Below are 113,085 nucleotides of genomic sequence, written 5' to 3'. Positions count from 1 at the left end.
CTGCGCTTCGTCTGCCTGCTGGCCTCGGTCCCGGGCGTGGAGACCCTGCGCGCGGCGCATCCCGACGTCGAGATCTGGACGGCGGCGGTGGATCCGCAGCTCAATGACCACGGCTATATCGTTCCGGGCCTGGGCGACGCCGGCGATCGCACTTTCGGCACGCGGTGATCTGGCGGTGCGCGCTGACCCTGGATCGGGGGCAAGTGTGCGCTTGAGCACTTGCGCGACTCCGCCGGCGCGGTAAGCAGCAGCGTTAACCTTTTTCGAGTTCGCATGCTGGTTACGCCGCCTCAGATCTATGTCGCCGACGACGACGCCCTGACGCGCGAGCTGGTCGAGATCCAGCTTGGTCGCGGCGGCTATGGCGCGCGCACGTTCGAGACGGTCGAGGAACTGCTGTCGGCGGTGGCTTCGGCCCCTCCGTCGCTGATCCTGCTTGATGTGCGCATGCCGGGCCTTTCGGGTCTCGACGCTCTGCGCAGCCTGAAGTCGGCGCAAGGCGCCGAGGACATCCCGGTGCTGATGCTGACGGGGGAGGGGCGTCTGGACCGCATCGTCCAGGCCCTGCAGCTGGGCGCGGTGGGCTACGTGATGAAGCCCTTCACCGGCAAGGCCCTGGTCGACAAGATCGGCGAGGTGCTGGGGGCGGGGACGTAAGGGCTGGACAGCCCGCCATCGCGCTCTAGGGTTGAGCTTCAGCCAGGTCGGAGCGCGCTTGCCCATCCCGCGGAAGACGATCGCGCTCTTGGGCTAGCGGGGGCCCTGTCCGCTTGCGGACCCGAGGGCGAGTGGCTGGTGGAGCGCATCGACGATCAGCCGGTGGTCGGCAAGCGACCGGTCGTGACTTTCGACGAGGGGCAGGTCTCGGCCGGCGCGGGCTGCAACAGTATCGGCGGCCCCTACGATGCGGGGCCGGGGCGCGCGCTGAGGGTCTCCAGCCTCGACACTACGCTTGTCGCCTGCCTTGGCGCCGAGGGCGAACGCTCGATGCGGCTGGAGGACCAGCTTGGCGCGCGGCTGGGTCGTGTCCGGGCCTTCGAGCGAAAGGAGGGGCGTCTGCGCCTGGTCTCCGAGCCGGGAGAGTTGTCCCTTGTCGCCCGGCCGAGGCCGGCGCGCTCGATGGAGGGTGATTGGCGCATCTGCGCTTGGCCGGCCGCCCGCAGTGTTGCCGAGCCGCTGCGGATAGTGCGCTTCCACGACGGCGTGGTCGATGAGTGGGCGGGGTGCCGGGGGATCTACCGGCTGAGCGGCCCGGCGCTGCACATGCGTTTCGACCCGACCCCGGCATGCAAGGCGGCCATGGCGTCGGCGCGGGACGCGATGGCCAGGCGCCAATCCTTCAACGAGGACATGCCCAGGCCTGATCCCGCGATCCTGGCCGCCGCGTTGCCGCGCCAGGTGCGGTTCACCCACGCCGGCCCTGTCCTGCGCGGCGATCGTGGCGAGGAGATCAGGCTATGCAGGGCCGACGCGGCCGACCTGGTTCCGCGCGCAGCCTGGACCCTGGAAGGCCGCTGGATGTTCGACGGCGGGGTCGACCCCCGAGTGCACGCGCTGTCGTTCGAACGGGGCGTGGTGACCGAAACCGGCGGCTGTCGGGGTCGCTACAGCGTGGTCGGCGAGCAGGTGAGACTGGAGTTCCCCGCGGCGGAGAGCTGTACGCCCGCCCGGTCCGTTAAAGGCGGATCGAGCCGGTGGCGGGCGGTGTTGCCAAGCCTCGCCCCGGAGGCCCGCCTGAGGTTCCATCGTTTCGACAGCGCAAGGCTCGAAACCGTATCGGGAGAGTGGCTTTATCTGCGGCGGGCGCCGCCGCCCATGGGCGCCGGCAAATAGAAAGGCCGGGGATCGCTCCCCGGCCTTTCGTTCTTCAGGGGCGTAAGCCCGATCAGATTTCCTGGTTGTACTTGCCGACCCGGTCGCCCAGGCGCGGCTTCACTTCCTGGCGGAAGAGGGCGCGCATGTCGTCTTCCGACTGGGTGCTTTCGACCACGACCACCACCTCGGGCTTGTTCGACGAAGCGCGGACCAGCACCCACGAGCCGTCTTCCAGGTGCACGCGCACGCCGTTGACGGTGATCACCTCGGTGATCTTGCGGCCCAGGATCGAGCCGCCGGCGGCGAACAGGTCTTCGTATTCCTTCACCACGTCGGCGACGACGCCGTACTTCACCTCGTCGGCGCAGTGCGGGCTCATGGTCAGCGAGGTGAAGGCCACCGGCAGGGCCTTGCGCAGGTCCGACAGCTTCTTGCCCGGGTTGCGGTCGAGCATGGCCAGCACGGCGGCCGCTGCGGTCAGGCCGCAGTCGTAGCCATAGCCCAGCTCGCCGTTCATGAAGAAGTGGCCGCTCTTCTCGAAGCCGGCCAGGGCGCCCAGCTCGGCGCTCTTGCGCTTGATGTAGCTGTGGCCGGTCTTCCAGTAGATGACCTTGCAGCCGTGTTCCTTGAGGATCGGGTCGGTGGCGTAGAGGCCGGTCGACTTGACGTCGACCACGAAGGTCGCGCCCGGATGCAGCGGGGCCAGGTCGCGGGCCAGCATCAGGCCGATCTTGTCGGCGAAGATCTCCTCGCCCTCGTCGTCGACCACGCCGCAACGGTCGCCGTCGCCGTCGAAGCCGAAGGCCAGGTCCGCGCCATGCTCACGGACGGCGCGGGCCATCTCGTGCAGCATCTCGGCGTCTTCCGGGTTCGGATTATACTTCGGGAAGTTGAAGTCGAGGTCGGTGTCCATCGGCACCAGCTCGGCCACGCCCATCTTCTCGAGGGCGTCGACCACGAAGGCGCCGGCCGTGCCGTTGCCGCAGGCGGCGATGACCTTCAGCGGGCGGGTGATGCTGGCGCGCTTGGCGACGTCGTCGATATAGCGCTGGGCCTCGCCCTGCACGCGGATCAGCTTGCCGCCCTCGCGCTCGACGAACGTCGCGCCCAGCACGATCTCCTTCAGGCGGCCCATCTCGTCCGGGCCGAAGGTGAGCGGCTTCTGGGCGCCCATCTTCACGCCGGTCCAGCCGTTTTCGTTGTGGCTGGCGGTGACCATGGCCACGCAGGGGATGTCGAGGTCGAACTGCGCGAAGTAGGCGGTCGGCGACAGGGCCAGGCCGATGTCGTGGACTTCGCAGCCGGCGCTCAGCAGGCCCAGGATCAGGGCGTTCTTGATCGAGGCCGAGTACGAGCGGAAGTCGTGGCCGACGACGATCTTCGACTGGCCCAGCTCATGGATATAGGTGCCCAGACCCAGGCCCAGGGCTTGAACGCCCAGCAAGTTGATTTCGGGACCGAACAGCCAGCGCGCATCGTATTCGCGGAATCCCGTCGCCTTGACCAGCGGCTCGTTTTCGTAAGCGGCGGTATTGGGAACCAGATCGGCGCGGGGATTCGAGAACATTGGAGCTCGCTTCAATGAGTGATTGGGTGCGTTTAGCTGTCGGAGTGGTTGTTTTCCACCCTCTTCGTACGACGATGATCGATCAATGTGACGATTGATCGATAATGGCGCGTAGGAAAGCGGCTATTGCGCTGGGTCGCCGCTGGCGGCGGCCGCGGCGGCGGCCTCCTGGGCGCGCCGCTGTTCGCCGCGACGGGCGGCGGTCTTTTCCTTCTCGATCAGCGCCTTCATTTCCGGAGTCTGCTGGATCGGCGTGGAGCCGAACGGGCCCGGCGAGCGGTCGCCGTAGCCCTGCGGCCAGACCATGGAAAAGGCGATCATCGCCAGGGCGACCAGCGCGCAAAGGGGCATGAAGATGCGATCGGGCATGGTCCGCCTATACCACGCCCCTTGTGGCTGGATAGGGGCGATGCTTGACGCGAGGTCCCGCGCGCCTTAGCCCGCCATGACCAATTCCAAGGAGCTCAGATGCCCGTCCTCGTCCTGCTTCGCCACGGCCAGAGCCAGTGGAACCTCGAGAACCGCTTCACCGGCTGGGTCGACGTCGACCTGACCGCCGAGGGCGAGGCCCAGGCCCGCAAGGGCGGCGAACTGATCAAGGCCGCCGGCCTCGACATCGACGAGGCCTTCACCTCGGTCCAGACCCGCGCCATCCGCACCTGCAACCTGGCCCTCGACGCGGCCAGCCAGAGCTTCGTGCCGGTGACCAAGGACTGGCGCCTGAACGAGCGCCACTACGGCGGCCTGACGGGTCTCAACAAGGCCGAGACCGCCGAAAAGCATGGCGAGGAGCAGGTCACCATCTGGCGTCGCTCCTACGATGTTCCGCCTCCGGAGCTTGCCCCTGGCGGCGAGTACGACTTCGCCAGCGACCGCCGCTACAAGGGCGCGAGCCTGCCGTCGACCGAAAGCCTGGCCACCACGCTGGTGCGCGTGCTGCCCTACTGGGAAGAGGCCATCGCCCCGAAGCTGAAGGCCGGCGAGAACATCCTCGTCGCGGCCCACGGCAATTCGCTGCGCGCCATCGTCAAGCACCTGTTCGCGGTGCCCGACGACCAGATCGTCAAGGTCGAGATCCCCACCGGCAACCCGCTGGCCATCGAGCTGGACGCCGACCTCAAGCCGACCGGCGCCCGCTATCTCGACGAGGCCCGCGCCGAAAAGCTGCCGGCGATCGGCTGATTTCGCTCTTCGGGTAAGATTTCCTAGGGTTCCTTTCGTCCGAGGGCGAAAGGAACCCTAGGTCGTTTCAGGTCTTGTCTGCGCGCAGGAAGTGCCTGGAAACACGACGTTAATGCTGATGGGCGCATCAAGTTGGGCTACCCTTCGGGGAAACGACGCGAGCTTGCATGAACACCCCGGCAGCGGCGGGCCAGGAACACCGGCGCCTGACGCAACAAGAAGTCGACGTGATCTGCGCCAAGCACGACCGCCTGTGGTCGGCTAGGCTCGGCGGCGCGCGCGCGGTCTTCGCCTTCTGCGACCTTTCGGGCCTGGTCCTGGCCGGGCGCAATCTGTGCGACGCCGACTTCACCGGCGCGCTGCTGGTGGGCGCGGATCTGCGCCGCTGCAAGCTCGACAACGCCAACCTGTACGGCGCCGACATGCAGGGCGCCGACCTTACCGATTCCTCGCTGCGCCGGGCCGACCTGCGCGGCTCCAGCCTGCGCGGCGCCAACCTGACCGGCGCCGACATGTTCGAGGCCGACCTGCGCGAGGGCCAGATCGCCGCGGCCGACCGCGAGAAGGGCTATCGCATCATCGAGCCGGTGCAGCGCGAGGCCTACGCCACGGGCGCTAACCTCTCGGGGGCCAATCTCGAGCGCTCGCGGCTGTCGGGCATCGTCGCCACCAAGGCCGACTTCAGCGACGCCATCCTCAAGGACGCCAAGCTGGTCCGGGCCAATCTCAAGCAGGCCAATTTCAACGGCGCCAACATGGCCGGGGCCGACCTGTCGGGCGCGAACCTCGCCGGCGCCGACCTGCGCAACACCGTGCTGGTCGGGGTCAAGACCATGTCCTGGAACGTCACCGGGGCCAGCATGGAAGGGGCCCTGACCGACAAGGCCTCTGGCGTCGACGTCTCCGACATGCCCTACGAACAGATGATCGCCGACCACGCCCGCTGGTGCGAGACGGGCGGCGGCGAGGGCAAGCCGTCGGTGTTCGACAGGGCCGACCTGCGCAACCTGAAAAGCATCCGCGGCTTCAACCTGACGGCCCTGTCGGCCAAGGGCGCGGTGTTCTACGGCCTCGACATGGAGGGCGTGCAGATGCAGGGCGCCCAGCTGGAAGGCGCCGACCTTCGGGCCTGCAACCTGCGCCGGGCCGACCTGCGCGGCGCGCGGCTGAAGGGCGCAAAGCTGTCGGGGTCGGACCTGCGCGACGCCCAGCTGGGGCCGCTGCTGATCGGCAAGGACCGGCTCTTGCCGGCCGACCTGACCGGCGTGCTGCTGACCAACGCCGACCTGGCCCGGGCCGACCTGCGCGGCGCTTGCCTGGCGGGCGCGGATCTTTCGAGGGCGAACTTCACCAGCGCCAACCTCAAGGACGTCGACATCACCGGAACCATCCGGCTGGGCGCCCGAGGGCTCGAAGACCTCATCTGAGTTACCCAATTTGAGATGTGTGGAGCGACCTTAACCGTTCGCTCGTCGATTCCTGTTATCCGATTGTCCGCTAGTGATTTTCCAGTAAGACGGGAGGGGGTCCCGCAATGAACGCCGCACAGAGCCTCGCGGGCCGCCGCAAGCTCAGTCAGGCCGAACTCGACATGATCGTCACGGCCCACGAGAAGTTCGTGACCGGCAAGCAGGGCGGCAAGCGCGCCTCGCTGCGGTTCATGAACCTGTCGGGGTTGGACCTGTCGTTCCGCAACCTGACCGACGCTGATCTGTCCGCCTCGATACTCGACGGCTGTCGCATGGTGCGCGCCAAGCTGGATCGCGCCAGCCTGTTCGGCTGCGACCTGCGCAAGGCCGACCTGCGCCAGGCGAGCCTGCAACGCGCCGACCTGCGCGGCGCCTGCCTGCGCGGGGCCAACCTCTCGCAGGCCGACCTGACCCAGGCCGACTTCCGCGAGGGCCAGATCGCCATTCCGCACCCGCGCAAGGGCCTGGACACCGTCAAGCACGAGGTCCGAAACGGCGAGGTCGACGAGGTCAATTTCTCGGGCGCCACCCTGGACGGCTCGCAGTTCACCGGCGTCTCGGCCTTCAAGGCCGACTTCTCCGACTGCTCCCTGCGCGGGGCCAAGCTGTCGGGCGCCAACCTCAAGGAAGCCAATCTGGTCGGGGCCATCCTCGACAACGCCGACGTCAAGGGGGCCAACCTCGAGGGCGCCAACCTGCAGGGCGCGGTGATGTCGGGGGTCGACACCTCGACCGCCCGCGTGCACGGCGCGCACATGACCGGCGCCCTGACCACCTCGACCCCCGAGGCGGTGAACAAGGCGCGCGAGCTCTACGCCCGGTGCCTGGCCAACCAGCAATGGTGCCAGACCGGCGGCAAGGAGGGCGCGGCCGCCCGCCTGGACGGCGAGGACCTGCGCCCGATCGGCGATCGCCTCAAGGGCCTGCGCCTGACGGCCATGAGCGCCAAGGGGGCGTGCTTCGTGGGCATGGACCTGTCGGGCGCCCAGCTGCAGGGCGCTAACCTGCAGAACGCCGACCTGCGCGCGGCCAACCTGCGCGGCGCCGACCTGCGCGGAGCCAAGCTGACCGGGGCCAACCTGACCAAGGCCGACCTGCGCCAGGCCTTCCTGTCGCCGCTGCCGCTGGGGCCCGAGCGCAAGACCGTCGGCAGCTTGGCCGCCGCCCGCCTGCGCTACGCCATGTTGCAGACCGCCGACCTTTCCGAAGCCGTCCTCGACGGCGCCGACCTGCGCGGCGCCGACTTCACCGGCGCCCGCATCGCCAAGGCCAGCTTCCGCGACTGCGACGTCGGCCAGGCCCAGGGGCTGGAGTTCGGGGTAGGGTAGGGGGAACCTCCCCCTTTGGGGGAGGCGGCCGCAGGCCGGCGGGGGGAAGTTTTCAGCTTTCGCCGCGTCGGCCGATTGCCCAAAACGCCCCCCACCGATCGCTTCGTGATCGCCTCCCCCATCGGGGGAGGTTCGCGGATCCAAGCCCTCCCCCTCAGTCGGCTTGCCCGACAGCTCCCCCTTCAGGGAGAGCGTCCCGACAGACGGCCTACTTCAGCCCCAGCGTCACCGCGTTCGTCGTGCGCACCAGCGCCTTGGGCGGGGCGTCCTGCGAGGCGACGGTCTGGTCGGCGGCCTTGTCGGCGGGCACGGCCTCGCCCTTGGCGTCGACGAAGGCGGCGGAGAAGCCGCGGGCCGACAGCGCGGCCGCGGCCGCGGCGCCGGTCAGGCCGCGCACCTCCGGCATCGGGGCGGCGTCGTCGAGCGCGGCGGGCGGCGGCACGGGCACGATCTTGAAGGTCAGCTTGGCCGCGCCGCTGGCCTGGAAGGCGTAGCGCTGCTGGAAGGCCGCGTCGACCGGGGTGACATAGGTGCGGGCCTTGCCGATCGCCGCGGGCTGGCCCGACGTGCCCGCGCTGCCGTCGGCGCCGCCGGTGCCGCCGATGTGCATCGAGACCTGCACCTCGCAGGTGGTCTCGGGCAGCACGTAGAAGGTGGGCTGGTAGCCGATCGAGCGCAGGGTCTCCAGGCCCTCGTCGCCATCGCTCTCGTACATCGCCAGGGTGGCGGCCAGCGAGGCCTGGTCGAGGGCGGCCTGGGCCTCGGCCACGCCCCGCCCGACGGCGGCGATCACCTCGCCCAGCGGCGTGGCCAGGCTTTCGCTGAGCAGATCGGCGGCGTCCTGCGACATCGGTCAGGTTCCCTGTTGGTCGGCGAAGATGACCATCACCCGCGCGCCGCGGGCGATGATGGTTCCGGCGCCCGGCGACTGGACCATGGCCTGGCCAGGGGCGACGGCGGGGTTCAGGCCGCGCGGACCGGTGCTGGCCTCCAGCACCAGGCCCACCGAGGTCAGCACCCGGCGCACGGCGCTTTCGGTCAGTTGCAGCACGTCGGGCACGCGCGGCCCGTCGTCGCCGGTCGGCACCTTTTCGGGAATGAACTGGAACTTCAGGTCGCTCAGCGAATCCTGCGGCAGGGCCTTGAGGGTCTCGGTGTCGGGAAACTCCATGCTGCCGGTGTCGCGCAGCACGCCCTTGGCGCTGATCTGGATCGTGCCCAGCGAGAAGCCGGTGGGCTTCAGCGTTTTCTGGGCGGTGTCGAGCTGGGTGGCCATGTCGGTGGCCAGGTCGGTGACGGCGACGGTCCGCAGCGTGGCGAGGGCGGGATTGATCGTGGCGGTGGTCGTGCCCGTCGTTGTGTCCGTGGGCGGTCGGGTCTTGATCTCGTCGATCTCAAGGTCCTTGGCCGCCAGGGTGGCGCGCAGGCCGGAGATTTCCTTCGCCTGTTCGGCGGCCGTGCGGCTGCTTTCGACCAGTTGCGCGTCCCGGCTGGCCAGGTCCTGGTCGCGCTGCACAAGGCGGGCGTTGAGGGCCTTGGTCGTGTCGTCGGCGGCCTTGGCGGCGTCGGCCTTCTCGGCGCGGACGGCGGCGATCTGGGCGTCGCGTTCGGCCAGCTGCTTTGTCTGGGCCGAGATCTGGGTGTCGCGGGCGGCCAGGTCCTGGTCGCTCTTGGCCAGGCGGGCGGTGAAGGTCCTGGTCGTGTCGTCCACGGCCTGGGCCCTGACGGCGGCGACGTCGACGCTGGGCGTGGCGACCGGGGCGTCGGTGGCCACCACCCCGCCGATCGGCGTCGCCGTCCGCAGGGTGCGGGCCGACAGGGTGCGGGCGATCGCCGTCTCGGCCGGCGCCAGCCGGCGGACCTGGCCGAAGTCTATGGTCAGGGCGCCGGTGCGGGCGTTGCGGGTGAACTCCGGCGCGGCCGAGATCACGCCCGCCCCCTCGACCAGCCGGAAGGCCGGGGCGAAGGGCAGGGTGTCGTCGGCGATGGCGCCCGCGCCCTTGGCCGTGCCGGTGGCGTCGGTCTTGGCGCTGGAGGCGCTGGCCCAGGCGCCGGTCTTCAGGTCGAACAGCTGGACGTCGAGCGCCGCGCCGACCGCCACATTGCCGTCGGCGTCGGTCAATCGGGCGGTCCAGGAGAAGGCGGTGCTCATCCCACTTCCTCCATCCCGACCACGCCGCGGCCGCTGTAGGCGCCGATCGAGGCGACGACCACGATCACGGCGCGGGGCGGCTCCTTGGCGATCGACAGGGTCGCCAGGGCGCGGCCGTCGGCGCCGGTGCGCAGCAGGGCCTGCTGCAGGCGGGTGCCGGGCTGGCGCACGAAATTGGCCACGCCGCGCGCCGCCGACAGGGTGGCGCTGGCCGCGTCGTCGATGTTCAGCTCCACCGGCTGGTCGGCCAGCACCTCGCCGGCGCTGTTGGTGACCACGACCGAGAGATTGGCCACGCCGCCGATATTGCCGCCGCCCGAGACGGCGATGCGCGGCGTGGGCAGGCCCTCGCCCGGCGGGGTGGCCACCAGCCGCCCGCTGATCGTGCTGGAGACCTGCTGGTTGGTGCTGTTCTGGTCCTTGGCGGTGAACAGCAGGGCGATCGGCCGGCCGCCGCTATCGGCCCTGGTCTGCATGTCGACCTTTATCGAGAAGTCGAGGAACGGCAGCTGGTAGCCGCCGATCGGCGCGCCGCTGGCGTCGACCTTGGGGCCGCTGTTCAGCGCCAGCTGCGCCTCGCGCACCCCCTCGGCGAGGGCCACGAGCAACTCCTCGATCGAATTGCCGACGAAGCGGCTTTCGGCCGGCATCAGGCGTCTCCCTCGGACTCTTCGGAGCGCTTGGCCTTCAGGCGCTCCAGGGCGCGGTCGCGACGGGCGTCGTCGCGGGCCTCGTCGGCCTCTTTCAGCTCGCGCACGTCGCTGGCCATCTCGCGCAGGCGGTCGGCCTTCTCGGCGAAGTCGGCGACCTCGCCGACATAGGACGACAGCTTGCGGGCCGTCTCGCGCACGTACGGATCGGCGCGGCCCAGGCCGGGGATCTTCTCGCGGGCCCGCTCGATCCAGTCGGACGGGATGGCGTCGCGGGCGCTGTCGAGCGCGCGCTCGGCGGCGGCGTAGGCCTTGCGGCCTCGGCTGACCATGTCGCGGGCCTTGGCCAGGCGGCGGTCCAGCGGATCGGTGGCGCTCGCCGCGCGAGGGCGTTCGGCGGGATCGCGCAGCGCCCGGCCGGCGTCGCGCAAGCCCCGTCCGGCGTCGGCCAGGGACGACAGGCGGCGCGAGGGCTCGCTCAGCGGCTCGGCCTCGCGCCGGGCGGCCAGGCGTTCCCATGGGGCCTCGCGCGAGGTCGCGGCGGCACGCTCCCAGGGCGTTTCGCGGGGCGAGGCCGCCGGGCGGTCCCACGGCGCTTCCCGGGGCGAGGCCGTCGGGCGTTCCCAAGGGGTCTGGCGGGGCGAGGCGGCCGGTCTTTCCCACGGCGCCTCACGCGGGGAGGGGGCTGGGCGTTCGAACATTTCGGTCGGAGTGAAGCGCCGAAGATCGGGCGTCAGGCCGCCGGGCGTGGGGCGCACCATCTCGCCCGGCGTGGCGCGCAGGCCTTCGCCGGGCGTGGCCCGCAGGGCGTCGGCCGCGGTGCCGCGCAGCGCCGGCGGCAGGGCGGGCGGATGCGGGTCCGGGCGCGGTCCGGCCTGGGCCCGGGCGACGTCGCGGCTCGCGCCCCAGCGCTCCAGTTCGGCGCGGCGCTGGTTCAGCGGCGTCACGGCGTAGCGCGGATCGCCGAGCGCGCCCTGACCCGTCAGCTGGGCCATCTTGCTCTCCAGCGCCTGGCGTTCGGCCAGCAGCCGCGCCAGGTTCGGCGACAAGGCGGCCGGATCGGCGCCCGGCGGCAGGCCGACGGCCGGGGAGGAGGCCGCGCGGGCCGGCGTCGGCGCCGGCGCCTTGGCGCGACGCAGCGCGTCCTTCCAGGGCGGATCGCTCATCCGTTGTCGGGGTCCTTGGGCGGCGGCGCGCGTCGCTGTTCGATCAGCGCGCGCACCCTTTCCTCGAACAGGGCCGGCGGCGGTATGGGCACCAGCTTGGTGCGCATCAGGCTCGAGCCCTCGGCGCTGTACTGGTACTTGGCCGCGTAGCTGGCGCTGACGCTGCTGGCGCTGACCGCCCCGCCGCCGCCGAACGGCGTCCAGAAGCCGCCGGCCTTGACCGTGGTGGCGCTGCTGCTGCGCTTGATCTCGGTCTCGGACTTGAACGAGATCGACATCTTCAGCTCGATGACGGTGTCGACGAACTGATAGAAGGTCGGCGTGAAGCCCAGCTCCAGCAGGCTGTATTCCTGCCCGTCGCCGAACTTGACCATGTAGCTCTTGGACTTGGCGCCTTCGCCGTCCTTTTCCTCGTCGGCGTCCTCGTCATAGCCGGCCATCATCCGGGCGATGCGGAGCGATACGAGGTCGAGTTGAAGCTGGGCGGTGGCGATGCCGACCCCCAGGCGCTGCACCATCTCCGGGAAGGGGACGGCGAGCAGTTCTGTGCCCACGCTCATGGCGCGTCCTCCGTCCGGGGATTAGTCGTCCTTCTTCTCTTCCTTGCCCAGCTTGATATCGAGCAGGCGGCGGCGACGCTCGACCTCCTCGTCCAGCTGGCGGCGGATGCGCTCTTCCAGGATCGCCGGCTGGGGTATGGGCACCAGCTTGGTGCGCAGCAGGCTCGAGCCCTCGGCCGAGTAGCTGTATTTCGACGAGTAGGTGGCGTCGACCTGGCTGGTCGAGACCTGACTGGTGTTGCTGGTCCCGGCCCGGCCGCGGAACAGGCTCCAGCTGAAGCTCGAACCCTTGGTGGTCACCTGGTTGGTGTTGCGCGAGCTGTAGCCGGACTCGCTGGTCCGGGTGATCTTGATGGCGATCTTCACCTCGATGATCGTGTCGACGAACTGGTAGAAGGTCGGCGAGAAGCCCAGCTCCAGCATCGACAGCCGCGTCGGCACGCGGATCAGGGTCTTGGGATCTTCCTTGTTCTTGACCAGCTCGGCCTTCTGGGCCTCGACGACCTTGACCAGGGCCGCGGTGTCGCCGCCCGATATCGCGTTGTCGGCCTCGATATAGGCCAGGGCGTCCGAGGGGGTCATCAGGTCGTAGCCGAAGAAGATCCGGCTGTCGTCGAAGGTGGTGTTGCCCTCGTCGTCGGTGACGGCCTGCAGGCCGCCCATCATCTCGGCGACCTCGATGCTGTTGGCGTCGAGCTTGATCTGGCCCTCGGCGATGGCGAAGGCCATCTGGCGGATCATGTCCCCCATGGGGACGTTCAGAAGTTCTCTTCCGATCGACATGTCTGGTCCTTCCTACGGTGGGGGGGCGGGCGCCGGCGTGGGGGCGGGCTCGCTGATCTTGCGGAGCAGGGTTTCGAGGGTCTCGGGCGGCGGTAGGCTGACCAGCCGGGCCGCGATCGAACTCATGCCCTCGGCGCTGACCGAGAACTTGCGCGCGTAGCTGACGTTGACCGAGGCGGCGACCATGACGAAGCCGGCCTGCACGCCGACCGTCGCCCCGGCCGACACGCCGAACTCGGTGCTCTCGGTCATGCTGAACGACAGCTTGGCCTCCACCGTGGCCTCGGTGAAGCTGTAGAAGGTCGGCGTGAAGCCCAGCGAGATCAGGTTGTGGGTCTCGCCGCCCAGCTCGACCTCGGCCTCGGCCATGGCCTTGGCCGTCTCGATGCTGTTGCGGTCGAGCGCCGACTGGGCCTGGGCGATGGCGATGCCCAGGCGCTCGATGATCTGCGGCAGCGGCGCGGAGAGCAGCTGCCGGGTGACGGACGCGGTCTCGCTCATGGGGTGGGCGTCGGCGCGGCGTCTTTGGCTTGCGCCAGGAAGGTCTTGATCTCGTCGAGGAACTCGACGGGCGCGGGCACGGCGACGATGCGGGCCGAGATGCTGCTGTTGCCGTTGATCGACTGCTCGAACTGCCGGCTGGTGCGGTAGTCGACCGACAGGCCCACTGCGACCGAGACCTTGGGCTTGTCGCCGCTGGCGGTCGGGGCCGCGGCGATCTTGTCCAGGGCCTTGGTGACGCTGGCGCCGTCGGCGGCCGACAGCGCGATGTCGTTGGCCGACAGGGTGACCAGGTTGATGATCACCGCGTCCTTGGCGTCGGAGAAGCTGACCACGCCGCCCTTGCGCACGGCGCGGACGCCGTGGGTGGCGCTGCCGGCGTTGACGTCGCGCGCCAGGTTGAAGGCGTAGGCCTGGGGCGAGTTGGCGTCGAGCGTCGTCCCGCCGTCGCTGGCGGCCGTCCCGCTGATCGCCACCGAGGTCTCCGAGGCGCCGACCTTGACGGCCGTGCCGTCCACCGGAACCGCCGTGAAGTGGCGCACGATGATGAAGCCGTTGCCGCCGCCGGAGCTGGTCTTGTCGGGTGTCGGGGTGGTTTGCAGCTGCGTGCCGGCGGACTCGACCACGACCAGCAGGTCGTTGGAATCTGCCAGCAGCACCTCGGCGCGGCGGAACTGCTGGTTGGCGACGTTGTCGACCGCCCCTTGAGCCTTCCAGCTGGCCTCGCCGCGGCTTTCGACCTTGCGGATCTGGCCGGGGGCGACGCCGTTGTCGCGCAGGAACTCGGCCACCTTGTTGGCGCGGTCCAGGCCCAGCTTCTGATTGTAGGGATCGGTGTCGACGCGGTCGGTGAAGCCCACGACGTCGACCGTCGCGCCGTTGGCCTTCAGGGCGCGCGCCACCAGGGTCAGTTCCTCGACGGCGGCCTGCTTGAGGTCGGACTTGCCGCTGTCGAACAGCGCCAGGCCCAGCGTGCCGCCGCCGACCGGCAGGTCCGAGCCGACCGGATCGCGCAGCAGCTTGGCCTTGAAGCCGCCCAGCGTGTTGATCTGGCTGGCGACGGCGCGGGCGTAGAGCAGGTTGTTGGCCTTGGCGTCGACCTTGGTGCTCTTGCCCGCGGCCAGCACGAACTCCTCGCTGGTGTTGTTGGTCGGGGTCTCGACGATGCGGATGACGCCCAGGCTGGCCTCGGAGGCGGCGTAGAACGCCACGCTGGTGTCGGTCTTGATCGGGTTCTTGGCGGTGTCGGGCTCGAGCTTGAACGGCACCTTGGTGCGCTTGGCGCTGACATAGGCGCGCTCGAACTTGCCGGTGGGCGTTCCGAGCTTCTTGGCCAGGTCCTCGGCGGCGGCCTCGACGTCGGCGCCGGCGGCGTCGGTCTTGGTCCCGTCGACGGTGACGCTGGCCGGCAGGCTCTTGAGCGTGATCTGGGCCTCGCGGGCGTTGGCGGGGGCCTGGGGGCCTCCCTGGCCGAAGCCGAAGTCCAGCTTGCCGCCGATGCCGAAGGCGCTGGCCTCGCCGACCTTCATGGTCAGCTGCATCGAGACCGACAGGTCGGCGTGCTGGTAGTGATAGAACGGCGGCGACAGGCCCAGCTGAAGCAGGCTCTTGCCGCCGAGGCCCGGGCGCGGTTCGACGTACTCGCCGACCTGGGCCAGGCTGTTGAGGTCCAGCGCCTTCTGGGCGTCGGCGATCGACAGGCCCATGGCCTTGATGAACTCGGCGACGCTGGCGTCGGCCAGAATCTGGCCGGGCGTCATCTTCTCGATGGGGTTCTGGTCAGCCATTCATCGGCTCCTTGATCCGCGGCGTCTGGGGGCTGGTTGGGGACTCGCAGGCGCGCGCCCTGTCGACGGTGTCGGCGCGGACGGTCCAATAGCCGTGGACCCGCTGGGCTTCGGACAGGCGGCCGGCGGGAACGCCGAGGCCGCGGGCGGTCCAGGCCAGGAGGCTGCGCGACAGGGGCAGGGCCTCGTCCAGGGCGACGGCGGCCGTCAGGCTTTCGCGCGCGGCGGTCACGTCGCCGGCCTTCAGCTCGTTGACGCCCTTGCGTTCCAGCAGGCAGGCGCGGTCGCGGCGCTGGAAGTCGCTGGGCGTTCCGTCGCCCAACTCGGCGGCGGCGCTGCTGGCGGCCTCTCCGGCCAGGACGGCGGCCTGCTCGTGGGCGCCGGTGCGCTCCAGGCTCTCCAGAACGCAGTGCAGGTAGTGGCGGGCGAAGATCTGCGGGGCGCGCACGCCGTGGGCCAGGCGCAGGGCCTCGCGGTACTTGGCCAGGGCCTGGTCGTGGCGGCCCTTCAGCGCCAGGACCTTGCCGGCCTCGGCGACGCCCGCGTGCAGGCGATGGATGTCGAGGGCGCCGGTCATGCGCGGGCCTCGGAAAACAGCACCTCGGCCCCGGCCGCTTCCAGCCGGTGGCGCAGCAGGCGCGCGCGCGGCAGGGGCATCAGGCCCGTGGCGAGCGGGGCGACGCCGGACAGGCCGACCTCGGCCAGGACCGCGGCGGGGGCCGACAGGATGTCGAGCGCCTGGTGCGAGAAGGTCTCCAGCTCGGCGCGCACCGTCAGCCCGGCTTCGGCGTAGGCGGCCAGGCGGCCCTCCAGGTCGGCGAAGGCGACGCCGGCCTCGATGGGCACGGGCAGGGCCTGGCGCAGCAGGTCGAAGTCCTCGGCCGGAACGCCGGCCAGGGCCTCGAGCGCGGCGGCGGCTTGCGGCGGCGCGGCGACGAGGTCCAGGGTGAAGCGCAGGAAGGCCTGGTCGACGATCCGCACCTGCTCGGGCGCCTTCAGTCGCCGCCAGAGGGCGTCGGCCTCGCCGCGGCTGAGGTCGAAGACGGTGGCCGAGCCGCCGGCCGAAACGTCCGCGCCCGCCGGCAGCCTCTGGCGCAGGACGCTGGCCTGAAGGTGCGACAGGTCGCTGGCGAAGAGGGCGAAGCGGGCCTGGTCCGGGCGGCTGGCGGTCAGGCGCACGGCGCCCGGCGGCAGGGCCGTTTCCAGCGCGCGCACGGTCGGCTCGGTGACGGCGCCCAGGATCACCCCCGGCGGGGTCAGCAGCAGGTCGAGGGCGGCGGCGGGCTCCATGCCCAGGAAGCGGCCAAGGATGGCGGCGACGGCGTCGGCGGCGTCGAGGTCGAGCAGCTCGGCGGCCAGGTCCATGGTCGGGGCGCGGACCACGGCGGCGCCGGCGGGGGCCACCGCGGCCTCGACGCCGAGCGTTCCGATCAGGGCGGCCAGGCGCGTCGCATCGGCCGCCGGCAGGTTGGCCAGCAGCCGGGCAGGCGCGCGATAGAGGGCGTCGACCACCGTCTCGACCGGCAGTTCCAGGGCCTGGCTGAGCACCGAGGCCGCGCGGGGCGAAGCGTTCCCGATGCTGGTGATCAGCAGGTCGGCGGCCTCAGGTTCGACGTTTGGATACGCTACGCTGGGGGACACCGACGACTCGAGCACCAACACCTCCCAAAAGGCTGGTTTCGACCGGGCTTATCCACGCTCTGGTTGGCGCGGCGATGGACTCGTGTCAGAGTTGTAAAGCTTTGTAAAGTTCGGAAATCTTGCACGTGGTGAATTTGCGCCCTGTGCGATCGGCCGCATGCGGACGATCGCGGTCAGCGCCTCGCCAGCAAGGCTCCGGCGCCGGCCAAGGCGGCCAGGGCGGCGGCCGCGAAGACGCCGCGCAGGTCGCCGCCGGTAGACGCCACGGCGATCCCGAGCAGCGGGCCCAGCGCCTGTGACGCCGCCACCGCCACGTTCATCAGGCCAAGGTCCCTGCCGTTGCGCGCATTGTCGGGCAGCACCTCGGCCACAAGGGCGAGGTTGCTGGTCGAATAGACCCCGTGGCCGATCCCGAACACGATCTGGGCGACCAGAGGGCCGGGCCACTCCGGCGCCAGCAGCAGCAGGGCGACGCCGGTCGCGATCAGCACGCCGCCCGCGATGACGATGGGGCGACGCCCCAGCCGGTCGGACAGGGGGCCGCTCACGGCGCCGGCCGCCAGCATGCCCAGGGTCGAGGCGGTCAGCAGCAGGCCGAACGCGGCCTCGGGCGTCACGCCGGGCAGGCGGCCGGCCAGATCGCCGCGGTCCTTGAGGTAGAAGAACAGATACAGGGTGTGCAGCGCCACGGCGGTCTCGACCAGCAGGCGCGAGGCGAACACCATCTGGAACCGGCGATCGCCGAAGGCGGTCAGCCGCAGGCTGGGCCAGGCGACCGGGGCGCGGACGGCGGGCGGCGGTTCGCGCAGGGTCAGGGCGAAGGGCAGGATGAGCACGGCCGTGGCGGCGATGACCGCGGCATAGCGGCTGGCCGCCGAGACCAGCAGGGCGCCGACGACCAGGGCGGTGAACAGCTTGGAGGCGGGCAGGGCCAGGCCCGCCCAGGCCGCCGCCGCGCCCTTCTGGTGGTCGGGCACGAGGTCGGGCAGTACGGCGGCCAGCGGCGCGTAGAGGGCGTTGACCGCCAGTTGCAGCACCACGACCGCGCCCAGCATCTGCCACGGGGTCTGGGCCAGGCCGACCAGCACCAGGCCCAGCGCCGTGGCCGCCCAGCCGCCGAGGATCCAGGGCCGACGCCGGCCGAAGCGGCCGCGGGTGGCGTCGCTGAGCGCGCCGAAGGCGATGTGGGCGATGGCGGCGGTGATCGCCCCGACGATGGAGATCTGGCTGAGCGTCAGGTCGCGGGCGTGCGGCGCCACCTCGGCGGCCTTCAGCGGCGCCAGCAGGGTCAGGAACGAGATGAAGGAAATGAAGGCGCCGGCGTTGGCCAGGCCATAGCCAGCAAGGAAAAGTCGCGAGCGTCCCCTGGTGGGCTCGGCTTCTGTAAATGGGCGGCCGCCTTGATCCATCCGTGGTTTATGCGATCAGGACAGCTTGCGGTCGAGCTATTGTCAGCCTGGCCGTTCGTCACCATCGTGTCGCCCAGCGTTCGGTTCGGAGAGTTCATTGACGGCAAGACGGCCCACCATCGACGACGTCGCGCGCCTTTCGGGTGTCGCGCGGACGACGGTCTCGCGGGTGCTCAACGACGGCCCCAATGTTCGCGACGAGGTGCGGGCCCGGGTGATGGAGGCCGTCAGGGCGCTGGACTACAAGGTCAATCCGCAGGCCCGCTCGCTGGCCGGCGGGGGGAGCCGTCTGCTGGGCCTGGTGTTCGCCTCAGACCTGGAGAGCGAGCCGAACTCGTTCTACCATTCGGCCCTGGAACTGGGCGCGCTGCGCGGCTGCCTAGAGCTGGGCTATCAGCTGGTCACCCGCCACATCCCGCTGCAGAGCGCCGACCGCGAGCAGCAGGTCTACGACCTGATCGCCACCCAGCGCTGCGAGGGGCTGATCTTCACGCCGCCCTATTCGGACGACGCGGGCCTGATCGCCGAGGTGCTGCGGCGCGGCTGCAAGGTGGTGTCGATCTCGCCGGGCGGGGCGGGCAGGGGCCTGGCCGACGGCGTGGGCATGGACGACGAGGCCGGCGGCTACGACATCGCCCGCCGGCTGATCGAGCTGGGCCATCGCCGATTCGCCTTCATGGGCGGCATCGAGGGCCACTTGTCGGCCGACCGGCGTCTGGACGGCCTGATGCGGGCCCTGTCCGAGGCGGGTCTCGGGGACGCTGACCTGATCCAGGTGCGGGGCGACTTCACCTTCCGCTCGGGGGTCGAGCTGACGCCCCGCCTGCTGGACGATCCGCTGCATCCGACGGCCCTGGTCTGCGCCAACGACGACATGGCCGCGGGCGCGCTTTCGGTGGTCCACGGACGCGGCGTGAAAGTGCCGCAGGACCTGTCCGTGACGGGCTTCGACGACACGCCGGTGTCGGCCATCGTCTGGCCGCCGCTGACCACCGTGCACCAGCCGCTGAAGGACATGGGCCGCCGTGCGGTGGCCCTGCTGGCCAGCCGCCTGACGGGCGGCCGGGCCGAGGCCGAACCGGAGTTCGACTGCCTCGACCACGCGGTGGTCGAACGGGGCACGGCCGCCTCCGCTCCCTGATCGAACCGTGATCCCCTTGACAAGGCCGACGGGTTACGGCCTTTGTTGGAAGCGCTTCCAATTCACGAAAGCGCGGCTTTTCGACGCCGAATCCGCAAGAGACGGGGCGAGGAGGGCCAGGGAAGAGACGCAGTAGGGGAGAGTACCTTGATCCATCACGCCCATTCGGCCGCGCGCGCCCGCGCCGGCGCCCAGCGCTTCAAGCAGCTGGCCTATGCCTCGGCCGGAGCCCTGTCTCTGCTGGCCGGCGCCGCCCACGCCCAGGACGCCGCCCCGGCCCAGGAAAACACCGCCGTCGACGAGGTGGTGGTCACCGGCTATCGCCGCAGCCTGGAGAAGTCCGCCGAGATCAAGCGCCGCGAGGTCGGCGTGGTCGAGGCCGTGTCGGCCGAGGACATCGGCAAGCTGCCCGACGTTTCGATCGCCGAGTCCCTGGCGCGCCTGCCGGGCCTGACCGGCCAGCGCGTCAACGGCCGGGTGCAGGTGATCTCGATCCGCGGCCTGTCGCCCGACTTCTCGACCACCCTCCTGAACGGCCGTCAGCAGGTCAGCGCCGGCGACAACCGCGCCGCCGAGTTCGACCAGTATCCGTCGGAGCTGCTCAACAGCGTCGTGGTCTACAAGACCTCGAACGCCGCCCTGATCGGCCAGGGCCTGTCGGGCACGGTCGACATGCGCACCGTCCGCCCGCTGGACCAGAAGGGCCGGGTGATGACCCTGAACGCCCGCCGCGAGATCAGCGACCTCGACAAGGCCAATCCGGACGGCTCCAAGAGCGGCTACCGTTTCAGCGCGTCCTATATCGACCAGTTCGCCGACGGCACGATCGGGGTGGCGCTGGGCTATGCTCACCTCGACAGCCCGACCCAGGTCCAGCAATACAAGGCCTGGTACTGGGAGCAGCCGGCCCAGTTCACCGGGGCCAACGCCGGGGCCTACAGCCTGGGCGGCCAGGAGATCTTCGCCACCAACCGCGACCAGGTGCGCGACGGCTACATGGGGGTGCTGGAATGGCGGCCCAACGACAAGCTGCACTCGACGCTGGACCTGTTCTACTCGACCTTCGACCAGAAGGAGGTCCGCCGCGGCATGCAGTGGTTCTCCAGCCCCAGCACGCCCGACGCCACGGTGTTCCTGAACCCCGGCTTCACCAAGGTCGGCAACTCGCTGATCAACACCTCGGGTACGGCGACCAACGTCACCCCGATCGTCCGCAACGACCGCAACACCCGCAAGGACGAGCAGTTCGCCCTGGGCTGGAACACCTCGTACGTGTCGGGCGCGACCACCTACACCGCCGACATCGGCTACTCGAAGGTCGAGCGCCGCGAGCAGATCCTCGAGACCTACGCCGGCTACGGCCCGATCCGCACCTTCGACAACATCGGCTACGACCTCACCTTCAACGGCGTCGGCAAATATACGACGGGCCTGGACTACGCCGACGCCAGCCGCATGCAGCTGGGCGATCCGGCGGCCTGGGGCGGGTGGGGCCATGACGGCGCCATCCGCTTCCCCGAGGTCGAGGACCGGATGTTCACCGGCGACTTCCGCATCGACCACGACGTCTCCGAGACCCGTATGGGCGGGTTCCTGAGCAGCGTGCAGGCCGGGATCAACTATGCCGACCGCAAGAAGGACAAGACGGTCTCGGACAACGACCTGTTCCTGAAGAACGGCCGCGCCCCGACGACGGTGGCCTCGCAGTACCTGCTCTCGCCGGCCTCGCTGTCGTTCGCGGGCATCGATCAGGTGCTGGCCATCAACCTGCAGAAGGCCCTGCCGGTCTATTACGACATCGTGCCGATCGGGAACGCCGACGACTACAACAAGGACTGGAAGATCCAGGAGCGCCTGACCACGGCCTACCTGATGGCCAAGATCGACACCCATGTCGGCGCGCTGCCGATCAAGGGCGACATCGGCCTGCAGTACATCTCCACCAAGCAGGAATCGACGGGCTACACCGTCAGCGGCGGCACGGCCCAGGCGCCCAGCCTGGTCACCGTCGAGGACACCTATGACGAGCTGCTGCCGAGCCTGAACCTGACGGCCGAGCCGGTCGAGAACCTCTATGTCCGCTTCGGGGTGGCCAAGACCTCGGCCCGTCCGCGCCTGGACGACATGCGCGCCAGCATCACCGCCGGCGTCGACGCCCTGACCTTCCGCTGGAGCGGTTCTGGCGGCAATCCGTACCTGAAGCCGTGGAAGGCCACCGCCTTCGACCTGTCGGTCGAGAAATACTTCGCGCCGGGGACCTACATCGCCGTCGCCGGCTACTACAAGGACCTGGAGACCTACATCTACAACAAGTCGGTCGACTACGACTTCTCCAACGTGCCCAACACCGGCACGGTCACGCCGATCAGCAACATCGGCCTCCTGACCCGTCCCGAGAACGGGGAGGGCGGCAAGCTCTACGGCTACGAGATCTCGGGCGCGGTCGACTTCGGCCTGATCACGCCCTGGCTGCAGGGCTTCGGCTTCGTCGGCAGCATGTCGCACACCAAGACCGACATCCAGCCGGACGGCCCCGGCTCGAGCAACGCCCTGCCGGGCCTGTCGGGCGACGTCTACAACGTCACCGGCTACTACGAGCGGGCCGGCTTCTCGGCTCGGATCAGCAAGCGCCACCGCTCGGCCTTCCGCGGCGAGGTGGTGCAGCTGTTCGCCTATCGCGGCTTCACCCAGGTGCTGGCCGACGAGCAGGTCGACGCCCAGATCGGCTACGAGTTCCAGGACGGGCCGCTCAAGGGCCTGTCGGCCGTGCTGCAGGTCAACAACCTCGACAACAGTCCCTACCGCACCCGCACCGGCGTGCTCTCGGACGGCACCATGCTGCCCGAGACCAACGACCAGTACGGCCGGCAGTACATCTTCGGTCTGAACTACAAGTTCTGACCCCTGCGCGCGGAGGGCCGATCCCTTCCCCTGGCCCTCCGCGCTTTTTTTCGTTTCGACGCGGCCCGCTTTCGCAAGAGGCGCGGGCCCCCTCGCGCCCGGTTGCGGCGCCCCCCCGATCCCGACACGGAGTAGCCCATGACGACCGCCGCCCAGCCTTCATCCGCCCTGCGGATCCTGCGCCGGACCTCCGCCGCCGTGGCGCTGCTGGCCCTGCTGCCGGCCGCGAGCCTGGCCCAGACCATGCCGACAAAGGACAGCGCGCCGCTGGCCGCGCGGGCCAACGACCCGGTCTGGGCGCGCGCCGACGCACTGGTCCGGCAGATGACGCTGGACGAGAAGATCACCTACCTGCACGGCCTCTTCCCGCCCAACACCAAGCCCGCGCCCGCCGACATGATCCCCTCGGCCGGCTACGTGCCGGGCGTGCCGCGCCTGAAGATCCCGACGCTTCGGGAGAGCGACGCCAGCCTCGGCGTCGCCAACCAGGTCGAGCAGCGCAAGGGCGACACCGCCACGGCCCTGCCGTCGGGCCTGGCGCTGGCGGCCACCTTCGAGCCGAAGCTGGCCTACGAGTCCGGCGCGATGATCGGCGCCGAGGCCCGCGCCAAGACCTTCAACGTGCTGCTGGCCGGCGGCGTCAACCTGACCCGCGACCCGTGGGCGGGACGTAACTTCGAATATCTGGGCGAGGACCCGCTGCTGGCCGGCGAGATGGCCGGTGCGTCGATCCAAGGCGTGCAGAGCAACCACATCGTCTCGACCATCAAGCATTTCGCCATCAATTCGCAGGAGACCGGCCGCCACGTGATGGACGCCCGCATCGGCGAGGCCGACCTGCGGGAAAGCGATCTGCTGGCCTTCCAGATCGCCATCGAGAAGGGCCAGCCGGCCTCGGTGATGTGCGCCTACAACAAGATCAACGGCGACTGGGGCTGCGAGAACGACTTCCTGCTCAACAAGGTGCTCAAGCGCGACTGGAACTATCCGGGCTGGGTGATGTCGGACTGGGGCGCGGTGCACAGCACCACCAAGGCGGCGCTGGCGGGCCTGGACCAGCAGTCGGGCCAGGAACTCGACAAGCAGATCTATTTCGGCGACGACCTGAAGGCCGCCGTGACCAGGGGCGAGGTCAGTCAGGCGCGGGTCGACGACATGGTCCGCCGCATCCTCTACGGGGTGATCGCCACCGGCCTGATCGACAACCCGACCCCGGCCAACGCCCAGCCGATCGACTATGCGGCCAACGCCAAGGTCGCCCAGGCCTTGGCCGAGCGCGGCGCGGTGCTGCTGAAGAACGACCGGGGCCTGCTGCCGTTGGCCAAGAGCGCGAAGAAGATCGTGCTAGTCGGCGCCCACGCCGATGTCGGCGTGCTGTCGGGCGGTGGTTCGTCGCAGGTGCGCTCGGTCGGCGGCGCGCCGGTCGAGATCCCGCTGAACGGCGGCGAGGCGGCCTCGTTCGTCCGCGTCACCTGGCACGCCTCCTCGCCGTTGCAGGCGATCAAGGCGGCCTATCCGAACGCCGAGGTCTCTTACGTCGACGGCAAGGATCCGGCTGCGGCCGCCGCCGCGGCGCGCGACGCCGATCTCGCCATCGTCTTCGCCTGGCACTGGCAGACCGAGGCGCAAGATGCGCCCTCCATCGCCCTGCCGGAGAACCAGGACGCCCTGATCGACGCCGTCGCGGGCGCCAACAGGAACTCGCTGGTGGTGCTGGAGACCGGCGGCCCGGTGCTGATGCCGTGGCTCGATCGGGTCGGCGGGGTGCTGCAGGCCTGGTATCCGGGCCAGCGCGGCGGCGAGGCTGTCGCCGGCATCCTCAGCGGCGCGGTCAATCCGTCGGGCCGCCTGCCGATGACCTTCCCCAGGACCGAGGACCAGGCCCCGCGCGCCTCCGCGCCCGGCTATGCCGAGCAGGCCGCCATCGATGACGCCCGCCGGGCCGGCAAGGAAGCCGGGCCGATCAAGGGTTTCCCGGTCGAGTACGGGGAGGGCGCGGCCGTCGGCTATCGCTGGTTCGCCGAGAAGAAGCTTCAGCCGCTCTATCCGTTCGGCTACGGCCTTTCGTACACGAGCTTCGGCTACAGGAACCTCAAGGTCGAGGACGGCGACGGGCTGAAGGTCAGCTTCGACGTCACCAACACCGGCAAGGTCGCCGGCGCGGACGCGCCGCAGCTGTACGTCACCGCCGGCAAGCGCAAGTCGATGGTGCGGTTGGCCGGCTTCCAGAAGGTCGACCTCAAGCCGGGCGAGACCAAGAGGGTGACCCTCAGCGTCGATCCGCGCGTGCTGGCCGACTACGACACCGCCAAGCCGGGCTGGACCCTGCCGGCCGGCGCGTACCCGCTGTATGTCGGCGCCCACGCGGGCGATCCGGCCCTGACCGGCTTGGCCAAGCTGAAGGCCTGGAGCCGCAAGCCGTGATGCGTCTGGCTTTGATCTCGACGGCGGCGGTTCTGGCCCTGGGAGGCTGCGCCAGCGTCTCCCCGGCGTCCGAGCGCGCCGCCCGCGCCTGGGTGACCACCGGCGACCGGACCCAGCTCTTGGCCGAGCAGCCGCCGTTGGCGAGCCTGGCGACGGGCGACGACCTGCCGGTCGTGACCGTGGACGTCGCCGCCCGGGACCAGTCGATCGTCGGCTTCGGGGCGTCGATCACCGACGCCTCGGCCTGGCTGATCCAGACCAGGATGTCGGCCTCGCAGCGACAGGCTTTGCTCTCGGAGTTGTTCGGGCGCGGGGAGGGCGGGCTCGGCTTCAGCTTCACCCGCGTGACCATCGGCGCCTCGGACTTCTCGCTCGACCACTACAGCCTGGACGACGCGCCGGGCGGGGCGGCCGATCCGGAGCTGAAGTATTTCTCGACGGCCCGACCCGAGCAGTACGTGTTCCCCACCGTGCGGGCGGCGCTGAAGATCAATCCCGACCTGAAGGTCATGGCATCGCCATGGAGCGCGCCGGCCTGGATGAAGACCACGGGCTCGCTGGTGAAGGGCCAGCTGAAGCCCGACGCCCATCCGGTCTATGCCGAGTTCTTCGCCAAGTACGTCAAGGCGGCCAAGGCCCAGGGCGTCCCGACCGACTATCTCAGCATCCAGAACGAGCCGGACTTCGAGCCCGAGAACTATCCGGGCATGCGCTGGCCGGCCGCCGACCGGGCGCGGTTCTTCGGCGACAACCTGGGGCCCGTCTTCGCCCGCGAGCGGATCGCAACCAAGGTGCTGGACTGGGACCACAACTGGGACCAGCCGCAGCAGCCGATGACCGTGCTGTCCGATCCCAAGGCTCGGGCGTTCGTCGCGGGCGTGGGCTGGCACTGCTACGCCGGCGACGTCGCCGCGCAGGACGAGGTGCGCAGGGCCCATCCCGACAAGGACGTGTTCTTCACCGAATGTTCGGGCGGCCAGTGGGCGGCCAGGTTCGACGAGAGCTTCCTGTGGATGATGGACAAGCTGATCGTCGGCTCCACCCGGGGCGGGGCTCGTGGCGTCCTGATGTGGAACCTGGCGCTCGATGAAAACTACGGTCCGCATGCGGGCGGCTGCGGCGACTGCCGGGGCGTGGTGACCATCGACCAGGCCACCGGCGCGGTCGAGCGGAACCAGGAATACTACGCCTTCGGCCACGCCAGCCGGTTCGTGAAGCCGGGCGCGGTGCGGGTCGGATCGCCCGCCGAGGCAGCGGGTCTGAGGACCGTGGCCTTCGTCAATCCGGACGGCGGCCGCGCCCTGATCGTGCTGAACCAGACCGGCGATGAGAAGATCTTCGCCATCGTCGACGGCGCCCGGCGCCTGAAGGCGAGGCTTCCCGCGAGGTCGGCGGGCACCTTCGTCTGGTAAGGACAGGGGCGGCGGAAGAACTGTCACGAAGCCGTGGTAGCCGCCGCCCCATGCTCCCGAAGGCCGCTTCTCCTGCGCCGGCGCGTCCTGACGCGTCATGACCGACCTGGCGTCCCTGCGCGCCCAGCGCGACGAGCTCTATCACTTCATCGTCCGCCGCACCCGTGACCCGGCCGCCGCCGACGACCTGGTGCAGGAAACCTTCGCGCGCCTTTTGACCTACGAGAAGGCGCGCACCGTCGCCGACCGGGCGGCGCTCGGCTATCGCATCGCCCTCAACCTCGTCCGCGACCATTTCCGCAGCCGCAAGCGGCGGCCGACCGAGATGCTGGACGACGAAATCCCCTGCCAAGCCCCGGCGCCGGAACAGATCCTCATGCATCGCCAGAAGGTCGAGGTGTTCGGCAAGGTGCTGGACGCCATGCCGCCGCTGCGTCGCGACGTCTTCATCCGCCGGCGCCTGCACGGCCAGACCACGCGCGAGATCGCGCACGCCCTGGCGATGAACGAGGCCGCCGTCGAGAAGCACGTGGTGCGGGCCCTGGAGCAACTGCATCGCGAGATGACCAAGGCCGAGCGCCGCGCCGCCGGAGGCCGCCGATGAGCCGCGCCCGCCGCACCGCCGCCCTGTGGGCCGCCCGCCGGATGGACCCGGCCTTCCACGACGAGGCCGGCTTCGAGGCCTGGAAGTCGGACGACCCGGCCAATGCGCAGGCCTTCGACCAGGTCTGGGGCGTCAACCAGGACAGCGCCCTGACCGAGGCCATGAAGCTCAGCGAGCAGCGCCGGCTGGCCAGGCGACGCCAGGCGGGACCGATCGCGGCCCTGGCCGGCGGCGTGCTGGCCTGCGGCCTGGCCGTGGCGCTGGCCTGGCCGCAACTTCAGCTTATGACCGTGACGCCCACGGCCTTCGAGACCGCGCGGGGCGAGCACCGCGCCGTCGTTCTGGAGGATGGGACCAAGGTCGTGCTCGACGGCGACACCCACCTGGAGGTGCGCCTGGGCACAGGCCGCCGCGAGGTGGCGCTCAGCCGGGGCGAGGCCTTCTTCGACGTCGCCCATGACGAGGCGCGGCCGTTTACCGTCAGGACCGCCGCCGGTTCGGCCCGCGTGCTGGGCACGGCCTTCGATCTGGAGGTCAGCGACGAGCGTGGTCCCGAGCGGCTGGAGCTGTCGGTGCATCGTGGCCGGGTGCGCCTGGCGCCCGATGGTCTGATCCGTCGCACCGCCGACCTGACGCCCGGCCAGCGCGCCTTCGCCACCGAGGGGAGGCTGTCGAAGGTCCGGTCCTTCGATCCCCTGGCCGACGACTGGCGTTCGGGCTGGCTGGAGACCGACGGCGTCACCCTGGGCCGGCTGGTCGAGCGCGTGAACCGCGCTTCCGAGCGCCGCATCGTCATCGCCGATCCGGAGCTGGCGCGTCAGCGGGTGGCCGGCCGCTTCCGCCTGGACGAGCCGGCGGCCCTGGTCCGCAACCTGGCCTTGGTCCACGGCTTCGAGGTGCGCGAGGGGCAGGGCGGCCTGGTGATCAGCCGGTGACGGTCGCCGGCCGTCGCCGAAACTTCACAAAAATCCCTGTCCTGAATGGGGGCGCGGCGGCGTCTTCCCCGCCGAAGCCGGCCTGACGCCGCGCATTCGGGGATAGTAAGATGACCTTCAAGACCTGGACCCTGTGGAGCACGGCCTCGGCCGCGGTCCTGATGTCGGCGACGACGGCGATGGCCGCTCCGGCGCCCAAGCCCGCCCTGGCCATTCCGGCCGGCGACCTGGCCACGGCTCTTCCGGCCTTCTCGCGCGCCACGGGCCTGCAGGTCCTGGCCGATCCGGCCCTGCTGGCCGGCAAGCGCACCCCCGGCGTGCGCGGCGAGCTCGACGCCGAGACGGGTCTTGCCCAGTTGCTGCGCGGCACCGGCCTGACCTATGTGCGCAACGGCGGCGCGGCCGTGCTGCGCCCCGCCGCCCAGAAGATCTCGACCGCCCCGGCCCCCGCCCGTCGGGCCGAAGCCGCCGCGCCCGTCGCCGTCGCCGAGCCGGCCGCCGACGATAGCGCCACGGTCGAGGAGATCGTCGTCACCGGCGGCTTCGCCAATTCGCTGGCCCGGGCTCTCGCCGACAAGCGCAAGGCCGCCAACGTCGTCGACGCCATCTCGGCCGAGGACATCGGCAAGTTCCCGTCCAACAACATCGCCGAAGCCCTGCAGCGGGTGCCGGGCGTCGCCATCACCCGCGACCGGGGCGAGGGCCTGTTCGTCCGCGTCCGGGGCCTGGGCCCCAACTTCCAGATCGTCACCCTGAACGGCCGCAGCGCCGCGGTGAACGAGAACATGCGCGACAGCGGCCAGAGCGGCCGCCAGTTCCGCTTCGACACCCTGCCGTCCGAGCTGGTCGCCGGCGTCGAGGTCGGCAAGACTCCGCTGGCCTCGCTGGACGAAGGCGCTATCGGCGGCGTGGTCGACATCAAGACCTTTCGCCCCCTGACCCTGGGCAAGAACACCATCGCCGCCTCGGCCACCGCCAGCCATCCTGAGTTGGCCGGCGCCACCGATCCGCGCGTGTCGGGCCTGCTCAGCTGGGTCAATGAAGACAAGAGCTTCGGCGCGCTGCTGGCGCTCGTCTACGACCAGCGCACCCTGCGCCAGGACCGCGTCACCGGCGTCAGCTGGAGCTATGCCGACCCCTCGACCACCCTGGGCAGGAGCCTGGCCGCCCAGGGGATCAACCTCTATCCGACCGCCATCCGCCCGACGCTGGAGCGCGAGGACCGCGAGCGCAAGGGCCTGGTGTTCTCGGCCCAGTACCGTCCGACCGACGCCACCGAGATCACCTTCGACGCCAGCTACACCCACCTCGACGACCACTATGACGAGCTGACCTATTCGGTCGACCAGACGGCCTCGACCCTGGTGCCGGGCTCGCTGGTGGTGCGCGACGGCACGCTGGTCGGCGGCACGGTCACCTCGACCAGCCAGATCGGCCGCGAGGTCAGCGACCTGGCCCACGACAACCTGATGCTGGCCGTCAACGGCAAGCAGCGGATCGGCGAATGGACCTTCTCGGGCGACGCCGCCTACGCCCGCGCCTACAGCGAGACCTCCAAGCCGATCACCCGCACCCGCCTGCTGGGCGCCATCGGCCAGACGACCTTCAACATGACCAAGGTCGACGACGACGTGCTGCCCAGCGTCACCCTGGCCACGGCGAACCTGTCGAACCCGTCGCTGCTGCCGTTCCGCCGCATCGAGTGGCGCACCAACGACTCGCTGGACCTGGAAAAGGCCATCCAGGCCGACGCCGAGCGGCCGGTGCAGTGGGGTCCGTTCACGCGCGTGGCCTTCGGCGTGAAGTTCCGCGAGCGTGAGCGCAGCTACAATCGCGCCGACATCAACTTCACCACCAACCTGGCCAACAAGTATTTCGACGCCAGCTATTTCGAGGCCTTCCCGGCCGGCGACTTCCTGGGCCAGGTGGGCGGAAACCTGCCGCGCACCTGGGTGATGCCCGATCCGGAGAAGTTCTGGGCCCTGGCCGACAAGACCCAGAAGGGCACCGCCCGCGCCGACCAGCGTAACTCCTACTTCGTGTCGGAAGAGATCCTGGCCGGCTACGGCCTGACCGACATGGACACCGAAGTGTTCGGCCGTCCGCTGCGGGGCCAGCTGGGCGTCCGCGTCGCCCAGACCAAGCAGGTCTCGGCCGGCCACGCCGACACCGGCAGCGCCGCCATCCCGGTCCGCTACGAGAAGACCTATACCGACGTCCTGCCGACGCTGAACTTCGCCATGGACATCACCGACACCCTGCAGGCCCGCTTCGCGGCGGCCAAGGTGATCACCCGTCCGTCGCTGGCGGATCTCGCCCCGCGCCTGACGCTGAACTCGTCGGGCACGGTGCTGACGGCGGTGGGCGGCAATCCGCAGCTGCAGCCGTTCGAGGCCTGGCAGTACGACGCCACCCTGGAATGGTACTTCGCCCCGGGCAGCGCCCTGGTGGCCGGCGCCTTCTACAAGGACATCACCACCTTCGTTTACAGCCAGAAGACCAACATCGTGGTCGACGGCCAGACCTACCAGCTGACCTCGCCGACCAATGGCGGGCAGGCCAGCATCAAGGGCGTGGAGCTGGCCTACCAGCACCTGTTCAAGAACCTGCCGGCGCCGTTCGACGGCCTCGGCTTCCTGGCCAACTACACCTACACCGACACCGAAGCGACCTACTCGCCGACCCTGACGGACGCGATGGTCAACGTGGCCAAGAACAGCTTCAACATCACCGGCTTCTACGAGAAGGACCGCTTCGCCGCCCGCGCCGCCTACAGCTGGGTGGACGACGTGCTGCAGGACGTCGGCGGCGCCGGCCTGTCGGCCCTTAACGACAAGGCCTTCGGCTCGCTGGACGCCAGCGTCAGCTACAAGATCACCGACAACATCACCGCGGCCCTCGAAGGCCAGAACCTGACCGACGCCGCCCAGTGGCAGTTCGTGAAGGGCGGCTGGTTCGGCGGCTACACCCACTACGGCCGCACCGTCAGCTTCGGCCTGCGGGCCAAGTTCTAACGCCCAGATCGCTCCGTTTGCGGAGCATCGTCGCGGCCGTCTGCACAGCTGGGCGGCCGCGACGGCGATCTCTTGTTCCAGCGGGGGCCTCTGCTTGACCCCCCGTGATCCGATCCCCTCGACTGGCCCGCGCGATTCCGCCGCGCGGGCCGCTTTTTCGTTTTCGGGAGTTTCGATGCGTCTACTTGCCCGCCTTTCAGCCTTCGCCCTGGCCGCCTTCATCGCCGCGCCGGCCGCCGCACCCGCCGCCGCCCAGGCGTCCGGCGAGACCCTGGAGAAGGTGGTGATCCTCAGCCGGCACGGCGTGCGCGCGGCGATGTCGAGCCCCGAGCGCCTGGAGACGGCCACCGCGCGTCCGTGGCCGCGTTTCTCGGTCCCGCCGGGCCACCTGACGGCCAACGGCGGGACGCTGTCGACCCTGTTCGGCGTCTATTACCGCGAGCTCTACGCCAGGCAGGGGCTGCTGGCCGGCGCCGATTGCGGGCAGGTCTACTACTGGGCCAACGTCACCCAGCGCACGATCGCCACGGCCAAGGCGATGGGCGAGGGGCTGTCGCCCGGCTGCGCCATCGACGTCCACACGGTGGGCGAGGGCAAGGCCGATCCGCTGTTCGAGCCGGTGAAGGCCGGCGTGGCCAAGCCGGACCTGGCCCTGGCCCGCGCCTCGGTCGCCGGGCGGGTGGGCGGCAATCTGGGCGCCTGGAGCGCCGGTCATGCCGACGCCATCGCCAACCTCGACGAGCTGCTGATGCAGTGCGACGCCGCCCCGTGCCCGAAGGCGCCGGGCAAGCGCCGCGTCTATGACGAGCCGGCCGCCTTTCTTGACGACGCCGACGAGACGGTCGGCATCTCGGGGCCCGAAGCCTTCGCCTCGGGGATCACCGAAAGCATGCTGATGGCCTGGGCCGACGGGCATGACTTCGCGGGGGAGGGGTGGAAGGGCCTCGACGAGGCGGCGCTGCTCAGGGTCTTCCCGCTGCACCAGGCCGAGTTCGACCTGCGCCTGCGCTCGCATGAAGTCGCGCGAACGGGCGCGGGGCATCTGGCCTCGAAGATCCTGGCCACGCTGGAGGCCAAGCCTGGCAAGGACGCCATCGGCGGTCCGGGCACCAAGATGGTGGTGATCGTCGGCCATGACGGCACCCTGGCCATGCTGGGCGGCCTGCTGGGCATGGAGTGGGTCGCGCCGGGCTATCAGCCGAACCAGATCGCGCCGGGCGGCAACCTCGTCTTCGAACGCTGGAAGCGGGCCGACGGCGCGCGGGTGATCCGCGTGCGCTACGCCGTGCAAAGCCTGTCGCAGCTCCGCGAGAAGAAGCCCCTGACCCTGGCCGCGCCGCCTTCTGCCTCGCCGATCTTCGTGCCGGGGTGCAGCGAGGCGAGCTTCGACTGTCCGATCGACCGGTTTGCGACGGTGGTGAAGGGTGCGGTGGCGCGCTAAGGGGAAGCTGACACCGAACCCCTCTCCCATGGAGAGAGGGAGGGGCCCGCGCCGTAGGCGTGGGAGGGTGAGTGGGTAGGCGAAGCCCTTGGACGATCTTGGTTCTGTCGCGAGCGATGTGCCGGCACGCCGGTTGAGGGTGTAACCACTCACCCTCCCACCGCTTCGCGATGGGCCCCTCCCTCTCTCTAAGAGAGAGGGGGCAATAAGGAGGGGAGCAGCCTTCGCCGCTCCCCACCTGCGTCAGTGCACCGCCGACGTATCGGCGACGCGCGTCGGCTTGGGGGCCAGCCAGACGATCGTCGCGGCCACCACGAAGAGCACGGCCATGGCCATGAACACCTGGTTGGTGGCCAGCATCACGCCCTGGCTCTGGACCATGTTGTCCAGCGTGCCGCGCGCCTGGTCGGCGCTCATCCCTAAGCCTTTCAGCTGGTCCATCGTGCCCTGCGCGCCGTTCAGCACGCCCGACAGTTCGTTGTGGTTGCGGCTGGCGCCGTCGGCCCAGACCGTGGTCACCACCGAGGTCGCGAACGCCCCCGACAGCGTGCGGCAGAAGTTCATCAGGCCCGCGGCGCTGGCGGTCTCCTCGACCCTGACGCTGGCGAGCGCCAGGGCGGTCACGGGGACGAAGAAGAACGGCATGCCGAAGCCCTGGAACAGCAGCCAGTGGGCGATGTCGAAATAGCCCATCTGCTGGTTGGCCTGGGCCCGGAAGAAGGTCATCACCGCCATCCAGATCAGGCCCAGGAACACCAGCTTGCGGGCGTCGAACTTGGCCGACATGCCGGCCGCCAGCGGCGCGACCATGACGGCCGTGACGCCCAGCAGGGCCGAGACGTAGCCCGCCCAGGTGGCCGTGTAGCCCATGTTCTGCTGCAGCCAGAGCGGGTTGAGCACATTGATCCCGAAGAACGCCCCGAAGGCCACGCTGAGGGTTATGACGGCGGCGGTGTAGCCCCGGTGCCGGAAAACCCTCAGGTCGACGATCGGGTTCTCCGCGGTCAGCTCCCAGATCAGGAAGGCCGCGAAGCCCACGGCCGCGACGATGGCCAGGCCGATGATCATCGGCGAGGCGAACCAGTCGTGCTCCTTGCCCAGATCCAGCATGATCTGCAGCGCGCCGACCCAGACGACCAGCAGGCCAAGGCCCACCAGGTCGACCTTCGCCTTGGCAAGAGGCGTCTCGTGGCCCTTCAGCAGGTTCCAGGCGAACCAGGCGCAGGCGATGGCGATCGGCACGTTGATCCAGAAGATGAAGGCCCAGCCGACGCTGTCGCACAGCGCCCCGCCCAGGATCGGCCCGAGGATCGGGGCGATCAGGGTGGTCATGGCCCACAGGCCCGTGGCGGCCGCGGCCTTCTCCTTGGGGAAGACGCGTAGCAAGAGGGTCTGGGACAGCGGCATCAGCGGACCGCCGCAGGCGCCCTGCAGGATGCGGAACAGCACCAGCAGGCCCAGAGACGGCGCAAGGCCGCACAGGAACGAGAAGATCCCGAACCCGATCATGCCGAAGACGAACACCCTGACCGCGCCGAAGCGGGCCGAGAGCCAGCCGGTCAGCGGCACGACCACGGCCTCGGCCACGGCATAGGAGGTGATCACCCACGTGCCCTGGCTGGGCGAGACGCCCAGGGCGCCGGCGATGTTCGACACCGAGACGTTGGCGATGGTGGTGTCGAGCACCACCAGGAAGTTGGCGGCGGCCAGGATCAGGCCGGCGAAGATCATCGCCGGCCCGCTCAGCGGCGCGGGTTCGGACGCCGCCCTTGCGGGGACGGCTTGAGCGCTGGCCATGACGGCCTCCTTGCTGCTCGGGTTCAGTCGCGGGTGTTGATCGTGGCCTTCATCGAAAGGCCGACGCGCAGCGGATGGGCCTTAAGGTCGGCCGGATCGATGGCGACGCGCACCGGCAGGCGCTGCACGACCTTGATCCAGTTGCCGGTGGCGTTCTGGGCCGGGATCAGCGCAAAGGCCGCGCCGGTGCCGCCCGACAGGCCGGCGACCTTGCCGTGGTACTTCACCGAGTTTCCGTAGAGGTCGGCGGTCAGCTCGACCGGCTGGCCGATCTTGACCTTGCGCAGCTGGCCTTCCTTGAAGTTGGCGTCGACATAGGCCGCGGCGATCGGAACCACCTGCATGACCGGCGTGCCGGCGGCGACCCGCTGGCCGATCTGGACGGCGCGCTTGGCCACGACGCCGTCGATCGGCGCGCGGATGACGGTGCGCGACAGGTCCAGCTGGGCCTGCTCGAACTTGGCGCGGGCGGCGGCGACTTCGGGGTTGGTGTCTACGGTGGTCCCGTCGGTCAGCACGGCGTTGGCGGCCAGCGAGCCGGCGGCGGCGGCGCGGTTGGCCTGGGCTTGAGCTTGAGAGGCCTTGGCCGAGGCGAAGGCGGCCTGGGCGTTGGCGAAGGCGTTCTGGGCGCGGGTCAGCTCGTCGCCCGAGACGGCGCCGGTGGCGGCCAGGGCCTTGCGGCGATCCAGGTCGATGCGGGCGCGCTCAAGGTCGGCCTGGGCCGAGGTCAGGCTGGCGGCGGCGCGGGCCTGGTCGGCGTCGCGGGCGGCGATCTGGGCCGACAGGCTCTGGTCGGTGGCCAGATAGCCGCGCACCCGGCGCTCGGCGCGGGCCAGGTCGGCTTGAGCCGAGGCCAGGGCGATGCGGGCGTCGCTGTCGTCGAGCACGACCAGCACGTCGCCGGCCTTGACCACCTGGGTGTCATGGACCGCGACGCTGCGCACCGGGCCGCCGACCAGCGGGGTCACCTGGGCGACGTCGGCGCCGACATAGGCGTTGTCGGTCTCGACATGGTGCGAGCCGACGAGGGCGTAGTAGGCGCCATAGCCGGCGCCGGCGATCAGGACGACGGCGGCCAGGCCGAGGAACAGCTTCTTGCGCTTGGCGCCGGCGGCGGCCTTGGCCTTGGCGGCGGCTTGGGCTTCCTGGGAGGAAGAGGCGTCGGCGGAGGCTTCGGAATCGTACATGGGGGAGGGCTCCGGGAAACGGGTCAGGCGGCGCGGTAGCCGCCGCCGAGGGCGCGCACGAGCGCCACGTCGAGGGTGAAGGCGCGGGTCTCGAGCTCGGCGAGCGTCCGCTGATTGGCGATCAGGGCGTCCTCGGCGGAGAGGACTTCCAGGTAGGTGGCCAGGCCCCCGCGATAGCGCTGCAGGGCGATGTCGTGGGCGGCCGACGAGGCGGCGACGGCCTTGCGGGTCTCGTCCAGGCGGGCGTCGAGGGCGCGGGCGCTGACCGCGGCGTCGGCGACGTCCTTCAGGGCCTGGGCGAGGGTCCCGTTGTAGCTGGCCACGGCGGCGTCGTAGTCGGCCGCGGCGCCGCGATAGTTGGCCCGCAGCGCGCCGCCCTGGAAGATCGGCAGGCGCACAGCCGGGCCGATCGAGCCGATGCGCGAGCCGCCCTTGGTCAGCAGGTCCAGGCCCAGCGACTGCTGGCCGAAATAGGCCGACAGGTCGACGTTCGGATAGAACTCGGCCTTGGCCTGCCTGATCGACTGGCTGGCGGCCTCGGCGCGCAGGCGGGCGGCGACCACGTCGGGGCGGCGGCCGATCAGGTCGGCCGACAGGTTGGCCGGCAGGCCGAAGGCCTTCAGCGTTCCGACCTTCGGCCGCTCGATCGAAAGGCCGCGATCGGGACCGGCGCCCAGGAGGGCGGCGATGCGGTTGCGGGTCAGGCCGACGGCCTCGTCGGCGGCGGCCAGCTGGGCGCGGGCCGAGGCCAGGCCGGCCTTCGACTGCTCGGCCGAGCCGCGGTTCTCCAGGCCGTTGGCGGCGCGGTCGGCGGTCAGCTGGGCCGTCTGCTCACGGGTCTTGACCGCGTCGGCGGCCGCGTCGCGGTCGGCGAACAGCTGGGCCAGGTCCGCATAGGCGGCCGCGACGCTGGTCGACAGAACGAGGCGCGCCTCGGCGGCGTCGGCCCGGGAGGCCTGCGCCTGCGACGTCGCCGCGGCCAGGGCCGCGCGGTTCTTGCCGAAGAAGTCGAGCTCCCAGGAGAAGTCGAGCGTGGCGCGGCCGGTGTCGTTGTAGCCCTTGGGCACGAAGGCGGCCGGGACGCCGTTGTTGTAGCTCTGCTTGACCGAGGCGTAGGTCGCGCCGGCGCTGAGGCTGGGCAGGGTGGCCGAGCGGGCCTGGCCGGCCAGGGCTTCTGCCTTGCGGACGCGGGCCTCGGCGGCGGCCAGGTCGGGCGAGCCGGCCAGGGCTTCGTCGACCAGGGCGTCGAGCTGGGCGTCGCCATAGGCGCTCCACCAGCGGTCGGCCGGCCAGTCGGCGGCGGGCGCGGCCAGGCTCGCTTGCGAGGCGTAGGCGTCGGGCGCCTTGATCGCCTGGGCCGGTGGCAGCTTGGGCACGGCGGCGCAGCCCGCCAGGGCTGTCGTCGCCAGGAGGCCCGCGAGGGCCAGTTTAAGGGGGGAAGTCCGGGGGAGGGCGTTTGCCATCGGATTTGCTCGATATCAAACCGTACAGGACGGTCCAAATATAACTTGACGTGACGGCGTCAAGTGAAAAGTGTACGGTCTGGTCCAGAAAACGCCGGGGCCTGGTTAATCGGCCTATCGGAGACGGGAGGAGGGCGCGTGCGCGTCAAGACCGAGGAGAAGCGCAAGTGCATTCTGGAAGCGGCCAAGGCCGTGTTCCTGGAGCGCGGGTTCCTGGGGGCGAGCATGGCCGAGGTGTCGGCGCGCGCCGGCGGCTCCAAGCAGACGCTCTACAGCTACTTCGCCTCCAAGGACGACCTCTTCGTCGCCACCATGCTGGAGAAGGGCGCCCAGATCATCGATCCGGTGTTCTCGACCTTCGAGACCGAGGAGGACCTGCGGTCGGCGCTCAGCCGGTTCGGGCGCGTCTTCCTGGCGTTCGTGTCGAGCGAGGAGGTGCTGGCGTTCCGGCGGATGATCATCGCCGAGGGCGCGCGCTCGAACCTCGGCAAGCTGTTCTTCGAGAACGGCCCCCGGCGCGGCTGGACGCGGATGACCACCCGGTTCGAATGGTTCATGGAGCAGGGGCAGATGCGGCGCGTCGACCCCTGGCAGGCGGCCATGCATTTCCAGGCGCTGTGCGAGTCCGGGGCCTTCTATCGCCTGCTCGAGGGCGTGCTGCCCGAGCTGACGCCGGAGATGATCGACACGGCGGTCGACGCGGCGGTCGACGTCTTCATGCGCGCCTACGGGCTGGAGCCGGCCGCCGACTGAGCGCGACAGTTGCGCCGTGGGCGATCCGGCGCAATCATTCCCTCAAGGGTTGATGGTGGGGCGGAAATGGCGCGGACCGGACGGATCGCTGGATTGGCGGGCTTGATCGGCGCCGCCCTGCTGGCGGGCTGCGCCACCACGCCGGAGGCGCGCTTCGCCAGCCTGGGTCCCCTGCGCACGGCGCTGAGCACCTCGCCCGAGACGCTGCGCCAGCGGGCCGATCGCAACGACGCCAACGCCCAGATGGCGCTTTCGCTGCTCTATCAGTACGGCCAGGGCGGCGTCGCCAAGGATCCCGTCCAGGCCATGCTGCTGCGCCAGCGCGCCACGGCCCAGCGGGGGTCTACGCCAATCACCACCTACATCGCCGGGCTCAACGGCAAGCCCGGACGGGTGTCGACGATCTTCGTGCCGCGCTACGACGTCTCGCCGGGACAGGCGGCGTTCAACGCCGCCTGCGCCAACGCCCTCGCCCGGGGCGACCGCTCGGCCAGGGGTGTCGAACCCTGCGGCGGCGAGGAGGGCTACGACCACCTCGCCGCCGCCTGGGGGCGCTAGGCGCCGGCGATCAGCTTCAGCGCCTCGTCCTCTGAAACCACCTCGGCGTACTTGGCCTGCAGGTCGAAGAGATTGGCTTCCTGCACCCGTTCGTCGCGGTCGCCGGAGGCTTCGCGCACCACGAACGGGATGAAGCCGTGCTGGAGCGCGTCCAGGGCGCTGGCCCGCACGCAGCCGCTGGTTGAGAAGCCGCCCATGATGACGGTGTCGACGCCCATGGCCCGCAGGGTCGAGGCCAGGGGCGTGCCGAAGAAGGCCGAGGCGTACTGCTTGGACAGCACGATCTCGCCCTCGATCGGGGTGATCTCCTTGGGGAAGGCGCCCAGCGGCGAGCCTTCCTGGAAGGCCTTCAGGGCCGGCACCTTGCGATAGAACACCCCGCCGTCGCGGCCGCCGACGCCGGCCTGGTAGACGACGTTGGTCAGGATCACCGGAATGCCGGCCTTGCGGGCGGCTTGCAGGAGCCTGGCGTTGCTGGCCAGGGCGTCTTCCACGCCGGCATAGAGCGGCGAGTCCGGCAGCAGATAGGCGTCGACCACGTCGATGATCAGCAGGGCCGGGCTCTTGCCGAAGGCCAGGCGACCGCCGAAGCCGGCCTTGTGGTAGTCCGCGTCCAGGTCTTCAGCCATTTCTACTCCGTGCATCCTCGCAAAGGCGGTGCGTGGTCCTCGTCCTTCGACAGGCTCAGGATGAGGACCATACCTAGCGCCGCTATCCATCGGCGATTGCAGTAGAAAACCTCATCCTGAGCCTGTCGAAGGACGAGGTTTTCGCGTGGTCCTAGACCACGCCCTGCTCGGCGAAGGCCTTCAGCTCGCTCTCGCTGATCCCCAGCTCGCCCCACACCGCGCCGTTGTCCTGGCCAACCGCCTGAGAGGCGATGGCGCGGACGACGCCGGGGGTCTTGGAGAGCTTGGGCATGACGTTCTGCATCGGCAGTTCGCCCCAGCGCGGGTGGTCGAGCGTGACGATCGACTCCCGGGCCGCGAAGTGCGGGTCGGCCAGCATCTCGGGCGCGCGATAGATCTTCCCGGCCGGCACGCCGGCCTCGATCATCTTGGCCTCGACCTCGTCGACCGTCAGGGTCTTGGTCCACGCCTCGATGAGGGCGTCCAGAGCCTTCATGTTGCGGCCGCGGTTGACGTGGTTGACGTAGTCCGGGTGCTGGGCCAGCTCGGGCTGGCCCATGGCCTTGCAGAGGCGGCCGAACACCGTGTCCTGGTTGGCGGCGATCAGATAGTCGCCGTCCTTGCAGTGATAGACGTTCGAGGGCGCGATGCCGGGCAGCACCGAGCCCGAGCGCTCGCGGATGTAGCCCATGACCTTGTAGTCGGGGACCAGGCTTTCCATGACCTGCAGCACCGCTTCGTAGAGCGAGCTGTCGACCACCTGGCCTTGCCCGGTGGCGTCGCGGTGGCGCAGGGCGGCGAGGGCCCCCAGGCACCCGTAGGTGGCCGCCAGGGCGTCGCCGATCGAGATGCCCATGCGCGAGGGCGCGCGGTCGGGATCGCCGACGATGTGGCGCCAGCCGCCCATGGCCTCGCCGATGCCGCCGAAGCCCGCGCGGTCGGCATAGGGACCGGTCTGGCCATAGCCCGACACCCGAACGATGATCAGGCCCGGGTTCTCGGCGTGCAGGACCTCGGGCGACAGGCCCCAGCCCTCCAATGTGCCGGGCCGGAAGTTCTCGATGAGAATGTCCGCGGTGGCGATCAGCTTGCGGGCCAGGGCCTGGCCTTCCGGCACGCGCAGGTTGGCCGAGACCGTGCGCTTGTTGCGGGCCACGATCTCCCACCACAGCGGATAGTCGCCGCGGCCCCAGTCGCGCATCGGGTCGCCCTTGCCGGGCGGCTCGATCTTGATGACGTCGGCGCCCATGTCGCCCAGCAGCTGGCCGCAGAACGGACCAGCGATCAGCTGGCCCATCTCCACGACGCGCAGGCCCTTCAGGGGACCCGTGTTTTCAACCGTCATGACGCTTGCCTTACTCCGCCGCCAGGGCCAGCGGGGCGTTGCGCCAGACCGGCGGACGCGGGGCGGGCAGGCCCGTCTCGGCCAGGCAGTTGGCGCGCAGGGTCTCCAGCGACGGACCGCGATCGAACACTTCCAGCGGACCGCGCTCGGCGCGGATCTTGGCGCGCAGGGCCTCGGTGGCCGCTGCATCGGCCTTGCCGGCCGCGTCGATCACCACGCCGAAGCGCTTGGCGCCATCGGCGCTGACCAGGCCGCGCGAGACTTCCAGCTCGACCAGTTCGACCTCGCGTTCCAGCGGGTCGCCCCAGCCGCCGCCGCCCCAGGTGACGAAGTGCAGCAGGTCGCCCTTGTCGACCTGGATCCCGTCGCACTTGGAGGGCAGGGCGATGCTCTCGCCATTGGCCTTGTCCAGGCGTTTCCACGAGCGGGCGCCGGGGGCGCCGCCGTTGACGCCCCACGGCGGCACGAACCAGCGGTCGTCGTGGATGGCGATCGTTCCGGCTTCCGTGAACTTGTAGGTCATGTGGATGCCGTTGCCGCCCCGGAAGCGCCCGGCGCCGCCGCTGTCGGCCACGCTCTCGTAGCGCTCGATGACCATCGGGAAGTAGCGTTCCAGGAACTCGTTGGGCACGTTGGTGAAGCCCGGCCACAGCGAGTGGCCGTCGGCGCCGTCGCCGAACGGACGGCCCGGAATGCCGCCGAAGCCGATCTGGAACAGCTGGAACCACTCGCCCTTGCCGTCGAAGCCCGAGAACATCAGGTGCGGCGAGCTCGAGAAGCCGGCGGCGCACAGGAATTCCGGGGTCTTCTGGCCGAGCAGCGCGCCCAGCACGTCGAAGATGCGGCCCAGAGCGTGGGTGCGGCAGGACAGGGCGGCCGGGAACTTCGGCTTCAAGAGGCTCCCTTCCGGGATCCGCACGTCGACCAGGTCGTAGAAGCCGTCGTTGAACAGGATCTGCGGGTCGAAGACCATGATCATGTAGATACCGAAGAACATCTTGAACATGTTCTCGTTCAGCAGGAAGTTGATCGAGCTGTCCGACTGCGGATCGGTGCCGTCGAAGTCGAGAACGACCTTGCCGCCCTCGCGCCACATGGTGCACTTGATCTTGAAGGGCCCCGCGCCCTTGCCGTCGTCGCAGATGTAGTCCTCGAACGACACCGGAGCCTCGCCGATCGCCGTCGAGATCAGGTGGGCCATGGCGCGGTGGTTGCGGGCCAGAAGCTCGTCGAGGGCGCTGGCGAAGACGTCGTCACCGAAGCGCTCGCAGATCTCGACCACGCGGCGGCCAGCCACGCGGCACGAGGCGACGATGGCGTGCAGGTCGGCCTTGAACCATTCGGGCATGCGCGACTGGTGGGCGGCGATGCGGACGATGTCGGCCTGCAGCTCGCCCTTGCGGTACAGCTTTACGGGCGGCAGGCGGAAGCCTTCCTCGAAGATCGAGGCCGCGTCGGTGGGCAGGGAGCCGGGCACCTTGCCGCCGACGTCGGTCATGTGGCCGAACATCGCCGACCAGGCCACCAGGCGCCCGTCGCGGAAGATCGGGGCGATGCACAGCTGGTCGGACGCGTGGCTGATCGCGCCCTCGACCGAATAGGGGTCGTTGACGAGGATGATGTCGCCTTCCTCGATCTCGCCGTCATAGCCCTTGAGGAAGCCGTCGATGAACGAGCCGAACTGGCCCACCACCATGCGGCCGTCGCGGTCGGCGATCAGCGGGAAGGCGTCGCCCTGTTCGCGAATGCCGGGCGACAGCGCGGTGCGGAACAGGGTGGCGTCCATCTCGACGCGGGCGTTGCGAAGGGCGTTCTCGATGATGTCGAGCGTCACCGGATCGACGGCGACCTTGCCGAAGGGCGTGGAATTGGTTTCCAGGATGCGCGCGGGCATGGCTCAGGATTCCTTGGCAGGGTTGATCAGGATGACGCCGTAGGCGTCGACGAGCGCCTCGCAGTCGGGCAGCACCAGGGTGGTCGAATCCATCTCGGTGATGATCGCCGGACCGGGGACGCGGTCGCCGGCGCGGAGCTTCGAACGGTCGTAGATGGCGGCCGGCTTCATGCCGCCGTCGGCCCAGACCTCGTGGTCGCGGATCTTGGCGCGCGACGGATCGCCGTCGCCCTTCTCGATCTCGAGGCTGGGGATCTCCTGCACCTTGCCCATGGCGACGGCGCGCAGGTTCACCAGCTCGTGCTCGGCGTCCATGTTGAAGGTGAAGAGGCGGCGGTGCTCGTCATCGAAGGCTGCGGCCAGGCGTTGCAGCCCGCCGTCCTTCAGGCTGTCCAGCGTCACGTGCATCGGCACTTCGAAGGCCTGGCCGTGATAGCGGACGTCGATCTCGAAGCGGGTCTCGATCTCGGCGTCGGTGACGCCGTCGGCCTTCAGGGTGTCGCGGATCTGGGCGTCCATCTCGCCGAACAGGCCGAGCACCTCGGCCTCGGTCGCGGCCGACAGACGCTTGGAATATGAGCGCGCCGTCTCGGTGCGCATGCGGGTGGTCGCATCGCCCAGGGCGCACAGCACGCCCGGCGAGACCGGCGACACGGCCGGCCACGAACCCATCAGCTTGGCCACGGCGTTGACGTGCAGCGGACCGGCGCCGCCAAAGCCCATCAGGGCGAAGTCGCGCGGGTCGTAGCCCTGCTGCACCGAGATCATGCGCAGCGCGCCGAACATGTTCTCGTTGACGATGTCGATGATGCCGCGAGCGGCTTCATACAGGTCGATGCCCAGGGCGTCGGCGATGGTCTGGACCGCCGTGCGGGCCGCTTCGCGATCCAGCTTGAAGGCGCCGCCCAGCAGGTCTTCGGGCAGGTAGCCGAGCACGACGTTGGCGTCGGTGACGGTGGGGGCCGTGCCGCCCTTGCCGTAGGCGGCCGGACCCGGCGCGGCGCCGGCCGACTCGGGGCCCACGCGCAGGGCGCGGGTCAGTTCCGGCACCTTGGCGATCGAGCCGCCGCCGGCGCCGACCGTCTTCACGTCCAGCGACGATGCGCGGACCGTCAGGTGGCCGACGTCGGTGGTGCGCACGCGGCGCGGCTCGCCGTTTTCGATCAGGGCCACGTCGGTCGAGGTGCCGCCGACGTCGAGGGTCAGGATGTTCTTCAGGCCCGAATTGCGGGCCACCCACAGGGCGCCGGTGACGCCGCCGGCGGGGCCGCTCATCAGCAGGCTGACTGGGTGCTCTTCGGACTTCTCCGACGACATCAGGCCGCCGTCCGAGCGCAGCAGGGCGATGCGGCCCTGCATGTCCAGGCCGCGCAGCTTGTCGCGCAGGTTCTTGACGTACTTGGAGACGACCGGGCGGACCGAGGCGTTGGCGACGGTGGTCAGGGTGCGCTCGTATTCCTGCATCTCCGGCAGGACCTCGTGCGACAGTGACACCAGCACGCCCGGCAGGATCTCGGCGGCCAGTTCGGCGACGCGGCGCTCGTGCGAGCCGTTCAGGTAGGCGTTCATCAGGGCGATGGTCACCGCCTCGACGCCCTGTCCTTTCAGCTTGGTCAGCTGGGCGCGGACGTCGACCTCGTCCAGCGGGCGGATTTCCTTGCCCACGGCGTCGATGCGGCCCTTGATCTCGACGGTGTCTTCCAGCTTGGCCAGCGGTTCGGGCTTGGGCCAGATGATCCAGGCGGCGAGACCGCCGGGCACCAGCGAGCGGGCGATCTGCATCACCTGATGGTAGCCTTCGGTGGTCACCAGGCCCACGCGCGCACCCTTGCCCTCGAGCACGGCGTTGGTGGCCACGGTGGTGCCGTGAAGGAAGACGTCGACGTCCGACGGCTTGACCCCGGCCTTCTCGCAGACCGCGTTGACGCCGGTCATCACGCCGACCGAGCTGTCATGCGGGGTCGACGGCGTCTTGTGCCGCCAGAAGTCGCCCGTCGCCTCGTTCAGCAACAGCAGGTCGGTGAAGGTCCCGCCTACGTCCACGCCCAATCGGTAAGCCATCGTCAGCCTCTATTGCTGGCGCGCCAACTCCCCCCAGGGCGACTCCCCCCAAGTGCGACGGCGCGACGCCTATGGGGCGACATTCCCCCGATCGGGCGGCGCGCGCCGGATCGGGGGAGGGGTTTCACCGCTGTGCGGGCGCCGCCTGTTCTGTCGTCAGAACTTCACGGCGAGTTCGACGCCGAAGGTCGCGCCAGCGGCGGGCGAGGCGAAGGCGCCGCCGAACTCCGGCGCGGGGATCACCTCGGTCAGGTACTTCTCGCCCGTGACGTTCTTGCCGAAGGCGGTGACGCTCCAGGCATCCGCTTCCAGGCCGGCCCGCAGGTCGAGCGTGGTGTAGGCGTCGCGGCGGCTCTTGGCGTAGTTGGCCCGGCCCAGCGCGCCGTAGCTCAGCTCGAAGACCGTGGGCGCGTCCTGGTCCTGGACGACGTGGAACCAGGTCGGTCCCGTGCCGCGCACGTCGGCCCGCAGGCGCAGGGCGAGGTTGTCGGGCAGCGGATGGACGTAGTCGGCCGCCAGGTTCCAGGTGTAGCGCGGCGTGTAGGGCGACTCGTTGCCGATGGTGTCGGGCCGCACGCTGTTCTTGCGGATCTCGCTGTCGGTATAGGCGCCCGAGGCCTCCAGCGTCAGGCGCGAGCTTGCCCTGTAGCGCAGGCCCAGCTCCGCGCCCTTGATGCGCACCTCGTCGATATTGGACACCACCCGCAGCAGGCCGAACGGGCCGACGAAGAACTCGAAGAACTGCATGTCGTCGACGTCGGTGTGGTAGGCGGCCGCGTCGATGGTCAGGCGGCCGTCGAGCATCCGGCCCTTGGCCCCGATCTCGAAGCTGCTGGAGACCTCCTTGTCGAAGTCGTCGCGGATGCTCACCGGCTTGTAGCCGGCCGCCGTGCGCACCGGATTGACGAACAGGTTCACCGTGGCGGCGCTGCCCTGGCTGTTGAAGCCGCCCGACTTGAAGCCGACGCCCCAGTCGCCATACAGCGTCCAGTCGTCGCTGGCTTTCCAGCGCAGGGCGATCTTGGGCTGGACCTGGTCGTAGGTCTTCTTCTGGTCCTTGATGCCGCCGGGATTGATCGTGGTGTCCAGGCCAGGGTTCAGGGCCGCGCCGCCGGTGTATGGCGGGCCGTTGAAGTCGATGTATTTGGTGCGCGCGGTCGTCGGCACGAGGTTGTGCACCTTGCGCTCCTCCCGGTCGTAGCGCAGGGCCAGCGAGCCCTCGAGGCCGGGCGTGATGTCATAGGCCAGCTGGCCGAACACGGCGGCCACGTCGCTGCGGAAGTCGTCCCAATAGAGCTGCTCGGTCGAATAGGCCGAGGCGGCGGGCACGTAGAGCGCGCGCGGAACCTCGCCGCCGCCGTCCAGGCCGGTGGCCACGCCCACCTCGCGGTCGATGCGCAGGGCGTAGGCGCCGACCATCCAGCGCAGCGGCTGGTCCGAGCGCGAGGTCAGCCGCAGCTCGCCCGAGACGTCGCTCTGGTCGCGCTTCTGGTACTGGTAGCCGTCGCAGGCGGTCGGCGTGTAGGGCCCGAAGAACGAGCCCGCCGCCGTCGGCGCCAGGTACTGCGGCGCGGGCAGGGTGATCCCCTTGGCGGTCAGGTTGGCGATCGAGGCGGCGCAGGCGGCGCTGGCGTTGAAGAAGCCGAACGAGGCCGAGGTCCCGTCGGCGACCAGGTCGTTGTCGATGTCGGAATAGAGGGTCCAGGCCGTCAGGGTGGCGAAGCCCAAGTCACGCTCCAGCTTGGCCGAGACCTCCAGCGCCTGCTGCTCGTTGGTGTGCGGCACGTTGTTCTGGAAGGCGAAGCGGTGGTCGTTGACGTCCTCGTAGTAGGAGGGCGTGGCCAGCACCGAGGCGAAGGCGGGCAGGGCGAAGACGGCGTTGTAGGCGATCGAGCCGGCGGTCACCTCGCCGTAGCGGGCCTTGAGGTCCAGCTTGGTCTTCTCGTCCAGTCGCGCCACGAGGCGGCCGTTCAGATTGTAGCCTTCGAAGCGGTCGACCGCGCCGCCGCCGAAATCGCTGCCCCAGAAGCCGTCGGTCTTGCGGAAATCAGCCGAGAGGCTGCCCGAGATCCGCTCGCTGAGCGGCCCGGCCACGCGGATGTCGCCGGAAAAGCTGTCGCGGTTGCCGACGCTGATCTTGCCCGCGCCCTCGAAGGTCTCGCCCGGTTCGACGGTCGAGACGATGATCGCGCCGGCGGCGGCGTTGCGCCCGTAGACCGCGCCCTGCGGGCCCTTCACCACCTCGATCTGGCGCAGGTCGGAGAACTCGCGGTTGAAGGCGGCCGGGTTGGCCATCTGCACGCCGTCGACGACGAAGGCGAACGAGGCCTGGGCGTCGCGGGCGCCGTTGACGCCGCGGATATTGACCTGGGCGTCGCCCTGTTCGGCGGCCTGCACCAGGCTGACGCCGGGCGTCAGGGCGACGAAGTCGGCGGCGCGGGCGACGCCGGCGGCCTCCAGCGTCGACTGGCTCAGCGCCGAGACGGCGGCGGGCACGTCGCGCAGGTTCTCGGCCCGCTGGCGCGCGGTGACCATCACCTCGTCGACGGCGGTGGGCGTCTCCTGCGCGGACGCGGCGGTGGTCCAGCTCAGGGCCAGCAGAGATACGCCCAGCAGGGCGGTGGTTTTGTTGGTGTGCATCGATCAGGCTCCCCTCCAGTGATCGGGGCGGAGCTTGCGCCGCATACCGATGTTCGCCGCGTGGTCGCGCGCGCTCCCCGCCTGTCGGGCGCCGGGGGCGGGGCGCTGGCTTTGGAGGCGCCGCCACGCATCCTCGCGCGCCATGCCTGCCCGCCGCGCGGGCGTCTCAGGAGTTCGCGCCATGACCACCCGCATCGAGATCGTCGAGGTGTCGCCCCGCGACGGCCTGCAGAACGAAAAGACGATGGTCTCGGCCGGCGACAAGGCCGCCCTGGTGCTGAAGGCGGTCAAGGCCGGCGCCCGGCGGGTCGAGGCGGTCAGCTTCGTCAATCCGCGCGCCGTGCCGCAGATGGCCGACGCCGACGAGGTGATGGCTCGCCTGCGCGGCCAGCAGGACCTGCGGGCGGGGGGCGTGTCGCTGATCGGGCTGGTTCTCAACCGCCGGGGCCTGGACCGCGCCATCGCCGCCGACGTCGACGAGGTCAATTTCGTGGTGGTGGCCAGCGAGACCTTCAACGCCCGCAACCAGGGCGTCCCGATCACCGAGACCCTGCGGCAGATCTCCGAGGCGCCGCAGGTCGCGCGCCAGGCCGGGCTGAAGCTGGGCGTCACCATCGCCGCGGCCTTCGGCTGTCCGTTCGAGGGCGAGGTGGCGGTGGAGCACGTGGCGCGCATCGCCGCCGAACTGGCCGACTACGGGGTCGCCGAGATCACCCTGGCCGACACCATCGGCGTGGGCGATCCGCTGTCGGTCGAGACCCGCTTCGGCGCGGTCCGCGCCGTGGCGCCTGGCGCGGTGCTGCGCGCCCACTTCCACAACACCCGCAACACGGGCCTGGCCAACGCCTTCGCCGCCTGGCGCTCGGGCGTGGCCAGTCTCGACGCCTCGATCGGCGGCATCGGCGGCTGCCCCTTCGCCCCGGCCGCGACCGGCAACGTGCCGACCGAGGACCTGGCCTACATGTTCGCGCGGATGGGCGTGGCGACGGGGCTGGACCTGCCTTCGCTGATCGATACGGCGAGCTGGCTCAAGGGCGTGCTGGGCGCGCCGGCCCTGCCGGGCATGGTGTCGAAGGCCGGAGGGTTTCCGGTTTAGAAGAACCTCCCCCTGTGGGGGGAGGCGGCCGAAGGCCGGTGGGGGGACGTTTTCAGCTGCCGCTGTGGTGGAAGTTCAGCAGTCACGCCCCCCACCGATCGCTTCGCCTCCCCCAGAGGGGGAGGTTCCTGTTGCGTCAGGCTTTCGCCTAGTACTTAAGCCCCACCGCGACGCTCGCGCCGTCGGCGCCGACGTCGACCGCCGAGTCCTCGAACTTCGGCGGGCCGAAGCGGGCCTTGGGATCGCGCGACAGGCCCACGCCGTCGGCGGGCAGGCCAAGCGCGGTCTTCTTCATCACGCCGTCGCCGTCCTGGTCGTGGAAGGCCAGGAACGACCAGCGGCCGGCCGGCAGGCTGGCGAACTTGGCGCTCACCCCGCCCGAGGCGGCCGGGACCTTCACGTTGTAGGGGCAGGTCTTCAGGAACGTGGCCTTGTCGCAGGCAGACACCACGACCTGGCCCTTGGTGTTCTGGAGCCCCGAAACCTTGACCTCCACGGAGGCTGCGTGGGCAGCCCCCGTGACGGCCAGCGCGGCGACGAGGACGAGGATGCTCGGTCTCATGCGCGTCGCTCCCGCTATTCGGCCGCGGCCGGCGCGGAGCCGCCGTGGCGCTGTTTCAGGGCCTCGGCCCGCACCCGCTCGCCGTCGACCAGCGGCACGGTCTTGAGCAGGAAATCCTTGGCCTCCTTCGGATCGGCGCGGTCCGGCGAGGGGATCACCATCGCCCGCTTGCCCTGCACGTCGCGCTCCATGGCGTCGACGTCCAGCGCCCAGCCCTTCTCGATCAGCTCGCGGCGCTTGTTGCGCCAAGCCACCATGATGCCGTCCGACTTCACGCTGACTTCCTCGTGCAGGTAGACGGGCAGCAGCTCGGGGCAGACCTTCTCCATGATCACGCGGTCCTGCTCGAAGATGCGCAGGGTGCGGCGGCGGCTGTCGCCGTCCCAGATCTTCTGGGTCAGGAAGTTGCGGGCCATGATCCAGCGGGTGATCGTGGTGGTCTCGTCGATCGGCGTGTTGACGTCGAAGATCACCGTCGACCAGGTCGGCGTCGGGCGGATCTGGATGCGCACGTGGGCGCCCGAGACGTGGAAGCCGTTACGGACGGTGACCATGCTGCGCTTGGCCTTGCGGAAGAACTTCCACATGCCCTTGTACTCGGGCGGAACGAACTTCAGCTCGGCATAGGCCGACCATTCGTCCTGCTCGAGCGTGAACTCGTGCACCTGCGGCGCTTCCTTGTCGCCGAAGCTCGGGTGTACGAACGCCGCGTGCGAGGGGTCGATGCCGTTCTCGGTTATGCGGGCGTAGTTGGCCTTCCACTCGTAGGTGCCGCGGATGCAGCGCCAGGCCGGATCCTCGAACTCGGGGAAGGGCGGCAGGGGCGGGCGCTCGGCCTCGGGCAGGTCGCCCATGAACACCCAGATCATCCCGTACTTTTCCAGCACCGGATAGGCGTCGACCTTGGCGCGCGGCGGGATCTTCACGCCGGGCTCCTGCGACGGGATCTTCACGCACTTGCCGCCGCCGTTGAAGCGCCAGCCGTGATAGGGGCACTCGATGGCGTCGTCGACGACCATGCCGCTGCCCAGCGAGGCGCCGCGGTGGATGCAGACGTCCGACAGGCAGCTGACCTTGCCCTTGGAGTCGCGGAACACCACGAACTCCAGGCCCAGCATCTTCACCCGCTTGTGGCCGCCATTCGGAATCTGGTCGCTGTATTCGGCGACGTACCACTGGTTCTTGATCATGGCGCCTTCTCCGGCTGCGGGGCGGCGGGGGCCGCCAGACCGCGAAGAATGAGATTGGGTATCTTGGTGTCGTCCCAGTCGTCGAGGTCGACGCCGTCGCGCAGGACGACCAGCTTCTGCGAGGGCACGATCCAGAGGCGGCGCTTGCCCCAGCCGTCCAGGAAGATGGCGTCCTCGGCGGCGATCGGCTCGGCCGAGACGCTGGCCTTGTCGGGACGCTCGGGCGAGTAGATGCGGTTCTTGGCGAACGGGCGGCCGCGCCAAATCTGGAAGCCGTAACCCGGATTGGCCTTGCCCGGCGCGCTCATGGCCGCGACGTACTCGGCGGGCAGCACCTGCTTGCCCTCGAACGACCCGCCGTTGGCCAGCATGATGCCGATGCGCATCCAGTCCTGGACCTGCGAGATCATGCAGCAGTCGCCATGCGACAGGCCGCCTTCCTTGGCCAGCCACAGCGAGCCGTCATGCATGCCCAGCGGCTGGAACAGCTTTTCCGACATGTAGTCGGCGAAGGTCTTGCCGGTGGCCCGCTCGACGATGACGCTCAGCGCCACCGGGTCGGGGTTGTGGTGGCCAAACACCGTGCCCGGCGGATGGACGGCCTTCAGGGCCAGGTTGTCCTTGGCCAGGTCCGGCGACAGGAAGGTGCGAATGGTGCTGGACCACGGCGCGTAGGAATAGTCCGGCGGCTCCAGCCCCGACGACATCTGCAAGAGGTCGCGAATGGTGATCTTCGAGCGCTCGTCGTTCTTCCACTCGGTGATGAAGTCGGCGGCCGGCTGGTCGACCGACTTGATCTTGCCGTCGGCGATGGCCGCGCCGATGAGCATGCCGGTCATGGTCTTGGTGAAGGAGTGGGCCTTCATCACGGTGTTGGGGCCCACGCCGTTCCAGTAGCGCTCGTAGACGATGGCGCCGTCCTTGACGACGATCAGGGCGTCGGACTTGCGCTCGCCCGCGTAGTCCGAGGCGGCCTCCAGGGCGGCCGGATCGATCCCGGCCGCTTCCGGCGTCGTCGTCGGCAGTGCCGCGGCGGGCGCGCCCTTCACGACGGCGACCGGCTTGTACCAGTCGATCGGCGGCTCCAGCGGATTGACGGTCAGGGCGCGGAAATAGCGGTTCCAGTAGAGTGGCGCGGTCGCATAGGTCGCCGCGCCCGCCAGGACGACGGCGCCGAGACCGATCAGCAGGATCTTGCGCTTTTTCACCTCAGGCGACCTTTGCTTCGACGATGGAGGTCACGCCGAACGGTATGTCGAGCTTGACGCTGGCGACCAACTCGCCGCTGTCCAGCGCGATCTTGGCCAGCTGGCCCGAGAAGAAGTCGCCGGCCCAGAAGTGCGCGCCGTCGTCGGTGACGCGCAGGAACGACCAGCCCCGGCCTTCCGGCACGGCGTAGGCGCGCAGCACCGAACCGTCCTGGGCCACGCGGCGCACCTCGTTGCCGCAGCTGACCAGCACGTCGTCGTTCGGCGTGGCGGCGATGCCGAACACCATGCCCGGCGGATCGGTGCGCACATAGAGCGGGGAAAGCTGGGCGTCGGCCTCGATGTCGTATCGATAGACGGTGTGGCCGGTCTCGGAGACATAGGCCACGGTCTTGCCGTCCGACAGCACGGTCAGGTGAGTGACGCCCAGGAAGCCCATGACGCCGCCATGATACTCGGGGCGATAGAAGCGCGTCACGCGGCCGTCGGCGTCGAAGCGCACCAGGCGGCCCTCGCCGGTGAACGGCGGGGCCTGACCCGACAGGTGCTCGCCGGCCAGGGCGCCGCCGTCGGGCAGGAACACCATCGAGCCCAGGCCCCGGCCGGGGAGAAGCGAGGCCTGGCCGGGCACGCGAAGCCCTTCGGCGTCGATGCGGGTGACGTTGCGGGCGAAGGGGTCCAGCGCGTTGAGCTCGCCGGTGCGGGGATTCACCGCCAAGCCCGAGACCATGCCGAAGTCGCCCGTATGCAAGGCCGCCTTGATCTGCAGGTCGGGGCCCAGGAGGAGGATCCTGGAGAGCCCGAGCTTCAGCTTGTCGTCGGTGACCATCGTCGCGGCCACCCAGAGGTCGCCCGCCTGGGGTTTGACGGGGAGGGAAAGGGGGTCGCCGAACATCAAGGTCTCCGTGCGGTCAGGCCCGCGCTTGGCGGGATGCTCGGAGGTTTTCAAAAAGGGACCGACCGGTCAATTTTCTAGTCGGCGCTATCCGCCTGACGAGAAACGGCCGCATCGACGCCGGTCTGATAGCGGCCCATCACGTGGTCCAGCATGCCTACGACACGCTCCCAGGCCAAGTCGTCATGCAGGTCGAAACCGAAGAAATTCGGCTCGAACTTGGCCCGCATGCCCACATAGGACACGGCCGACAGCATGGTCATGGCGATGGCCAGCAGTTCCTTGTCCTCGCTGCGCTGGCCGATGAACAGGCGCTCGTACTCTTCCCAGATGCGGATCCGCACGGCGGTGACGGCGTCGCGCAGTTCCGGCGGTCCGGCGAATTCGCCCGCCATGATCGTGGCCACGGCCGGGTGGGCGCGCAGCGACGAGGCGTAGGTGCGCACCAGCATCCGCAGGCGCTCCATCGGCGGGCGCTGGTGGAAGGTCTCCAGCGGCTCGTCCAGCATGTCGGAGAGTCGCGGCCAGATGCCGGTGCGACGCACCCAGGCGTCGGCGACGCCGCCCAGGCCGCCGAAATAGTCATATATTTGTTTCTTGCCGACGCCGGCTTCCTTGATTAGGGCGTTCACACCCGCGTCGTGGACGCTTCCGCGCTCCATAAGACGCCCGAACGCCTCTACGATCGCTGCTTCGGTGGCGATCCGGCGCGATTGCCGAGGCTTGGTTGCGGGCGCTACGTCTGTCAGCATGGCGGGACTTTCCTGAACTCCTATCCGATGGACGGACAAACGCTTTATCGCAAGACCTGTATTGGTCCGGCTCCATCATCTTGACCGTCGGGGAACAGTCGCGGGGAACGCGGCGGGGTGTGGTCAAGATTTGAAGAGGGGAGTCATGACCAAGTCGGCAATGAGTATCTATGGCGCGAGCGCGAGCGCTCTTACGCTTCTGATTTGTTCGGGGCAAGCCCTCGCGCAAACGACGACTTCTGAAGACGTGAACGTGATTGGGGAGATCACCGTCACGGCACGTAACAAGTCTGAATCTCTGCAGGACGTTCCGATCACCATCAACGCCGTGTCGGCCGAGACGATCGAACGCCGTAATATTTCCGACATCAGCCGCGTGGCGCAATCGACCGCCGGCCTGACTTTTGACCAGGGCCTGACGCCCAGCGACACGCGCCCGGCCATCCGCGGCGTGCAAGCCGTTCGGGGCCGTCCGAACGTGGCCATCCTGGTGGATGGGGTCGACACGTCGTCGGAAGCCTTCGCCACCGCCGGCGGCGGCGCGCTGGCCTCCCTGCGCTTCGTCGACGCCGAGCGCATCGAGATCGTGAAGGGTCCGCAGAGCGTGCTCTACGGCCGTTCGGCCTTCTCGGGCGCGATCAACTACATTTCCAAGCGTCCGAACCTCGGCGAATTCGAGGGCAAGCTCAGCCTGGAAGCCGGCGACTTCGGCCTGAAGGAGGGCAAGGTCTCGGTTTCGGTGCCTCTGGTGCAGGACAAGCTGGCGATCAACCTGAACGCCGGGGCCTGGGAAAACGACGGCCAGTACCTCAACAGCGTCAGCGGAAAGCGTGTCGGCGGCGGTGAAGCCAAGGGCGCGGCCTTCAGCGTGCTGATGAAGCCGACCGAGAAACTGACCGTCTTCGCCCGGGTGCAGAGCTCGCACGAAGAATACGACCAGATGGCCCGGGCCTACATCACGGCGGTCAATCCGCTGACGGGCACGGCCAACACCGCCAATCTCGGCGTCGCGGTCACCGATCCCAGCAACAATCGCCCCGGCTTCACGGTCAAGGGCGACCTCAGCGACGCCGCGGTGGTCAAGAACCAGACCATCGCCTACTCGCTGGATCCGCGCACGGGCAAGGACTTCAAGGGCACGGTCACCGATGCGACCCGCGCCTCGTTCGAGGTCAACTACGAAAGCGACTGGGGCACGTTCACCTCGCTGACCGGCATCACCCGCGGCGAGACCACCCAGGTCCAGGACTTCGACAACTCCAACAACAGCCTCAGCGGCAACGTGCTTCCGCTCTATGCGGGCATGGCGCCGTTCTACGGCTCGCTCTACCAGTATCTGGGCTTCCTGCGCGCCTACGGCCTGAACTACTCCACCGTGGCGCCGACCGGCGGCCTGCCGGCCATCGGCTTCTCGGTGATGCTGGACGACGACTTCGACACCAAGCAGCAGAGCCAGACGCTGCGCTGGAGCAAGGACTTCGGCAAGCTGCGGACCTCGCTGGAAGGCCTGTATTTCCACGAGCAGGCCAGCCAGATCAACAAGGACCAGTTCTGGATGCGCGAGGGTTCCGACCCGCGCCTGACCATCCTGACGGCGCTCTTCATGGGCGGCGGCGCGACGGCGAGCGGGGCCTTCCAGGCGCCGACCACGACCGCGAAGGCCACGGCGGACTATCCGCTGAAGATCTCGCGCGAGACGGACTCGCTGTCCTGGGCCGGCAGCGTCGAATACGACGTCACCGACGCCCTGACCCTGCGCTTCGACGGTCGCTACATTGAGGAACGCGTCGCCTATCGCGGCAGCCCGTACCAGCCGATGTACTATCGCCTGTTCGGCGTGCAACTGGTCTGCCTGCAACAGCTGGGCTGCGCCGCCGGTCCGGCCGGCACCGTCGCCGCTCGCAACGCCCAACTGGCCAAGACCACCCAGATCGACAAGAAGACCGTCCGCGCCGACGCCTTCACGCCGAACTTCGTGGCCAACTACAAGATCACCTCGCGCAACTCGGTCTACGCGTCGTACGGCGAAGGCTTCAAGCCGGGCGGCGTCGACACCACCGGCACCAGCGGCAGCGTCGACTCGACCTTCAAGCCGGAGAAGCTGCAAAGCTTCGAAATCGGCTCGAAGAACGTGTTCCTCGGCGGCGACCTGGTCCTGAACGGGGCGATCTTCTTCAACCGCTACAAGAACCAGCAGATCGGCACCACCAAGGTGCTCGGCGGGACCTCGGTTCCGTCGGTCGAGAACGCTGGCGAGAGCGAAAGCAAGGGCATCGACCTGACCAGCGACTGGCGGGCCACCCACTGGCTGACGCTGAGCGGCAACTACACCTACACCGACGCCGAGTTCACCGACTACAAGGTCCCGACCCCCGGTTACTTCGACCGGATCGAGTCCACTGGCGGCGACTACACCGGCAAGGCCGTTCCGCTGACGCCCAAGCACAGCTTGAACGTCTCGGCCCTGGTCACCGGCGAGCTGCCGAAGATGTCGAACTGGTCGTGGACCGCCGAACTGTCGGGCCGCTACCAGTCCAAGCGCTACATGACCCAGAACAACCTAACCTGGCTGCCGAGCTACTTCGTCTCGGATCTGCGGGCCGGGATCACCGACGGATCGTGGGGCATCGACGTGGCCGTGACCAACCTGTTCGACGACGACACCCCGAAGAACGCCATCGCGGCGACCGACTTCGGCTTCTTCGACCTGAACAACAACACTCCGCCGCGCTCCTACGTGGTTTCCCTGCCCGAGAAGCGCGCCGCCTCGATCCGCATCAGCAAGACCTTCTGATCTTCCTGAACGCGTGACCTTCAAGGCCCGGCGCCCCTGCGCGCCGGGCCTTTTCCTTGCCCCCAAGTCTTTTTCTGGAGTTCCCGATGGCAGCGCCCAAGAACCCCGAGCGGTTCGGCATACTGGCGATAGAGCCTGGCGTGCGCGCCGGCCACATGTGGACCGCGCTCTACGCCGCCTTCGTCAATATCGGCCTGGCCACGACGGTCGCGGTGATGACGCCCTACGTGCTGAGCGCCAATCTCGGTGTGCCGCTGGACCGCCAGGGCTCGGTCCTGGGGATCCTCAACCTCGTCAACGAGGTGGCTCTGCTGTTCGTGTTCGGCCTGGCCGGGGCCCTGGCCGACCGCGTGGGCCGCCGCGCGGTCTACGCCATCGGCTTCCTGGCCACGGCGGCCGGCTACCTGCTGTTCCCGCTGGCCACCAACATCTGGGACCTGTCGCTCTACAAGGTGGTCTACGCCATCGGCATCGGGGCCACGACCGGCATGCTGTCGACCATCCTGGCCGACTACGTGAAGGCCCGCGACCGGGGCAAGATCGTCGCCCTGTCGGGCATCCTCAACGGGCTGGGCGTGGTCATCCTGGCCTTGGCCATCGGCAAGCTGCCGGCCGTTTTCGTCGGCCAGGGCATGGACGAGAAGACCGCCGGCCAGGCCGCGCTGGCCATCGCCGCGGCCCTGTGCCTGGTCTCCGCCGCCGTCATGTGGCTGGGCCTCAAGCCGGGCGTGGCGGCCCGCACCGTGGAGCGGCCCAAGCTGTCGGCCCAGCTGGGCGTGGGCGTCGCGGCCGCGAAGTCCAATCCGCGCATCGTCCTGGCCTACGCCTCGGCCTTCGTGGCGCGGGGCGATCTCGCCATCGTCGGCGCCTACGCCATCGCCTGGGGCAAGAAGGCGGCGCTGGAGAACGGCGCCAGCCTGGCCGACGCCCTCGACCAGGGCCGCATCCCGTTCATCGTCGCCCAGTCGGCGGCGCTGCTGTGGCCGGTGGTCATCGCCCTGATGATCGACAAGGCCCACCGTCTGACGGCCCTGGCGGCCTGCATGCTGCTGGGCGCGGTCGGCTACCTGGCGACGATGTTCATCGACGATCCGCTGAGCAAGGCGGCCCTGCCGCTGTTCGTGCTGCTGGGCGTGGGCCAGATCAGCGCCTTCATCGGCTCCCAGGCCCTGATCGGCAAGGAAGCGCCGGAAGAGGGGCGGGGCGCCGTGATCGGCTTCTTCAACCTGTGCGGCGCCTTCGGCATCCTGGTGCTGGGCACCCTGGGCGGCGTGCTGTTCGACGTGATCAGCCCGGCCTCGCCGTTCGTGCTGGTCGGCATCCTCAACGCCGCGGTCGGGTTCGGCTGCATCTATCTGCGGCTGAAGGAGGCCAAGAGCCCGGTGGCGCAGGAGGCCTAGGAGGCCTTCTTGGTCCTGGTGGAGGCGGCCTTCTTTGGAGCCGCCTTCTTCGCCGGCGTCTTGGCGGCCGGGGCCTTGCCGCCCAGGCTCTTGCGCAGGGCTTCCATCAGGTCGACGACGTTGGTGTCGTCGACCGGCGCGGCGGTCACCTTGGTCTTGCCGCCCTTCTCCTTGCGCTTGATCAGGTCGCGCAGGGCCTCCTCGTAGCGGTCCTTGAAGTCCTTCGGCTCGAAGGGACCGTCCTGCTGCTCGATGATCTTGCGGGCGATGGCGATCATCGACGGATCGGCCTTCTTGGCCGGGATGTCGTCGAACAGGTCGGCCGGATCGCGCACCTCGTCGAACGATCGCAGCGACCAGGCCACCAGCCCCTTGCCGCGTGGTTCTATGGCCAGCAGCCGCTCGCGGGTGTGCATGACCACTCGGCCGAGCGCGATGCGCTTGGCGCCGGCCATGGCGTCGCGGATCACGCTGTAGGCCTCGACCGCCAGCTTGCCGTCTGGGACCAGGAAATAGGGATTGTCCCAGTAGAGCCGGTCGATGTCGGCCACGTCGACGAAACGCTCTATGTCGATCGTGCGGGTGCTCTCCAGCCGCACGCTGTCGATCTCTTCCGGCGTGACGATGACGTAGCGGTCCTTCTCGACCTCGTAGCCCTTGACCAGGTCCGAGCGCTCGACGGGGCCCAGGTCCGGGTCGGTGGCCACCATCCTGATGCGGTTGTGGGTCTTGGGATGCAGCAGGTTGAAGCGCACCTCGCCGCCGGGATTGGTGGCGGTGTAGAGCGCCACCGGGCAGGTGACGAGCGAGAGCCGCAGATGGCCCTGCCAGGTGGGACGCGGGGCCATCTGCGTGTCGCTCCTACTTCTTGGCGCCGATCAGCGCCTTCTTCACCGTGGTCACGGCCGGCTCGTCCGGCGTCTCGGTGTTGGCCGCCTGGACCGTCGGATCGCCCTTCAGGGCGGCCACGAAGTCGTCGCGCCAGGCGGTCACGTCCTGGCGGGTGACGTTGTCCATCAGGTCCTCCCAGCGGCGCTTGCGCTCGGTCTCGTCCATGGCGAGCGCCTGGGCCAGCGCGTCCGAGATCTCCTCGGGGCTGTTGGGGTTGATGATCAGCGCCTCCTTCATCTGCCGCGCGGCGCCGGCGAAGCGTGACAGGATCAGAACGCCCGGATCCTCGGGGTTCTGCGAGGCCACGTACTCCTTGGCGACCAGGTTCATGCCGTCGCGCAGGGGCGTGACCAGCGCCGCCTTGGCCGCGCGATAGACCCCCGCCAGCTCGTCGCGCCGGTAGGAGCGGTTGAGATAGCGGATCGGCGTGAAGTCCATCTCGGCATAGGCGCCGTTGATGCGGCCGATCAGGCCGTCCAGGCGGCTGCGGATGTCCTGGTAGGCCTCGACCTCGTCGCGCGACAGCGGGGCGATCTGCAGCAGCATCACCTCGCGGCGGGCGTCCTCGTGGTCGTGCAGGAAGCGCTCGAAGCCTATCAGGCGCTCCTCCAGGCCCTTGGAGTAGTCCAGGCGATCGACGCCCACGACCATCTTGCGGAACACGCTGTGGGCCGCCATCCGGTCGTAGACCCGCATGGCCCGCGGGCTCTTGGTGATGCGGGCGAAGTCGTCGGCGTCGATGCCGATCGGGAAGGCCCCGGCCTCGGTGATCTGGCCGAAGGCGCGCAGTCGGCCGTCCTCGGTCTTCTCGCCGCCGACCTCGTTGAGCACGTAGCCCTCGAAGGCTTGCAGGCTCTCCTCGGTCTGGAAGCCGACCACGTCGTAGTGGAACAGCGCCTCCACCAGCGGCCGGTGGCGGGGCAGGGTGACCACCAACTGGTGGGCCGGCCAGGGGATGTGCAGGAAGAAGCCGATGCGGTTGGTCACGCCCAGCCGCCGCAGCTCCCTCGCCATCGGGATCAGGTGGTAGTCGTGCACCCAGATGATGTCGTCGGGCTCGATCAGCGGGCGCAGGGTCTCGGCGAAGCGCTTGTTGACCCGGTCGTAGCCCTCGCCGAACGAGCGGTCGTAGGCCGTTAGGTCGACGCGGTAGTGGAACAGCGGCCACAGCGTCTTGTTGGCGTAGCCGTTGTAATACTCCTGGTAGTCGCCGTCCTCGAGGTCGACCGTGGCCACGGTCACCCCCTCGACGCGCTGCATGTTCAGCTGGCCGGTGAACTCGGGCGTGGTCTTGCCGCTCCAGCCGAACCAGATGCCGGAATATTCGCGCAGGGCCGCGGCCAGGGCCATGGCCAGGCCGCCGACGCTTTCCTCGCCCTTGCCGGACGGCGGGTTGACGCGGTTCGAAACGACGATCAGGCGGCTCATCGCTCGACCTCGCTCTCGGCAATCGACCTTGCGGCGGCGTCCAGCCAGGCGTGAACGGCTTCCGGCCCGTCGAGACGATAGCTCGCCGCCGTGGGCCGTTCAGGGCCGACCAGCACGCCGTAGCCGCCCAGGCGGCGGGCGGCCTCGAAGCCGTCCTCGTCGGTCAGGTCGTCGCCGATGAAGATCGGCAGGGCACCGTCGAAGGCCGGTTCGCGCAGCAGGGCGGCGACCGACGAGCCCTTGTCCTGACCCGGCGTGCGCAGTTCGGCGACCATGTCGCCCAGTTGCAGGACGAGGCCGGTCTGGCGCTTCAGGCGCTCGGCCGCCTCGATCACCGCGTCGGCGGCCGACGGGGTGTTGCGATAGTGCAGCCCGACGCTGAGGTGCTTGTCCTCGAAGATCAGGCCGCGATCGCAGCGGGCCAGATCGGCCAGCACGTCGCGCGCTTCGGCCAAGCCCTCGTGGGGCTGGGCGCGGAACACGCCCTCGGGGGTGCGGCGCTCCAGGCCGTGCACGCCGGCCATGTAGGCCAGGGCGCCGTCGCCCAGGATGCGGGAAAGATCGTCCAGCGAACGGCCGCTGATCACGGCCACGCGGTCGTCGAAAGCTTCGCGCAGGCGCGCGATCAGCGCCGCGCGGGCGGCGTCGGGGCCGACGTCGTCCGGACGCGGCATGATGGGCGCGAGGGTTCCGTCGAGGTCGAGGAACAGCGCGCTGTTGGCAGGAATACTGGTGGGCGGCGGCGGAAGATCCGACGACGCAAGCCGAGCGGCAGACCCGTACGTGGTCATGCAGTTAGGCCCCTTTCACTATGGAACTCAGCCGTTAGGAACGCCCCGGGGCCCGGTTCGATCCCCCCGACACAGCGGTCGGGGGGTCACGTTTGACTGACCAAAACGTGAGGCCGAAGGGGTTGACCCAGCTTCAGCGTACCGAAGTCCAGGGCCGGCTGAGCAGCGCCGCGCAGTTGATCAGACCTACCAACGAATAGGTCTGCGGGTAGTTGCCCCACAGCTCGCCGTCCTCGAAACCGATGTCCTCCGACAGCAGGCCGGCGGAGGTGCGGCGGTCGAGCATTTCCTGGAACAGGGACCGGGCTTCCTCGACCCGGCCTTCGAGATAGAGCGCCTCGACCAGCCAGAAGGTGCAGATGTTGAAGGCCGTCTGCGGCGTGCCGAAATCGTCGGGCAGGGCGTAGCGCAGCAGGTAGGATCCCTTGCGCAGGCCCGCCTCGATGGCCGCGACCGTGGCCTTGTTGCGGGGATCGTCGGCGGCGATGAAGCGCAGGTCGACCAGTTGCAGCAGGCTGGCGTCCAGCTCCTCGCCGCCGAAGGTGGCCGCGAACCGGCCCAGGGTCTCGTTCCAGGCATGGGTGTCGATGGCCTCGCGCACCTTGGCCGCGCGGTCGTTCCAGAACCTGGCGCGATCGGCCAGGCCCAGCTTCTCGGCGACATTGCCCAGGCGGTCGCAGGCGGCCCAGCACATCACCGACGAATAGGTGTGCACATTGGCCCGGCCGCGGAACTCCCACAGGCTGGCGTCGGGTTGGTCGTGCAGTTGGAAGGCCCGCTCGCCCACCGGCTCCAGCGCCTTGAAGTCCTCGATCGTGCCCGGCCGCAGCAGGCGCTCGTCGAAGAAGGCCTGGGTCGAGGACAGTATGATCTGGCCGTAGACGTCGTGCTGCTGGTGCTCGAAGGCCTGGTTGCCGATCCGCACCGGCCCCATGCCGCGATAGCCGGGCAGGTCCGGGGCGAAGCGCTCGATCAGGGCGGGCTCGTAGCCCACCCCGAACAGCGGCTGGATATGGCCGCCGGCCGCCCGGTCGACGATGTTGCGCAGGTAGGCGAGGTAGTTCTCCAGGATGTCGGCCGCGCCCAGCCGGTTCAGGGCCTGGACCACGTAATAGGCGTCGCGCAGCCAGCAGTAGCGGTAGTCCCAGTTGCGGCCGCTGTTGGCGTGCTCGGGGATCGAGGTGGTCATGGCCGCCACGATCGCCCCGGTCTCCTCGTGCATGCAGAGCTTGAGGGTGATGGCCGCGCGGATCACCGCCGACTGCCAGTCCAGCGGCACGGCCAGGCCCCGCACCCAGTTCAGCCAGTAGTCCTCGGTCTGTTGCAGCATCCGCGCGCAGGTGGCGCCGACGTCGGCGTCGAAGCCCTCGTCCGCGCCCAGGAACATCGCCAGGGTCCGCTCCACGCGGAAGGTGCGCTCCTCCAGGATGTGCGAGACCGGGCAGTCGGTGGTCAGCCGCAGCGTCATGTCCGAGCACAGGTAGCGGATGTGGTTGGAGCCGTTGGTGTGCTCGGCCAGGCGCGCGCCCCAGTTGGCGGTCGGGCGCAGGCGGATGGTGGCGCGGCACACCCCGCTGACCGGCCGCACCAGGCGGATGAAGGCGGTGGGGCGATAGATCCGGCCGAACTGCTGGAAGCGCGGCGCGAAGTCGATGATCTCCAGGCTGGCGCCGTCGGCGTCGGTGACCACGGTGCGCAGGATCGGGGTGTTGCGCAGATAGGCCTGCTCGACCTTCACCGCCCCGTCGACGACCACGTCCCACAGGCCCTTGCCGCCCTCGAACGGCGGCTCGAGGCCCCCCAGCAGGGTGCTGAACACCGGGTCGGAGTCGATGCGGGGCATGCACCCCCATACGAAGCGGCCTTCGCGGTCGATGAGGGCGCTGACCGAGCAGTTGCCGATCGGAAACAGGTCGAGGTTCTGGGGCATGGTCTTTGTTCTTGTTACGCTTTTGGGGAAATCAGCAGCGGGTCAGGATCGGCACGGTCGAGCGCCGTCCACCCTGGACGGTGACGTGCCGGCCGACATGTTCGAAGGCCAGGTCGGTCAGGCGGTCGCCCACCCCCAGGTTCTCGATCGACAGACTGTCGATGCCGATCGGCAGGCGCGGCTCCTGGATGCGGATCTCGCCGGCCCAGCCGTCGACGGTGATGCCCAGGCAGGCTTGCAGCATCATGAAGGCCGAGCCCGCCGCCCAGGCCTGGGGCAGGCAGGCGACCGGATAGGCGACCGGCGGCTCGCCCGGCTGGCGGGGGAAGCCGCAGAACAGCTCCGGCAGCCGCATCTCGTAGTGGGCGGCCGTCTCGAACAGGCCCGAGGTCATCCGCACCACCCCGTCCCGATGGCCGTAACGGGCCAGGCCCATGGCGCAGATGGCCGTGTCGTGCGGCCAGACCGAGCCGTTGTGATAGCTCATCGGATTGAAGCGCGGCTCGCCCTCGGCCAGGGTCCGTACGCCAAAGCCGTTGTTGAACGCCGCCGACAGCAGGGTGTCGGCCACCTTGGCCGCGCGCTCGGGCGAGGGCAGGCCGCAGAACAGCAGGTGCCCCGGGTTGGAGCCGCGCACGCGGCAGGGCTTGCCGTGACCGTCGACGGCCATGGCGTAGAACCCTTTGTCCTCCATCCAGAACCGCTCCTCGACCATGGTCCGCAGGTGCTCGGCCTTGGCGCTCCAGCGCTCGGCGTCGGCGGCCTCGCCCCGTCGGCGGGCGAGGTCGGCCATGCCCTTGAAGGCGGCGAAGGCGTAGCCCTGCACCTCGACCACGGCGATCGGCCCGTCGGGGAACTTGCCGTCGGCGTGGAAGACGCTGTCCTCGCTGTCCTTCCAGTTCTGGTTGGAGAGGCCGGTGTCGGCGCCGCGGGCGTAGTCGATCAGGCCGTCGCCGTCGCTGTCGCCGAACTGCTCGATCCAGGCCACGGCCGCCCGCAGGGCGTCCCACAGCCCGTCGATGAAGGCCAGGTCGCCGGTCCGCTCGGCATAGGCGCAGGCCAGGGCCACGAACAGCGGCGTGGTGTCGACCCCGCCGTAGTAGCGGCCGAACGGCAACTCGCCGAGCCGCGTCATCTCACCCTTGCGGGTCTCGTGCATGATCTTGCCCGGCGCGCTGTCGCGAAAGGCGCTGACCTCCTCGGCCTGGTGCTCGGCGAGGTAGCCCAGCACGCCCTTGGCCAGCCGCGGCTCGATCCACAGCACCTGCCAGGCGGTGATGATCGCGTCGCGGCCGAACGGCGTCGAGAACCACGGGATGCCGGCATAGGGATAGGGGCCGGTCTCGAACTCGGTGGTCAGCAAGGCCAGGTCCGCCCGCGACTTCTCCAGCCAGTCGTTGAACAGGCGCCCCGACGACTTCAGCCGCGCCCCGCGCCGGCGGCGGCCGCGCATGTCCAGGCGGGCCCGGGCGGCGGCGGCGCGCCAGCGCTCGCGGGTCGGGGGATGGTCCGGAACCGGCCCGACCTCGAGATAGAGGTCGAAATGGGTCTCCGGGGTCAGCATGAACATGAACTCGGCCCGCTGCGGGGTCAGACGCCCGGGCGGTTCGGAAAAGGCGATCACGCTGTCGCGACGCAATTCGTCCAGGCCCTGATAGGCGAAATGGACCGAGCGGCCGTTCAGCTCGGCCGGCAGCACCCGGCCCCTGGCCTTGCGCTTGGAGCCGCGCACCTCGAACATGTCGTGGAAGTCGGCGTCGTACTCCAGCGCCACCGGCAGTATGACCATGTCGCGGCTGTAGTTGACGAACCGCAGGCGCTCGTACAGCCGCTCGCACCACAGGAAGCGCTTGCGCTCGACGTGGATCGCGCCGTGGGGCGCAGAGGCGCCGCCCAGCGAGGGCAGGGTCTGGTTGGTCGAGTGCGAGGTGAAGAAGACGTTGTCCTGCGAGACGCTGGCGCTCAGCAGGGCCGGCGGCCGCCCGCCGATCAGCAGCCGCAGGCGCGACAGCAGGCGGGTGTCGTCGTGAAACAGACCGTCGGCCGCGCCCAGCACGTCGCCGAAGGCGTCGGCCACCAGGAAGGTGTCGCGGTCCTTCAGGGCGAACAACCTGTAGGGCACGCGCGGTTCGCCGGTCTCTCCCTGCTCGCCCGCCGTCACCGGGGTCGGCGCCAGATCGTCCATCTCGATGCCCCTTGTCTAAACGCGATCAGCGGCCGCGCCAGGGGAGGCGCGGTCGCTGAACTTGAAAGCTACAATGCGGCCTCAACCCGGCGGGGTTTGGCCGCCTTTGAGGTCACGCACTCTGGGCCAGGGTCAGGCGCGGCGGCTGGGCCGCCTCGTCCAGGCGCGCGTAGAGGTCCAGATAGCGGCGGGCCATGGCGTGGGCCGAGAACCGGGTCTCGAACCGTTCGCGCACGGTCTGGCGCGACAGGTCGGGCAGGCGGCGCAGCGCTGCCACCGCCTCGTCCTCGTCGTCGACGATGAAGCCGGTGACGCCTTCCTCGATCACCTCGGGCACCGAGCCCCACTGGTAGGCGATCACCGGCGTGCCGCAGGCCATGGCCTCGATCATCACCAGGCCGAACGGCTCGGGCCAGGCGATGGGGAAGAGCAGGGCGTCGGCGCCGCCCAGGAAAGCCGACTTCTCGGCGTCGCCGATCTCGCCGACGAACTCGACCAGCGGATGGTCCAGCAGCGGCTCGACGACGGTGTGGAAGTATTCGCGGTCGGCGGCGTCGACCTTGGCGGCGATCTTCAGGCGGCGGCCCATGCGCTTGGCGATGGCGATCGCCCGTTCGGGGCCCTTCTCAGGCGAGATCCGCCCGAGGAAGGCCAGGTAACCCTCTGACTTTGGATGATATTCGTAGATCTCGGCGCACATGCCGTGCAGCACCGTGCCGGCCCAGTTGGCGAAGGGCAGGGGCGCGCGCTGGCTGTCGGAGATCGACACCAGCGGAAACTGCGGCCAGCGCCGGTAGACGCCGGGCAGGTCCTTCAGGTCGAGCCGCCCGTGCAGGGTGGTCAGGGTCTTTTCCGCCATGCCCTCGAACAGGGGGAAGTGGATCATGTCGGTATGGAAGTGGATGACGTCGAACTCGGCGGCGCGGCGGCGGACCTCGGCCAGCATGGCGATGTGGGCGGCGAGGTCGGATTTCAGCGGGGCGGGGTCCAGGCGGATGGCCTGGTCGCGGACGACCACCAGGTCGGCCTTGGTCCTGGCTTCGGCGGAGGCGAACAGGGTGACCTCGTGGCCGAGGTCGACAAGCGCGTCCGTCAGGTGCGCGACCACCCTTTCGGTGCCCCCGTAGAGCCGTGGGGGCACGGCTTCATACAGGGGCGGAACCTGGGCGATTCTCATCTTTGCTGTCCTGACAAGGACGATTGTGGCGCAAAGGCGCCGTCGTCGAACTGCAAACCGCGAGTGTGGCGTTAAGGTTCCGCAACGTGAGAAAGAACCAAATCGGGACCTTGGCCGTTGCAGTTTCACGATCCTCGCGTTGACGACCCCGACGCGGAATTGCCATTTGGGAAGCGCGCGGAGGGGCCGCGCGCAATGTGCGTGCGAGACCCGTCGACGGTGAGCCAGAGCCTGAAAGTTTCGACCGTCCTTCTCGGGGCGGCCCTGTGGATGTCGGCGGCCCCGGCCGTTCTCGCTCAAGCTCAGGTCCGGCCCGCCCGCGCGCCGCAGCAGGCGCCCGTGGCCGTGCCCGCGCCGCCGGCCCTGCGCGCCGACCAGATCGACCTGCTGGTCAGGGCGCTGAACGACGCCCCCTCGCACGGCTTCGAGCCCGGGCTCTTCGCGCCCGACCGCGCCCTGGCCCTGCTGGACTCGCGCAACGCCGCCGATCGCCAGGCCGGAGTCACCCAGCTCGTGGCCCTGACCATGCGCTACGCCAAGGCTGTGCACAGCGGCCGGCTGGCGCCCGCCGATTTCGACGGCAACTGGGGCCTGCGTCCCGCCGCCTATGATCCGGCTCCCGGCTTCGCCGCCGCGGTGCAGAACGATCGCCTGGCCGGCTGGCTGGAAGACCTCTCGCCGCCCTATACCGGCTACCAGACCCTGCAGAAGGGCCTGGTGGTCTATCGCGATCTCGCCGCCAAGGGCGGCTGGGCCGTGATCCCCGAAGGCCCGCCGCTGAAGCTGGGCGACAAGGGCGATCCGCGCATCGCCCAGCTCGAGGCCCGCCTGGCCGTCGAGGATCCGACCATCGCCGTCGACAAGGCCCCGGTGTTCGACGAGGCGCTGCAGCAGGCCCTGATGCGCGCCCAGAAACGCTTCGGCCTCAATCCCGACGGCGTGCTGGGCAAGGGTACGCTGGCGGCGCTGAATGTGCCGGTGCAGCTGCGCATCGACCAGATCGTCGCCAACATGGAGCGCTGGCGCTGGCTGCCCGAAGAACTGCCGGCCGACCGCATCCAGGTCAACATCGCCGCCGCTGTCATGAGCGTCTTCCACCACGACGCCCCGACCCTGACCATGCGCGCCGTCACCGGCCGTCCGGGCGACGAGACGCCCATGTTGCAGTCGCAGATCCACTCGATCGTGCTCAATCCGCCCTGGAACGTGCCCAGCTCGATCGCCACCAAGGAGCTGTGGCCCAAGGAGCGCGCCAATCCGGGCTACCTGGCCCGCAACGACTTCATCGTCATCCCGACCGAGGGCGGCGGCACGCGCCTGCAACAGAAGGCCGGCGACAAGGCCGCCCTGGGCCTGGTGAAGTTCGACTTCAACAACCCCTACGGCGTCTATCTGCACGACACCCCGTCGCGCGCGAAGTTCGCCAGCTACAGCCGCCTGGCCAGCCATGGCTGCGTGCGCCTGGAAAAACCGATCCCGCTGGCCAAGCAGCTGCTCGACGGCAGCGCCGAATGGACGGCCGAGAACGTCGACGCCACCATCGCCTCGGGCAAGACCGTGCGCGCCCAGCTGCCCAAGCCGATGGCCGTCTATCTGCTCTACTGGACCGCCTACGTGACTCCGGACGGGCAGGTGAATTTCCGCGACGACCCGTACGGCTGGGATCGGGCCCTGGTGCAGCGTATCGCCGCATCCAAGACCGTCTGAGCGCCTCGCCGAGGCGGCCAAGCCGCTGTCTTTGCAGCACTTGAAGCGTGGCCGCAGCGGCGAATGCTCAGGCTTTCGGCGGCCGCGCGTTCATCGGACCGGCTTGACCCGACGGCCCTCGTCAGGCCTCTTTTGGTGCGTAAGCCTTTCCGATCGGGAAAGTTTATCGTGTTCCAAGTGAGCGTCGGCGGCCCCTTCGGGCGCCTGACGCGGTCAGTCGGGAAAGCGTATCTATGATCGAACGACGCAAGCTCCTGGGCCTTGGCCTGGGTGTGCTGGGCGCCAGTGCGGTCGGGCCCATGGCGGCCTTCGCACAGTCCAAGTTCGGCCCCGGGGCCGATCCCATCGCCGACCTGCTGATGAAGCAGGGCGACCTGGGCAGTGCGGCCGAGGGCATGCCTGAGAACGGCCTTCCCGAAGCGCCGGTTCCCGTCGCCGAGCCGAAACGCATCATTTCCGCCGAACCGCGCTGGGTGAAGCTGCACAACGTGCACACCCAGGAAAAGCTCGAAGCCGTCTATTTCGAGAAGGGCGAGTACGTGCCCGACGCGGTCGAGGCCCTCGACAAGGTGCTGCGCGACTATCGCACCGGCGACGTCTCGGCGATGAACCCGAAGCTCTATGACATCATGGCGGGCCTTGCGGCGCGCACCGAGAGCAAGTCGCACTTCCAGATCATCTCCGGCTATCGCTCGCCCAAGACCAACGCGATGTTGCACGCGCGCAGCGGTGAAGTCGCCAAACGCAGCCTGCACATGGACGGCAAGGCCATCGATCTCTATCTGGAGGATGTCTCCCTGGATCGGCTGAGGACCGCGGCCCTCGACCTGAAGCAGGGCGGCGTCGGGTACTATCCCGTCAGCAATTTCGTTCACGTGGATGTCGGCGCGGTCCGACGCTGGGTCGGCTCCTAGGATCGGAGCCTTCCCTTTAGGGAGCTCCAGATGGCCAAGGCCGAACGTCGCGGCAATCCGTTGGGATGGATCGTCCTGGGTTTCGTCGTCGGGGCGGTCGCCGCCCTGGGCGTGATCCTGGTGGTCAGCGCCGGGGTCGGTTTCGAGAGCTCCGGCTACGAAGAGGGCGCGGAGGTCCGCACCACGGCCGATGACGCGGCCAGCGCGGCCACGGTCCGCACGCCTGCCGCCCAGACCCCGCCGCCGGCCGTCGCGCCCGAACCCGAAAAGCCGCCGGTGGTCGAGGCCCCGCCCGCCACGCCCAAGCCCGCGCCCGAGGTCGACCCCCAGATGGCCGACGACGCGGCAGCGGCAGGGATGACCTCGCGGACGCGTCAGTAGTTTCCGAGATAGTTCCCCTCTCCCTCTGGGAGAAGGGACCTCAGAGCCCGATCCGCCGCGATCCTTCCGCCACGGTCACCACGTCGAAGCCGGCGTTGACCGCGCCGTCGACCAGCCGTTCCAGCGCTTCCACCGTGCAGCCCCAGGCCGACGGCTGCTCGGCCACGTCGTGGGTGTAGAGGATCAGCCAGGCCTTGCGCCGGTGAGCCTGGTCCAGCCAGTGCAGGGCCACGTCCTCGCCATCCTCGCCCTCGATCCCGACGGCCGGCGCCTGGTTCAGATCGGCGCCGTTGGCGATCAGGCCGTGATGCAGCGCCCGCAGGGTCTTGAAGCGACCGGCCAGGGCCGTCTTGGCCGGGGCGGCCACGTCGCCGTACGGATAGGCGAAGCTGACGGCGCTTCCCACGCCCCACGCCGCCAGGGCGTCGGTGTTCTGCGCCACGTCGGCCAGGGCGACCTGCGTCGTCGCCTGGCCGCAGTCGAGGTGGCTGAAGGTGTGGCAGCCGATCTCGTGACCGGCGGCGTGCAGGCGGGCGGCGTCCTCGCCGGTGGCGTAGCGGCCCATGGGCCCGTCGCGCCCGGTCAGGCCGGCGGCGAAATAGTAGGTGCCGCGAAAGCCCCGGCTTTCCAGCACCCGGGCCCCGGCCTCGCAGGCGGTGGCCGGCGCGTCGTCGAAGCTGAACGACACCATCGGCCGCGTGAGCTTCACCCGCGCGGGACGGCGATGCTGCAGGCGGATCAGCCGACGGCGGACCTTGCCCTTCAGCGAGCGGTCAGGCTCGTAGGCGTCCACCTTCTCGTAGGTCTGCTCGATAGCGGTCATCACACGGCGTCCGAATAGAGGGCGGCCCGGTAGAGCCGCATGGAAAAGGCGCGAAGCGGGGTGGGCAGGTTCTCGGCCAGGGCGATGGCCTTGAGCCACGGCCGCCAGGTCCCGCGCAGCGGAACCGCCTTCAGGGCCTTGGCGACCTTATAGCTGGGATAGGCGCTGACCACGTCGCGGTGGGCGGCCACCACGCGGGCGAAGTTGGCGGCCGACTGCTCGTACTTGGCGGCCATCACCGGCGCGGGATCCAGACCCAGGTGCGTGGCGGTGTTGTCGATGTGCAGGATCGGGTGGGCGCGGGCCACCCGCATGGCCCATTCGACGTCCTCCCAGCCCCAGCCGGCGAAGCCCTCGTCGAAGGCGATGGTCTCGAAGACGTCGCGGCGCACCAGGAGGTTCGAGGTGAAGACGTGTTTCTCGGGCGCCTGGGCGCGCTGCGGCGCGGGCGTGCAGTCACTCTTCAGCGCCATGGCCCGGTGCAGGGCGTGCTCGGGGCGGATCGGGGTCTGGTCGAGGGTGAAGCCGCCGAAGGCCACCGGCGCGTCGTCGCCCGCCACCGCCAGCCAGCGGGCCAGGAAGTCCTTGGGATCGGGCAGCATGTCGCTGTCGAGGAACAAAAGGTGCTTGCCCCGGGCGTGGGCGGCCAGACGGTTGCGGCCTTGGGCGCGGCCGGCGTTGCGCGACAGCCGTACGAAGCGGGCGGGACGCTTGAGGCCCGCGAGCAGCTTGCCGATCTGCGCGGCCAGGGCCTCGTCGCCGCCGCCGTCGTCCAGCAAGACGATCTCGGCCGAGGCGTCCTTGCCGTCCAGGGCGCGCAGCAGGGCCGTCGGGTCGTCGCGGAAAGTGGGGATCAGCACCGACAGGCGCGGGGCGGCCGTGCTCCACGCGGCGTTGTCGGCGATGGCTTCGGTGATCGGGGCGGTCATGCGGTGCGGAACCTGCGGGTGAGAACGGCCAGCCTCGCGCGGGCGCCGCCGGCGTCGAGCAGCAGGGCCGCGCCGCCGAAGGTCGCCGCCCCCAGGCCGGCCTTGAGGATCAGTTCGAACAGGCCGCCAACGTCGGGCAAGGCCAGCACCACGGCCGCCATCAGGCCGCAGGCCAGTCCCGTCCTGGCCAGGGTCTGCCACGGGATCGGCAGGGCGCAGGCCCGGCGGCCCAGCACCCCGGCGGCGATCGCGCCCAGGGCGTAGCTGGCGGTGGTGGCCCACAGCGCGCCGGAAAGGCCGAAACGCGGGATCAGGATCAGGTTCAGCACGAGGTTGGCGCCGGCCGGGATCGCCATGCAGGCGCTCAGCATCGTCGTGCGCCGGCCAAGCGTGAAGGCCTGCAGCAGGTAATAGGTGGTCACCCCCGACAGCCAGCCGCTGGCGGCGATCCACGGCGTCACGCCCGCCGCGCCCTCGCGCAGGGCCGGGCCGATCATCACCTCGGTCAGCGGCCGGGCGACCAGGGCCAGGCCCACGGCCGCCGGCAGGGTCAGCAGCACCATGAAGTCGGCCTGCTCGCGGGCGCTGTCCTCCAGCGCCGGCTGGCCGCCGCGCTCCAGGGCCGCGACCATGGCCGGACCGCCGGCCATGCCCAGCCAGATGAACACCACGTCCAGCGTGCGCGAGCCCAGCGAGTAGCCGGCGTGGTAGACGCCCACCGCGCTCTCGTCGAGGAAGGCGGCCAGCAGGAAGCGGTCGGTGGTCGACAGCACCAGGGCCAGGATCAGCGAGAACGCCACCGGCACGCCGTAGGCGGCGTAGGTCTTGGCCATCGCCTTGTCGAAGGTCCCGCCCTTCAGGCGTCGCAGGTCGGTGGGCAGCACGAACACCAGGCACAGCAGGGCGACCGCGCCCGTGCCCAGGATCGGCGCGGCGCCGCCCAGGCCCACCAGGGCCAGCACCAGGCCCAGGGCGAAGCCGCCGACGGTCTGGATCACGTCCAGCAGGGCCGCGCCCGGCACCTCGCCGGCCGCGCGGCGGCGCTCCTGGGACATCTTGGCCAGGCTCTTGACCGCCGCGGCCGCGAAGGCGGCGGCGACGGCGACCTTCAGGGCCGGCGCCATGGGCCAGAACCGCAGCGCCAGGGCGGCGACCACCGGGATCGCCAGGGCCATCAGGATCCACAGCCGATAGAGCGTGGCGAAGTGGTCGGGCAGGCGGCCATCCTCGTCGGCGCGGGCCAGGAACCGGGCCATGGCCGCCTCGGTCCAGGTCAGGAACGCCGTCTGGGTCAGGCTCAGCACCGAGAACGCCAGCGCATAGATCCCGTACTCGGCCGGAGACAGGATCTGCGTGAACAGCACGATCGTCAGGAGGCCGACGACCCCCTGGGCGATGTTGACGGGCAGATAGCCCAGGACGCCGCGCCAGAACATGGTCAGCGCACGGCGGTCTTGTCGCCCAGCAGGCAGGGGACGGTCATCAGGATCACGTAGAGGTCCAGCCAGAACGACTGGCGCTCGATATATTCGACGTCGTAGGCCACGCGCTGGCGCACCAGCTCGGGGGTGTCGACCGCGCCGCGTGAGCCCTTGATGGCCGCCCAGCCGGTGACGCCGGGCTTCATGCGGTGGCGATGGGCGTAGGTGGCCACCAGCTTGGCCGACTCCACGTCGCCGGTCATCATGCCGATGGCGTGCGGGCGCGGGCCGACCATCGACATCTCGCCGGCCAGCACGTTGAACAGCTGCGGCAGCTCGTCGAGGCTGGTGCGGCGGATGAACTTGCCGACGCGGGTCACGCGGTCGTCGCCGACGCTGACCTGGCGCGCGGCCTTGGCGTCGGCCATGTCGTGCCGCATCGAGCGGAACTTCCAGACCAGGATCGCCTCGTTGTTGAAGCCGTGGCGGCGCTGGCGGAAGAACACCGGGCCGGGGCTGTCCAGCTTCACCGCGATGGCCACGCCCAGCATCACCGGCGCGGCGACGATCAGGCCGACCCCGGCGACCGCCAGGTCCTGCAACCGCTTGGCCATCGCCCGACGGGCGTCGGTGGGGGCGCCCGACAGATCGGCCAGGTGCGACAGCGCGGCGTCACGATCGGCGTCGCCGCCGACGTCGACGATCATGCTGACGGGGTTGGGCAGCTCCGACAGGCGCTCGACCAGCTGGCCGACCCGGGCCTGGGCCGTGGATTCGACGGCGATCACCACGCGGTCGACGAAGGGCATGATGCGGTGGTCGACCAGGGCCTTGGTGTCGCCCAGCACCGGCACGCCCAGCACGGCCTCGGGGGCGCGGGCGGCGCGGTCGTCGAACACGCCCAGCACGTTGACCTCGCCGGTGCGCAGGGCCGCGGCGATCAGCCGCTCGGCGTTGGTGGTGGCGCCCACCAGCACGATGTTGGGCGTCAGCTTGCCGATGCGGCGGCCGTGGCGGACCACGGCCCACCAGGTCGCGTGCAGCGCAAGGAACGCGGGCAGGGCGGCCAGCAGCCAGCCGGTCACGGCGTGCGCGCCCGGCGCCAGCGGCGTCAGGACCACGGCCTGCACGGCGATCGCCGAGGCGCCGATGGCCGAGCCGACGCGCAGCAGGTGGCGGACCAGCGGCTCGCGGTGAGCAAAAGCGTAGGCTTCCAGCCCGTGCAGGGCGACCAGCAGCACGGTCGCGCCCACCAGCGGGGCGACGAGGCCGCCGCTGCGGGCGATCCACAAGGCGAGGGCGACGGCGAGAATCGCATCGGCGACGCGGAAGGCGCGAGTCAGGTTCTGGATCTGCACCCGGGCGCGCGCCGGGGTCAGGCGTTCCGGCCGGAACGGTCCGCGCCGGCTGCGTGCGGCGTCCGACGCGTGGCTAGCGTCCGCTGGGCGGGCGAGGGCGGAACTCATGATCGCTCTTGGGCTTCTGCGCACTGGAGAACGAGGTTCAACCTAGCGTGGCCGTCTGAGCGTCGCGTTAACGCGATTTTCCTTCACGCCTCGATTGTCATTCGCCAGCGAACAGGCTATCGAACCGCTCCCTCTCAGGAGGAGACGTGGCCGAGAGGCTGAAGGCACCGCTTTGCTAAAGCGGCATACCCCAAAAGGGTATCGAGGGTTCGAATCCCTCCGTCTCCGCCATCCCCCTTCCAGAATTCCGCGTTTTGCTCGACCGTCTCGTCGAAGCGCTTCGCCTTGCCTGGCGATCTGGTGGCGGTGGATTGTGGTAAGTTGCTGTAAATTATGTAGAATGTTCGACGTGGAAGGCTTCTTCCCCGCTTTCGCCGACGGTCGCAACATGCCGTCCCCGTACCGCGCCTCGAACCGCATGCGGCTTGGAAGCGCGGCTGACGAAGGCCCACGCCTGCGGAGCCGCCGCCCGCGCCGCGAGGGAATCGCGGCGGCGACTCAGGATCCGCGTGGCGAATCTCCTGGAGCGTCTAGGCTATCCGCCAGCGTTGCAGGTGGTCCAGAACGTCGCTCACCAGCTGATCCTCGGTGAAGCCCGTCACGTCCCGGGGTTTGGCGACGTCGGCGGATAGGGCCATCAGCCGCCATTCCAGCGCGCGGCGGCCCTCGGGCGCGTCGAGCGCGGTAAGGGCGGGGCGCGGCCGCGAGCGGGCCGTCAGTCGATAATGGAACAGCTTGCCGCCTTCGCCGACCGAGGCCGTGAGGGCCAGGCCGTCGTCGTCGCTGGCCAGGGCGGCGGTCAGGCCCTCGGCCTCCAGACCGGCCCGCACGCCTTCCAGCGCCGGAAGGCCCGTGCGCTCGATCTGCCGCAGGATCTCGCGCCGGCTGGCGGGCGAGAGGATCCGCTTCAGCTGCTCGGCCAGAGGCGGCGTCTCGGTGTCGATGGTGCGGCCGGCGACGTCGGCGTTCATCTGCCGCACCAGGCCGATCGACAGCAGGATCATGATCACCGCGAAGGGCAGGGCAGCCACCAGGGTGGCGGCCTGCAGCGCGCCCAGCCCGCCGGCCAGCAGCAGCACGGCGGCCACCAGACCCAGCATCACGCACCAGTACATGCGCTGCCAGCGCGGCGTGTCGTCGGCCCCGCCCGAGGCCATGGTGTCGATGACCAGCGCTCCGGAGTCGGCCGAGGTGACGAAGAACACCGCCACCAGCAGGATCGCCAGGGCCGAGGTGAAGGTCGTGCCCGGCAGCTGCTCGAAGAAGTGGAACAGGGCCGTCGACAGGTCGGCGGTCACGGCTTGCGAGATCGCGCCAGCCGCCTGGCCCATGTCCAGGCTGATGGCGGTGTTGCCGAAGACCGTCATCCACAGGAAGGTGAAGCCGGCCGGGACCAGCAGCACGTTGAGCACGAACTCGCGCACCGTGCGCCCGCGCGAGATGCGAGCGATGAACATGCCCACGAACGGCGACCAGGCGATCCACCAGGCCCAGTAGAACAGCGTCCAGTCCGCCATCCAGGCCCGCGGCTCGTAGGCGTAGAGGGTGAAGGTGCGGCGGATGAAGTGGTCGAGATAGAAGCCGAAGTTCTGCACCAGGGCCTTCAGCAGGAAGCCGGTCGGGCCGATCACCAGCACGAACAGCATCAGCAGGATGGCCAGGATCAGGTTCAGCTCGGACAGCCGCCGCACGCCCTTGCCGACGCCGCTCATCATCGAGGCGGTGGCGGCCGCCATGACCACGGCGATCAGGATCACCTGCACCCAGGCGGTATTGGGTATGCCCAGCAGATAGGTCAGGCCGCTGTTCATCTGCGCCACGCCGAAGCCCAGCGAGGTGGCGATGCCGAAGGCCGTGCCCCAGATGGCGAAGATGTCGACGGCGTCGCCGATCGGGCCGTTGATGCGCTTGCCCAGCAGCGGCGACAGCCCCGAGCGCAACGTCAGCGGCAGGCCCTTGCGGTGGGCGAAGAAGGCCAGGCTCAGCCCCACCACCGCATAGATCGCCCAGGCGTGGACGCCGTAGTGGGTGAAGGTGATGACCATCGCCTCGCGCGCGGCCTCGAAGCTGCGCGGTTCGACCTCGGGCGGGTTGATGTAGTGCTGGATCGGCTCGGCGACGCCGAAATACATCAGGCCGATGCCCATGCCGGCCGCGAACAGCATGGCCAGCCACGAGACGTAGGGAAAGTCAGGCTCGGAGTCGTCGGGCCCCAGTTTCAGCGCGCCGGTGGGGCCCAGGGCCAGGAACAGAACCAGGCCCAGAAAGCCGGCGACGGCGGCGACGTAGAACCAGCTGAAGGTGTCGATCACCCAGGCCTGGGCGGTCTTGAAGACGCGGTCGGAGAAGTCCGGAGCGGCGACGGCGAAGACGAGAAGCAGCCCGATGATCAGGCTGGCGCCCCAGAACACACGAGGGTTCATCTTGGTGGTCAGCATCCCCAACCTTAACGGCGGAGGCCCGATCGCGCCACCCGTGGGGCCTTCGCATGTTCGGAACGCGGTTCGGCGTCAGCGTGGCCGCTTGTCGCCGCTCTCGGTCCAGAAGCGCCGCATGCGGGCCGTCACCGCCTCGGGCGGGGCGGTCTTCCAGCCAGCCGCGCGCGCTTCGGCCGGGGGCCAGGCGCTGGTCAGGACGAGGCGCCGGGTCTGCTTGGCGTCGGGGCCGCCGGGAATGCGCCAGCCGGCCTTCTTCAGGGCCTCGATCACGCGCGGGCGGGCGGCTTGCTCCTCGGGCTCGCCGGGGCGCACGGGGCCGGCCAGTACGGTCCCGACCGTCTCGCCGTTGCTGCCCACGCTCCAGGGATCGGCGCCCTTTTCCAGCAGCAGGGCGGCGATGCGGAAGTTCTGCTGCTCCACCGCCAGCCGCAGGGGCGTGGCGCCGGTGGCGTCGTGGTCGTTGATCTTGGCGCCGTGCTGCACGAGCAGGCGCACCGCCCCCAGCGAGTTCAGGCCGATCGCGGCCTTCAGCGGCCAGTAGGCCTCGCGCCGCTGCGGGCTGGCGCCGGCTTGCAGGAGCTGGGTGGCGAAGCCTGGGTCGGTGGCGCGCAGGGCCAGGCTCAGTGGGACGGCGTCGCCGGCCCCGTCGGGCGGGACGCCCAGGTCCAGCAGGGCCGCGACCATCGGCTTGTCGCAGCGGGCGACGGCCAGGCTGAGGAGGTCGCCGTTGGGTCCGCCCCGCGTGGTCTTCAGCGCCGGATCGGCGCGCAGGCGGCGCTGGGCCTCGCCGACATCGCCCTTCAGCACGGCCGACATCGCCTCGCGCCCGGCCTGGCCGTGATCGGCGGCCGCCAGGGCGGCGCGGCTGTCGGGCAGGGCGGTTCCGCCCACGAAACACGAGGCCAGCGCGACGTCCGTCATCATCACCATCGAAGCCGCCAGGGCGGCGATTGCTGCGGGTCGGATCACGGGCCTCAGTTGGCCGTGGCGCGATAGGCCGCGTCAAGGCTGGACGACAGCCAGGCCTGGCCGTGCAGGTCGCCCAGCGAGGCGTCGCCCGCCGACTGGCCCTCGGGGCCGACCGGCGTCAGCACGTGCCGCTCGCCATAGGCCGGCGGGGCGTCGGCCAGCAGCCCGCCGAAGATCGCGCCGGGGATGCCGCCGATCAGGCCGCCCAGGCCCGCGCCCAGCCAGCGATCGCCGCCGTCCTGCACCCGGCTCAGCGGATCGCCGTCCAGATAGTAGGCGTCGACCTGCGGGGCGGCCGCGCCGCCGGCCCGGGCCGCGTCCAGCGTGTCCTCGTGCAGGCCCGCGGCGTTGAAGGTGTCGGCCGGCAGGCCCGAGGCCACGGCCGCCGCCGAGGCCAGGCCCCCGCCCAGCGAATGGCCGGTCAGGGTGACGTCCTCGCCGGCCGTGCGCAGCCGCTCGCCGATCACCAGCGCCTTGTCGTAGTGGCCGGAGTCCAGCCCCAGGCCCTGCTGGAAGTTGTTGCGCCAGTCCTCGGCGTTCTGGCTGCCGCGGAAGGCCACCACATAGTCGCCCTGGGCGTCGACATAGACCCGGGCCCGGAAGCTCGAGCCGGGTTCTTCGAGGTCGGTCGGGTCCAGGCCCAGCCGCGCCAGGTCGTCGGCGCCCGCCACTTCCCAGCCGGCCGGCGGGTTGGGGGTGTCGTTGTAGACGTCGGCGGCCAGGGCCATGTGCACCCGCGCTTCGGCCAGTTCGGCCGACTTGCCGCCGCCGGCCGCGACCGCCGAGATCCGCACGTCGGCCTGGGCCGTGGTCGCGATCGCCGGACGCGAGGCGGGAGCGTCCCACTCGGACGCCACCCGGGCGTCGACGGCGACCCGCGCGCTGGCGCCGGTGTCGAAGCGGTCGCTCGCCGCGCTGATCCCTGATCCGCCCTCGATACGCATGACCCTGTCCCTCGGTGTCTTCGTCAGGACCAGGATGCTGCGCGCGACGGCGGGGAGGGGATAGTTGGGGAATTCCCTAGTGCGGTGGGGAGAGTTTGTCGGAGCAGCAGCTGCGACACCCAACATCAAATCCCGCCATCCCCGCCACGAGGGCGGGAACGACGGGAGATAAAAGGCCTCAAGCCGTCGCGTAGTCGTACTTCAGGTCGAACGCGCCGTCCGACTTCAGCGAGAACACCGCCTTCGACCACGGCTCGTGGGCGCTGGACGCCGTCAGGCGGTGCAGGTTCCGCAGCGCCTTCGACACCGTGTAGTCCAGCTTGCGCACGTCCAGGTCGGCCACGTCGCCGGCGGCCTTGGTGTAGTCGCCGGTCAGGCCCACCGAGCCGTCGATGACGTCGATGTTCAGGCGGATCTCCGACCAGGGCTCGGCCACGCTGTCGGCCAGGGCCTGGCCGACGTGGCGGTAGATGCCTTCGGGGCTGTCGATGTCGGCCATGGAATCCTCCGGGAGGCGATCTTGAGCGATTTTAGTCGTTGAAGAAGGTTCGGGTCGAGGGCTTGCCGTCGATGACGTACTCCACCCTGAACGCATCGGGCCGCTTGGAGTCGCCCTCGAACACCGCCTTGATGTCGACGTCGACCTGCTTGCCCTCCTTCAGGGCGGCGGCCCACTCGTTCTCCATCACCTTCCAGCCGCTCTTGTTCAGCGTGCCGTCCATGGCGTGATAGTTGATCTGCTCGCCGGGGCCGTTGAAGATCGCCGCGATCAGGTGGCCGCCCTCGTCGCCGTCGACCCCGTCCTTGATGCCGCCTTCCTGGCCCGCCTTGGTCTGCTGGTAGCCGTTGCGGTCGGCGTGCTTCAGGTCGAGCGTGCCGGTGACCTGCTCCACGCGGCCGCTGGCGTCGGTGGAATAGGTGTAGCGGCCGCTGACCACGTAGTCGGTGTTGGGCGCCAGCTCGCCGTTCAGCTTGGCGTTCCAGCCGCCCTTGGCGCCCTGGTCCAGCTCGATGCGCGGACGGGCGGCGAGGGCCTCGTCCAGCTTGCGGCTGGCGGTCTCCAGCGTCTGGCGGGCGCTGTCGGGCAGCTTGTCCAGCGGCAGGGCGTCGATGGCACCCTTCAGCTTTTCCAGCGCCGGCTTGGCGGCGGCGGCGAAGGCGCTGTCGACCTTGGCCAGGTCGGCGGCCTTGCTCACCGTCTCGGCCCATTTGCCAAGCTTGCCCAGCTTGGCCGCGTCGCCGATGTAGGGAACCATGCTGACGGCCGAGAGGCCCGCGCCCAGGAAGTCGCCCCGGAACAGCGAGATCACCCCGTTGACGCCGTCCGAGATCGGGGTCGGGTCGAACAGGCCGGCGACGTCCAGCGCCATCTGGCCCAGGTCGAGGATCAGCTCCTGCTTCTGGGCCGCCGTGGCCGCGTCCATGTCGTCGGCCAGGCGCTTCTGGTCGGCGGGCGACAGGTCGGCCTCGATCTCAGCCCGCAGGCTCTGGGCCTTGGCGGGATCGGACCTGGCGATCTCCGAAAGCTGGCCGGCCAGCTCGCTGGTGTTCAGCTGGCCGCCGGTGCGGCTGGCCGCCAGCAGGCCCGAGGCCTCGGTGGAAACGCTGGCGGCGCTGGTGGCGACGCGACTGGAGGCCCCGATGGACTCGGCTGCGTTCAGTCCGGACATGGATGCCTCCGTTGCGCCTCGACTGGCGCGACGATGGCCGGGGGCAGGGGGCGTCGATAGCTGGGGGCGTCCCTAGCTAGGGATAACCCTAGTTATGCCGTCGGCGGCCCGGGACTAGCGTCCTTCCCATAGGAAAGCGTCCGTACCAGGAGTGCCCGATGACCGCCGTGTCCCTCAACACCCAGTCATCCGTTTCAGGCTCCGGCGGCGGCAGGTCCAACGACTACGTGGTCAAGTCCGGCGACACCCTGTCGGCCATCGCCGACAAGCATGGCGTGTCGCTGGACGCGCTGATCCGCGCCAATCCGCAGATCACCAATCCAAACGTCATTCGGCCCGGCCAGGAAGTGACCGTGCCTGCGGGCGCCGCGGCCGAGCCGCGCAGCTACACCGTCGAGGCGGGCGACAACCTCTCCAGCATCGGCGCCGAGTTCGGCGTTTCCTGGCAGTCGATCGCCCAGGCCAACCGGCTGTCGAACCCCAACCTGATCAATGTCGGCCAGGAACTACTGATCCCCGGCGGCGGAACGGCCGCGCGGCCCGCGCCCGCAACGACCGACGCAGCGCCGACCTCGCCGACCACCACGGGCCAGGCGACCGGCGCGCTGCCTTCGACGAAGGGCATGAGCGAGGCCCAGAAGTACGAGCTCTATTCCGGCTACGTGAACGCCTATGGCGACGCCCAGGCCAAGGCCGATCTCGCCGCCGGCAAGCAGGTGATCCTGGGCCTGCGCACCGAGACCAGCCTGAACGCCAACGGCGGCAAGGGCGCCTATGACGACCGCGTCGTCGTGCTGCAGAAGGGCGGCAAGGTCCAGGAGTTCGCGGCCAACACCGAGCCCTCGGCCCAGTACGACGGCCGCTACGGCGCCGACTTCAACGGCGACGGCCGCAAGGAGCTGGGCCGGATCGCCGAGGGCACGGTCACCTTCCAGAAGAGCACGAGCTCCAGCCTGGGCGACGTGCTGCGTCCGACCGAAAGCCACGCCATCCAGCGCGACACCAATCACGACGGCCGGATCGATGACGCCGACGCCAAGGGCAAGGGCGTCAGCACCGACAACTCGTTCCTGTTCCACGCCGGCGGCAACAGCAACACCGGCTCGGCCGGCTGCCAGACGCTGAAGCCCGGCGACTTCCAGGCGTTCTGGAACGGCCTGGGCGGCCAGAAGGCCTTCAACTACGTGCTGGTCAATGTCGACAGGCAGGGCCCGCCCGGCGGCGCGACCACGACGACGCAGGCCTCGGCGTCGAGCGACGCGCGGATCGGCGCGCTGTCGGAACAGTACGAGACTGGCGGACGCGGCCCCGGCACGGTGTCGAGCGGCGCGGGCGATCCGGGCGGCGTTTCCTACGGCACCTATCAGCTGGCGGGCAATCGTGGTCGGCCCCAGCAGTTTCTCGCCGCCGAGGGCCGGCAGTGGGCGGCCGAGTTCGGCGGGGCCTCGCCCGGTTCGGCCAGCTTCACCGCCACCTGGAAGGCGATCGCCGCCCGCGAGCCGGAAAAGTTCGAGGCCGCCCAGCACGACTACATCCAGCGCACCCACTACCAGGTGCAGCTCGACACGGTGAAGGCCGCCACGGGCCTGGATCTTTCGACCCGCTCGGCGGCGATCCGCGACGTGGCCTGGTCCACCTCCGTGCAGCACGGGCCCGAGACCGGCGCCATCGTCAAGGCGATGGCCAGGGTCGAAGGGCAGGGGCTCTCGCCCGCCGACGGCAAGGCCTATGACCGCGCCCTGATCAACGCGATCTACGACGAGCGCGGCAAGCGCAACGACGCCGGACAGCTGGCCTATTTCACCAGCGCCTCGGCCGCCGTGCAGGTCTCGGTCGCCAACCGCTTCGCCAGCGAACGCCAGGACGCCCTGGCCATGCTGGGCCGCTGAGAACCGCCGTGGCGGGCCGGCGTTGAAGACGCATAGGCCCGTTCCGGATCACCCGACGATGAAGTTTGCTCCCCCAACCCTCATCGCCCTCGCACTGGCCGTTGCCGGTTGTGAGCGACCGGCGGCGGCCGATCCCCCCCTACCCATGGCCGCCGCCGGCACCGCGCAGGGACCTGCGGGCAAGTATGTGATGAGCGGCCAGCGTCGCGGCCTGCTGACCCTGACGCCCAAGGGCGAGACCTGGCGCGTCAGCCTGTCTGGCGGGGCCTTGTCCGACGGCGCGGCGACGGCGGCCGACTGCGAGCTCGAGGCCGAGGGGGCGCTGAAGGACGGCCGCATCGAGGCGCGGGTCGTGCCCTTCGAAGGAACGAACATCAGCCTCAGCGCCGCCGACCTGGCGGCGCGACCCGCGACGGCGCGGGTGACTCTCAACGCGGAGACGGCCAGCGTGAGCACCGACTTCCAGGGCTGCGGCGTCGGCGCCGACCTTTCCGGCCGCTACGTGCGACAGGCGCCGGGCGCGATCTCCGAGGGGGATCGCGTGACCGATCTGGCGGCGGCTTTGCCGGACGCACGGCTGACGATCCTCGACGGCTATCCCTGGGCCAGGTTCGCCATCGAGCGCGGCGGCAAGCGGCTGGCGGTCGTGCAGTTCGACGGCGAGAACGAGGAGTTGGCCGACGGCCGCAACAGTCAGCAGGCGGTTGGAGCGCAGGTCGGCTGGGCCGCGCTGAAGCCGGCCCTGCGGGTCGTCAAGGTCGACGGAGGCGCGTCGTGATCCGCCCCGTCGAGCGCGCCTCGGGCGCGGACCTCTCCACCTGGACCCCGTCGACCACGGCGGCGCGGGCCGGCGTCGCCCGCCTGGCGATCGAGGCCATGGCCACCGTCGCCGGCGCGGCCCTGGTGGATCCGCTGCGCGGCGGCGATCGCGGCCAGGCCGCCGCCTTCGTCTGGGCCGAGCACGGCCAGGGAAGCATGGCCCAGGTGGGCGCGGATCTGCGGATCCTGGCGGCCCAGAGCGGCCAGTCTGTGGCCGGCCGGTTGTCGGCCACCTCGCCGGTGGACGCCGGCCGCATCGAACGGGTGCTGGCCGACTTCGCCCGCGAGCTGCGGGCCCAGGCCGTCGACAAGCCGCACCTGACGCCTTCGGCCATCGTCGAGCCGCTGCTGCGCTCGGTCGCCGCCGGCCTGCAGCGCGAGCCGGCGCCGGGCGTGGCGCGTGGCGACGTGGTCGAACAGTTCGTGCGGATCATCGACGGCGCGACCGCCGAGCTGAAGGCGGTCTAGGGGCCTTTGTGATCGTCATCCCGGCCGGAGCGAAGCGGAGAGCCGGGACCCAGGAGTCGACGCACTGCCTATTGCCCCTGGGTCCCGGCTCTACGGCCCGCTTCGCGCGCCTCCGGCCGGGATGACGACCTTTGAGTTGAACCCTCAACTGCCCTTTGCTTAGCCCCCCGCGCCGTCATCGGTGCGGGTCAGGTTGGCCAGGGCGGCGGCGGGGCGGTCGAGCTTGTTGTGGACCGCCAGGGTCACGTCCATCCAGGCCTGGCCGCGCATCTGGCTCCACCACTCGTCGTGGACGGCAGCCTGGAAGTCGCCGTTGACCCGTTCGGAGCGGGTCTCGACCACGGGATCGGCCACGGTGTCGGCGGTGTCCTCCACGACGCCCACCGTGTCGTCGACCACGCCGCCGACGCCGTCCAGCAGGCCGCCCAGGCCCTTGGCCAGCAGCGCGCCTTCCAGCGCGCCGCGCTGGGCGGGCGGCAGGCCCTTCAAGGCTTGAGCGGTGTCGGCCGGACCGGCGGCGGCGAAGGCCGCGGCGTCCACCTCGCCGGTGCGCTGGAAGCGGTCGACGGCGTCGTCGAGACGGCCGGGGCGGGGGGCTGGCGCGGCGGCGGCGCGGGCGGCGGCGGAAGGGTTTTGCACGATCATGGCCGGGGCCTCCTCAAGTGCAGCCTGCGCCGGGCCCGTCGCCGCCGCTATTGGGGTTTTCCCGAGCGGGGATCAGCGCACGAAGCCGGCCTCGGTCAGCTTCAGCTGCCGCAGGTCGATGCTCATCTCGTTGCGGAAGCGGGCCACCGCCGCCTCCGACAACTGGCGGCTCAGCGTGGTGTTCTTCTTGGCGTTGGCGTCGGAGAAGGCCGAGCCCTGGGCCACGAAGTTCAGCATGAACACCTCGGCCATCTCCTGCTTGCCGGCGTCGTCGAGGCGGCCGAAGGCGGGGTTGGAGCCCAGCGCCTGCGAGACCTGTCCGCGCACGCCCTGCACCTGGGCGCGGTTGGCGAAGGGCACGTTGTTGGCGATCTGCCAGTTCTGCACCCAGTAGGCGGTCATGGCGTCGGCCACGTCGCCGCGCCGCAGGCCGTCGACCGCCACGTGCTTCTCCCAGGCGCCCAGCAGGTCCTTCTGCTGCACGGCTTGGCGCAGGCGCTCGCCGTTGGCCGGGTCGCGCTTGGCGACGAAGTCTGCGAACTGGCCGCGCACGCGCGTCGAGACGGCGGGCGAGGGGCGGTAGCGGGTGTTGGCCGCCGCGGCGTTGCGCTGCTGGGCCGACAGGCTGGCGCCGGGCGCGGGCCGGGCCGTCGTGGAGCGGGCGCGGCCGCCGCGCTGCACCGTCGAGCCCAGCACGTTGTTCATCTGGCCCACCGACATCATCGACGAGCCGAAATCCATGTACTGGGTGCCGATGCTGGAGAAGTCCTGCGCCGCGGCCGGCAGGCCGATCATCAGGGCGATGGCGCTGAGCGCGGGAACGAGGCGGCGGTTCATCCGGTGTGCTCCACTGTTTTTCCAACCCTGACGTGCAATATTGACAAGAAAACGACAGGCGGCCAGATGGCCGCCTGCCTTTTCTACTGTCGAGCTTGAGCTTAACCCTTGCGGGCGAGGGTCGAGCCGGCTTCGCCGATGGACTTGATCGAGTTGTTCAAGGCCTGGCTGACCATGTTCATCTCCTGGCCCAGGGCCTGGATCTCGGCGGTCAGCTGACCGTACTTGGAGTCCTTGGAGTCCAGGCCGCCCAGTTCGTCGGTCTTGGCCTTCATCTGACCCATCTTGCCGTCCATCACCTTGCCGAGGGCCTTGGCCAGGGCGACCAGGAAGCTGTCGCCCTTGGTCGACTTGCCTTCGCCGCCATCGCGGACGCTTTCCAGGATCGAGCTGGTCCAGCTCTGGGCCACGTCCTCGGCGGTGCGTTGCAGGTCGCCCTGCTCGGCCGGGCTGAAGCCGAAGGTGTCGGCCGCGCCCTGGACCGCTTCGGTCAGGCTCTGGGCCGCGCCGCCCGGATTGCCGCTGGCGGCCTGGAAGACGCCTTGGGCCAGGTCGATCACGCCCTGCGGCAGGCCCAGCTGCTGACCGACCTGCTGGATCACCTGGCTGGCGACCGAGCTGATGATCTGCTGGAAGATCGACTGGAAGGCCAGCGAGGTGCCGCCGGTGAGCGCCGCCAGGGCGACGGTGCTGAACAGGCTGCCGATGTTGAGACCGCCGCCGCTGAAGATGCCGGACATGTTTCGAACTCCGCGATTTGAAATCTTGCTGTCCTCGGTCCCGCGTTCATCGCTGCGACCTGACGCCGCAAGACAACCATCGCGGGTCGATCGTCAGTAGTCGGGTCGTTCCCTAGCTAGGGTTTTCCCTATCAGCCGGCGCATGGCGGCTGAGGGCTGGGCCGCGCGCATCCGGGCCTCGTCGGCGGCGCGGACCTCGGCGGCGAGCTCCTCGGGGCTGCGCGTGCGGCGGTCCAGAACGGTGATCTGGCCGGCGGTGACGCCCAGCAGAAACACCTCGTCGCGATAGGCCACCAGGGTCAGCCGCTCGCGCTGGCCCACGGGCAGGGCCCGCAGGTAGCGGATCTGGTCGTCGCTGGCGGGGCCGGCCTGAACCCGCTTGAGCAGCTTCAGCGAGAAGAACGCCAGGCCCAGCACGATGGCCAGGGCGATGGCGACGGTCAGCAGGTCGAGGATGGCGCTCACGAGGGCTCCAGGTCAGGGCAGGGGCGGGAAGGTCGGGCCGGGCGGCGGCCCTTCTGGCGGTTCTTCGGCGGCGGCCCTGGCCTGCTCGTCCTTCAGCCGGCGGGCCCAGAGGATCACCTCGGCCACGGCGGCGAACAGGTCCTGGGGCACGATGTCGTCGATGGCGGCCTTGTCGCGCAGGGCGCGGGCCAGCTCGACATTGCGGATGATCGGAACGCCCGCTTCCTCGGCCGCCTCGCGCATGGTTTGGGCGATCGGTCCCTCGCCCTTGCCCAGCAGCACCGGGGCGGCGTGTTCGGCCGGGTCGTAGGCCAGGGCGCAGGCGATGTGGGTGGGGTTCACCACCAGCACCGAGGCGTCGCGCGCGGCCTGTGCGGCGTTCTGCTGCGCCCACTCCTGGTGCAGCTGCCGCCTCTGCGCCTTCACGTGCGGATCGCCCTCGGAATCCTTCATTTCCTGGCGGATGTCGCGCCGGCTCATCCGCATCTTCTTGGTGAAGCTGTGGCGCTGGTAGGCCAGGTCCAGCAGCGACACGAAGACGAACAGCACCACCGTTCCGGCCAGCAGCTTGAAGGTCAGCCCGCCGTAGGCCGACAGCGCGCCGTCGGCCTCGCCGGCCGGCAGCGCCATCAACTGGTCGAACGACAGCGCCACGACGATCCAGGTGAAGATCCCCAGCAGCAGGGTCTTGGCCAGCGACTTGGCCACCTCGAACAGGTTGTCGAGGCTGAACATCCGCTTGAGCCCCTCGCCGGGGTTCATGTGCGACATCTTCGGGCTCATCTTCTCGAAGGTGAAGACCGGGCCCACCTGGCCGAACTCGGCCAGCATGCCGAAGATCGCCACGGGCACGAAGGTGATCGCCGTCAGCAGCACGAAGGCCTTGCCGGCGGCCGCGCCGGCGATCGGCCAGGCCTCGGCGAAGGGCCGGTCCATCACCGCGAACACCTCGTCGAAGAGGCCGCCCAGCCGGTCGAAGGCGAAGCCCGCCGTCATCGCCCCCAGCAGCAGCCAGACGCCCAGCACCGCGGTCGAGGTCAGGTCCTTGGACTTGGGAACATCGCCCTTCTTGCGGGCGTCCGACAGCCGCTTGGGTGTCGGCTTCTCGGTCTTGTCCCCGCCGTCGTTCTTTTCAGCCATAGCGTGTGTTCTGGCACCGTCGCGATGGGCGTCGGGCGTTCGCCGACCGGTGAGATACCGACAAAGGCCGCAATCATGGCTAAAAAGCGGCGAGCTTAGCCATAGTAGTTGTTAAGCTAAGCCATAGAATTTGTTGTCTGGTAAGCAGTATACTGAGTATGAAAATTGTTTTAACTCCGAGGTTGACAGGATTGATGCGCCAAAGTTAGCTTTTGAATGGGTAGTATGCACAGGCGGGGCGCTGCATAGAGGGACAAATTTATGCGCAAGTTCCGCGTAGTGGCGTCGAGCGTGTGTTTAATATTATTTTCTTCAAGTCCAGTGTTCGCATATGAATGCGTGACTGCCGACGGCTTGAAGTTCAGCAGCGCTCTCCCGATCAATGAAAAGTTCTCGCTGGCGCGCATAGATTGCGTTGAAGAAACACAACCGACAGGGGTGTCGGAACAGCTCCGTCTCTATGACAGCCCCCAGGTGGCGACCGCCGTTATCTCGGCTGGACGTATCGCCCCGGCGCCGGTCGTCATCGCCAGGGGCGCCCGCGGACCGGCCCTCTACGCGCCGCTGGTGGCCGCCGCCGGCCGCGACTTCGACATCGATCCGGACCTGCTGCAGGCGGTCATGCACGTGGAATCGCGAGCTAATCCGGGGGCGATCTCGCCCAAGGGCGCGCGGGGCCTGATGCAGATCATGCCGGCCACCGCCAAGCGCTTCGGCGTGCGCGATCCGGCGGTCGAGCTGGGCGACCCGATGGTCAACATCCGCACCGGCGCGGCCTACCTCAAGACCCTGCAGGGCCACTTCGGCAACGATCTCGAACTGGTGCTGGCGGCCTATAACGCCGGCGAGGGGGCCGTCATGAAGTACGGCCGCAAGATCCCGCCCTATCGCGAGACGCAAGGGTACGTCGCCAGCGTCCTCGACCGCTATCGCGGCCTCGTTTCAGCCCGCGGCGGCTTCTGAGGACCCATTCCCCATGAGCGTCGAAGGCTATCTCAAACGCCTGCAAAGGCGTCCGCGCCAAGGCGTCATGGCGCGTTTCAGCGACCTGTTCCTGGTGGCCGGCGTCGTGGCGATCGTCGCCCTGATGATCCTGCCGCTGCCGGCCCTGGCGCTCGACGCGCTGGTGGCGGTCAACATCTGCTTCGGCGTCATGCTGCTGCTGATCGCCATCTACATCTCGACCATCGTCGAGTTCTCGGTGTTCCCGAGCCTGCTGCTGATCACCACGCTCTACCGGCTGGCCCTGTCGATCGCCACGACCCGGATGATCCTGATCGAGGGCCACGCCGGGCACATCATCGACACCTTCGGCGCCATGGTCGCCGGCGGCAACCTGGTGGTCGGCCTGGTGGTGTTCCTGATCATCACCGTCGTGCAGTTCATCGTCATCGCCAAGGGCGCCGAGCGGGTGGCCGAGGTGGCCGCGCGCTTCAGCCTCGACGCCATGCCGGGCAAGCAGCTGTCGATCGACAGCGACCTGCGCTCGGGCATGATCGACAAGGACGAGGCCAAGCGCCGCCGGCGCGTGCTGGAGATGGAGAGCAAGCTCCACGGCAGCCTCGACGGCGCGATGAAGTTCGTCAAAGGCGACGCCATCGCCAGCATCATCATCGTGGTCATCAACCTCTTGGGCGGCCTGGCCATCGGCATGCTGCAACAGGGCCTCGACTTCGGCTCGGCGATCCACAAGTACTCGATCCTGACCATCGGCGACGGCATGGTCACCCAGATCCCGGCGCTGCTGGGCGCCATGGCCGCCGGCCTGATCGTCACCCGCACCACCGACGAGGACAGCGAGACCCACCTGGGCGACGCCATGCGCCGGCAGTTCGCGGCCAAGCCCCGGGTCTTCCTCGTGGCCGGCGGCATCTGCTGGCTGATGGCCCTGGTGCCCGGCTTCCCGGTGATCGTGTTTCTGCTGCTAGGCGGCGTGGCCATCGTCACCGGCGCCCTGGTCGACGCCGACATGCGCGCTCGCCTGACCCGCAGGATCGCTCCGGCCCGCGCCGCCGCCGACGAGGCCAAGGCCTCGCCCGCCGCCGCCCGCACCAAGGTCACCGAGACCCAGCCCGTGGTGCCGCTGCTGCTCGAGCTCGACGGCGACGCCGTGCGCCGCCACGAGGCGGCCGTCATGACCCGGGGCCTGGAAGAGGTGCTGGAAGAGTTCGAGCTGCGCCTGGGCGTGGCCCTGCCGCGCGCCTCGTTCCACTACGGTGAGGGCGCCGGCGCCCCGCGCTGGCGGCTGCTGGCCTTCGAGGCCCCGATCGGCGCCGGCGAGCTGGCCCATCCGGCCGACCTCTCCGAGCTGCAGGACGCCGTACGCCAGGCCCTGCGCCGCAACGCCGGCCTGTTCGTCGGCATCCAGGAGGCCAGCAACCTCCTGACCCGCGCCGGCGGCGAATATCCCGAGGTGGTCAAGGAAGCCGCCCGCGCCCTGCCTCTGGCCCGCATCGCCGAGGTCATGCGGCGCCTCGCCGAGGAAGAGGTGCCGCTGCGCAACCAGCGCGACATCCTCGAGGCCCTGGCCGACGCCGGCCAGCGCGAGAAGGATCCGCTGGCCCTGACCGAGTTCGCCCGCGTCGCCCTGCGCCGCCAGATCAGCCACCGCTACGCCCCCGACGGCGCCCTGAAGGCGGTGGTGCTGGAGCCGGCGCTGGAGCAGCACCTGCGCGAGGCCATCCGCACCGGCGGCGGCGCCCAGCAGCTGGCCCTGGATCCCGAGATGAGCCGCCGCGTCACCGACGCCATCCTGGCCAAGGTCGACGAGACCGGCGCCACCGTCGTCCTGGCCGCCATCGACCTGCGTCGGCACGTGCGCAAGCTGATCGAGGCCCGCGCCTTCGACCTGGGCGTCCTGTCCTTCCACGAACTGCTGCCGACCCTGCGGCTGGACGTGACCGGCCGCGTGGCCTTCCCGCGCGAGCCCCTGACCGTAGTGCCCAACGATCCCGACCCGCCGCCGCCCGCGTCCGCGGCCGCCTGAACCCGGAGACAGAATGTCGCTTCCGAAGGATAGAACTGCTGTTCGCCGCGCCGCCCGGATGGGCGTGGCCGCGGCGGTCGCCGCCGCCCTGGCCGCGACGGCGCCCCAGGTCCAGGCGGGCGAGGTCCCGCTGGGCGCGCGCAGCGTCGACCTGACGGCGCGCGAGCAGCCGATCGCCCAATTCCTGCAGAACTTCTACAATCAGGTCGGCGTGCCGGTGGTGATCTCCTCGCAGGTCGCCGGCACCATCAACGGCGTGTTCCGCGGCCCGGCCGCCAAGATCGACGCCGACATCGCCAAGGCCTTCGACCTCGTCACCTACTACGACGGCGGCGCGGCCTATGTTTACACCGCCGCCCAGCTGTCCAGCCGAAGCTTCCCGATCTCGGGCTCGGCCTCGCGGCGGGTCGACCGGGCCGCCCGGCAGCTTGGCCTGCTCGACAATCGCAACACCCTGCGCGCCACCGGCGACATGCTGGTGGCCACCGGCGCGCCGCGCTTCCTGCAACAGGTCGACGAGCTGGCCCGCGGCGGGGTGCAGGCCGAGGCCGCTTCGCCGACCCTGCAATATCGCGTGTTCTACCTGCGCTACGGCTGGGCCGACGACGTGAACCTGACGGTGGGGTCGCGCCAGGTGACCATTCCGGGCGTGGCCTCGATCATCCGCTCGCTGGTCAGCTCCGATCCCAACGAACGATCCGGCGCGGCCGCCCGCAGCGAGACCCCGATCCCAGCCGCCGTCCAGGGCCTGCGCGGCCAGGGCCTGGCGACGCTGGGCACGCCCAATCCCGGCGGCGCCTTCTACGGCGGCCAGGACGGGCAGGGGACGCTCGGCATGCCGCTGGCCAACGAGCAGACCGGCGTCTACTCGCCGCAGAACCCGATCCGGGTGCAGGCCGACAGCCGCCTCAACGCCGTCATCGTCCGCGACGTGGCCGAGCGCATGTCGGCCTACGAGGAGCTGGTCCGCGCCCTCGACGTCGAGCCGCAACTGCTCGAGGTCGAGGCGGCGATCATCGACATCGACACCACCAAGGCCCGCGACCTGGGCGTCAACTGGCGCTTCGACGACGGCAACGGCGGCATCCAGTTCGGCCGCGGCCCCAATGCGCCGGCGGGTCTGGAGGACGGCAACCTGGTGCGCGGCAACACCTCGCCCAAGCCCTACCAGGGTCTGCTGGCCTCGACGATCATCGGCAACGGCGACTATTTCGCCGCCCGCCTCAACGCCCTGGAGACCGAGGGCGTGGCCCGGGTCGTCTCGCGGCCGCAGATCGTCACCCTGTCGAACGTCGAGGCGGTGTTCGAGAACAGCCGCGACTTCTACGTCCGCCTGGCCGGCGAGCGCGACGTCGACCTCTTCAATGTCACCGCCGGCACCACCTTGCGCGTCACCCCGCACGTCACCCGCGACGGAACCCAGACCCGCATCCGCATGCTGGTGACCATCGAGGACGGCTCGCTGACCAACGCCAGCGTCGACAACATCCCCGTCGTCCGCCGCGCCGCGCTCAACACCCAGGCCCTGATCCAGGAGGGCCAAAGCCTGCTCTTGGGCGGCATGACCGTGCAGTCCGACACCACCGGCTCGCAGAAGATCCCGGTGCTGGGCAACATCCCGGTGCTGGGCAACCTGTTCAAGGTGCAGCAGCGCAGCAGCGGCCGCATCGAGCGGATGTTCCTGATCACCCCGCGCCTGGCCTCGATCGCCGCGCCGCGCTCCACCACCCAGGCGGGCCTGCGCTATGACGCGCCCGCGTCCGGGTTCGAGAACGCCCCGCTGCCGGCCGCGCCCAAGCTGCCGTCCGACCGCAAGCCGCCGCCGAAGTCGGCGCCGCGCGGGCCCGCCCAGCCGCTGCCGCCCGCGCCGCCCCCGGCGCCGGAACCCTACGGCACGATGAAACCCATCCCCAATCCGAGCTAGGCCCATGACCGATCAAGCCCTGCTGTCCGACGAACCGACCGAAGTTCCCGCCGCCACGCCGTCCGAGGCGCTGGTCGTCAAGGTGCTGTCCGGCCGCGTCGCCGGCGCCGTCCTGCCATTGCCGGCCGGCGAGAGCGCCGAGCTCGGCCACGGCTTCGACGCCGACATCGTCCTGCGCGACCCCAGCGCCAGAGGCGTGCGCGTTCGCCTGACCGCCGGCGAGGAGTCCGCCGAGATCGAGGTGGTTTCCGGCCAGGTCGAGATGCTCGGCCACCGGCTGGAGGCCCCGGCCCGCGCGGTTCTGCCCTGCTACGTGCCGCTGATCGTCGGCGACAACGCCCTGGCCCTGGGCCGCGAGGAAAGCCCCCGCTGGCGCGAGGCCGAGCGGCTGCTGGCCGCCTCGGGTCCGGCCGCCGAAGCCGCCGCGCCGGCGCGGGAGGAGGGCGACTTCTTCGAGGACGGCCGCAGCCTGCTGCGCCGCACGCTCGACCGCGGCGTCCAGGTGGTCGGCTCCACGCCCCACCTCGTGCCGGCCCTGGTGTTCGGCGCGGCCCTGGCCTGCGTCACCTACGCGGTGGCCAACGTGCCGCGCTTCGGCGACCAGGAGGCCAGTCCCTCCAAGGTGCACGCCCTCCTGCGCCAGGAGGGCTACGGCGCCCTGGCCGTGCAGCCCGAGGCGAACGGCAAGCTTGTCATCGCCGGGGTGCTGAACCGCGACGCCGAGAAGGCCCGCCTGGCTCGCCTGGTCAGCTCGCGCGAGCTGCCCGCCCGGGTCGAGGTCGTCACCAGCGAGGGCCTGGCCCAGAACGTCGAGGACGTCTTCCAGGCCAACGGCCTGGCCGCCACCGCCCGTCCCAACGGCCTGGGCCGCGTGCGGGTGCAGGTCACCGGCCCCTCCGACGAGGTGGCCAAGGTCGAGAAGATCGCCCTGCACGACGTCAAGGGCCTGCGCGACCTCGACGTCGCCCGCGCCGCCGGCGGCGACCGCTTCGGCGCGGTCTTCGACCAGGGCCCCGGCAAGCGCGTGGTGGCGGTGGTCGGCGGAGACGCCGGCTACGTCGCCACCGCCGACGGCGCCCGCTACTTCGCCGGCTCCACCCTGCCTACGGGCGACCGCATCGTCGGCGTCGAGAGCCAGGCCGTCGTCGTCGAGAAGGACGGCGCCACCACCCGCCTGATGTTCTGAAATTCCAATCCCATACGAGGAGAAGCGACCATGTCCGACAGCAGCATTTCCGGCTTCAGCAGCGCCTCCGTCGCGCCCAGCCTGGCCGGCTCCAACAACAAGAACCGCCCCGGCAGCTGGTTCGAGGCGATGGCCCACGCGTGGGGCCAGGTGCTCGACGCCCAGGCCGTGAAGATCACCGAGCTCTCCGACCAGATCGGCCCCGGCGGCGAGGACAAGCCCTCGGTCATGGCCCAGCTGACCGCCGAGAGCCTGCGCATGAACTTCATGGCCAACTCGGAATCCACCTCGGTCGACAGCGTCGGCCGCGCCCTCGAAACCATGGCCCGCAAGAACTAAGCGCGTCTTTCAGGAGAGGACGCCATGTCCTTCGATCCCGTTTCGGCGGCCGCCCTGGCCATGCCCCAGGAAGCCGCGCCGCAGGTGGCCCAGGTCGGCTACGGCGCCAGCCTCACCGACGCCGTCCAGTTCCAGAACGCCCTGCACACCGCCGGCGCCTCGCAGGTGGCGGGGCTCGGCGGCCCCGAAGCCCTGGCCCCGGCCATGAAGGGCGTCTTCAATCAGCTGGAGTTCGTCAACAGCCAGGCCTCGAACCTGGCCGCCCACGCCAAGGCCGCCGAGGCCAAGGGCGCGGCGATCACGCCCGGCGAGATGATCGGCCTGACCGTCCAGTGCCACGAGTTCATGTTCAACTGCCAGTTGACTTCGAACATCGCCAACCGCACGTCCGACGGCCTGCAGCAGCTGTTCCGGCAGCAAGCCTAGGGTGGCGGCCATGCGCAAGATCCTGCCCGCCGTCCTGGTCGCCGCGGCCCTGGGCCTGTCGGCCTGCGCCGAGAAGGAGCTCTACGGCGGGCTCACCGAGCGCGAGGCCAACGAGATGGTCGCCGTGCTGCAGAACGCCAATGTCTCGGCTTCGAAGAGCAGCAAGGACGGCAAGGTCTGGGCGCTGAAGACCCGCGCCGAGCAGTTCTCGTCGGCCGTCGCCGTCCTGCACGACCAGGGCTATCCGCGCGACAAGTTCGAGAGCCTGGGCGAGGTCTTCAAGAAGGAGGGCTTCGTCTCCTCGCCGATGGAGCAGCGGGCCCGGCTGATGTACGGCCTGTCCCAGGAGCTGAGCCAGACCATCTCGTCGATCGACGGCGTGGTGCAGGCCCGCGTGCACATCGCCGTGCCCGAGGCCGATCCCCTGGCCGAGCAGCAGAAGCCGTCCTCGGCCTCGGTGTTCATCCGCCACAACCCCGACGTCGACCTCTCCGGCCAGGTGGGCTCGATCAAGGCGCTGGTCACCAACTCCATCGAGGGCCTGCCCTACGACAAGGTGACGGTGGTGATGTTCCCGGCCAAGCCGGTGATGGCGGCCGCGCCGGTCTCGCCGATCCGCTCCTTCACCATGCCGGCCATCGCCATCCTCGCCGCCATCGGCGGGGTGGGGGCCTATGTCTTCAGCCGCACCAGCCGGGGCAAGCCGCGCCGCAAGCTGAAGACCCTGGCCGAGACCGGGACGCCCGTCGCATGAACGCCCGCGCCGACCGCCAGCGCCTGGTCGCCCAGGCCCGCCTGCTGGACGCGATCGGCGCGCCCGCGCCGGTCGGCCCGCGCGCGGCGCGGCTGGCGCGGCGCCTGAACGGGCGAGCCGAGACGCCGCTGGCGTTCGCCGACGTCGCCGCCGCGCCGGACTGGGCGGCCTGGCCGGTCGAACGCCGCGCGCGCCTGGCCGACTTCGCCGCCGCCGCCGCCTGCACCGAGGTCCTCCAGCGGACCATCGACGGCAGGCGCCTGGCGCGCGTGGCCCGCCGCATCGGCGAGCCGGCCCTGGACGCGGTCCTGGCCTCGCCGCCGGGGCTCGTGGCGGCGATCCCGCAGGCGCAGGCCGCGCTGGCCGACGACGAGGCTTTTTCCGCGCTCGGGGCGGGCGTGCTGCTGGCCGAGGTCGGACGCCGTCCCGCCGCCGTCGCCCGCCTTTCCGAGCTTTTCCAGGTCGCCCCGCTGGCGATCGATCCCGACCGGGGCCTTGGCGCGGCGCACGCCGCGCGCGGGCTCTTCATGGCCTTCGAGGCCGGCGCGCTGGAGGCCGCCGCATGACCTATCTGCTCCTGTCTTCCGGCCCCTCGGGCGCGCTTTTGACCGACCAGCCGGTGATCCGCCGCGAGGATGTCGGCGCGGTGCGCGACGCGGCCGAGCTGACCGCCGCCCTCGACGCCCTGCGCCAGGCGACCCGCGAGGCCGCCCTGCGCGACGGCTTCGCCCAGGGCCATGCCGAGGGAACCGCCGCCGCCGCCCGCGAGACGGCCCAGGTGCTGGCCGGCGTCCACGCCGCCCTCCAGGTCGAGCGCGACCGCCTGCGGGCCAGCGCCGGCGCCCTGGCGCTGGACATCGTCCGCCGCATCGCCGCGGGCCTCGCCGCCGACGAGGTGCTGGCCGCCCTGGCCGAGCAGGCGGCCCGCGACCTGCTGCCCGAGGAGCCGATCCGCGTCCGCGTCGCGCCCGAGGCCGCCGGCGCGGTGACCCGCCGCCTGTGGTCGATCGACGCCCGTATCGAGGTGATGGCCGACGCCGACGTGGCGGCCGGCGACTGCGTGCTCGACACCCCCTCGGGCCGCACCCACGCCGGGCTCGAAACCCAGCTTAGGGCCCTGGAGGCGGTGTTCGCCGCCCCGGCCGGCGAGGCCGCCGCATGAGCTTCGACGCCCCGCCTTCCGAAGTCGCCAACGACGCCCGCCTGCGCGACGTCCTGCGCGGCGCGCGCACCGTCGAGCGGCGCGGCCGCGTGGCCCAGGCGTTCGGCACGACGGTGCGCGCCACGGGCCTCGATGTGCGCATCGGCCAGGAGTGCGAGATCGTCGACCGCGCCGGCGGCCACGTCGTGAAGGCCCAGGTCGTCGGCCTCGACGGCGGGGCGGCGATCCTGACCCCGCTGTCGCGCCTGGAGGGCGTGGCGGTCGACGCCGAGGTGGTGGCCGGCCCCCGCCGCAGCGAGATCGGGGTAGGTGAGGGGCTGCTGGGCCGCGTGCTCGACGCCCATGGCGAGCCGCTGGATGGCCTGGGCCCGATCACCGGGCCGCTGCGCCCCTGTCCCGTCTATGGCGAGGCCCCCAATCCGCTGGCCCGCCCGCCGATCGCCCGGCCGTTCGCGACTGGGGTGCGCTGCGTCGACGCCTTGCTGACCACGGGCGAGGGCCAGCGCGTGGGCCTGTTCGCCATGGCCGGCGGCGGCAAGTCGACCCTGCTTGGCATGTTCGCCCGCCACGCCCGCAGCGACGTCAATGTCATCGCCCTGATCGGCGAGCGGGGCCGCGAGGTGCGCGAGTTCCTCGACGACTGCCTGGGTCCGGAAGGCCTGGCCCGCTCGGTGGTCATCGTCTCGACCTCCGATCGCCCCGCCATGGAGCGGGTGCGCGCCGCCCATGTCGCCACCGCCATCGCCGAAGGGTTCCGGGCCGAGGGCCGTCGGGTCATGCTCCAGATGGACAGCGTCACCCGCTTCGCCCGCGCCCTGCGCGAGATCGGCCTGTCGGTGGGCGAGCCGGCCGTGCGCCGGGGTTTTCCGCCGTCGGTCTTCGCCGAACTGCCGCGGCTCTTTGAGAGGGCGGGTTCGATAGAGGGCGGGGCGATCACCGCCTTCTACACCGTGCTGATCGAGGACGAGGAGGGCGGCGACCCGGTCGGCGAGGAAGTCCGCTCGATCCTCGACGGCCACATCTACCTGTCCCGCAAGCTCGGCCAGGCCGGGCACTATCCGGCCATCGACGTCGCCGCCAGCCTCAGCCGGGTCTATCCCCGCGTCGCTTCGCCCGAGCAGCAGGCGGCCGCCATGAAGGTGCGCGGCTGGATGGCCAAGTACGCCGAGATCGAGTTCCTCCTCCAGATCGGAGAATACAAGCCCGGCGGCGATCCCCTGGCCGACGAGGCCATCGCCCGCCGCCCGCGCATCACCGACCTGCTGCGCCAGGGCGCGCACGACGCCGTCGCCTTCGACGAGGCGCTGTCGGCGCTGGCGGAGACCGTCGCATGACCGCCCGCGCCCAGGTCCAGGCCCTGGTTCCGGTGGTGAAGCTTCGTGAGCGCCGTGTCGAGAAGGCCATGCGCGAGGCCGGCGAGGCCCGCCGCAAGGTCGCCGACGCCGTAGAGGCGCTGGAGATCCGCGACCGCCTGATCGAGGCCCACGACATCGCCAAGGTCCGGCTCGACGACTGGTTCGCCGGCGGCCTGTCGGGCGCGGCCCATCTGGTGGCGTCCGCCCTGGCCCGGCGCGAGGCCGTCGCCGTGGCCCGCGACGCCGACCAGCGCCTGCGTGACCAGGAGGCCGTGGCGCTGGATCTGGCCCGCGAGGATCTGGCCGCCGCCATTCAGGCCCTGGCCCGCGCCCAGGGCCGCTTCGACGCCATGAACGGTCGTCTCGACCATGCCCGCGCCCTGGTCGCCGCCGACCGCGAGGCCCGCGAGCAGCTCGAGATCGAGGACGCCGGCGCCTTCAGGAGCTTCCGATGACCACCATCCGCGACAACGCCGCCCCCGAGCGTCCCAGCACCTCCGGCCCGCGTGGTTCGAGCGAGCCGCCCACGCCCTGGCGCGGATCGGAGTTCCAGGCCCTGCTTCAGCAGGCCGCCGAGCGCCGTGAGCCGCAGGCCCGCCAGGGCGCGCGCGCCGAACGGGAAAAGGAAACCGAACGCGACGAGGACGACGGCAAGGTCGACCTGTCTGCCCTGCTGGGCCCGGCCCGCGACTTCCAGGACTTGGCCGGCGGCCAGGAGGCCACGGGCGTCGACGCCCTGTCGGCGCTGAGCAAGTCGGCCGGCAATGCGGTCGAAGCGCCCGTGTCGTCGCCCGGCGCGACCGCGGCCGATATCGAGGCCTTCACCGCCGCCATGGACAAGGCCTGGCTGGCCTCCGGCGGTGACCGCAAGACGCTCGCCTTGGGCATGGCCGACAAGGCCTCGCTGCTGACCGGCCTTGGCCTGTCGCGCGCCCCCGACGGCTCGCTGTCCTTGACCCTGGCCGCCCGCCCGGAGGCCACGCCCGAACTGACCAAGGCGCTGGAGGCCCTGCGCAAGCGGCTCGAAGTGCGCGGCCTGGCGCTGGCGGACCTCTTCGTCGAGGCCGACGACGGGCTGGATCCGGAAAGCCTGATCCGGAGGGTGCGTTGAGCTTGCGCGCCTCTCCCCATCACTCCAATCACGCCCGTCATTCCCGCCCTTGTGGCGGGAACCCCTGGTTCCGCTTGCACGGGCGTTGCAAGCGGCGTGCTCAGCACGCCGCCCCATCCGCACCTGCGGCCGATAGAGGGGTTCCCGCCACAAGGGCGGGAATGACGGGATCTATGGGGAGTGGCTCCGAGCCGGAGCGTTCGCTCTCACCGCAGCGGCAGTCCGAACCGTCCCACGCCCCGATCGGCTTCCGCCGCGCGGGCCACGGCGCGGGCGACCTCGGCCGGGGGATCGCCGGCGGCCCAGCGCTCGGCCAGCACCTCTATCAGCCGGCGGCTCTGGGCGTTGTGCAGGCCCTCGGTCGGGTCGGCCGCGTCGGCGCGCAGCTTGTCGACATAAAGAGCCGTCGCCTTGGGCGAGGCGCCGACCAGGTCCACCAGGTAGGTCGCCGCCGTCTCGAAGGCCTCGGCGTCCAGCGGCGCGTCGGCGATGTCGCGCACCAGCCACACGCACAGGAACTCCAGCGGCCCGACCTTGCGGCTGTTGCTGAGCAACGGGCCGCCGCCGGCCAGGCCCGCAAAGCCGCCCGCGCCCCAGGCCGGCACCCGCGCGGCGGGCAGGCGGGCGGTCAGCAGGGCCTGGGCCAGGGCATCGGCGACCAGCGCCTTGACCTCCGGCTCGCCGAAATGGGCAACGGCCGCCAGCAGCTTGGCGAAACCGGGATACAGCGCATCGCCCAGGTCGATGCAGACGCGCTCCAGCACGTCGACGCGGCGGTCCAGCGTCGGCTGGCCCTGCAGTCCCTCGACCAGCGCTTGGGCGGCGCCGAACCAGTCGGGCTCGGATTTGAGGATGCGGTCGGCGTTCACGCCGCGACGCTAGCCTTAGATGAAGCCGTTGTCGCGGGTGTCGGTCAGGCGATCGGCCACGGCGCGGGCCGTATCGTCCAGGTCGCGCGCGGCGCCGGAAAGACCGATGCGGCCGTCATGGCGCGAGAAGCCGGAGAAGTCGCCGAAGGCCTGGGCGCGCGAGGGCTCGCCCGCCGGGCTGATCCCGGAAAGGCCGTGGCTCCAGACGCCGGAGACGGACGGGGCGTCGATACGGCTGGCGGACATGGCGAACTCCTTCAGTCTCTCGATACGAAAGACAACGCGCGCCCGCCAGTCGGGTTTTCCCTAGCTGGCCAGTGTGTCGCATGATGGGCCTGGCGGCGCTCCTGTCGCAATCGCCCGAGGCCGAGGCGCTGGACGTCCTGGGGCTGGCCGTCGCCGCCTTCGAGGACGCCGCCGCGCTGCGCCTGGCCTGGCGCTCGCCGGCCTTCGCGCGGCTGACCCCCGGGTTGCGGCCCGGGGAGGTTCCGACCGGCGGCCTGCTGTCGGCGGTCGAGGCCGCGCGGCGCGGGGAGGGCGGCCTCATTCCGCTGGATCTCGACGGCCAGGCCTTCGAGGCCCGGGCCGCGCAAGGCGACGGCCGCATCTGCCTGATCCTGTCCAGCGCCGCCGAGCGCCAGGAGGCGGAAGGTCGCCGCCTGGCCGACCGTGAACGCCTGCTGCTGACCTCGCGCGTCATGTCCGTCGGCGAGATGGCGACCATGATCGCCCATGAACTGAACCAGCCGATCGGCTCGATCGCCAATATCGCGCGGGGGCTCAAGGCCCGGCTGTCGCGCGGGGCGCTGTCGAAGGAGGAGGGCGTCGAGGCCCTGGACCGCGCCGCCGAGCAGGCCCTCTACGCCTCGGGCGTCATTCAGCGCATGCGCTCCTTCGTCGAGCAGCGCCAGCCCCAGGTCGAGCCGCTGGACCTGCCCCGCCTGGTGCGCGCCACGCTCGACCTGCTCGACTGGGAGATCGCCCGCGACAAGGTCGTGGCCCGCGCCCGGTTCGCCGCCCTGCCGCCGGTGCTGGGCGACGCGGTGATGATCCAGCAGGTGCTGGTCAACCTCGCCCGCAACGGCCTGGACGCCATGCGCGGCCGGCCGGGTCCCCGTCGCCTGACCATCGCCGCCGCGCCCATGGAGGGCAGCGATCGCATGGTCGAGCTGACCGTCGCCGACAGCGGCCCGGGCGTCGAGGCGGGGGCGGAGGGCAAGATGTTCTCGCCGTTCTTCTCGACCAAGCCCGGCGGCATGGGCGTGGGCCTGGGGATCTGCCGATCCATCGTCGAACTGCATCGCGGGCGTCTCTGGCACGCCCCGGATCCCGAGGGGGGGACCGTATTCCACATCGCGCTGCCCGCGGCGCGCCAGGAGGAGCCATGACCACCCCCTCTATTCCGACACCCGAGCCCAGCGCCCTGGGGGCGGTCTGCCTGGTCGACGACCACGGCGAGTTCCGCCAGTCCGCCGCCTGGTGGCTGGAAAGCCTGGGCTACGCCGTCTCGACCTTCGACGGCGCGCGGGCCTTCCTCGACGCCGGCGACCCGCCGGCCGACGCCTGCCTGCTGCTGGACGTGCGCATGCCCGACATGTCGGGGCTGGAACTGCTCGACGCGCTGAAGGCCCGGGGCTGCGAGCGGCCGGTGATCTTCATGACCGGCCACGGCGACGTGCCCCTGGCGGTCGAGGCCATGCAGAAGGGCGCCGTCACCTTCCTGGAAAAGCCCTTCCAGGAAGCCGCGCTCGAGGCGGCCCTGGAGCGGGCCTTCGCCCAGGTCCGTCCGGTCCAGACGCCCGGCCAGCAGGCCTATACCCGCCGCGTCGCCGGCCTCACCGAGCGCGAGCGCGAGGTCATGGCCCTGGTCGTGGCCGGCAAGGTCAACAAGGTCATCGCCTACGACCTGGGCATCAGCCCCAAGACCATCGAGCTGCACCGCTCGCGGATCATGACCAAGATGGAGGCGACCAGCCTGACCCGGCTGGTGCGCATGGCCGTCACCGCAACCGTGGACGACGACGCATGACCGCCTCTCTCGATCTTGGGACGGGGGAGGGCGCATCGTCCGCCGCCGACCTCGCGGGCCTCGTCGCCCGCAACCACGCCCTGGCCGTGCTGGCCGCCCTGCGCGCGCCGGGCCTCGTCACCCGCGTCGCCCTCGACGCCGAGGTCGGCGCCGGCCCGTGGATCCTGTTCGGCGAAGACGAGCCGAGCCTGCGCCTGGCGATCCGCGAACTGTCCGGCGCCGCCTTCGTCCCGGCCGACGACGCCGAGCTGCTGGTCGCCCTCGACCGGGTCGAGCCGGTCCTGGCGGCCATCGAGGCCGCCACCACCGAAAGCCTGTCGCCGCTGGGCGTCGAGGCGCAGGCGCCCGACGGCCTGCTGGCCCTGTCGATCGCCGTCGAGACCCAGGACGGCGCGCCCTTCGCCCGGCTGGTCCTGGCCGTCGACGCCGAGGCCGCCCGCGCCTGGCCGCAGCCGATCTTCGACCCCTGGGCCCTTGGCGCGCACCTGGCCGTGCCCGCCGCCGGGCCCTTGGTGCTCGACGGACCCGAGCTGCCGGCCCAGACCGCCGCCGCCCTGCGGCCGGGCGACATCGTGCTGACCCCGCTGTCGGCGTCGCGCCCGGGCCTGGCCAGCCTCACCCTGTTCGACCGTCGCCTCGTCGGGCGGTTCGAGCTTTCCCACCGCCGCTTCACGCTCAACGCCATCGAGGAGAGCGCCATGGCTCCGCCGCTCGACATCGCCGTCGCCCCCACCGAGGACGCGGCTCCAAATACCGAAACCGGCGCCGCCCCGGTCGCCCCCGCCGATCTGCCCGTGCCGCTGAAGGTGCTGCTGGGCGAGGCCAGCCTGCCGCTGTCGGAGCTGGCCGGCCTGCGCCCCGGCTCCACCGTCGTGCTGGCCGGCCCGCGCGAGGACGCCCCCGCCGTGCTGCTGGCTGGCGACCGCGCCATCGCCCGGGGGCGCCTGGTGCCCGTGGGCGAGGCCTGGGGCGTGCTGGTGGAAACCATAGGCGGCGAAGGCTGAGCCCCGATGGACCTGACGCAATTCTCGCCGGGCTCGGCCCTCATCACCGTCATCCTGCTGGCGCTGGCGCCGTTCGTGGCGGTGATGGTCACCTCGTTCACCAAGATCGTCGTCACGCTCAGCCTGCTGCGCAATGCGCTGGGCCTGCAGCAGGTGCCGCCGAACATCGTGCTCAACGGCCTGGCCCTGATCCTGACCCTCTACGTCATGTATCCGGTCGGCCAGCAGATAGCCGCCGCCAACCAGGACGTGAAGCCGATCGCCGCCGTCAGCAGCGACACCCAGGCCCTGTTCACCTACGCCGACAAGGCCAAGGAGCCGCTGCGCGAGTTCCTGATCAAGCACTCGACCCCGCGCGAGCGCGCCTTCTTCCTGAAGACCGCCCAGCGCATCAACGGCCCGGAAAAGGCCCGCGCCCTGACCCAGCGCGACTTCATCGTCGTCGTCCCGGCCTTCACGGTGTCGGAGCTGGCCGCGGCCTTCCAGATCGGCTTCCTGATCTTCCTGCCGTTCCTGATCATCGACCTCGTGGTCTCCAACATCCTGCTGGCCATGGGGATGATGATGCTGTCGCCGACGACGGTGTCGCTGCCGTTCAAGCTTTTGCTGTTCGTGCTGATCGACGGCTGGGTGAAGCTCTCGCACGGCCTCGTGCTGTCCTACACGTGAGGGCCGCGCCATGCTGAACGCCCAGGCCATCGAACTCGTCAACCAGGCCCTGTGGCTGGTGCTGATCCTGTCGGCCCCGCCGATCGTCGCCGCCTCGCTGGTGGGCCTCTTCGTGGCGGTCATCCAGTCGGCCACCCAACTGCAGGAGCAGACCCTGCAGTACGCGGCCAAGTTCTTCGCCATCGTGCTGACGATCTTCGTCACCGCCAGCCTGCTGGGCGGCACGCTCTATCGCTTCGGCGACCGGGTGTTCACCGAGTTCCCGGCCATGGTCCGCAGATGACGGGGGGCGCATGACCGGAGCGCCCGACTGGCTCGGGGCGATCTTCGAGAACACCCTGATCCTGGCCGTCGGCGCGACCCGGGTGGCGGCCGCCTTCATGCTGCTGCCGCTCTTGTCGCCCGAAACCGTGCCGGCCCTGGTGCGCAACTCGATCTTCCTGGCCTTCGGGATCATCGTCATCACGCTGCAACCCCAGCTGGCCCAGATGGAGCTGCCGACGGTCCAGTGGATCATGATCTTCGCCAAGGAGGCCTTGGTGGGCCTGGTCATCGGCTTCTTCTTCGGGACCATGCTGTGGGCGCTCGAGGCGGCCGGCCAGATCATCGACGCCAAGGTCGGCGCCACCATCGCCCAGGTCGTCGACCCCTTGAGCGGCCACCAGACCTCGCTGACCGGCGAGTTCCTCAGCCGCCTGGCCAACTTCGTCTTCATGTTCTCGGGCGGCCTGCTGCTGATGGTCGGGGTGATCCTCGACAGCTACGCGGTGTGGCCGATCGGCAGCCTGACCCCGGTGCTGTCCCTACGCAGCCTGTCGCTGTTCGAGGGCGAGTTCTCGCGGCTGATGGTGATGGCGGTGATGCTGGCGACCCCGGCCCTGATCGTGCTCTACCTCGTCGACGGCGGCCTTGGCCTGATCAACCGCTACGCCCCGCAGCTGAACGTCTTCTCCCTGGGCCTGGCCATCAAGTCGTGGATCGCCACGGCCGTGGTCCTGGCCATGCTGACGGGCCTCGTCCAACTGCTGCTCAACGAGATCGGCGCCCGGCCGACGGTGATCCTGCAGGTGCTGCGGGGGCTGGACGGGAAGGGGTAGGCGAAAGGGAACCTCCCCCTCCGGGGGAGGCGGCCGAAGGCCGGTGGGGGACGTTTTCAGCTGTCGAGGCGCTGGCTGATTTCGTACTGACTCCCCCCACCGATCGCTGCGCGAGAGGGGGAGGTTCCTTTCGGATCGCCGACCTAGGGTTTTCCCTGATGGGATACGCCCCAGCTATCTGGACCGCCCCGCTTGGCGCCACCTTTCGTCGCAGGCCGCAACCGGCGGCTGTCCGATCGAGCAGGGGTAGGAGCGATGACCACCATCAACGGCGCCTTGAACACGGCGCTCAACGCGGCGATCCTCACCGGCGTGGGCGCGGGCCTGGGCCAATCGCTGAAGGCCTTCGGCGCCATGCAGTTCACCCTGGGCGCGATGGTCGCCGGGCTGTTCCAGCCCGCCCCCGCCCAGCAGCCGTTCACCGCCAGCATGCCCGGCGAGGGCAAGGCCGAGATCGACATCGGCGACGGCTACACCCTGTCGATCAACGAGGCCAATTCCGAGATCATCGTCCGCGACGCCGACGGCAACGCCACCCGCGTCTGGGGCGACCCGCACGTCAGCTACAACGGCGAGCACATCGGCGATTTCTGGGGGACCACGACCTTCCAGCTCGAGAACGGCACGAAGATCACGATCAACACCGAGACCTCGAAGTGGAACAACATGACCTACGCCGAGCAGGTGGTGGTCACGAAAGGCGACCAGGCCATCGTCATCGACGGGGTCAGCGAGCAGACCAAGGGCGACTTCTCGGTCACCCTCGGCAGCAGCGGCTACGCCCTCGACGCGGCCCATGACGACGGCTTGGTCATCCACGAGAACGACGCGGCCTCTTCGGGCTGGACCAGCAGCATCACCGGCGGCGCCGTCGGCCAGGCCGACTTCGACCTGACCAAGCCGGGCATGGAACCGGTGCGCGAGGCGCTGGAGGCCTTCAACAGCGGCCTTGGCCTGCTGCTGACCGGCTGGCTGCTGGGCGTGGGCGTCGCCGCTCTGGCCGAGGGCTCCACCGAGGGCTCGACGACCAGCGCCAAGGCGGCCCAGCGCTTCCCCGTGCTGGAAGCCTGATCCAGGGGGGGCCGCCTTCCGATCCTTTTCGCCGCTCGCGATTTGCCAAACGCCGCAAATCATCGTGGGTAGGCGGAAAGGATCTGGGGGCGGACGATGCGCGCGCGAAAGTGGTTTCTGACCAGCGGACTGATCATGGCGGCCGGGCTGTTGACGCTCTCGCCCGCCCAGGCCGCCTCTTCGGACGCCGAGGCGCGCGCATCGGCCGCCTTCGACGCCGCCGCCGGCGACAAGGCCAGGCTGCGGCTCTTCCTCCAGGCCATGCCCAAGGGCGGCGACCTGCACAATCACCTGTGGGGCGCGCCCTATGCCGAGGATTTCATCGCCTGGGCGGGCGAGGGCGGTCTCTGCATCTCCACCGCGACGCCGCCGGCGATCACAGCCGCGCCCTGTGATGGCAAGGCGAGCGTGCCCGCCGCCGGCCTCGCCCGTCGCGACCCCGCCCTCTACAACCGGGTGATCGACAGCCTGTCGGTGCGCAACTACGACCGCGGCGCCGACCATGCCGCCGCCTCGGGCCACGACCAGTTCTTCTCGACCTTCGAGCGCTTCGCCGCCGCCGCCGTGCCCAACATCGGGCCGATGGTCGCCGTCACCCGCGAATACGCCGCCCAGGACCGCGTCTCCTATGTCGAGAGCTCGGCCAACCCGAACGCCATGCGCGCCTTCGCCGAGCGCGAGGCCGGCCGCTGGACCGGCGACTTCGCCAGGACCTACGCCGCCTTCGCCTCCGGCCTGCCGGCCATGGTCGAGGCCTCGCGCAAGGAGATGGACGCCGCGCTCGCCGAGGCCGACAAGCGCCTGGACTGCGCGCAGAACAGCGGAACCGCTGGTCCCTGCGCGGTCGAGGTGCGCTTCCAGCCCTTCGTCGAGCGCGCCCAGCCGGCCGGCTTCGTCTTCGCCCAGATGGCCGCCGCCTTCGCCCTGGTCGACGCCGACCCGCGCTTCGTCGGGGTCAATATCGTCAATCCCGAGGACCACCCGGTCTCGCTCGGCGACTACGCCCTGCACATGAGGATGCTGAAGTACCTGTCGGGCCGCTATCCCAAGGTCCCGATGGCCCTGCACGCCGGCGAGCTCTCCCTGGGCCTCACGCCGCCGCGCGACCTGACCTTCCACATCAACCAGGCCGTCATGGTGGCCGGCGCCAAGCGCATCGGCCACGGCGTCGACATCGCCTACGAGCACGACGCGCCGGGCCTTCTCAAGCAGATGGCCCGCGACAAGGTCGCCGTCGAGATCAACCTGACCAGCAACGACGTCATCCTGGGCGTCAAGGGCGCCGACCACCCGCTGTCGCTCTACCGCCAGGCCGGCGTTCCGGTGGTGCTGTCCACCGACGACGAGGGCGTCTCGCGCATCGACCTGACCAACGAATACGTCCGGGCCGCCACCGAGCACGGCCTGCGCTATGCCGACCTCAAGGCCATGGCGAGGGACAGCCTGGAATACGCCTTCCTGCCGGGCAGGAGCCTGCGCGGCGCGACCGAATGCGCCAAGCCCGGTGCGGCCTGCGACGTGTTCCTGAACAAGAACCTGAAGGCGGCCATGCAGTGGCGCCTGGAGCGCGAGTTGGAGGCCTTCGAGGCCGCGTTCTGATCCCTCTCCCATGGGGAGAGGGAGGGGCCCGCGCGAAGCGTGGGAGGGTGAGGGGCTACGACGTCAACCGGCGTGCCGGCACGCCGTCAACCGTCCCTAACCCCTCATCCGACCTGCTCCGCAGGCCACCTTCTCCCTATGGGAGAAGGATCATTATTGGCACGCCCCCGCGGGCGTCAGCACCAGCGCGTCCAGCACCACTCCCGGATCCACCGCCGTCACCCGCACGCTCCGCTCGCCGCCGCACAGCGTCAGGCCCGAGCCCACCCGCAGGCGGCCGTCGGTCACGCCCTGCGCCCAGGCCTTGTCGCCGACCTTGCGCGGCGCGGCCACGCTCACCGGCGCGCCGCCGTCGGCGCTGACCGCCAGCCGCAGCGCCGTCTGGCCGTTCAGCGGGAAGGTCGGCAGCAGGTCGAGGTCCAGAGCCCAGGCCCCGGCCGGCAGCTTCATCGCATAGTCCAGCACCGCGCCGTCGGTGGAGGCCTCGCGCACGTCGCCGGCCGCCATCGACGCCCCGCCGCGCCCCAGGCCGTCGATCCGCCGCCAGCCCTTGCCGCCGGCCGTCTCGGCCTCGACCACGATCAGGCCCTGGTCCTCGACCGGGGCCGGCGCCAGGCGCGGCGACGTCGCATCCGCCGCCGGAGCCGCGAACGGCCGCTGGCGGAACGAGGTCCACGAGCCGTCGGCGGGCTCCACCGACATGATCCCGCGCCACTTGCCGCCGGCGATCTCGTCGTTGAACCGGCGGGTGAGGGCGTTGATCTGCGCGTCCGCCGCCCGGGCCTTGGCGGCGCGGGCGCGGGCCTCGTCCGGCCGCTCGCCGATCAGCCGGTCGAAGGCCTCGGCGTCGAAGAACCGGTGGTTGGCCAGGGCCGCGGCCCGCACCGGATAGTCCACCAGCTCGAACCAGGCGTCGCGCTGCTCGGCGGGGATCTTGGCGGCCTCGGCGTCCAGCTTGGAGACCAGGGCGTCGAACCGCGCCAGCCGCGCATCGGCCTCTTCCACCGACAGCGGGCTGGAGCGCGGCGTCGAGCCCTTGCCCCAGAACCATTGCAGGTGCTCGGGCTTGCGCTCGAAGTTCAGCTGGTGGTGATCGGCCAGGATCTGCGCGATCGCCTTGGCCTGCTTGGGTCCGAAGGTCTCGCGGGCGAAGGCCTGCTCATAGCCGTGGGCGCCCAGCCCCCGCACGCGCTCGACGTCCCAGGCCATGTCGAGGAACAGCTGGGTCCCCAGCTCGGCCGGCTTGATGTCGCCGACATTGACCACCCACAGCTGCCGGGCGTCCAGGTCCCAGGCCCGGCCCATCTCCTCGATCACCAGGGCCGGCGGCACGGTCGACAGCCACAGTTGCGACAGCGGCGCGCCCAGATAGGACAGGTGATAATAGACGCCCGATCCGCCCGGCCGCTTGCGCTCGTCGGCGTTCGGCAGCTGGCGGATGTAGCCGAAATTGTCGTCCGGCCAGACCAGGGTGACGTCGCCGGGAACCTTCAGCCCAGAGCGATAGATGTCCAGCACCTCCTTGTAGGCGGTGAACACCTGCGGGACGGTCTCGACCTTGGGGTCGACATACTGGCCGATCAGCCCGCGCTGGTCGGTGATGATCTTCTCCAGCAGCGCCCGCTGGCCGTCGATATCGCCGCCGCCGACCATGCCGGAGTCGTGGATGCCCCGCATGCCCAGGGTGTAGACGTTCTCGTAGCGGCCGTTGGCCTTGGTCCGCTCGCGCCAGTAGTCGAGCACCCCGCCCGGATTGGCCGCGTAGTTGAAGGCCTCCGCGCCGGCCTTCCACTCGCCGACATTGTTGCGCAGCATCGGTTCGGCGTGGGACGAGCCCATGACGATCCCCCAGCGGTCGGCCAGGGCCGCGTTGGCCGGGTCGGCGTTGAAGGGCCTGGTCACCTCGTGCATCGCCGGCCACAGGGTGTTGGCCTTCAGCCGCAGCAGGAGCTGGAACACCTTCTCGTAGGTCTTGGGCCCGATGTCGCCATAGGCTGGATCGAAGGTCCTGGCCGCCCAGGGCTGTAGCCCCCAGTCCTCGTCGTTGATGAAGATCCCGCGATACTTCACCGACGGCGGGCCGAACCGGCGCGCATCGGCGGCGACGTACAGCGCCTTCTTTCGCTGGGGTTTCACGTCGGCCCACCAGGTCCAGGGCGAGACCCCGGCCGCGCGGCTCAGCTCATAGGCGCCGAAGGCCGCGCCCCGCCGGTCGCTGCCGGCGATCACCAGGGCGCGGTCCAGGCCCGGCGCCGGCTTGTCGACCACGGCGATGACGAAGCTTTCCCAGGCGCCGGCAAGATCCCCGACCTTCAGCTTGCCGTCGCGCGCCAGGCCGTCGATCAGCGGGTTCCTGCCCAGCGTCCCGACGATGATCGCGGTCTTGCCGCTCGGCTTGCCGGTGGAGAGGGAAGGGGTCTTGCCGATCACCGCGCCCAGGTCGTCGCGCAGGTCCCGGGCGGCCAGGCCGACGACGGGGAAGTCGTCTTCGGAATAGAGGATTTCGGACCCGGCGATCGGGAACGCGCCCGGCGAGCGCTTTTCGCTGACCCAGGCGTCCTGCGCCCAAGCGCTTGTGGCCAAGACGGCGGCCGCCAGGCCGGCCAGCAGCGACGTCAGCCGCATGGTTTCCTCCAGATCGCGAAGCTGTCAGGCAGCCTGGTCGAATTGGTCAGACCATAGAGCGATCTGGAGGATTATCCATTCATTTTGTGAGCATCAATCCCACAATATGGATTTGCCTATTCGAGGTAGCGGGCCCGCAAGCTGGCCAGGTCCTTGGCGTCGACGCCCAGCACCTTGTCGAGATAGGCTTCGACCGAGCCGTACTTCGCCGTCACCGCGTCGAGAGCGGCTTCAACATAGGCCGGCTCGGTGCGCATCAGCACCCGGGTGATCTCCGGCGGCAGCTTGGCGAACATCGCCGCGTTCGGATCGTCCGACTTGGCGCCGGCCGCCATGGCCCGGCGGGCGCTTTCGGTGTCGAGCAGGGTCTCGCTCATGGCGTAGTCGGCGGTGACCTGGGCGCGGGGCACGCCCAGCGCGGTCAGGATCAGGGCCGAGGCCACGCCCGTGCGGTCCTTGCCCGCCGAGCAGTGCACCAGCATCGGCGCGTCGCCGGCCAGCAGCTTCTCGAACATCGCCTTGTATTCGCCCGCATAGGCTTCCGGCATCAGCTTGTAGAAGCCGATGAAGTTGGCGCGGACGGCCTCGGCGCTGGGCGGGCCGGCGCCGAACAGCGCCCGCATGTCCATGTCCAGGCCCGCCTTGGGCGAGTTCAGGAACACCGGCACGGCCTTGCCGCCGCGCCAGACGGTGGGCTGGGTCTTGCGCTCCTGGTCGGTGCGCAGGTCGCAGACCAGCCGCACGTCCAGGTCGCCGACGGTCTTGTAGTCGGCGTCGGTCAAGGTCGACAGGCCGTTGGAGCGGAACACCTGGCCCCAGCGCACGTGCTTGCCGTTCGCGGCCGAATAGCCGCCGAGGTCGCGGAAGTTGGCCGCGCCCTGCAGCGGCACCACGCGGGTGGCGGTGCGCAGGCCGGTCTTCTCGCCATCGGCGACGACGTAGAAGTAGGGGCGGGCGGCGCCGGCCTCCGCGGCCGTGACGCTGGCGGCGCCGTCCTTGTCGTTGTCGGCCAGCTTGCGCATGGCCTTCAGCGGGGCGTCGGGCGAGGCGGCGACATAGAGGTCGACCGGCGCGCCGGGGCGGCTGGTCTTCCAGGCCACCTGGTAGGCGCCGTCCTTCAGCACGACCGAAGCCTCGGTCACGGTGGCGGCGGCGGTGCGGGCCTGGACGGCGGGGGCGGCGAGGACGGCCGCCGCGCAGGCGGCCGTCAGCAGGTTGCGGATCAGCATGTTTCTATGTCCTGGCTTTAGAAGTTGAACCGCACGCCGCCCATGAACCGGCGGCCCACGCCCTCGGCTTCGATCGGGCGGTTGGCGTGGCCCTGGTAGCGCATGCCCGTTTCGTCGGTGAGGTTGCTGGCGTCGAAGTAGACAGTGACGCCGTCGCGCACCTGGTAGCGCAGCGACAGGTCCACCTGCTCGGTGGCCGCCCAGTAGGTCTGGTCGGTGGCGTCGGCGCTCGGCTCGTCCAGCCAGTCGTTGCGCCACTGGTACGAAAGGCGCGCCGACAGCCCGTACTTCTCGTAGAAGATCGAGGCGTTGACGAGGGTGTCCGACAGGCCCGGGAAGGCGCTCTTGACGCCCTCGGGCGTCTTGAACTCGCCGTCCAGGAAGGTGACGTTGCCCTGGAAGCCGAAGCCGCTCAGCGGGCCCGGCAGGAACCGCCACTGCTGCATGTAGGCCAGCTCGATGCCGGCCATCTTGCCGTCCGAACCGTTCAGCGTGGTCGAGTAGGTATAGCCCGTGCGGTCCAGCGTCCCGACGTCGTAGCGGTCGTCGCGGATGGTGGCGACGCTGTCGTAGAGCACGTCGTCGATCCGGCGATAGAAGGCCGAGGCCGACAGCAGGCCGGCCCCCGGCAGGTACCATTCCAGCGCCGTGTCGAAGCCGAAGGCGCGTTCGGGCTTCAGGTCCGGATTGCCGCCGCTGACCGTCTCGCTGGCGTCGTTGACGGACACGCTGGTGCGGATCTCGCCGAACGAGGGGCGGGCCACGCCGCTGATGAGCGCGAAGCGGGCCTGGATGTCGTCGGTGACCTCGTAGTTGACGTGAACGCTGGGGAACAGGTCGGTATAGCTCTGCTTGGCCGTCAGCGGCGTCAGGCTCGACCCGCTGGCCACCACGCCGCGGCTTTCCAGGTCGACGCTCTCGACGCGCAGGCCGGCCAGCACCTCCCACTTGCCCAGGGTCCACTTGTTCTGGGCGTAGGCCGACAGGATGTTCTCGTCGACGGCGAAGCGGTCCTGCGGCTGCACGGCGGCCGCGGCGTTGTAGAGCCCGGCGCTCGTGGCCTTGGCCAGCAGGGTGTCCAGGTCCTGGCGCAGGCCGATGTTGTCGACGTAGTTGACGCCCCAGCCGCGCGCGAAGTCGCTGGTCCACTGGGCGCCCGTGATGCGCGGGGTGACGCTCCAGGTCCCGCCGGTCTGGGCCGCCAGGCTCTGCAGGATGGGCGTCGCGCCCGGCACGCCCGAGAAGGTGTTCCCGGTCGCCTTGCGCATGTCGTACTTCACGCCGGCCTTGAAGGTGGCCTCGGCGCCCAGCGAGGTCCAGTCGCGGGCCACGTCAACCTGACCCGTCCAGGCGTCGGTGTCGGTGCTGTAGACGATCGGGATCAGCACGTCGGCCTGCGAGCCGGTCTGCGGCAGGTTCGCCAGCGCCGAGCCCCGCGTATAGGTCGTGCCCGAGCCGCTGGTCGTGTAGAGGTCCAGGTCCGGAATGCCCGAGGTCGCGCCGCTGTAGACCAGCGACAGGCGGCCGAAGTTCTGCTGGATCAGCGGCAGGTAGGCGCCCGCGTCGGTGTGGGTGTAGTTCAGCCGCCACTTGATCGAGGTGTCGGCCCACTCGTGGTCGCCGCCCAGGGTGTTGGCGAAGGTGTCGCTGTAGTAGCGGCCGTACTGCCAGCTGCCGGTATAGGCCGCGCCGTCGACGAAACCGCTGTCGGGGCCGCGATTGGCCGCCGTCTGGGTGCGGGCGCGCGACAGCTGGAAGTCGTACTGGTTGCGCTGCTCGCGGTCGATGAACTCCGAATAGAGGCTGTTGAAGAAGATCCGGCCGCCGCCGTCGGGGCGGTATTCCAGGCCCAGCTGGGCGGCGTTGTTCTCGCGCTCCAGGCGGTAGGAGCGGAAGGAGAAGTCGTCGACGGTGTTCAGGTCGCCGTCGCGGTTCCAGGTGATCTCGCGGTTGTCGGTGGTCTGGTTGCGGCGGTAGTGGGCCAGCGCGGCCACGACGCCGAACTTGTCGTTCGACCACGAGCCCCGGATCGAGCCCTGGCGCTGCGGGCCGTCGCCCAGCGCCATCTCGCCGTAGCCGAGGTCGCCCGAGACGTGGAAGCCGCGGCGGTCGAACGGCGAGGCGGTGACGATGTTGATGCGGCCGGCCAGGGCCTCGGCCGGCTGTTCCGGCGTCAGGGTCTTGTTGACCTCCATCGACTGGATGACCACGGCGGGCACGGAGTCGAAGCGGAACACCCGCTCCTCTGCGCCCAGCACGTTCATCCCGTCGATCGACACCACGGTCCAGCGCTCGGGCGCGCCGCGCAGCTGGACATAGCGCTCCTGGCCCTGGTCGCGCTCGATGGCCGCGCCGGGAATGCGCGACAGGGCGGCGGCGGCCGACTGGTCGGGGAAGCGGCCGATGGCGTCGGCGGCGACCACGCTCATGATGTTGTCGGCGGCCCGCTGCTGGGCGATCGCGGCGGCCTGCGAGCCCAGGATCGGGCCGGCGGTCACCACCAGCGCCTCCATCTCCTGGGCGTCGGCGTAGCTGACGGTGATCGGCGCGGCGCCGGCGCCGGCGCCGGCCTCGACCGAGCGGTCGGGCAGGCCCGGATAGCGCACCAGCAGGGTCTGCGCGCCGGCCGGCAGGGCCAGGCTGAAGCGGCCCTCGCGGTCGGTGGTGGTGCGCAGGCCCAGCTTCGGGGCCGACACCTCGGCGGCGACCAGATAGGCCCCGTCCGTGCCGACCACCCGGCCGGTGGCCGTGGCGGTGGCCGCGATCGCGGCGGGCTGGGCCGCGTCGGCGGCATGGGCGGCGATCGGCAAGGCGAGCGCGGCGGTGGTGAGCAGCAGGGCCTTGGCGGCGCTCCGGCGGGCGCGGGTCATGATGGCTTCCCCTCGATGAAGACGAGGGGCGGATAGCAATTTGAACGATTGTACCGTGTGAAACTGTCGTGAAATTTAGGCGACGGATTGATGTATTGTGCAATATATGACTGAATTTATTGCACAATATGTGTGGCGTTCCATCTCGCTCTCGCTCCAGGTGGTGCGCAACTTGAACGCTTGTCCAGACTTGCATTTGAACGGCTGTCCAGCCACACACGGGCATGGCCGTCGCAGACTTGGATTCCGCCGCCCAACTGGTCGAGGCGGGCTACCGCATCGCCCTGGAAGAGGGGCTGGGAGCCGTCAGCGCGCGCACCGCCGCGGCCCGCGCCGGCGCGGCGGCCTCGGCCGTGAACTACCATTTTGGCGATCGCGCCGGCTTCCTGCGGCGGATCCAGGCCCTGGCCCTCGAAGAGGCCGCGGCGCGGCGAGAGGCGCTGGCCGCGGGCCTTTCGCGCGGCCCGCGTTGGAACAGCCTCGCCGACCGCATGACCCTGCTGGTCGCCGAACGGCTGGAGGCTGGTCGCCTGGGCTTCGTGCTGCTGGGCGAGTTCGAGATCGAGGCCGAGGTCGGCGGTGATCTCGAGCTGCAAGCCGCGGCCGGGCAGGGCGGCGAGGCCGAGTTCGCCTTCTGGCGCGAGACGGCGCTGGTTCTCGGCGCGTCCGAGATCGAGGCCGACGGCTGGGGCGGCCTCGCGGTCGGCCTCTGCACCCTGCTGCATGTCGAGCCCGACGCCGGCGAGCGCCTCCTGTGGCTGGTCCCGGCCTTCCGGCGCCTTGGCGCGCGGCTGGGCAAGGGGGCCATCGAGCCCGTCCCGCCCGGCCCCGCGCCCGACGAGGTCCTGCCCGAGCGCGAGCACGCCAACGAGACCGCCCGCCGCATCGTCGAGGCGGCCATCGCCGGCATCGCCGATCGGGGCGTCTCCCGCCTGACCCAGCGCGACGTCGCGGCCCGGGCCGGGGTGTCGCTGGCGGCGACCACCTACTTCTTCCGCACCAAGGCCGACCTCGTCGAGGCGGCGATGGTCGAGCTTCACCGCCAGGTGCGGGCCGAGGTCCTGGCTTCGTCCGACGACACGGGCGTGGCCACCGTCATGGCCCCGACCGGCGGCTTTTCGGCCCGGGTGCGGGCGCTGGGCGCCCTGCAACTGGCCGCCGCCCGCGAGCCGGCCCTACAGCCGCTCGCCGCCGCCGTCCGCGCCACCCGCGGCGCCACCTCGATGCGCATGCTGCGCCGCCAGGGCGTCAACGACGCCGACGGCCTGGACGCCATGGTCTGGTCCACCCTGATGGGCGGCCTGATCGGCAAACTCCGCTTCGCCGCCCCCGCCGACCGCGAGGCGCTGTTCGGCGCCATGCGCGATGCGCTGCAGGCGCGATTGTTCGGCTCGCTTTGAAGACCCTCCCCCTCTGGGGGAGGCGGCCCGAAGGGCCGGAGGGGGGACGTTTTCAGCTTCCGAGGTGTGTGCCGGTTTCCATCGCCTTTCCGCTCCCTAAAGCCCTTCCCCCTCGATGGGGGAAGGGTTGGGATGGGGGTGACGCCGCGCGTTCAGCCCGTACGTCCTTTCAAGCCTGACCGCCGCAGCCACCCCCAACCCCGGCCC

At 70.1% G+C, this 113,085-nt stretch carries 97 protein-coding genes and 1 tRNA gene (1 of these 98 only partly in view); 47 read left to right on the top strand and 51 right to left on the bottom strand.

Annotated features, from left to right (window positions below; all coding sequences use genetic code 11):
• The 3 genes from upp to DDF62_RS12200 form a co-directional block, all read left to right on the top strand.
• Window positions 1–168, top strand: partial view of a uracil phosphoribosyltransferase gene (upp, locus tag DDF62_RS12210; RefSeq protein WP_116489501.1) — the end only. 477 nt of this gene lie to the left of the window's left edge; the window shows 168 of its 645 coding nt (coding positions 478–645); the start codon falls outside the window, past its left edge; it ends in the stop codon at window positions 166–168.
• Window positions 169–273: 105 nt separating this feature from the next.
• Window positions 274–657, top strand: coding sequence for a response regulator (locus DDF62_RS12205; RefSeq protein ID WP_116489365.1), 384 nt, complete (start codon window positions 274–276; stop codon window positions 655–657).
• Between the two features lie 3 nt (window positions 658–660).
• Window positions 661–1,833 (top strand): META domain-containing protein, encoded by a 1,173-nt coding sequence (locus tag DDF62_RS12200; protein WP_116489364.1) that lies wholly within the window; start codon window positions 661–663, stop codon window positions 1,831–1,833.
• Window positions 1,834–1,885: 52 nt separating this feature from the next.
• Here DDF62_RS12200 and DDF62_RS12195 read toward each other — a convergent pair whose 3' ends face one another.
• Together DDF62_RS12195 and DDF62_RS12190 are read right to left on the bottom strand one after the other, a co-directional pair.
• Complete coding sequence (locus DDF62_RS12195; RefSeq protein ID WP_116489363.1) at window positions 1,886–3,382, bottom strand: phosphomannomutase/phosphoglucomutase; 1,497 nt, start codon at window positions 3,380–3,382, stop codon at window positions 1,886–1,888.
• 123 nt (window positions 3,383–3,505) lie between these two features.
• Entirely contained in the window at window positions 3,506–3,751 is a 246-nt protein-coding gene (locus tag DDF62_RS12190) for a hypothetical protein (RefSeq protein WP_116489362.1), read from the bottom strand.
• A 99-nt stretch (window positions 3,752–3,850) separates the two neighbouring features.
• On the opposite strand from DDF62_RS12190, the gene gpmA reads away from it, so the two are divergent.
• The 3 genes from gpmA to DDF62_RS12175 all read left to right on the top strand — a co-directional run bounded on the left by gpmA (window position 3,851) and on the right by DDF62_RS12175 (window position 7,361).
• Window positions 3,851–4,564, top strand: a complete 714-nt coding sequence (gene gpmA / locus DDF62_RS12185; RefSeq protein WP_116489361.1) for a 2,3-diphosphoglycerate-dependent phosphoglycerate mutase — start codon at window positions 3,851–3,853, stop codon at window positions 4,562–4,564.
• A gap of 167 nt (window positions 4,565–4,731) precedes the next feature.
• Window positions 4,732–5,991, top strand: a complete 1,260-nt coding sequence (locus tag DDF62_RS12180; protein ID WP_116489360.1) for a pentapeptide repeat-containing protein — start codon at window positions 4,732–4,734, stop codon at window positions 5,989–5,991.
• A 107-nt stretch (window positions 5,992–6,098) separates the two neighbouring features.
• A complete protein-coding gene (locus tag DDF62_RS12175; protein ID WP_116489359.1) occupies window positions 6,099–7,361 on the top strand; it encodes a pentapeptide repeat-containing protein in 1,263 nt (420 codons plus the stop codon).
• Between the two features lie 208 nt (window positions 7,362–7,569).
• Here the strand turns inward: DDF62_RS12175 and DDF62_RS12170 are convergent, their stop codons facing one another.
• From DDF62_RS12170 to DDF62_RS12120, 11 genes are all read right to left on the bottom strand, one after another.
• Entirely contained in the window at window positions 7,570–8,211 is a 642-nt protein-coding gene (locus DDF62_RS12170; protein WP_116489358.1) for a PASTA domain-containing protein, read from the bottom strand.
• 3 nt (window positions 8,212–8,214) lie between these two features.
• Window positions 8,215–9,513 carry a PASTA domain-containing protein gene (locus DDF62_RS12165; protein ID WP_116489357.1) on the bottom strand — a complete coding sequence of 433 codons (1,299 nt, stop codon included), beginning with the start codon at window positions 9,511–9,513 and terminating at the stop codon, window positions 8,215–8,217.
• Window positions 9,510–10,163: a hypothetical protein gene (locus DDF62_RS12160; protein ID WP_116489356.1), complete on the bottom strand. Its 654-nt coding sequence runs from the start codon at window positions 10,161–10,163 to the stop codon at window positions 9,510–9,512. Before DDF62_RS12160 ends, DDF62_RS12165 begins: the two co-directional genes overlap by 4 nt.
• The gene (locus DDF62_RS12155; protein ID WP_116489355.1) at window positions 10,163–11,329 is read right to left on the bottom strand and encodes a hypothetical protein; all 1,167 of its coding nucleotides are present in this window, start codon (window positions 11,327–11,329) and stop codon (window positions 10,163–10,165) included. The genes DDF62_RS12160 and DDF62_RS12155 overlap by 1 nt, the downstream gene beginning before the upstream one ends.
• Window positions 11,326–11,889, bottom strand: coding sequence for a hypothetical protein (locus tag DDF62_RS12150; protein ID WP_101719909.1), 564 nt, complete (start codon window positions 11,887–11,889; stop codon window positions 11,326–11,328). The genes DDF62_RS12155 and DDF62_RS12150 overlap by 4 nt, the downstream gene beginning before the upstream one ends.
• A gap of 21 nt (window positions 11,890–11,910) precedes the next feature.
• Entirely contained in the window at window positions 11,911–12,672 is a 762-nt protein-coding gene (locus DDF62_RS12145; protein WP_208866856.1) for a hypothetical protein, read from the bottom strand.
• A 12-nt stretch (window positions 12,673–12,684) separates the two neighbouring features.
• On the bottom strand, window positions 12,685–13,173 hold the full coding sequence (locus tag DDF62_RS12140; RefSeq protein ID WP_116489353.1) for a hypothetical protein: 489 nt from the start codon (window positions 13,171–13,173) through the stop codon (window positions 12,685–12,687).
• Window positions 13,170–14,960 (bottom strand): OmpA family protein, encoded by a 1,791-nt coding sequence (locus tag DDF62_RS12135; RefSeq protein ID WP_116489352.1) that lies wholly within the window; start codon window positions 14,958–14,960, stop codon window positions 13,170–13,172. Before DDF62_RS12135 ends, DDF62_RS12140 begins: the two co-directional genes overlap by 4 nt.
• On the bottom strand, window positions 14,953–15,537 hold the full coding sequence (locus tag DDF62_RS12130; protein ID WP_116489351.1) for a peptidylprolyl isomerase: 585 nt from the start codon (window positions 15,535–15,537) through the stop codon (window positions 14,953–14,955). The genes DDF62_RS12135 and DDF62_RS12130 overlap by 8 nt, the downstream gene beginning before the upstream one ends.
• On the bottom strand, window positions 15,534–16,616 hold the full coding sequence (locus DDF62_RS12125) for a hypothetical protein (protein WP_133244919.1): 1,083 nt from the start codon (window positions 16,614–16,616) through the stop codon (window positions 15,534–15,536). The genes DDF62_RS12130 and DDF62_RS12125 overlap by 4 nt, the downstream gene beginning before the upstream one ends.
• A gap of 158 nt (window positions 16,617–16,774) precedes the next feature.
• Window positions 16,775–18,010 (bottom strand): MFS transporter, encoded by a 1,236-nt coding sequence (locus DDF62_RS12120; RefSeq protein WP_116489349.1) that lies wholly within the window; start codon window positions 18,008–18,010, stop codon window positions 16,775–16,777.
• 97 nt (window positions 18,011–18,107) lie between these two features.
• Between DDF62_RS12120 and DDF62_RS12115 the strand changes: the two genes are divergently transcribed.
• The 8 genes from DDF62_RS12115 (at window position 18,108) to DDF62_RS12080 (ending at window position 31,882) form a co-directional block, all read left to right on the top strand.
• Window positions 18,108–19,151: a LacI family DNA-binding transcriptional regulator gene (locus DDF62_RS12115; protein ID WP_116489348.1), complete on the top strand. Its 1,044-nt coding sequence runs from the start codon at window positions 18,108–18,110 to the stop codon at window positions 19,149–19,151.
• 147 nt (window positions 19,152–19,298) lie between these two features.
• Entirely contained in the window at window positions 19,299–22,052 is a 2,754-nt protein-coding gene (locus DDF62_RS12110; protein WP_244286801.1) for a TonB-dependent receptor, read from the top strand.
• Window positions 22,053–22,190: 138 nt separating this feature from the next.
• On the top strand, window positions 22,191–24,476 hold the full coding sequence (locus DDF62_RS12105) for a beta-glucosidase (protein WP_116489347.1): 2,286 nt from the start codon (window positions 22,191–22,193) through the stop codon (window positions 24,474–24,476).
• A complete protein-coding gene (locus tag DDF62_RS12100; RefSeq protein ID WP_116489346.1) occupies window positions 24,476–25,888 on the top strand; it encodes a glycoside hydrolase family 30 protein in 1,413 nt (470 codons plus the stop codon). The genes DDF62_RS12105 and DDF62_RS12100 overlap by 1 nt, the downstream gene beginning before the upstream one ends.
• A 97-nt stretch (window positions 25,889–25,985) precedes the next feature.
• A complete protein-coding gene (locus tag DDF62_RS12095) occupies window positions 25,986–26,492 on the top strand; it encodes an RNA polymerase sigma factor (protein WP_116489345.1) in 507 nt (168 codons plus the stop codon).
• A complete protein-coding gene (locus tag DDF62_RS12090; protein WP_116489344.1) occupies window positions 26,489–27,427 on the top strand; it encodes a FecR family protein in 939 nt (312 codons plus the stop codon). The genes DDF62_RS12095 and DDF62_RS12090 overlap by 4 nt, the downstream gene beginning before the upstream one ends.
• 110 nt (window positions 27,428–27,537) lie before the next feature.
• Window positions 27,538–30,441, top strand: a complete 2,904-nt coding sequence (locus tag DDF62_RS12085; protein WP_116489343.1) for a TonB-dependent receptor — start codon at window positions 27,538–27,540, stop codon at window positions 30,439–30,441.
• A gap of 175 nt (window positions 30,442–30,616) precedes the next feature.
• On the top strand, window positions 30,617–31,882 hold the full coding sequence (locus DDF62_RS12080; RefSeq protein WP_116489342.1) for a histidine-type phosphatase: 1,266 nt from the start codon (window positions 30,617–30,619) through the stop codon (window positions 31,880–31,882).
• 243 nt (window positions 31,883–32,125) lie between these two features.
• Here the strand turns inward: DDF62_RS12080 and DDF62_RS12075 are convergent, their stop codons facing one another.
• The 3 genes from DDF62_RS12075 to DDF62_RS12065 are packed head-to-tail and all read right to left on the bottom strand — an operon-like array spanning window position 32,126 to window position 36,329.
• Complete coding sequence (locus DDF62_RS12075; RefSeq protein ID WP_116489341.1) at window positions 32,126–33,679, bottom strand: DHA2 family efflux MFS transporter permease subunit; 1,554 nt, start codon at window positions 33,677–33,679, stop codon at window positions 32,126–32,128.
• A gap of 23 nt (window positions 33,680–33,702) precedes the next feature.
• Window positions 33,703–34,866 (bottom strand): HlyD family secretion protein, encoded by a 1,164-nt coding sequence (locus tag DDF62_RS12070; protein WP_116489340.1) that lies wholly within the window; start codon window positions 34,864–34,866, stop codon window positions 33,703–33,705.
• Between the two features lie 23 nt (window positions 34,867–34,889).
• On the bottom strand, window positions 34,890–36,329 hold the full coding sequence (locus DDF62_RS12065; protein ID WP_116489339.1) for an efflux transporter outer membrane subunit: 1,440 nt from the start codon (window positions 36,327–36,329) through the stop codon (window positions 34,890–34,892).
• A 138-nt stretch (window positions 36,330–36,467) separates the two neighbouring features.
• On the opposite strand from DDF62_RS12065, the gene DDF62_RS12060 reads away from it, so the two are divergent.
• Entirely contained in the window at window positions 36,468–37,082 is a 615-nt protein-coding gene (locus DDF62_RS12060) for a TetR/AcrR family transcriptional regulator (RefSeq protein WP_116489338.1), read from the top strand.
• A 102-nt stretch (window positions 37,083–37,184) separates the two neighbouring features.
• Window positions 37,185–37,640, top strand: a complete 456-nt coding sequence (locus tag DDF62_RS12055; RefSeq protein WP_165832238.1) for a hypothetical protein — start codon at window positions 37,185–37,187, stop codon at window positions 37,638–37,640.
• On the opposite strand, the gene DDF62_RS12050 is transcribed toward DDF62_RS12055, so the two are convergent.
• The 5 genes from DDF62_RS12050 to DDF62_RS12030 all read right to left on the bottom strand — a co-directional run bounded on the left by DDF62_RS12050 (window position 37,637) and on the right by DDF62_RS12030 (window position 46,209).
• A complete protein-coding gene (locus DDF62_RS12050) occupies window positions 37,637–38,269 on the bottom strand; it encodes an isochorismatase family protein (protein WP_116489336.1) in 633 nt (210 codons plus the stop codon). The genes DDF62_RS12055 and DDF62_RS12050 overlap by 4 nt on opposite strands.
• Before the next feature lie 151 nt (window positions 38,270–38,420).
• Window positions 38,421–39,614 carry a CaiB/BaiF CoA transferase family protein gene (locus tag DDF62_RS12045; RefSeq protein ID WP_116489335.1) on the bottom strand — a complete coding sequence of 398 codons (1,194 nt, stop codon included), beginning with the start codon at window positions 39,612–39,614 and terminating at the stop codon, window positions 38,421–38,423.
• A 10-nt stretch (window positions 39,615–39,624) separates the two neighbouring features.
• Complete coding sequence (locus DDF62_RS12040; RefSeq protein ID WP_116489334.1) at window positions 39,625–41,508, bottom strand: hydantoinase B/oxoprolinase family protein; 1,884 nt, start codon at window positions 41,506–41,508, stop codon at window positions 39,625–39,627.
• Between the two features lie 3 nt (window positions 41,509–41,511).
• On the bottom strand, window positions 41,512–43,569 hold the full coding sequence (locus DDF62_RS12035; RefSeq protein ID WP_116489333.1) for a hydantoinase/oxoprolinase family protein: 2,058 nt from the start codon (window positions 43,567–43,569) through the stop codon (window positions 41,512–41,514).
• A 156-nt stretch (window positions 43,570–43,725) separates the two neighbouring features.
• A complete protein-coding gene (locus DDF62_RS12030; RefSeq protein ID WP_116489332.1) occupies window positions 43,726–46,209 on the bottom strand; it encodes a TonB-dependent receptor in 2,484 nt (827 codons plus the stop codon).
• A 181-nt stretch (window positions 46,210–46,390) separates the two neighbouring features.
• Here DDF62_RS12030 and DDF62_RS12025 point away from each other — a divergent pair, with 181 nt between their 5' ends.
• A complete protein-coding gene (locus tag DDF62_RS12025; protein WP_116489331.1) occupies window positions 46,391–47,305 on the top strand; it encodes a hydroxymethylglutaryl-CoA lyase in 915 nt (304 codons plus the stop codon).
• 148 nt (window positions 47,306–47,453) lie between these two features.
• On the opposite strand, the gene DDF62_RS12020 is transcribed toward DDF62_RS12025, so the two are convergent.
• The 5 genes from DDF62_RS12020 to DDF62_RS12000 form a co-directional block, all read right to left on the bottom strand.
• Window positions 47,454–47,867, bottom strand: a complete 414-nt coding sequence (locus DDF62_RS12020) for a DUF2141 domain-containing protein (RefSeq protein ID WP_101719932.1) — start codon at window positions 47,865–47,867, stop codon at window positions 47,454–47,456.
• A 14-nt stretch (window positions 47,868–47,881) separates the two neighbouring features.
• Window positions 47,882–49,057, bottom strand: a complete 1,176-nt coding sequence (locus DDF62_RS12015) for an aromatic ring-hydroxylating dioxygenase subunit alpha (RefSeq protein ID WP_116489330.1) — start codon at window positions 49,055–49,057, stop codon at window positions 47,882–47,884.
• Entirely contained in the window at window positions 49,054–50,265 is a 1,212-nt protein-coding gene (locus DDF62_RS12010) for a serine hydrolase domain-containing protein (RefSeq protein ID WP_116489329.1), read from the bottom strand. The genes DDF62_RS12015 and DDF62_RS12010 overlap by 4 nt, the downstream gene beginning before the upstream one ends.
• 1 nt (window position 50,266) lies before the next feature.
• The gene (locus DDF62_RS12005; protein ID WP_116489328.1) at window positions 50,267–51,160 is read right to left on the bottom strand and encodes an SMP-30/gluconolactonase/LRE family protein; all 894 of its coding nucleotides are present in this window, start codon (window positions 51,158–51,160) and stop codon (window positions 50,267–50,269) included.
• Between the two features lie 77 nt (window positions 51,161–51,237).
• Window positions 51,238–51,792 (bottom strand): TetR/AcrR family transcriptional regulator, encoded by a 555-nt coding sequence (locus tag DDF62_RS12000; protein ID WP_165829086.1) that lies wholly within the window; start codon window positions 51,790–51,792, stop codon window positions 51,238–51,240.
• A 367-nt stretch (window positions 51,793–52,159) separates the two neighbouring features.
• Between DDF62_RS12000 and DDF62_RS11995 the strand changes: the two genes are divergently transcribed.
• A complete protein-coding gene (locus DDF62_RS11995; protein ID WP_165832237.1) occupies window positions 52,160–54,706 on the top strand; it encodes a TonB-dependent receptor in 2,547 nt (848 codons plus the stop codon).
• A gap of 86 nt (window positions 54,707–54,792) precedes the next feature.
• On the top strand, window positions 54,793–56,106 hold the full coding sequence (locus tag DDF62_RS11990; RefSeq protein WP_116489325.1) for an MFS transporter: 1,314 nt from the start codon (window positions 54,793–54,795) through the stop codon (window positions 56,104–56,106).
• Here the strand turns inward: DDF62_RS11990 and ku are convergent.
• From ku to DDF62_RS11960, 6 genes are all read right to left on the bottom strand, one after another.
• Window positions 56,103–56,954 carry a non-homologous end joining protein Ku gene (gene ku / locus DDF62_RS11985; protein ID WP_116489324.1) on the bottom strand — a complete coding sequence of 284 codons (852 nt, stop codon included), beginning with the start codon at window positions 56,952–56,954 and terminating at the stop codon, window positions 56,103–56,105. The two genes, DDF62_RS11990 and ku, sit on opposite strands and share 4 nt — an antisense overlap.
• Window positions 56,955–56,967: 13 nt before the next feature.
• Entirely contained in the window at window positions 56,968–58,425 is a 1,458-nt protein-coding gene (gene otsA, locus DDF62_RS11980) for an alpha,alpha-trehalose-phosphate synthase (UDP-forming) (protein ID WP_116489323.1), read from the bottom strand.
• A complete protein-coding gene (otsB, locus tag DDF62_RS11975; RefSeq protein ID WP_116489322.1) occupies window positions 58,422–59,216 on the bottom strand; it encodes a trehalose-phosphatase in 795 nt (264 codons plus the stop codon). The genes otsA and otsB overlap by 4 nt, the downstream gene beginning before the upstream one ends.
• A 133-nt stretch (window positions 59,217–59,349) precedes the next feature.
• A complete protein-coding gene (locus DDF62_RS11970; RefSeq protein WP_116489321.1) occupies window positions 59,350–61,146 on the bottom strand; it encodes a glycoside hydrolase family 15 protein in 1,797 nt (598 codons plus the stop codon).
• Between the two features lie 31 nt (window positions 61,147–61,177).
• On the bottom strand, window positions 61,178–63,331 hold the full coding sequence (locus DDF62_RS11965; RefSeq protein WP_116489320.1) for an amylo-alpha-1,6-glucosidase: 2,154 nt from the start codon (window positions 63,329–63,331) through the stop codon (window positions 61,178–61,180).
• A gap of 112 nt (window positions 63,332–63,443) precedes the next feature.
• The gene (locus DDF62_RS11960) at window positions 63,444–64,508 is read right to left on the bottom strand and encodes a glycosyltransferase family 4 protein (RefSeq protein WP_116489319.1); all 1,065 of its coding nucleotides are present in this window, start codon (window positions 64,506–64,508) and stop codon (window positions 63,444–63,446) included.
• Between the two features lie 219 nt (window positions 64,509–64,727).
• Between DDF62_RS11960 and DDF62_RS11955 the strand changes: the two genes are divergently transcribed.
• The 3 genes from DDF62_RS11955 to DDF62_RS11945 all read left to right on the top strand — a co-directional run bounded on the left by DDF62_RS11955 (window position 64,728) and on the right by DDF62_RS11945 (window position 67,510).
• On the top strand, window positions 64,728–66,215 hold the full coding sequence (locus tag DDF62_RS11955) for a L,D-transpeptidase family protein (protein WP_482764085.1): 1,488 nt from the start codon (window positions 64,728–64,730) through the stop codon (window positions 66,213–66,215).
• A gap of 233 nt (window positions 66,216–66,448) precedes the next feature.
• Window positions 66,449–67,129, top strand: a complete 681-nt coding sequence (mepK, locus tag DDF62_RS11950; protein ID WP_116489318.1) for a peptidoglycan L,D-endopeptidase MepK — start codon at window positions 66,449–66,451, stop codon at window positions 67,127–67,129.
• 30 nt (window positions 67,130–67,159) lie between these two features.
• Window positions 67,160–67,510 (top strand): hypothetical protein, encoded by a 351-nt coding sequence (locus tag DDF62_RS11945; RefSeq protein ID WP_116489317.1) that lies wholly within the window; start codon window positions 67,160–67,162, stop codon window positions 67,508–67,510.
• 40 nt (window positions 67,511–67,550) lie between these two features.
• On the opposite strand, the gene hfsH is transcribed toward DDF62_RS11945, so the two are convergent.
• From hfsH to hfsE, 4 genes are read right to left on the bottom strand one after another with little or no spacing between them, the layout of a single operon-like run.
• Entirely contained in the window at window positions 67,551–68,333 is a 783-nt protein-coding gene (hfsH, locus tag DDF62_RS11940; RefSeq protein ID WP_425267046.1) for an oligosaccharide deacetylase HfsH, read from the bottom strand.
• A complete protein-coding gene (gene hfsG / locus DDF62_RS11935) occupies window positions 68,333–69,262 on the bottom strand; it encodes a polysaccharide biosynthesis protein HfsG (RefSeq protein WP_116489316.1) in 930 nt (309 codons plus the stop codon). Before hfsG ends, hfsH begins: the two co-directional genes overlap by 1 nt.
• On the bottom strand, window positions 69,259–70,698 hold the full coding sequence (hfsF, locus tag DDF62_RS11930; RefSeq protein WP_116489315.1) for a polysaccharide biosynthesis protein HfsF: 1,440 nt from the start codon (window positions 70,696–70,698) through the stop codon (window positions 69,259–69,261). Before hfsF ends, hfsG begins: the two co-directional genes overlap by 4 nt.
• A gap of 2 nt (window positions 70,699–70,700) precedes the next feature.
• The gene (gene hfsE, locus DDF62_RS11925) at window positions 70,701–72,149 is read right to left on the bottom strand and encodes a polysaccharide biosynthesis protein HfsE (RefSeq protein WP_116489314.1); all 1,449 of its coding nucleotides are present in this window, start codon (window positions 72,147–72,149) and stop codon (window positions 70,701–70,703) included.
• A gap of 140 nt (window positions 72,150–72,289) precedes the next feature.
• On the opposite strand from hfsE, the gene DDF62_RS11920 reads away from it, so the two are divergent.
• Window positions 72,290–72,380: transfer RNA gene (locus tag DDF62_RS11920), tRNA-Ser, on the top strand.
• A 299-nt stretch (window positions 72,381–72,679) separates the two neighbouring features.
• On the opposite strand, the gene DDF62_RS11915 is transcribed toward DDF62_RS11920, so the two are convergent.
• The 5 genes from DDF62_RS11915 to DDF62_RS11895 form a co-directional block, all read right to left on the bottom strand.
• Window positions 72,680–74,587: a BCCT family transporter gene (locus tag DDF62_RS11915; RefSeq protein WP_116489313.1), complete on the bottom strand. Its 1,908-nt coding sequence runs from the start codon at window positions 74,585–74,587 to the stop codon at window positions 72,680–72,682.
• A 72-nt stretch (window positions 74,588–74,659) separates the two neighbouring features.
• Window positions 74,660–75,517 carry an ankyrin repeat domain-containing protein gene (locus tag DDF62_RS11910; protein WP_116489312.1) on the bottom strand — a complete coding sequence of 286 codons (858 nt, stop codon included), beginning with the start codon at window positions 75,515–75,517 and terminating at the stop codon, window positions 74,660–74,662.
• Window positions 75,518–75,561: 44 nt separating this feature from the next.
• Window positions 75,562–76,500, bottom strand: a complete 939-nt coding sequence (locus tag DDF62_RS11905) for a Tle-like phospholipase domain-containing protein (RefSeq protein WP_165832236.1) — start codon at window positions 76,498–76,500, stop codon at window positions 75,562–75,564.
• A 178-nt stretch (window positions 76,501–76,678) separates the two neighbouring features.
• The gene (locus tag DDF62_RS11900; RefSeq protein ID WP_116489310.1) at window positions 76,679–76,999 is read right to left on the bottom strand and encodes an immunity protein YezG family protein; all 321 of its coding nucleotides are present in this window, start codon (window positions 76,997–76,999) and stop codon (window positions 76,679–76,681) included.
• Window positions 77,000–77,030: 31 nt separating this feature from the next.
• Window positions 77,031–78,170: a DNA/RNA non-specific endonuclease gene (locus DDF62_RS11895; RefSeq protein WP_208866854.1), complete on the bottom strand. Its 1,140-nt coding sequence runs from the start codon at window positions 78,168–78,170 to the stop codon at window positions 77,031–77,033.
• A gap of 158 nt (window positions 78,171–78,328) precedes the next feature.
• Here DDF62_RS11895 and DDF62_RS11890 point away from each other — a divergent pair, with 158 nt between their 5' ends.
• The 3 genes from DDF62_RS11890 (at window position 78,329) to DDF62_RS11880 (ending at window position 81,346) form a co-directional block, all read left to right on the top strand.
• Window positions 78,329–80,059, top strand: coding sequence for a LysM peptidoglycan-binding domain-containing protein (locus tag DDF62_RS11890; RefSeq protein WP_116489309.1), 1,731 nt, complete (start codon window positions 78,329–78,331; stop codon window positions 80,057–80,059).
• Between the two features lie 145 nt (window positions 80,060–80,204).
• Window positions 80,205–80,837, top strand: coding sequence for a hypothetical protein (locus tag DDF62_RS11885; RefSeq protein WP_116489308.1), 633 nt, complete (start codon window positions 80,205–80,207; stop codon window positions 80,835–80,837).
• The gene (locus DDF62_RS11880; RefSeq protein ID WP_116489307.1) at window positions 80,834–81,346 is read left to right on the top strand and encodes a hypothetical protein; all 513 of its coding nucleotides are present in this window, start codon (window positions 80,834–80,836) and stop codon (window positions 81,344–81,346) included. The genes DDF62_RS11885 and DDF62_RS11880 overlap by 4 nt, the downstream gene beginning before the upstream one ends.
• Before the next feature lie 159 nt (window positions 81,347–81,505).
• Here DDF62_RS11880 and DDF62_RS11875 read toward each other — a convergent pair whose 3' ends face one another.
• From DDF62_RS11875 to sctU, 5 genes are all read right to left on the bottom strand, one after another.
• Entirely contained in the window at window positions 81,506–81,991 is a 486-nt protein-coding gene (locus DDF62_RS11875) for a hypothetical protein (protein ID WP_116489306.1), read from the bottom strand.
• Between the two features lie 72 nt (window positions 81,992–82,063).
• Entirely contained in the window at window positions 82,064–82,828 is a 765-nt protein-coding gene (locus tag DDF62_RS11870; protein ID WP_116489305.1) for a DUF6683 family protein, read from the bottom strand.
• Window positions 82,829–82,929: 101 nt separating this feature from the next.
• Entirely contained in the window at window positions 82,930–83,568 is a 639-nt protein-coding gene (locus DDF62_RS11865) for a hypothetical protein (protein ID WP_116489304.1), read from the bottom strand.
• Between the two features lie 93 nt (window positions 83,569–83,661).
• Entirely contained in the window at window positions 83,662–84,033 is a 372-nt protein-coding gene (fliO, locus tag DDF62_RS11860; protein WP_116489303.1) for a flagellar biosynthetic protein FliO, read from the bottom strand.
• 12 nt (window positions 84,034–84,045) lie between these two features.
• The gene (gene sctU / locus DDF62_RS11855) at window positions 84,046–85,173 is read right to left on the bottom strand and encodes a type III secretion system export apparatus subunit SctU (RefSeq protein ID WP_116489302.1); all 1,128 of its coding nucleotides are present in this window, start codon (window positions 85,171–85,173) and stop codon (window positions 84,046–84,048) included.
• Between the two features lie 474 nt (window positions 85,174–85,647).
• Here sctU and DDF62_RS11850 point away from each other — a divergent pair, with 474 nt between their 5' ends.
• Genes DDF62_RS11850 through DDF62_RS11795 form a run of 12 tightly spaced genes read left to right on the top strand, consistent with a single transcriptional unit; the run spans window position 85,648 to window position 96,416 of the window.
• Window positions 85,648–86,136 carry a lytic transglycosylase domain-containing protein gene (locus DDF62_RS11850; RefSeq protein WP_208866853.1) on the top strand — a complete coding sequence of 163 codons (489 nt, stop codon included), beginning with the start codon at window positions 85,648–85,650 and terminating at the stop codon, window positions 86,134–86,136.
• Between the two features lie 13 nt (window positions 86,137–86,149).
• Window positions 86,150–88,159: a flagellar biosynthesis protein FlhA gene (locus tag DDF62_RS11845; RefSeq protein ID WP_116489300.1), complete on the top strand. Its 2,010-nt coding sequence runs from the start codon at window positions 86,150–86,152 to the stop codon at window positions 88,157–88,159.
• 13 nt (window positions 88,160–88,172) lie between these two features.
• Window positions 88,173–90,083, top strand: a complete 1,911-nt coding sequence (gene sctC, locus DDF62_RS11840) for a type III secretion system outer membrane ring subunit SctC (protein WP_133244918.1) — start codon at window positions 88,173–88,175, stop codon at window positions 90,081–90,083.
• Window positions 90,084–90,087: 4 nt separating this feature from the next.
• A complete protein-coding gene (locus DDF62_RS11835; protein ID WP_116489298.1) occupies window positions 90,088–91,269 on the top strand; it encodes a SctD/MshK family protein in 1,182 nt (393 codons plus the stop codon).
• Between the two features lie 30 nt (window positions 91,270–91,299).
• Window positions 91,300–91,608 carry a hypothetical protein gene (locus DDF62_RS11830; protein ID WP_101717465.1) on the top strand — a complete coding sequence of 103 codons (309 nt, stop codon included), beginning with the start codon at window positions 91,300–91,302 and terminating at the stop codon, window positions 91,606–91,608.
• A gap of 24 nt (window positions 91,609–91,632) precedes the next feature.
• On the top strand, window positions 91,633–92,034 hold the full coding sequence (locus DDF62_RS11825; RefSeq protein WP_101712230.1) for a hypothetical protein: 402 nt from the start codon (window positions 91,633–91,635) through the stop codon (window positions 92,032–92,034).
• Between the two features lie 10 nt (window positions 92,035–92,044).
• Window positions 92,045–92,788 carry a type III secretion system inner membrane ring lipoprotein SctJ gene (sctJ, locus tag DDF62_RS11820; protein WP_116489496.1) on the top strand — a complete coding sequence of 248 codons (744 nt, stop codon included), beginning with the start codon at window positions 92,045–92,047 and terminating at the stop codon, window positions 92,786–92,788.
• The gene (locus DDF62_RS11815) at window positions 92,785–93,354 is read left to right on the top strand and encodes a hypothetical protein (RefSeq protein ID WP_116489297.1); all 570 of its coding nucleotides are present in this window, start codon (window positions 92,785–92,787) and stop codon (window positions 93,352–93,354) included. Before sctJ ends, DDF62_RS11815 begins: the two co-directional genes overlap by 4 nt.
• Window positions 93,351–93,950 carry a FliH/SctL family protein gene (locus tag DDF62_RS11810; protein ID WP_116489296.1) on the top strand — a complete coding sequence of 200 codons (600 nt, stop codon included), beginning with the start codon at window positions 93,351–93,353 and terminating at the stop codon, window positions 93,948–93,950. Before DDF62_RS11815 ends, DDF62_RS11810 begins: the two co-directional genes overlap by 4 nt.
• Window positions 93,947–95,284 carry a FliI/YscN family ATPase gene (locus DDF62_RS11805; RefSeq protein ID WP_116489295.1) on the top strand — a complete coding sequence of 446 codons (1,338 nt, stop codon included), beginning with the start codon at window positions 93,947–93,949 and terminating at the stop codon, window positions 95,282–95,284. The genes DDF62_RS11810 and DDF62_RS11805 overlap by 4 nt, the downstream gene beginning before the upstream one ends.
• The gene (locus DDF62_RS11800) at window positions 95,281–95,760 is read left to right on the top strand and encodes a hypothetical protein (RefSeq protein ID WP_116489294.1); all 480 of its coding nucleotides are present in this window, start codon (window positions 95,281–95,283) and stop codon (window positions 95,758–95,760) included. Before DDF62_RS11805 ends, DDF62_RS11800 begins: the two co-directional genes overlap by 4 nt.
• Entirely contained in the window at window positions 95,757–96,416 is a 660-nt protein-coding gene (locus DDF62_RS11795) for a hypothetical protein (RefSeq protein ID WP_116489293.1), read from the top strand. Before DDF62_RS11800 ends, DDF62_RS11795 begins: the two co-directional genes overlap by 4 nt.
• Before the next feature lie 206 nt (window positions 96,417–96,622).
• On the opposite strand, the gene DDF62_RS11790 is transcribed toward DDF62_RS11795, so the two are convergent.
• Together DDF62_RS11790 and DDF62_RS11785 are read right to left on the bottom strand one after the other, a co-directional pair.
• Window positions 96,623–97,285 (bottom strand): hypothetical protein, encoded by a 663-nt coding sequence (locus DDF62_RS11790; RefSeq protein WP_116489292.1) that lies wholly within the window; start codon window positions 97,283–97,285, stop codon window positions 96,623–96,625.
• 15 nt (window positions 97,286–97,300) lie between these two features.
• Complete coding sequence (locus DDF62_RS11785; protein WP_058348267.1) at window positions 97,301–97,531, bottom strand: hypothetical protein; 231 nt, start codon at window positions 97,529–97,531, stop codon at window positions 97,301–97,303.
• A gap of 80 nt (window positions 97,532–97,611) precedes the next feature.
• On the opposite strand from DDF62_RS11785, the gene DDF62_RS11780 reads away from it, so the two are divergent.
• The 8 genes from DDF62_RS11780 (at window position 97,612) to DDF62_RS11745 (ending at window position 104,754) form a co-directional block, all read left to right on the top strand.
• A complete protein-coding gene (locus tag DDF62_RS11780) occupies window positions 97,612–98,673 on the top strand; it encodes a sensor histidine kinase (protein ID WP_116489291.1) in 1,062 nt (353 codons plus the stop codon).
• Window positions 98,670–99,314, top strand: a complete 645-nt coding sequence (locus DDF62_RS11775) for a response regulator transcription factor (protein ID WP_116489290.1) — start codon at window positions 98,670–98,672, stop codon at window positions 99,312–99,314. Before DDF62_RS11780 ends, DDF62_RS11775 begins: the two co-directional genes overlap by 4 nt.
• Entirely contained in the window at window positions 99,311–100,318 is a 1,008-nt protein-coding gene (locus DDF62_RS11770) for a FliM/FliN family flagellar motor switch protein (protein ID WP_116489289.1), read from the top strand. Before DDF62_RS11775 ends, DDF62_RS11770 begins: the two co-directional genes overlap by 4 nt.
• 6 nt (window positions 100,319–100,324) lie before the next feature.
• A complete protein-coding gene (sctR, locus tag DDF62_RS11765; RefSeq protein ID WP_116489288.1) occupies window positions 100,325–100,987 on the top strand; it encodes a type III secretion system export apparatus subunit SctR in 663 nt (220 codons plus the stop codon).
• Window positions 100,988–100,997: 10 nt separating this feature from the next.
• Complete coding sequence (sctS, locus tag DDF62_RS11760; protein WP_058348272.1) at window positions 100,998–101,270, top strand: type III secretion system export apparatus subunit SctS; 273 nt, start codon at window positions 100,998–101,000, stop codon at window positions 101,268–101,270.
• A 10-nt stretch (window positions 101,271–101,280) separates the two neighbouring features.
• On the top strand, window positions 101,281–102,084 hold the full coding sequence (gene sctT, locus DDF62_RS11755; RefSeq protein WP_101717476.1) for a type III secretion system export apparatus subunit SctT: 804 nt from the start codon (window positions 101,281–101,283) through the stop codon (window positions 102,082–102,084).
• A 255-nt stretch (window positions 102,085–102,339) separates the two neighbouring features.
• A complete protein-coding gene (locus DDF62_RS11750) occupies window positions 102,340–103,155 on the top strand; it encodes a DUF1521 domain-containing protein (protein ID WP_116489287.1) in 816 nt (271 codons plus the stop codon).
• A 96-nt stretch (window positions 103,156–103,251) separates the two neighbouring features.
• Complete coding sequence (locus DDF62_RS11745; protein ID WP_116489286.1) at window positions 103,252–104,754, top strand: adenosine deaminase family protein; 1,503 nt, start codon at window positions 103,252–103,254, stop codon at window positions 104,752–104,754.
• Window positions 104,755–104,907: 153 nt separating this feature from the next.
• Here the strand turns inward: DDF62_RS11745 and DDF62_RS11740 are convergent, their stop codons facing one another.
• The 3 genes from DDF62_RS11740 to DDF62_RS11730 form a co-directional block, all read right to left on the bottom strand.
• Window positions 104,908–107,379 carry a glycosyl hydrolase 115 family protein gene (locus DDF62_RS11740; RefSeq protein WP_116489285.1) on the bottom strand — a complete coding sequence of 824 codons (2,472 nt, stop codon included), beginning with the start codon at window positions 107,377–107,379 and terminating at the stop codon, window positions 104,908–104,910.
• Between the two features lie 116 nt (window positions 107,380–107,495).
• Window positions 107,496–108,608 carry a tyrosine-protein phosphatase gene (locus tag DDF62_RS11735; protein WP_116489284.1) on the bottom strand — a complete coding sequence of 371 codons (1,113 nt, stop codon included), beginning with the start codon at window positions 108,606–108,608 and terminating at the stop codon, window positions 107,496–107,498.
• A 17-nt stretch (window positions 108,609–108,625) separates the two neighbouring features.
• Window positions 108,626–111,478 (bottom strand): TonB-dependent receptor, encoded by a 2,853-nt coding sequence (locus DDF62_RS11730; RefSeq protein WP_116489283.1) that lies wholly within the window; start codon window positions 111,476–111,478, stop codon window positions 108,626–108,628.
• A gap of 239 nt (window positions 111,479–111,717) precedes the next feature.
• On the opposite strand from DDF62_RS11730, the gene DDF62_RS11725 reads away from it, so the two are divergent.
• Entirely contained in the window at window positions 111,718–112,878 is a 1,161-nt protein-coding gene (locus DDF62_RS11725; RefSeq protein ID WP_208866852.1) for a TetR/AcrR family transcriptional regulator, read from the top strand.
• The last annotated feature ends 207 nt before the right edge of the window (window positions 112,879–113,085 follow it).

Origin of the sequence: Caulobacter radicis (assembly GCF_003094615.1) — a bacterium.
GTDB lineage: Bacteria > Pseudomonadota > Alphaproteobacteria > Caulobacterales > Caulobacteraceae > Caulobacter > Caulobacter radicis.
This window is presented reverse-complemented; position numbering and strand designations above follow the sequence as displayed.

What these genes read in the sequence shown, in the direction of transcription:
- DDF62_RS12205 (WP_116489365.1), top strand. Translation starts at nt 274, where the DNA reads ATGCTGGTTACGCCGCCTCAGATCTATGTCGCCGACGACGACGCCCTG.
- DDF62_RS12195 (WP_116489363.1), bottom strand. Translation starts at nt 3,382, where the DNA reads ATGTTCTCGAATCCCCGCGCCGATCTGGTTCCCAATACCGCCGCTTAC.
- DDF62_RS12190 (WP_116489362.1), bottom strand. Translation starts at nt 3,751, where the DNA reads ATGCCCGATCGCATCTTCATGCCCCTTTGCGCGCTGGTCGCCCTGGCG.
- gpmA (WP_116489361.1), top strand. Translation starts at nt 3,851, where the DNA reads ATGCCCGTCCTCGTCCTGCTTCGCCACGGCCAGAGCCAGTGGAACCTC.
- DDF62_RS12180 (WP_116489360.1), top strand. Translation starts at nt 4,732, where the DNA reads ATGAACACCCCGGCAGCGGCGGGCCAGGAACACCGGCGCCTGACGCAA.
- DDF62_RS12175 (WP_116489359.1), top strand. Translation starts at nt 6,099, where the DNA reads ATGAACGCCGCACAGAGCCTCGCGGGCCGCCGCAAGCTCAGTCAGGCC.
- DDF62_RS12170 (WP_116489358.1), bottom strand. Translation starts at nt 8,211, where the DNA reads ATGTCGCAGGACGCCGCCGATCTGCTCAGCGAAAGCCTGGCCACGCCG.
- DDF62_RS12165 (WP_116489357.1), bottom strand. Translation starts at nt 9,513, where the DNA reads ATGAGCACCGCCTTCTCCTGGACCGCCCGATTGACCGACGCCGACGGC.
- DDF62_RS12160 (WP_116489356.1), bottom strand. Translation starts at nt 10,163, where the DNA reads ATGCCGGCCGAAAGCCGCTTCGTCGGCAATTCGATCGAGGAGTTGCTC.
- DDF62_RS12155 (WP_116489355.1), bottom strand. Translation starts at nt 11,329, where the DNA reads ATGAGCGATCCGCCCTGGAAGGACGCGCTGCGTCGCGCCAAGGCGCCG.
- DDF62_RS12150 (WP_101719909.1), bottom strand. Translation starts at nt 11,889, where the DNA reads ATGAGCGTGGGCACAGAACTGCTCGCCGTCCCCTTCCCGGAGATGGTG.
- DDF62_RS12145 (WP_208866856.1), bottom strand. Translation starts at nt 12,672, where the DNA reads ATGTCGATCGGAAGAGAACTTCTGAACGTCCCCATGGGGGACATGATC.
- DDF62_RS12140 (WP_116489353.1), bottom strand. Translation starts at nt 13,173, where the DNA reads ATGAGCGAGACCGCGTCCGTCACCCGGCAGCTGCTCTCCGCGCCGCTG.
- DDF62_RS12135 (WP_116489352.1), bottom strand. Translation starts at nt 14,960, where the DNA reads ATGGCTGACCAGAACCCCATCGAGAAGATGACGCCCGGCCAGATTCTG.
- DDF62_RS12130 (WP_116489351.1), bottom strand. Translation starts at nt 15,537, where the DNA reads ATGACCGGCGCCCTCGACATCCATCGCCTGCACGCGGGCGTCGCCGAG.
- DDF62_RS12120 (WP_116489349.1), bottom strand. Translation starts at nt 18,010, where the DNA reads ATGGATCAAGGCGGCCGCCCATTTACAGAAGCCGAGCCCACCAGGGGA.
- DDF62_RS12105 (WP_116489347.1), top strand. Translation starts at nt 22,191, where the DNA reads ATGACGACCGCCGCCCAGCCTTCATCCGCCCTGCGGATCCTGCGCCGG.
- DDF62_RS12100 (WP_116489346.1), top strand. Translation starts at nt 24,476, where the DNA reads ATGCGTCTGGCTTTGATCTCGACGGCGGCGGTTCTGGCCCTGGGAGGC.
- DDF62_RS12095 (WP_116489345.1), top strand. Translation starts at nt 25,986, where the DNA reads ATGACCGACCTGGCGTCCCTGCGCGCCCAGCGCGACGAGCTCTATCAC.
- DDF62_RS12090 (WP_116489344.1), top strand. Translation starts at nt 26,489, where the DNA reads ATGAGCCGCGCCCGCCGCACCGCCGCCCTGTGGGCCGCCCGCCGGATG.
- DDF62_RS12085 (WP_116489343.1), top strand. Translation starts at nt 27,538, where the DNA reads ATGACCTTCAAGACCTGGACCCTGTGGAGCACGGCCTCGGCCGCGGTC.
- DDF62_RS12080 (WP_116489342.1), top strand. Translation starts at nt 30,617, where the DNA reads ATGCGTCTACTTGCCCGCCTTTCAGCCTTCGCCCTGGCCGCCTTCATC.
- DDF62_RS12075 (WP_116489341.1), bottom strand. Translation starts at nt 33,679, where the DNA reads ATGGCCAGCGCTCAAGCCGTCCCCGCAAGGGCGGCGTCCGAACCCGCG.
- DDF62_RS12070 (WP_116489340.1), bottom strand. Translation starts at nt 34,866, where the DNA reads ATGTACGATTCCGAAGCCTCCGCCGACGCCTCTTCCTCCCAGGAAGCC.
- DDF62_RS12065 (WP_116489339.1), bottom strand. Translation starts at nt 36,329, where the DNA reads ATGGCAAACGCCCTCCCCCGGACTTCCCCCCTTAAACTGGCCCTCGCG.
- DDF62_RS12050 (WP_116489336.1), bottom strand. Translation starts at nt 38,269, where the DNA reads ATGGCTGAAGACCTGGACGCGGACTACCACAAGGCCGGCTTCGGCGGT.
- DDF62_RS12045 (WP_116489335.1), bottom strand. Translation starts at nt 39,614, where the DNA reads ATGACGGTTGAAAACACGGGTCCCCTGAAGGGCCTGCGCGTCGTGGAG.
- DDF62_RS12040 (WP_116489334.1), bottom strand. Translation starts at nt 41,508, where the DNA reads ATGCCCGCGCGCATCCTGGAAACCAATTCCACGCCCTTCGGCAAGGTC.
- DDF62_RS12035 (WP_116489333.1), bottom strand. Translation starts at nt 43,569, where the DNA reads ATGGCTTACCGATTGGGCGTGGACGTAGGCGGGACCTTCACCGACCTG.
- DDF62_RS12030 (WP_116489332.1), bottom strand. Translation starts at nt 46,209, where the DNA reads ATGCACACCAACAAAACCACCGCCCTGCTGGGCGTATCTCTGCTGGCC.
- DDF62_RS12025 (WP_116489331.1), top strand. Translation starts at nt 46,391, where the DNA reads ATGACCACCCGCATCGAGATCGTCGAGGTGTCGCCCCGCGACGGCCTG.
- DDF62_RS12020 (WP_101719932.1), bottom strand. Translation starts at nt 47,867, where the DNA reads ATGAGACCGAGCATCCTCGTCCTCGTCGCCGCGCTGGCCGTCACGGGG.
- DDF62_RS12015 (WP_116489330.1), bottom strand. Translation starts at nt 49,057, where the DNA reads ATGATCAAGAACCAGTGGTACGTCGCCGAATACAGCGACCAGATTCCG.
- DDF62_RS12005 (WP_116489328.1), bottom strand. Translation starts at nt 51,160, where the DNA reads ATGTTCGGCGACCCCCTTTCCCTCCCCGTCAAACCCCAGGCGGGCGAC.
- DDF62_RS11990 (WP_116489325.1), top strand. Translation starts at nt 54,793, where the DNA reads ATGGCAGCGCCCAAGAACCCCGAGCGGTTCGGCATACTGGCGATAGAG.
- ku (WP_116489324.1), bottom strand. Translation starts at nt 56,954, where the DNA reads ATGGCCCCGCGTCCCACCTGGCAGGGCCATCTGCGGCTCTCGCTCGTC.
- otsA (WP_116489323.1), bottom strand. Translation starts at nt 58,425, where the DNA reads ATGAGCCGCCTGATCGTCGTTTCGAACCGCGTCAACCCGCCGTCCGGC.
- otsB (WP_116489322.1), bottom strand. Translation starts at nt 59,216, where the DNA reads ATGACCACGTACGGGTCTGCCGCTCGGCTTGCGTCGTCGGATCTTCCG.
- DDF62_RS11970 (WP_116489321.1), bottom strand. Translation starts at nt 61,146, where the DNA reads ATGCCCCAGAACCTCGACCTGTTTCCGATCGGCAACTGCTCGGTCAGC.
- DDF62_RS11965 (WP_116489320.1), bottom strand. Translation starts at nt 63,331, where the DNA reads ATGGACGATCTGGCGCCGACCCCGGTGACGGCGGGCGAGCAGGGAGAG.
- DDF62_RS11960 (WP_116489319.1), bottom strand. Translation starts at nt 64,508, where the DNA reads ATGAGAATCGCCCAGGTTCCGCCCCTGTATGAAGCCGTGCCCCCACGG.
- mepK (WP_116489318.1), top strand. Translation starts at nt 66,449, where the DNA reads ATGATCGAACGACGCAAGCTCCTGGGCCTTGGCCTGGGTGTGCTGGGC.
- DDF62_RS11945 (WP_116489317.1), top strand. Translation starts at nt 67,160, where the DNA reads ATGGCCAAGGCCGAACGTCGCGGCAATCCGTTGGGATGGATCGTCCTG.
- hfsH (WP_425267046.1), bottom strand. Translation starts at nt 68,333, where the DNA reads ATGACCGCTATCGAGCAGACCTACGAGAAGGTGGACGCCTACGAGCCT.
- hfsG (WP_116489316.1), bottom strand. Translation starts at nt 69,262, where the DNA reads ATGACCGCCCCGATCACCGAAGCCATCGCCGACAACGCCGCGTGGAGC.
- hfsF (WP_116489315.1), bottom strand. Translation starts at nt 70,698, where the DNA reads ATGTTCTGGCGCGGCGTCCTGGGCTATCTGCCCGTCAACATCGCCCAG.
- hfsE (WP_116489314.1), bottom strand. Translation starts at nt 72,149, where the DNA reads ATGAGTTCCGCCCTCGCCCGCCCAGCGGACGCTAGCCACGCGTCGGAC.
- DDF62_RS11915 (WP_116489313.1), bottom strand. Translation starts at nt 74,587, where the DNA reads ATGCTGACCACCAAGATGAACCCTCGTGTGTTCTGGGGCGCCAGCCTG.
- DDF62_RS11910 (WP_116489312.1), bottom strand. Translation starts at nt 75,517, where the DNA reads ATGGTGATGATGACGGACGTCGCGCTGGCCTCGTGTTTCGTGGGCGGA.
- DDF62_RS11905 (WP_165832236.1), bottom strand. Translation starts at nt 76,500, where the DNA reads ATGCGTATCGAGGGCGGATCAGGGATCAGCGCGGCGAGCGACCGCTTC.
- DDF62_RS11900 (WP_116489310.1), bottom strand. Translation starts at nt 76,999, where the DNA reads ATGGCCGACATCGACAGCCCCGAAGGCATCTACCGCCACGTCGGCCAG.
- DDF62_RS11895 (WP_208866854.1), bottom strand. Translation starts at nt 78,170, where the DNA reads ATGTCCGGACTGAACGCAGCCGAGTCCATCGGGGCCTCCAGTCGCGTC.
- DDF62_RS11890 (WP_116489309.1), top strand. Translation starts at nt 78,329, where the DNA reads ATGACCGCCGTGTCCCTCAACACCCAGTCATCCGTTTCAGGCTCCGGC.
- DDF62_RS11885 (WP_116489308.1), top strand. Translation starts at nt 80,205, where the DNA reads ATGGCCGCCGCCGGCACCGCGCAGGGACCTGCGGGCAAGTATGTGATG.
- DDF62_RS11875 (WP_116489306.1), bottom strand. Translation starts at nt 81,991, where the DNA reads ATGATCGTGCAAAACCCTTCCGCCGCCGCCCGCGCCGCCGCCGCGCCA.
- DDF62_RS11870 (WP_116489305.1), bottom strand. Translation starts at nt 82,828, where the DNA reads ATGAACCGCCGCCTCGTTCCCGCGCTCAGCGCCATCGCCCTGATGATC.
- DDF62_RS11865 (WP_116489304.1), bottom strand. Translation starts at nt 83,568, where the DNA reads ATGTCCGGCATCTTCAGCGGCGGCGGTCTCAACATCGGCAGCCTGTTC.
- sctU (WP_116489302.1), bottom strand. Translation starts at nt 85,173, where the DNA reads ATGGCTGAAAAGAACGACGGCGGGGACAAGACCGAGAAGCCGACACCC.
- DDF62_RS11845 (WP_116489300.1), top strand. Translation starts at nt 86,150, where the DNA reads ATGAGCGTCGAAGGCTATCTCAAACGCCTGCAAAGGCGTCCGCGCCAA.
- sctC (WP_133244918.1), top strand. Translation starts at nt 88,173, where the DNA reads ATGTCGCTTCCGAAGGATAGAACTGCTGTTCGCCGCGCCGCCCGGATG.
- DDF62_RS11835 (WP_116489298.1), top strand. Translation starts at nt 90,088, where the DNA reads ATGACCGATCAAGCCCTGCTGTCCGACGAACCGACCGAAGTTCCCGCC.
- DDF62_RS11830 (WP_101717465.1), top strand. Translation starts at nt 91,300, where the DNA reads ATGTCCGACAGCAGCATTTCCGGCTTCAGCAGCGCCTCCGTCGCGCCC.
- DDF62_RS11825 (WP_101712230.1), top strand. Translation starts at nt 91,633, where the DNA reads ATGTCCTTCGATCCCGTTTCGGCGGCCGCCCTGGCCATGCCCCAGGAA.
- sctJ (WP_116489496.1), top strand. Translation starts at nt 92,045, where the DNA reads ATGCGCAAGATCCTGCCCGCCGTCCTGGTCGCCGCGGCCCTGGGCCTG.
- DDF62_RS11815 (WP_116489297.1), top strand. Translation starts at nt 92,785, where the DNA reads ATGAACGCCCGCGCCGACCGCCAGCGCCTGGTCGCCCAGGCCCGCCTG.
- DDF62_RS11810 (WP_116489296.1), top strand. Translation starts at nt 93,351, where the DNA reads ATGACCTATCTGCTCCTGTCTTCCGGCCCCTCGGGCGCGCTTTTGACC.
- DDF62_RS11805 (WP_116489295.1), top strand. Translation starts at nt 93,947, where the DNA reads ATGAGCTTCGACGCCCCGCCTTCCGAAGTCGCCAACGACGCCCGCCTG.
- DDF62_RS11800 (WP_116489294.1), top strand. Translation starts at nt 95,281, where the DNA reads ATGACCGCCCGCGCCCAGGTCCAGGCCCTGGTTCCGGTGGTGAAGCTT.
- DDF62_RS11795 (WP_116489293.1), top strand. Translation starts at nt 95,757, where the DNA reads ATGACCACCATCCGCGACAACGCCGCCCCCGAGCGTCCCAGCACCTCC.
- DDF62_RS11785 (WP_058348267.1), bottom strand. Translation starts at nt 97,531, where the DNA reads ATGTCCGCCAGCCGTATCGACGCCCCGTCCGTCTCCGGCGTCTGGAGC.
- DDF62_RS11780 (WP_116489291.1), top strand. Translation starts at nt 97,612, where the DNA reads ATGATGGGCCTGGCGGCGCTCCTGTCGCAATCGCCCGAGGCCGAGGCG.
- DDF62_RS11775 (WP_116489290.1), top strand. Translation starts at nt 98,670, where the DNA reads ATGACCACCCCCTCTATTCCGACACCCGAGCCCAGCGCCCTGGGGGCG.
- DDF62_RS11770 (WP_116489289.1), top strand. Translation starts at nt 99,311, where the DNA reads ATGACCGCCTCTCTCGATCTTGGGACGGGGGAGGGCGCATCGTCCGCC.
- sctR (WP_116489288.1), top strand. Translation starts at nt 100,325, where the DNA reads ATGGACCTGACGCAATTCTCGCCGGGCTCGGCCCTCATCACCGTCATC.
- sctS (WP_058348272.1), top strand. Translation starts at nt 100,998, where the DNA reads ATGCTGAACGCCCAGGCCATCGAACTCGTCAACCAGGCCCTGTGGCTG.
- sctT (WP_101717476.1), top strand. Translation starts at nt 101,281, where the DNA reads ATGACCGGAGCGCCCGACTGGCTCGGGGCGATCTTCGAGAACACCCTG.
- DDF62_RS11750 (WP_116489287.1), top strand. Translation starts at nt 102,340, where the DNA reads ATGACCACCATCAACGGCGCCTTGAACACGGCGCTCAACGCGGCGATC.
- DDF62_RS11745 (WP_116489286.1), top strand. Translation starts at nt 103,252, where the DNA reads ATGCGCGCGCGAAAGTGGTTTCTGACCAGCGGACTGATCATGGCGGCC.
- DDF62_RS11740 (WP_116489285.1), bottom strand. Translation starts at nt 107,379, where the DNA reads ATGCGGCTGACGTCGCTGCTGGCCGGCCTGGCGGCCGCCGTCTTGGCC.
- DDF62_RS11735 (WP_116489284.1), bottom strand. Translation starts at nt 108,608, where the DNA reads ATGCTGATCCGCAACCTGCTGACGGCCGCCTGCGCGGCGGCCGTCCTC.
- DDF62_RS11730 (WP_116489283.1), bottom strand. Translation starts at nt 111,478, where the DNA reads ATGACCCGCGCCCGCCGGAGCGCCGCCAAGGCCCTGCTGCTCACCACC.